Source organism: Pseudovibrio sp. Ad46, from assembly GCF_001623065.1.
Taxonomy (GTDB): domain Bacteria; phylum Pseudomonadota; class Alphaproteobacteria; order Rhizobiales; family Stappiaceae; genus Pseudovibrio.
Window position 1 is genome coordinate 1 of the sequence record NZ_LMCG01000080.1, and the last position, 115,343, is coordinate 115,343.

95 protein-coding genes, 2 tRNA genes and 2 other RNA genes (1 of these 99 running past the window's edge) are annotated in these 115,343 nt (G+C 52.4%); 40 read left to right on the top strand and 59 right to left on the bottom strand.

Annotation, left to right across the window (positions count from 1 at the left end):
* The 3 genes from PsAD46_RS23400 to PsAD46_RS23410 all read right to left on the bottom strand — a co-directional run.
* The coding region (locus tag PsAD46_RS23400) for a VCBS domain-containing protein (protein ID WP_193776992.1) at nt 1-2,251 on the bottom strand (2,251 nt) is incomplete at its 3' end.
* A 717-nt stretch (nt 2,252-2,968) separates the two neighbouring features.
* Nucleotides 2,969-3,044: transfer RNA gene (locus tag PsAD46_RS23405), tRNA-Lys, on the bottom strand.
* A gap of 20 nt (nt 3,045-3,064) precedes the next feature.
* Nucleotides 3,065-3,140, bottom strand: a tRNA-Lys gene (locus PsAD46_RS23410).
* 860 nt (nt 3,141-4,000) lie between these two features.
* Between PsAD46_RS23410 and PsAD46_RS23415 the strand changes: the two genes are divergently transcribed.
* The 3 genes from PsAD46_RS23415 (at nt 4,001) to PsAD46_RS23425 (ending at nt 7,343) form a co-directional block, all read left to right on the top strand.
* Entirely contained in the window at nt 4,001-5,773 is a 1,773-nt protein-coding gene (locus tag PsAD46_RS23415; protein WP_063308133.1) for an acetolactate synthase 3 large subunit, read from the top strand.
* A gap of 19 nt (nt 5,774-5,792) precedes the next feature.
* Entirely contained in the window at nt 5,793-6,386 is a 594-nt protein-coding gene (gene ilvN, locus PsAD46_RS23420) for an acetolactate synthase small subunit (RefSeq protein WP_063293857.1), read from the top strand.
* A 198-nt stretch (nt 6,387-6,584) separates the two neighbouring features.
* Nucleotides 6,585-7,343, top strand: coding sequence for a pyridoxine 5'-phosphate synthase (locus PsAD46_RS23425; RefSeq protein ID WP_063293858.1), 759 nt, complete (start codon nt 6,585-6,587; stop codon nt 7,341-7,343).
* Nucleotides 7,344-7,415: 72 nt separating this feature from the next.
* On the opposite strand, the gene PsAD46_RS23430 is transcribed toward PsAD46_RS23425, so the two are convergent.
* Nucleotides 7,416-8,822, bottom strand: a complete 1,407-nt coding sequence (locus PsAD46_RS23430) for a glutamine synthetase family protein (protein ID WP_063293859.1) — start codon at nt 8,820-8,822, stop codon at nt 7,416-7,418.
* Nucleotides 8,823-9,198: 376 nt separating this feature from the next.
* Between PsAD46_RS23430 and PsAD46_RS23435 the strand changes: the two genes are divergently transcribed.
* The 3 genes from PsAD46_RS23435 (at nt 9,199) to PsAD46_RS23445 (ending at nt 11,163) form a co-directional block, all read left to right on the top strand.
* The gene (locus tag PsAD46_RS23435; RefSeq protein ID WP_208981999.1) at nt 9,199-10,074 is read left to right on the top strand and encodes a hypothetical protein; all 876 of its coding nucleotides are present in this window, start codon (nt 9,199-9,201) and stop codon (nt 10,072-10,074) included.
* Nucleotides 10,075-10,172: 98 nt separating this feature from the next.
* The gene (locus PsAD46_RS23440; protein ID WP_063293861.1) at nt 10,173-10,754 is read left to right on the top strand and encodes a DJ-1/PfpI family protein; all 582 of its coding nucleotides are present in this window, start codon (nt 10,173-10,175) and stop codon (nt 10,752-10,754) included.
* A 31-nt stretch (nt 10,755-10,785) separates the two neighbouring features.
* A complete protein-coding gene (locus PsAD46_RS23445) occupies nt 10,786-11,163 on the top strand; it encodes a ribbon-helix-helix domain-containing protein (protein ID WP_063293862.1) in 378 nt (125 codons plus the stop codon).
* Between the two features lie 40 nt (nt 11,164-11,203).
* On the opposite strand, the gene PsAD46_RS28770 is transcribed toward PsAD46_RS23445, so the two are convergent.
* Complete coding sequence (locus PsAD46_RS28770) at nt 11,204-12,736, bottom strand: triacylglycerol lipase (protein WP_275078139.1); 1,533 nt, start codon at nt 12,734-12,736, stop codon at nt 11,204-11,206.
* 302 nt (nt 12,737-13,038) lie between these two features.
* On the opposite strand from PsAD46_RS28770, the gene PsAD46_RS23455 reads away from it, so the two are divergent.
* The 4 genes from PsAD46_RS23455 (at nt 13,039) to ilvC (ending at nt 16,182) form a co-directional block, all read left to right on the top strand.
* Entirely contained in the window at nt 13,039-13,560 is a 522-nt protein-coding gene (locus PsAD46_RS23455; protein WP_084404522.1) for a YeeE/YedE thiosulfate transporter family protein, read from the top strand.
* A gap of 11 nt (nt 13,561-13,571) precedes the next feature.
* Nucleotides 13,572-14,174, top strand: a complete 603-nt coding sequence (locus tag PsAD46_RS23460; protein ID WP_063307982.1) for a YeeE/YedE thiosulfate transporter family protein — start codon at nt 13,572-13,574, stop codon at nt 14,172-14,174.
* A 255-nt stretch (nt 14,175-14,429) separates the two neighbouring features.
* Nucleotides 14,430-15,059, top strand: a complete 630-nt coding sequence (locus PsAD46_RS23465; RefSeq protein WP_057465771.1) for a TetR/AcrR family transcriptional regulator — start codon at nt 14,430-14,432, stop codon at nt 15,057-15,059.
* Nucleotides 15,060-15,162: 103 nt separating this feature from the next.
* Complete coding sequence (ilvC, locus tag PsAD46_RS23470; protein ID WP_057465770.1) at nt 15,163-16,182, top strand: ketol-acid reductoisomerase; 1,020 nt, start codon at nt 15,163-15,165, stop codon at nt 16,180-16,182.
* Nucleotides 16,183-16,302: 120 nt separating this feature from the next.
* On the opposite strand, the gene PsAD46_RS23475 is transcribed toward ilvC, so the two are convergent.
* Nucleotides 16,303-16,782 carry a carboxypeptidase-like regulatory domain-containing protein gene (locus tag PsAD46_RS23475; protein WP_063307983.1) on the bottom strand — a complete coding sequence of 160 codons (480 nt, stop codon included), beginning with the start codon at nt 16,780-16,782 and terminating at the stop codon, nt 16,303-16,305.
* Nucleotides 16,783-16,794: 12 nt separating this feature from the next.
* A complete protein-coding gene (locus PsAD46_RS23480) occupies nt 16,795-17,292 on the bottom strand; it encodes a hypothetical protein (protein ID WP_063293866.1) in 498 nt (165 codons plus the stop codon).
* 307 nt (nt 17,293-17,599) lie between these two features.
* On the opposite strand from PsAD46_RS23480, the gene PsAD46_RS23485 reads away from it, so the two are divergent.
* From PsAD46_RS23485 to PsAD46_RS23505, 5 genes are all read left to right on the top strand, one after another.
* Nucleotides 17,600-18,805 (top strand): MFS transporter, encoded by a 1,206-nt coding sequence (locus PsAD46_RS23485; protein ID WP_208982001.1) that lies wholly within the window; start codon nt 17,600-17,602, stop codon nt 18,803-18,805.
* A gap of 135 nt (nt 18,806-18,940) precedes the next feature.
* Complete coding sequence (locus PsAD46_RS23490) at nt 18,941-20,143, top strand: MFS transporter (RefSeq protein ID WP_063293867.1); 1,203 nt, start codon at nt 18,941-18,943, stop codon at nt 20,141-20,143.
* A gap of 23 nt (nt 20,144-20,166) precedes the next feature.
* Nucleotides 20,167-20,607: a GNAT family N-acetyltransferase gene (locus PsAD46_RS23495; RefSeq protein ID WP_063293868.1), complete on the top strand. Its 441-nt coding sequence runs from the start codon at nt 20,167-20,169 to the stop codon at nt 20,605-20,607.
* Between the two features lie 182 nt (nt 20,608-20,789).
* Nucleotides 20,790-21,215 carry a GNAT family N-acetyltransferase gene (locus PsAD46_RS23500; RefSeq protein ID WP_063293869.1) on the top strand — a complete coding sequence of 142 codons (426 nt, stop codon included), beginning with the start codon at nt 20,790-20,792 and terminating at the stop codon, nt 21,213-21,215.
* Between the two features lie 123 nt (nt 21,216-21,338).
* A complete protein-coding gene (locus PsAD46_RS23505; protein WP_063293870.1) occupies nt 21,339-23,384 on the top strand; it encodes an alkyl sulfatase dimerization domain-containing protein in 2,046 nt (681 codons plus the stop codon).
* Nucleotides 23,385-23,540: 156 nt separating this feature from the next.
* Here PsAD46_RS23505 and PsAD46_RS23510 read toward each other — a convergent pair whose 3' ends face one another.
* Nucleotides 23,541-25,019: an SEL1-like repeat protein gene (locus PsAD46_RS23510; RefSeq protein ID WP_063293871.1), complete on the bottom strand. Its 1,479-nt coding sequence runs from the start codon at nt 25,017-25,019 to the stop codon at nt 23,541-23,543.
* A gap of 301 nt (nt 25,020-25,320) precedes the next feature.
* On the opposite strand from PsAD46_RS23510, the gene PsAD46_RS23515 reads away from it, so the two are divergent.
* From PsAD46_RS23515 to PsAD46_RS23525, 3 genes are all read left to right on the top strand, one after another.
* Nucleotides 25,321-26,475, top strand: coding sequence for a GNAT family N-acetyltransferase (locus PsAD46_RS23515; RefSeq protein ID WP_208982002.1), 1,155 nt, complete (start codon nt 25,321-25,323; stop codon nt 26,473-26,475).
* Nucleotides 26,476-26,613: 138 nt separating this feature from the next.
* Nucleotides 26,614-27,528 carry a PhzF family phenazine biosynthesis protein gene (locus tag PsAD46_RS23520; protein ID WP_063293872.1) on the top strand — a complete coding sequence of 305 codons (915 nt, stop codon included), beginning with the start codon at nt 26,614-26,616 and terminating at the stop codon, nt 27,526-27,528.
* Between the two features lie 531 nt (nt 27,529-28,059).
* A complete protein-coding gene (locus PsAD46_RS23525) occupies nt 28,060-29,616 on the top strand; it encodes a 2-isopropylmalate synthase (protein WP_063289910.1) in 1,557 nt (518 codons plus the stop codon).
* A gap of 60 nt (nt 29,617-29,676) precedes the next feature.
* Here PsAD46_RS23525 and PsAD46_RS23530 read toward each other — a convergent pair whose 3' ends face one another.
* Both PsAD46_RS23530 and miaA read right to left on the bottom strand, forming a co-directional pair.
* Entirely contained in the window at nt 29,677-30,213 is a 537-nt protein-coding gene (locus PsAD46_RS23530) for a GNAT family N-acetyltransferase (RefSeq protein ID WP_208980682.1), read from the bottom strand.
* Between the two features lie 609 nt (nt 30,214-30,822).
* Nucleotides 30,823-31,821, bottom strand: coding sequence for a tRNA (adenosine(37)-N6)-dimethylallyltransferase MiaA (miaA, locus tag PsAD46_RS23535; RefSeq protein WP_084404523.1), 999 nt, complete (start codon nt 31,819-31,821; stop codon nt 30,823-30,825).
* Here miaA and serB point away from each other — a divergent pair.
* Nucleotides 31,799-32,692 (top strand): phosphoserine phosphatase SerB, encoded by an 894-nt coding sequence (gene serB / locus PsAD46_RS23540; RefSeq protein WP_063307984.1) that lies wholly within the window; start codon nt 31,799-31,801, stop codon nt 32,690-32,692. The two genes, miaA and serB, sit on opposite strands and share 23 nt — an antisense overlap.
* 72 nt (nt 32,693-32,764) lie before the next feature.
* Here serB and PsAD46_RS23545 read toward each other — a convergent pair whose 3' ends face one another.
* The 5 genes from PsAD46_RS23545 to PsAD46_RS23565 all read right to left on the bottom strand — a co-directional run bounded on the left by PsAD46_RS23545 (nt 32,765) and on the right by PsAD46_RS23565 (nt 37,478).
* Nucleotides 32,765-34,249, bottom strand: coding sequence for a Do family serine endopeptidase (locus PsAD46_RS23545; RefSeq protein ID WP_063293875.1), 1,485 nt, complete (start codon nt 34,247-34,249; stop codon nt 32,765-32,767).
* 164 nt (nt 34,250-34,413) lie between these two features.
* Nucleotides 34,414-34,608, bottom strand: coding sequence for a DUF2065 domain-containing protein (locus tag PsAD46_RS23550; RefSeq protein WP_057465757.1), 195 nt, complete (start codon nt 34,606-34,608; stop codon nt 34,414-34,416).
* Nucleotides 34,608-35,495 carry a protease modulator HflC gene (gene hflC, locus PsAD46_RS23555; RefSeq protein ID WP_063307985.1) on the bottom strand — a complete coding sequence of 296 codons (888 nt, stop codon included), beginning with the start codon at nt 35,493-35,495 and terminating at the stop codon, nt 34,608-34,610. Before hflC ends, PsAD46_RS23550 begins: the two co-directional genes overlap by 1 nt.
* The gene (gene hflK, locus PsAD46_RS23560) at nt 35,495-36,664 is read right to left on the bottom strand and encodes an FtsH protease activity modulator HflK (RefSeq protein ID WP_057465755.1); all 1,170 of its coding nucleotides are present in this window, start codon (nt 36,662-36,664) and stop codon (nt 35,495-35,497) included. The genes hflC and hflK overlap by 1 nt, the downstream gene beginning before the upstream one ends.
* Before the next feature lie 349 nt (nt 36,665-37,013).
* Complete coding sequence (locus PsAD46_RS23565; protein ID WP_063307986.1) at nt 37,014-37,478, bottom strand: GNAT family N-acetyltransferase; 465 nt, start codon at nt 37,476-37,478, stop codon at nt 37,014-37,016.
* A gap of 199 nt (nt 37,479-37,677) precedes the next feature.
* Between PsAD46_RS23565 and PsAD46_RS23570 the strand changes: the two genes are divergently transcribed.
* Entirely contained in the window at nt 37,678-38,598 is a 921-nt protein-coding gene (locus PsAD46_RS23570) for a phytanoyl-CoA dioxygenase family protein (protein WP_208982003.1), read from the top strand.
* A 10-nt stretch (nt 38,599-38,608) separates the two neighbouring features.
* Here the strand turns inward: PsAD46_RS23570 and PsAD46_RS23575 are convergent, their stop codons facing one another.
* From PsAD46_RS23575 to PsAD46_RS23590, 4 genes are all read right to left on the bottom strand, one after another.
* Nucleotides 38,609-39,130, bottom strand: coding sequence for a dihydrofolate reductase (locus tag PsAD46_RS23575; protein ID WP_057465752.1), 522 nt, complete (start codon nt 39,128-39,130; stop codon nt 38,609-38,611).
* An 89-nt stretch (nt 39,131-39,219) separates the two neighbouring features.
* Nucleotides 39,220-39,831: a histidine phosphatase family protein gene (locus PsAD46_RS23580; protein WP_063307988.1), complete on the bottom strand. Its 612-nt coding sequence runs from the start codon at nt 39,829-39,831 to the stop codon at nt 39,220-39,222.
* Nucleotides 39,828-40,652: a manno-octulosonate cytidylyltransferase gene (locus tag PsAD46_RS23585; RefSeq protein WP_063307989.1), complete on the bottom strand. Its 825-nt coding sequence runs from the start codon at nt 40,650-40,652 to the stop codon at nt 39,828-39,830. Before PsAD46_RS23585 ends, PsAD46_RS23580 begins: the two co-directional genes overlap by 4 nt.
* A 29-nt stretch (nt 40,653-40,681) precedes the next feature.
* Nucleotides 40,682-41,476 carry a thymidylate synthase gene (locus PsAD46_RS23590; protein ID WP_063307990.1) on the bottom strand — a complete coding sequence of 265 codons (795 nt, stop codon included), beginning with the start codon at nt 41,474-41,476 and terminating at the stop codon, nt 40,682-40,684.
* Between the two features lie 272 nt (nt 41,477-41,748).
* Here PsAD46_RS23590 and ssrA point away from each other — a divergent pair.
* The 4 genes from ssrA to PsAD46_RS23610 all read left to right on the top strand — a co-directional run bounded on the left by ssrA (nt 41,749) and on the right by PsAD46_RS23610 (nt 43,341).
* Nucleotides 41,749-42,104, top strand: a transfer-messenger RNA (tmRNA) gene (gene ssrA / locus PsAD46_RS23595).
* A 127-nt stretch (nt 42,105-42,231) separates the two neighbouring features.
* Entirely contained in the window at nt 42,232-42,843 is a 612-nt protein-coding gene (locus PsAD46_RS23600) for a ClpXP protease specificity-enhancing factor SspB (protein WP_063307991.1), read from the top strand.
* 57 nt (nt 42,844-42,900) lie between these two features.
* Nucleotides 42,901-43,110, top strand: a complete 210-nt coding sequence (locus tag PsAD46_RS23605; RefSeq protein WP_063294089.1) for a DUF4169 family protein — start codon at nt 42,901-42,903, stop codon at nt 43,108-43,110.
* 9 nt (nt 43,111-43,119) lie between these two features.
* Nucleotides 43,120-43,341 carry a ribbon-helix-helix domain-containing protein gene (locus tag PsAD46_RS23610; RefSeq protein ID WP_063289922.1) on the top strand — a complete coding sequence of 74 codons (222 nt, stop codon included), beginning with the start codon at nt 43,120-43,122 and terminating at the stop codon, nt 43,339-43,341.
* On the opposite strand, the gene PsAD46_RS23615 is transcribed toward PsAD46_RS23610, so the two are convergent.
* Nucleotides 43,334-47,410: an AsmA-like C-terminal region-containing protein gene (locus tag PsAD46_RS23615; protein WP_063293883.1), complete on the bottom strand. Its 4,077-nt coding sequence runs from the start codon at nt 47,408-47,410 to the stop codon at nt 43,334-43,336. The two genes, PsAD46_RS23610 and PsAD46_RS23615, sit on opposite strands and share 8 nt — an antisense overlap.
* Before the next feature lie 172 nt (nt 47,411-47,582).
* Nucleotides 47,583-49,004, bottom strand: coding sequence for an FAD-linked oxidase C-terminal domain-containing protein (locus tag PsAD46_RS23620; RefSeq protein WP_063307992.1), 1,422 nt, complete (start codon nt 49,002-49,004; stop codon nt 47,583-47,585).
* A 309-nt stretch (nt 49,005-49,313) separates the two neighbouring features.
* Here PsAD46_RS23620 and PsAD46_RS23630 point away from each other — a divergent pair, with 309 nt between their 5' ends.
* From PsAD46_RS23630 to PsAD46_RS23645, 4 genes are all read left to right on the top strand, one after another.
* Nucleotides 49,314-50,954 carry a chloride channel protein gene (locus PsAD46_RS23630; RefSeq protein WP_063293886.1) on the top strand — a complete coding sequence of 547 codons (1,641 nt, stop codon included), beginning with the start codon at nt 49,314-49,316 and terminating at the stop codon, nt 50,952-50,954.
* 89 nt (nt 50,955-51,043) lie between these two features.
* The gene (locus tag PsAD46_RS23635) at nt 51,044-51,913 is read left to right on the top strand and encodes an AraC family transcriptional regulator (RefSeq protein WP_057465742.1); all 870 of its coding nucleotides are present in this window, start codon (nt 51,044-51,046) and stop codon (nt 51,911-51,913) included.
* Nucleotides 51,914-52,102: 189 nt separating this feature from the next.
* Nucleotides 52,103-52,852, top strand: a complete 750-nt coding sequence (locus tag PsAD46_RS23640; RefSeq protein ID WP_063293887.1) for an AzlC family ABC transporter permease — start codon at nt 52,103-52,105, stop codon at nt 52,850-52,852.
* Nucleotides 52,849-53,172: an AzlD domain-containing protein gene (locus PsAD46_RS23645; protein ID WP_057465740.1), complete on the top strand. Its 324-nt coding sequence runs from the start codon at nt 52,849-52,851 to the stop codon at nt 53,170-53,172. The genes PsAD46_RS23640 and PsAD46_RS23645 overlap by 4 nt, the downstream gene beginning before the upstream one ends.
* Nucleotides 53,173-53,231: 59 nt before the next feature.
* Here PsAD46_RS23645 and PsAD46_RS23650 read toward each other — a convergent pair whose 3' ends face one another.
* From PsAD46_RS23650 to PsAD46_RS23665, 4 genes are all read right to left on the bottom strand, one after another.
* Complete coding sequence (locus tag PsAD46_RS23650; RefSeq protein WP_063293889.1) at nt 53,232-55,052, bottom strand: aminopeptidase P family protein; 1,821 nt, start codon at nt 55,050-55,052, stop codon at nt 53,232-53,234.
* A 681-nt stretch (nt 55,053-55,733) separates the two neighbouring features.
* A complete protein-coding gene (locus PsAD46_RS23655) occupies nt 55,734-56,636 on the bottom strand; it encodes a 50S ribosomal protein L11 methyltransferase (protein ID WP_063293890.1) in 903 nt (300 codons plus the stop codon).
* Between the two features lie 89 nt (nt 56,637-56,725).
* Complete coding sequence (locus PsAD46_RS23660; protein WP_063307993.1) at nt 56,726-58,543, bottom strand: sodium:proton antiporter; 1,818 nt, start codon at nt 58,541-58,543, stop codon at nt 56,726-56,728.
* Between the two features lie 74 nt (nt 58,544-58,617).
* On the bottom strand, nt 58,618-61,056 hold the full coding sequence (locus PsAD46_RS23665; RefSeq protein WP_063307994.1) for a UvrD-helicase domain-containing protein: 2,439 nt from the start codon (nt 61,054-61,056) through the stop codon (nt 58,618-58,620).
* A gap of 371 nt (nt 61,057-61,427) precedes the next feature.
* On the opposite strand from PsAD46_RS23665, the gene PsAD46_RS23670 reads away from it, so the two are divergent.
* Nucleotides 61,428-61,925, top strand: coding sequence for a DUF4142 domain-containing protein (locus tag PsAD46_RS23670; protein ID WP_208982004.1), 498 nt, complete (start codon nt 61,428-61,430; stop codon nt 61,923-61,925).
* Nucleotides 61,926-62,141: 216 nt separating this feature from the next.
* Nucleotides 62,142-62,753 carry a hypothetical protein gene (locus PsAD46_RS23675; protein WP_057465734.1) on the top strand — a complete coding sequence of 204 codons (612 nt, stop codon included), beginning with the start codon at nt 62,142-62,144 and terminating at the stop codon, nt 62,751-62,753.
* Between the two features lie 58 nt (nt 62,754-62,811).
* Here the strand turns inward: PsAD46_RS23675 and ligA are convergent, their stop codons facing one another.
* Both ligA and PsAD46_RS23685 read right to left on the bottom strand, forming a co-directional pair.
* A complete protein-coding gene (gene ligA / locus PsAD46_RS23680) occupies nt 62,812-65,004 on the bottom strand; it encodes an NAD-dependent DNA ligase LigA (protein WP_208982005.1) in 2,193 nt (730 codons plus the stop codon).
* Between the two features lie 193 nt (nt 65,005-65,197).
* Nucleotides 65,198-66,457 carry a glycosyltransferase family 87 protein gene (locus PsAD46_RS23685; protein ID WP_063307995.1) on the bottom strand — a complete coding sequence of 420 codons (1,260 nt, stop codon included), beginning with the start codon at nt 66,455-66,457 and terminating at the stop codon, nt 65,198-65,200.
* 335 nt (nt 66,458-66,792) lie between these two features.
* Between PsAD46_RS23685 and PsAD46_RS23690 the strand changes: the two genes are divergently transcribed.
* The 3 genes from PsAD46_RS23690 to PsAD46_RS23700 all read left to right on the top strand — a co-directional run bounded on the left by PsAD46_RS23690 (nt 66,793) and on the right by PsAD46_RS23700 (nt 68,871).
* A complete protein-coding gene (locus tag PsAD46_RS23690; RefSeq protein WP_063307996.1) occupies nt 66,793-67,242 on the top strand; it encodes a hypothetical protein in 450 nt (149 codons plus the stop codon).
* Nucleotides 67,243-67,432: 190 nt separating this feature from the next.
* Complete coding sequence (locus PsAD46_RS23695; RefSeq protein WP_063307997.1) at nt 67,433-68,116, top strand: ATP-binding cassette domain-containing protein; 684 nt, start codon at nt 67,433-67,435, stop codon at nt 68,114-68,116.
* Nucleotides 68,113-68,871, top strand: a complete 759-nt coding sequence (locus PsAD46_RS23700) for an ABC transporter permease (RefSeq protein WP_063307998.1) — start codon at nt 68,113-68,115, stop codon at nt 68,869-68,871. The genes PsAD46_RS23695 and PsAD46_RS23700 overlap by 4 nt, the downstream gene beginning before the upstream one ends.
* A 242-nt stretch (nt 68,872-69,113) precedes the next feature.
* On the opposite strand, the gene recN is transcribed toward PsAD46_RS23700, so the two are convergent.
* The 20 genes from recN to PsAD46_RS23800 form a co-directional block, all read right to left on the bottom strand.
* A complete protein-coding gene (gene recN, locus PsAD46_RS23705) occupies nt 69,114-70,787 on the bottom strand; it encodes a DNA repair protein RecN (protein ID WP_063307999.1) in 1,674 nt (557 codons plus the stop codon).
* Between the two features lie 33 nt (nt 70,788-70,820).
* Complete coding sequence (locus tag PsAD46_RS23710) at nt 70,821-71,687, bottom strand: outer membrane protein assembly factor BamD (protein WP_057465730.1); 867 nt, start codon at nt 71,685-71,687, stop codon at nt 70,821-70,823.
* Nucleotides 71,688-71,840: 153 nt separating this feature from the next.
* A complete protein-coding gene (gene lpxC / locus PsAD46_RS23715; RefSeq protein ID WP_057465827.1) occupies nt 71,841-72,803 on the bottom strand; it encodes a UDP-3-O-acyl-N-acetylglucosamine deacetylase in 963 nt (320 codons plus the stop codon).
* A 247-nt stretch (nt 72,804-73,050) separates the two neighbouring features.
* Nucleotides 73,051-74,814 carry a cell division protein FtsZ gene (ftsZ, locus tag PsAD46_RS23720; RefSeq protein WP_057465729.1) on the bottom strand — a complete coding sequence of 588 codons (1,764 nt, stop codon included), beginning with the start codon at nt 74,812-74,814 and terminating at the stop codon, nt 73,051-73,053.
* A 110-nt stretch (nt 74,815-74,924) separates the two neighbouring features.
* Nucleotides 74,925-76,247 (bottom strand): cell division protein FtsA, encoded by a 1,323-nt coding sequence (ftsA, locus tag PsAD46_RS23725; protein ID WP_063289938.1) that lies wholly within the window; start codon nt 76,245-76,247, stop codon nt 74,925-74,927.
* Complete coding sequence (locus PsAD46_RS23730; RefSeq protein WP_208982006.1) at nt 76,244-77,158, bottom strand: cell division protein FtsQ/DivIB; 915 nt, start codon at nt 77,156-77,158, stop codon at nt 76,244-76,246. The genes ftsA and PsAD46_RS23730 overlap by 4 nt, the downstream gene beginning before the upstream one ends.
* Nucleotides 77,146-78,072: a D-alanine--D-alanine ligase gene (locus PsAD46_RS23735; protein WP_208980677.1), complete on the bottom strand. Its 927-nt coding sequence runs from the start codon at nt 78,070-78,072 to the stop codon at nt 77,146-77,148. The genes PsAD46_RS23730 and PsAD46_RS23735 overlap by 13 nt, the downstream gene beginning before the upstream one ends.
* Before the next feature lie 46 nt (nt 78,073-78,118).
* Nucleotides 78,119-79,093, bottom strand: coding sequence for a UDP-N-acetylmuramate dehydrogenase (gene murB, locus PsAD46_RS23740; protein ID WP_057465727.1), 975 nt, complete (start codon nt 79,091-79,093; stop codon nt 78,119-78,121).
* Nucleotides 79,090-80,511 carry a UDP-N-acetylmuramate--L-alanine ligase gene (gene murC, locus PsAD46_RS23745; RefSeq protein ID WP_063308000.1) on the bottom strand — a complete coding sequence of 474 codons (1,422 nt, stop codon included), beginning with the start codon at nt 80,509-80,511 and terminating at the stop codon, nt 79,090-79,092. Before murC ends, murB begins: the two co-directional genes overlap by 4 nt.
* Complete coding sequence (gene murG, locus PsAD46_RS23750; RefSeq protein ID WP_057465726.1) at nt 80,508-81,632, bottom strand: undecaprenyldiphospho-muramoylpentapeptide beta-N-acetylglucosaminyltransferase; 1,125 nt, start codon at nt 81,630-81,632, stop codon at nt 80,508-80,510. The genes murC and murG overlap by 4 nt, the downstream gene beginning before the upstream one ends.
* Nucleotides 81,633-81,660: 28 nt before the next feature.
* Nucleotides 81,661-82,818 carry a putative peptidoglycan glycosyltransferase FtsW gene (locus tag PsAD46_RS23755; RefSeq protein WP_063308001.1) on the bottom strand — a complete coding sequence of 386 codons (1,158 nt, stop codon included), beginning with the start codon at nt 82,816-82,818 and terminating at the stop codon, nt 81,661-81,663.
* Entirely contained in the window at nt 82,818-84,218 is a 1,401-nt protein-coding gene (gene murD, locus PsAD46_RS23760) for a UDP-N-acetylmuramoyl-L-alanine--D-glutamate ligase (RefSeq protein WP_063308002.1), read from the bottom strand. The genes PsAD46_RS23755 and murD overlap by 1 nt, the downstream gene beginning before the upstream one ends.
* Before the next feature lie 12 nt (nt 84,219-84,230).
* On the bottom strand, nt 84,231-85,325 hold the full coding sequence (gene mraY, locus PsAD46_RS23765; RefSeq protein ID WP_063289943.1) for a phospho-N-acetylmuramoyl-pentapeptide-transferase: 1,095 nt from the start codon (nt 85,323-85,325) through the stop codon (nt 84,231-84,233).
* A gap of 10 nt (nt 85,326-85,335) precedes the next feature.
* Nucleotides 85,336-89,037, bottom strand: a complete 3,702-nt coding sequence (locus tag PsAD46_RS28840; protein WP_063308003.1) for a UDP-N-acetylmuramoylalanyl-D-glutamyl-2,6-diaminopimelate--D-alanyl-D-alanine ligase — start codon at nt 89,035-89,037, stop codon at nt 85,336-85,338.
* A 112-nt stretch (nt 89,038-89,149) separates the two neighbouring features.
* On the bottom strand, nt 89,150-90,874 hold the full coding sequence (locus tag PsAD46_RS23775; protein ID WP_063308004.1) for a penicillin-binding protein 2: 1,725 nt from the start codon (nt 90,872-90,874) through the stop codon (nt 89,150-89,152).
* Between the two features lie 11 nt (nt 90,875-90,885).
* On the bottom strand, nt 90,886-91,239 hold the full coding sequence (locus tag PsAD46_RS23780) for a hypothetical protein (protein ID WP_057465722.1): 354 nt from the start codon (nt 91,237-91,239) through the stop codon (nt 90,886-90,888).
* 3 nt (nt 91,240-91,242) lie between these two features.
* Nucleotides 91,243-92,280 carry a 16S rRNA (cytosine(1402)-N(4))-methyltransferase RsmH gene (rsmH, locus tag PsAD46_RS23785; protein WP_193757776.1) on the bottom strand — a complete coding sequence of 346 codons (1,038 nt, stop codon included), beginning with the start codon at nt 92,278-92,280 and terminating at the stop codon, nt 91,243-91,245.
* The gene (locus tag PsAD46_RS23790) at nt 92,280-92,750 is read right to left on the bottom strand and encodes a cell division protein MraZ (protein WP_057465720.1); all 471 of its coding nucleotides are present in this window, start codon (nt 92,748-92,750) and stop codon (nt 92,280-92,282) included. Before PsAD46_RS23790 ends, rsmH begins: the two co-directional genes overlap by 1 nt.
* A gap of 618 nt (nt 92,751-93,368) precedes the next feature.
* Nucleotides 93,369-94,187 carry a sugar phosphate isomerase/epimerase family protein gene (locus PsAD46_RS23795; protein ID WP_063308005.1) on the bottom strand — a complete coding sequence of 273 codons (819 nt, stop codon included), beginning with the start codon at nt 94,185-94,187 and terminating at the stop codon, nt 93,369-93,371.
* Nucleotides 94,188-94,473: 286 nt separating this feature from the next.
* Complete coding sequence (locus PsAD46_RS23800) at nt 94,474-95,706, bottom strand: MFS transporter (protein ID WP_063293910.1); 1,233 nt, start codon at nt 95,704-95,706, stop codon at nt 94,474-94,476.
* Nucleotides 95,707-95,775: 69 nt separating this feature from the next.
* Between PsAD46_RS23800 and PsAD46_RS23805 the strand changes: the two genes are divergently transcribed.
* Nucleotides 95,776-96,198 (top strand): helix-turn-helix domain-containing protein, encoded by a 423-nt coding sequence (locus PsAD46_RS23805; protein ID WP_057465717.1) that lies wholly within the window; start codon nt 95,776-95,778, stop codon nt 96,196-96,198.
* A gap of 42 nt (nt 96,199-96,240) precedes the next feature.
* Here PsAD46_RS23805 and pepT read toward each other — a convergent pair whose 3' ends face one another.
* The 3 genes from pepT to PsAD46_RS23820 form a co-directional block, all read right to left on the bottom strand.
* Nucleotides 96,241-97,482, bottom strand: coding sequence for a peptidase T (gene pepT / locus PsAD46_RS23810; RefSeq protein WP_063308006.1), 1,242 nt, complete (start codon nt 97,480-97,482; stop codon nt 96,241-96,243).
* 91 nt (nt 97,483-97,573) lie between these two features.
* Nucleotides 97,574-98,194 carry a LysE family translocator gene (locus PsAD46_RS23815; RefSeq protein WP_208982007.1) on the bottom strand — a complete coding sequence of 207 codons (621 nt, stop codon included), beginning with the start codon at nt 98,192-98,194 and terminating at the stop codon, nt 97,574-97,576.
* A 119-nt stretch (nt 98,195-98,313) separates the two neighbouring features.
* Nucleotides 98,314-98,997 (bottom strand): SUMF1/EgtB/PvdO family nonheme iron enzyme, encoded by a 684-nt coding sequence (locus PsAD46_RS23820; RefSeq protein ID WP_063308008.1) that lies wholly within the window; start codon nt 98,995-98,997, stop codon nt 98,314-98,316.
* A gap of 151 nt (nt 98,998-99,148) precedes the next feature.
* On the opposite strand from PsAD46_RS23820, the gene PsAD46_RS23825 reads away from it, so the two are divergent.
* On the top strand, nt 99,149-99,871 hold the full coding sequence (locus PsAD46_RS23825) for an SDR family oxidoreductase (protein ID WP_063308009.1): 723 nt from the start codon (nt 99,149-99,151) through the stop codon (nt 99,869-99,871).
* A 172-nt stretch (nt 99,872-100,043) separates the two neighbouring features.
* Complete coding sequence (locus PsAD46_RS23830; RefSeq protein WP_063308010.1) at nt 100,044-100,676, top strand: LysE family translocator; 633 nt, start codon at nt 100,044-100,046, stop codon at nt 100,674-100,676.
* 5 nt (nt 100,677-100,681) lie between these two features.
* Here the strand turns inward: PsAD46_RS23830 and rnpB are convergent.
* An RNA gene (gene rnpB / locus PsAD46_RS23835) (RNase P RNA component class A) lies at nt 100,682-101,077 on the bottom strand.
* A gap of 44 nt (nt 101,078-101,121) precedes the next feature.
* Nucleotides 101,122-102,555 (bottom strand): PLP-dependent aminotransferase family protein, encoded by a 1,434-nt coding sequence (locus tag PsAD46_RS23840; protein WP_208982008.1) that lies wholly within the window; start codon nt 102,553-102,555, stop codon nt 101,122-101,124.
* Between the two features lie 222 nt (nt 102,556-102,777).
* Here PsAD46_RS23840 and PsAD46_RS23845 point away from each other — a divergent pair, with 222 nt between their 5' ends.
* A complete protein-coding gene (locus PsAD46_RS23845; RefSeq protein WP_063308011.1) occupies nt 102,778-103,476 on the top strand; it encodes a pyridoxamine 5'-phosphate oxidase family protein in 699 nt (232 codons plus the stop codon).
* A gap of 169 nt (nt 103,477-103,645) precedes the next feature.
* Here the strand turns inward: PsAD46_RS23845 and PsAD46_RS23850 are convergent, their stop codons facing one another.
* The 3 genes from PsAD46_RS23850 to PsAD46_RS23860 all read right to left on the bottom strand — a co-directional run bounded on the left by PsAD46_RS23850 (nt 103,646) and on the right by PsAD46_RS23860 (nt 105,866).
* Nucleotides 103,646-104,143: a lytic transglycosylase domain-containing protein gene (locus PsAD46_RS23850; protein ID WP_057465711.1), complete on the bottom strand. Its 498-nt coding sequence runs from the start codon at nt 104,141-104,143 to the stop codon at nt 103,646-103,648.
* Nucleotides 104,144-104,412: 269 nt separating this feature from the next.
* Complete coding sequence (locus PsAD46_RS23855) at nt 104,413-105,171, bottom strand: N-acetylmuramoyl-L-alanine amidase (RefSeq protein ID WP_063308012.1); 759 nt, start codon at nt 105,169-105,171, stop codon at nt 104,413-104,415.
* A complete protein-coding gene (locus PsAD46_RS23860; protein WP_343229009.1) occupies nt 105,168-105,866 on the bottom strand; it encodes a DnaJ family molecular chaperone in 699 nt (232 codons plus the stop codon). Before PsAD46_RS23860 ends, PsAD46_RS23855 begins: the two co-directional genes overlap by 4 nt.
* A 346-nt stretch (nt 105,867-106,212) precedes the next feature.
* Between PsAD46_RS23860 and PsAD46_RS23865 the strand changes: the two genes are divergently transcribed.
* Both PsAD46_RS23865 and PsAD46_RS23870 read left to right on the top strand, forming a co-directional pair.
* Nucleotides 106,213-108,291, top strand: a complete 2,079-nt coding sequence (locus tag PsAD46_RS23865; RefSeq protein WP_208982009.1) for a bifunctional diguanylate cyclase/phosphodiesterase — start codon at nt 106,213-106,215, stop codon at nt 108,289-108,291.
* A 103-nt stretch (nt 108,292-108,394) separates the two neighbouring features.
* On the top strand, nt 108,395-109,300 hold the full coding sequence (locus PsAD46_RS23870; RefSeq protein WP_063289959.1) for a DoxX family protein: 906 nt from the start codon (nt 108,395-108,397) through the stop codon (nt 109,298-109,300).
* A 32-nt stretch (nt 109,301-109,332) separates the two neighbouring features.
* Here the strand turns inward: PsAD46_RS23870 and PsAD46_RS23875 are convergent, their stop codons facing one another.
* Nucleotides 109,333-109,875 carry a winged helix DNA-binding protein gene (locus PsAD46_RS23875; protein ID WP_057465707.1) on the bottom strand — a complete coding sequence of 181 codons (543 nt, stop codon included), beginning with the start codon at nt 109,873-109,875 and terminating at the stop codon, nt 109,333-109,335.
* 235 nt (nt 109,876-110,110) lie between these two features.
* Here PsAD46_RS23875 and PsAD46_RS23880 point away from each other — a divergent pair, with 235 nt between their 5' ends.
* Nucleotides 110,111-113,710 (top strand): hydantoinase B/oxoprolinase family protein, encoded by a 3,600-nt coding sequence (locus tag PsAD46_RS23880; protein WP_084404535.1) that lies wholly within the window; start codon nt 110,111-110,113, stop codon nt 113,708-113,710.
* Nucleotides 113,711-113,762: 52 nt separating this feature from the next.
* On the opposite strand, the gene PsAD46_RS23885 is transcribed toward PsAD46_RS23880, so the two are convergent.
* The 3 genes from PsAD46_RS23885 to PsAD46_RS23895 form a co-directional block, all read right to left on the bottom strand.
* Entirely contained in the window at nt 113,763-114,149 is a 387-nt protein-coding gene (locus tag PsAD46_RS23885; protein WP_063303386.1) for a type II toxin-antitoxin system VapC family toxin, read from the bottom strand.
* Nucleotides 114,146-114,379, bottom strand: coding sequence for an antitoxin (locus PsAD46_RS23890; RefSeq protein WP_063303385.1), 234 nt, complete (start codon nt 114,377-114,379; stop codon nt 114,146-114,148). The genes PsAD46_RS23885 and PsAD46_RS23890 overlap by 4 nt, the downstream gene beginning before the upstream one ends.
* 603 nt (nt 114,380-114,982) lie before the next feature.
* Nucleotides 114,983-115,343, bottom strand: partial view of a calcium/sodium antiporter gene (locus PsAD46_RS23895; protein WP_063308015.1) — the 3' end only. The gene runs 617 nt beyond the window's last position; only the last 361 of its 978 coding nucleotides appear in the window; its start codon lies off the right edge, out of view — the gene reads right to left on this strand; it ends in the stop codon at nt 114,983-114,985.

Consider the following 115,343-nt stretch of genomic DNA (forward strand, 5'->3'; position numbering starts at 1 on the left):
TGTTCTGCACAACTGTGATGTCGATGTCGTTCACAACTGGCACATCATTGGTGCCGTTGATCGTCACCGTCACTGTCTTGGTGATCACACCGCCATTGCCATCATCGATCGTGTAGGTGAACGTGTCAGTCGCTGTCTCACCAACGCTCAGATGAATGAACGCATCGCCGCAATCATAGGAGAACGTGCCATCGCCATTGTTGATCACAACACCAACTGTGGTGCTGTTGTCGATCGTGATGATGTGCGTGTCGTTCACATCAACATCACTAAAGTCAGCGTTGATGATCACAACATTGGTGTTCTGCACAACTGTGATGTCGATGTCGTTCACAACTGGCACATCATTGGTGCCGTTGATCGTCACCGTCACTGTCTTGGTGATCACACCGCCATTGCCATCATCGATCGTGTAGGTGAACGTGTCGGTTGCGGTCTCGCCTGCTCCTAAATCATCAAACTGACCATTTGGATTATAGTGAAACTTGCCATCGATAAGAGACACTTCACCAGCTGTGTCTGCAGCATCAAACGTGATCGTATGCGTATCTGAGTGATCAGGATCTACAAACTCTGGTGTAATCTCCAAGATGCTATCTTCTGAAGTCGCAACTTCAATATCAGAAACGACCGGAGCGTCATTGGTTCCGACAATCGTCACAATCACAGGGTGTGTAGCTGTTCCGCCAACTCCATCACTTAGCTCAACAGTAAAGGTGAGCTTAACCTGCTCATCTGTTGCCAGGTAGTCAAATACTGTAGACGCCGCAGAGAAGGTAAGATTAATGCGCCCGTCGACACTACCTTCAGAAGAAGTAACATCTGTCACTTTAAGCAGAGCAGTTAGTTCAGAATTGCTTAGAGTAGAAAGGCCGGATGCGACACCCGTAAAACTCACTGATGATACATTAGCACTATGGTCTGCATCCGCTATATCGGCATCAGAAAAGGCCAACTCCAAACTGTCTGAAATTATAGAATTATCAGTGCTTTCTTCGAGGGCAAGTTCATTGGAAAGGTGTACATAATTGCCAACAACATCGCGTTTGAAGGCATAAACTGCGCCCGCCTTTAATGCTGTGAGATCATTGTCAGGCGCACCAATGTAAACTGTTCCATCACTGCCAATATTGATGTATTTCCCAAAAGTACCTTCAGAGTCTCCATCAGGTGCCACTAGCTTGGTAGAAATATATCCACCTACCCCATCAGGGCTAAACACATAAGCAAAGCCTTCGGTGTTCAAACCAGGTTCAGCACCAACAACAATGACGCCGTCATTTCCGATCGCAATCGCGGTTCCGACTCTGTCTAGTAATGAAGCACCCTCTATTGGCAGTTCAACAGCTTCACCATATGTTCCATCTTCAGCGGGAATGTAAACGTAGGCGGAGCCTGAATCATACAGATCGGCATCAGCGCCTTTTGCGCCAACTACAATCACACCTTGTTCATTTACGCTTATTGAGTTGCCAAACTGGTCGTCTGTTGCCCCCTCTGGTAACATCAGCTTTACTGGTGCGTCATAGAGGCCATCAGCATTTTCCTGATAAACATAAATAGCACCGCTGTTAACGTTATTACCATTATCTGCGGGAGCTCCGACCACCAGAAGCCCAGCACCATTAATATCGAGAGACTGTCCAAAAGACGCCTCTGCAACTGCCTCAGGCGCTTCTAACTGTTGTAGAACATATTCGCCGTCAGCATTTGGTGTAAAGATTTGAACAACACCAGATGGCTCCATTCCGCTATCAATGGCCAAAGGCGCCCCAGTAATGATTACTCCATCGTTTCTTATCGCAACGGCGCTGCCAAAAGCGCTTGCGACACTACTATCATCAGCAAGCTTTATGGCTTCTCCATAGGTACCATTTTCATCAGGTAAATAAACATACAACGCACCGCCTAGACCATCAACTTTTTCCCCCACGACCACGGCACCGGAATCATTGATTGCAATAGATATTTCAAATTTACCTGGGGCAGTATCTACCGGAAGCGTCAGCTTCGTTTCAACATAACCACCTTGCCCATCTGGCTGACGAACCAACAAAGCGCCATCGTTAGGGCCAAGCTCATTTGGAGCACCAAAAACTACAGTGCCTAAGGCATTCACAGCGATAGCAGAGCCAAGTCCGTCTAAAAATGAACCATTTGCATCAAGCAAAAGCTCTGAAGAGGAAATTACCTCAACTGGACCAAATTCAGGTGCGTTGTTGGACGGTGCCGCAGAAACAGAATCAGACATGCTAACCTCAAAGAAATCAATAAATTCTCCGAGACGCTTTCATGTAGAAAATCCGATATCAAATTGGATTTAATTCTCAATTTACTCAAAGTGACTTCAGAAGACCCCATCGATGAAAGCGCTTCACTCCTTTAGAAACCCAGAGTTGAACGGGGCCATACACACTCACTTCAACAGGTTTTTCCGTTATCAAAAGAACCTATCAATATATCTATTTCCTGAGCGCACTTATGAGGCTATCTAATTGATTTTGAATAAGATTCAATAAAACATTGAACCTTGGTGGAAATTTTTAATTCATCCGGAGCAGCATATAACTCCGATCCAATTGCACTCATTCAAATATCAGGGAGATCTAGATGCTGATGCTCTGAAATTTGAATAAAATATGCATTTACTATGCATTATTATTCTTCAAACATTAAAAAAACTAATGATATTTAAACTGCAATTTTTGGTTGATATTTTATATTTCACTTCTCATAGTTGATATTGTTTGTTGGGTGAACTGCAAGTCGGTGAAAATATCACCATCAAATGCGACACTCACAACAGCGTCAACGCCAATAATTTAAAAGGAGTAATTGGAGGATTTGGAAGGACAAGCATTGCTTTCAAACGCTCTCATTTGCTTACATAGTGCTGACACAAGGCACAAAAGCAAAAAGCTCCCGGAAGGGAGCTTTGCTAAACCTCTTTATATACCATGAGGTTAAATGGTGAGCCCGCACGGGTTCGAACCGTGGACCTACTGATTAAAAGTCAGTTGCTCTACCAGCTGAGCTACGGGCTCACTAAACACGAGACGTTTGTTGGTGGGTGCATAGGGATTCGAACCCTAGACCGGCTGATTAAGAGTCAGCTGCTCTACCAACTGAGCTATACACCCAAAACGTTTCCCGCCGAAGCGATGGCGGGTGTATATAAAGCCTTTAGCAAGAGCGCAAGGCCCTAGGTGCAACTTTTCAAAAATGTCTTGTGTAAAGTAAACTTATCCCAGACTAACCTATGCAAATCTACGAATTTTCGCAGCACAAACACAATTCAGAAGTGCGAAACGCGAAAAAACACCGCAAATTTCACAAGACTGACCTCTTATCAATTAGTCCAACGCAAATTTTTCATCAAACAACCAACTACGGGCCACCCCAGCTCTCCTTATCAGTCAGAGGCGTGCACTGCAGCTAAAGTGGCCCCGCCAGCATCGCACTGCAAAATCCTGTATTTCTGCGGGTTCGCTCAAGTGCAACAGTTGCGCCTGGAAAAGCCAATACAAACAGAGCGAGTAGGACTTTCCGCCACGCAACTTCTGCAAAGCACGCTGACTATTGCAGATAACTCAAGGAAACGAGAGGTCTTTGCGGCGCAACATTAAGAAGAAGCCACTTGACGCTTTTACGTATCTAAGCCTAATCTCACCCCGAATTTCAGAGTTTACCTGAGCGATTCAATGGTGAAGCGCGGTAATCTCTTACACGGTTGGAATTATGTTAAGGGAGAGTGGAGCCCTGAGGCTCCCAATACCAGAATGCAAACTTCAATTCTTCTTATCGTGGTGGGACGCGCGTCGCCGGAGTGAGCTAGCTCACTCGGAACGGTTAGACGCGCACAAGGAGCCAAACGGCTCCTTTTTTTATGGCTAATTCGCAGCGATGTTTAAAAGAGCACCCCTGCAAAACAAACAGTCGGATTGATTGCACACCCTTCAATCAGGCAAAACGAGCAGATACAGGCAACAAGGACTTGATGATGCAACGGGAGATGACAGGCGCTGAAATGGTTCTCCAGGCGCTGAAGGACAACGGGGTGGAACATGTATTTGGATACCCTGGTGGTGCAGTTCTACCCATTTATGATGAGCTGATCCAGCAGGATGCGATCCAGCACATCCTTGTCCGTCACGAGCAAGGCGCAGGCCATGCTGCTGAAGGCTATGCACGCTCTACCGGAAAAGCCGGCATTGCTCTGGTGACCTCTGGTCCGGGCGCAACCAACATGGTGACTGCCCTGACAGACGCCATGCTCGATTCCATCCCTATGGTCTGCATCACTGGTCAGGTCCCAACCAACCTTGTTGGGTCAGATGCGTTCCAGGAATGTGACACCGTTGGCATCACCCGCCCGTGCACCAAGCACAACTGGCTGGTGAAGGACGTTGATGATCTGCCTCGCATTCTCCATGAAGCATTTTATGTTGCACAATCTGGTCGTCCAGGCCCTGTTGTTGTCGATATTCCAAAGGATGTGCAGTTTGCCACCGGCACCTATGAAGGCCCGCAGGCAAACCCGAGCAACCACAAAAGCTATCGCCCGCAGCTGAAAGGCGACATGACTGCCATTCGCGCAGCTGTTGAGCTGATGTCAAAAGCCAAACGCCCTGTGTTCTATACAGGCGGCGGCGTCATCAACTCCGGCGCAGCTGCAAGCCAGCTGCTGCGTGAACTGGTGGATCAGACAGGCTTCCCGATTACATCCACCCTGATGGGTCTGGGCGCTTATCCTGCATCCGGTGAGCAGTGGCTCGGTATGCTGGGCATGCACGGCACCTATGAAGCCAATATGGCTATGCACGATTGTGATCTGATGATCTGTATCGGTGCACGCTTTGACGACCGCATCACAGGCCGTCTGGACGCATTCTCACCGAACTCCACCAAGATTCACGTGGACATCGATCCATCCTCCATCAGCAAGATCGTTCATGTTGACCTGCCGATTGTTGGCGATGTGGCTCACGTTCTGGAAGACATGGTTCGCATCTGGCGCGCCTCCAGCTTCCGCTCTCAACCAGAGCTAAAGGAATGGCAGACACAGATCGCCAAGTGGCGCGCACGCGATTGCTTGTCTTACCGCCACAGCGATGATGTCATCATGCCTCAGTACGCATTGCAGCGTCTGAACGCAGCCATCAAAGGCCGCAAGGATGTTTACATCTCCACCGAGGTTGGACAGCACCAGATGTGGGCGGCGCAGTACCTTGGCTTTGAATCGCCAAATCACTGGCTGACTTCAGGTGGCTTTGGCACAATGGGGTATGGCCTGCCAGCAGCTATTGGCGCACAGGTTGCTCATCCAGACGGGCTGTGTATCAACGTTGCAGGCGATGCTTCCATCCTGATGAACATTCAGGAAATGTCGACAGCCGTTCAGCATGGTCTGGCCCCGAAAACGTTCATTTTGAACAACTCCTATATGGGTATGGTTCGCCAGTGGCAGCAGCTGCTGCACGGCAACCGCCTCTCCCACTCCTACACGGACAGCCTGCCTGACTTCGTGAAACTGGCAGAAGCTTACGGTGGCAAAGGCATTCGTGTCACCAAACCGGGTGAACTGGATGACGCCATTCAGGAAATGATTGAAACACCTGGCCCGGTTCTGTTTGATTGCTGCGTCGCTCAGCTGACCAACTGCTTTCCAATGATCCCATCAGGCAAAGCCCACAACGAAATGTTGTTGCCAGATGAAGCAACTGATGAAGCCGTTGCAAACGCCATCGACACCGCTGGCAAGTCATTGGTATAGGTAAGCTGGGAGAACCATTATGAACGCACAGAAAACAGACGCTCTATCGGCCTATTTCCTAGCCGAAACCAGCGATGTCCTCGAAACACATACCCTATCTATCATTGTAGACAATGAACCGGGTGTTCTTGCCCGCGTGATTGGCCTGTACTCTGGCCGTGGCTACAACATTGACAGTCTCAGTGTTTCTGAAACGGAGCACGAGAAGCACGTTTCCCGTATCACGATTGTGACCACAGGTACTCCTCAGATCATCGAGCAGATCCGCCACCAGCTGGATCGCCTTGTACCGGTGCATATCGTCCGGGATCTGACCGTTGCAGCACGCAACTCCAATCAGGAAAAGCCGCTTGAGCGAGAGCTGGCACTGATCAAGGTGCGTGGTGAAGGAGACAAACGTCTGGAGGCCCTGCGTCTGTCAGAAGCTTTCAGGGCAACTGTCATTGATGCAACCATTGATCACTTCGTTTTCGAGATCACAGGCCGCACCAATAAAATCGATCAGTTCATCGAAATCCTGACACCACTGGGTCTTGTTGAGGTTTCACGTACGGGCGTTGCCGCACTTTCACGTGGGTCCCAAGGTCTTAAAGACTTGCAGGATGAAATTTAACAGTTAGAGGACAATTTTGTCCTATTGATATTGAGCGGCGTCTTTTGCAAGTCTGTGAAGACGCCGTTTTATTTTGATAATCTAGAGCGTATCCCCGACAGGTGGGAACCGGTTCTCGGATAAGGGTACGTGAAGAATAAAAAGTCAGAGCATGGCGTATAAAGGCGACATGCCCTGACTCAAAAAAGAGTATGCCCCATGAAGACGCCTAGCCGCTTATCCGTCAACGTAAACGCTGTAGCAGTTCTGCGAAATCGTCGCGACGTTCCGTGGCCAAGCGTGACGCATCTGGCAGCCCTCGCCCTCAATGCAGGCGCCAAAGGCATCACCGTGCACCCACGCCCGGATGAGCGCCATATTCGCCGCACAGATGTTGAAGACATTTCCAAAATGCTACGTGAGGAGCTGCATGGCAAAGAGCTGTGCCTCGAAGGCTATCCGGATGAGCGCTTCATGGAGTTGGTGGAGCAAACCCGCCCGACGCAGGTTCTGTTTGTACCAGACGACCCGTCCCAGCAAACCTCAGACCACGGCTGGGATTTCTCCCAAAACATGGATCTCCTGAAAGAAGCCATCAGCACTGCGAAGTCCTGGGGCGTGCGCACATCACTCTTCGTGGATCCGGAACCAAGCCAGCCAGCTCTTGCAGCTGAAGCAGGCGCTGAGCGTATCGAGATTTACACCGGCCCTTATGGAGCCTGTCACTCTGACAAGGAAGCCGAAAAGGTCGAGCTGGAGAAAGTCGTTGCTACCGCAGAAGCGGCAAGAACAGCGGGTCTGCTGGTCAATGCAGGACACGACCTCACCGTTGAGAACCTGCCAGCTCTGATTGAGCGCGTGCCATACATCTCAGAGGTCTCTATTGGCCACGGTTTCACTGCCGACGCTCTGGAACACGGCTTCACCCAAAGCGTTCGCCGTTTCCGCCACGCCCTTGGTGAGCCGACAGAACTCTAAGAATTAACTTGTTTCAAAGAAGAGCCTGCTGTGATCCGTTATAGCAGGCTTTTTTGTATATGGCTGCTGAATTCAAACCCCTTCAAAATACCGCAGAAACTCAAAACTGGTGATGTCCTTCTCAATCCATGCTTTGAACGCCTTCAGCTCATTCTCCCGGCTACGTGCATACTGATCCGCCAGCGACGCCCCCAAGGCCTCCTTCACAAATTCACTCTCCCGGAAGAGCTCCAGTGACGCTTCTAATGATCGCGGCAACTTCTCCAAGGTTTCATCCTTACCCGGATCACCAATCAGCATTGCCGGTGGCTCCTCCCCTTTACGAAGCCCCTCCAGCCCAGCGGCAGCAATCAAAGGCACGATGATATACGGATGGGTGTCAGCCCCCGGACACCGATGCTCCAAGCGGACCGCTTGCGGGTCAGGACTGGAAATCACGCGCACCGCACTCACGCGGTGCTCATCTCCCCAACACACTTCTTCAGGACAACCAGTAAATCGGGAAAGCCTGCGATACGAGTTGATCGTTGGCCGAAACGCCAGATGAGACGCTTGCATCTGCTCCAGAAGCCCGGCCACAAAGAACCTCCCCCGCTCACTCAGCACCGCCTCCCGATCATAAAATACATTGTGCCCCATCTCGTCATAGAGGCTGATGTGCACGTGGGTTCCGCACGCAGAATCCTGACCCATTGGCTGATAACGGGCCATGAAGGTCGCAATCAGATCATGCTCCCGGCACAGCTCTTTCAGGTGATGACGTGCTCGTACTGCATTGTCAGCAGCTTGCAGTGGTGAAGTCGGCGACAAGGCAATCTCATACATGCCCCAACCAATCTCACTCTCCATTGAGGAAACCCCAATGCCAAGCGAGTCCATACGCGCACGAAACGCTTCCATCAGGTCCATGTAGTCCGGATCACGGTTGACTGAGTCATATTGCAAGGAATGACCAAACGGCTTGAGCTTATGGTGGTGTCCCGCTTCAACTAATGCCCGGTCAAAATGAAAGATCCCTAGCTCAAACTCCATTCCAATCTTCATGGTGAGTTTCAGCTCGGCAAGTTTTTCTTCCAGCATCTCCAGCGGACGCCGCAAATCCAATGAAAAACGCGCACCATTCCGCTCATAACAATTCAGCAGAACCTCTGAAATCTCAGGTCGCCACCCCAGCTGAAACAGCGTGTTGCCATCTGCCAGACTGTGCAAATTGCCAAAGCCGGTGTGATACCAGACGTGCGGAGATTCGTAGATCTGCTCACCAGCAGGCTGCCCGTCTCCGTGAGGAATAAGATAGAGCGAGGAGTTGGTGGAACACCCCTTCTCCAACCCATCCAGAGGCTGAAGCCGGCACCGCAAAAGCCCGTTCATATCTGGCACCTGCGTGATAACCGAATGTACGCCCCGCTGCCTCAACTGCGCGATTTGCTTGGCCAGCCCTTCCTTTGAGGCGGTTTGCTGTTCCCAAAATGTCGTCATGCCTGATCCACTCCAAGATGTACAAAGCACCTTAAAGTCAACGCTGATTGCAAAACATGGAAGAATTTGGCGACCTTTAAACTAAATCTCGCATCTGCATAAGTTGCAAGTAAATCCTCAAGACTACCTAAGCAGTGTAATTGGTACACAGGTGCATCGGCTGGAATTATCGACAAAAACCACATCAAGCCTATGAAATGATGGAAATAAGTGCCCCCATACCCACCGTGCAGATCAGCAACACTCGTAGAGATAACTAATAGTTTATTGCGAGAAAATTGTAAGGATACGGATTTCTGCTAGGTTGGACATTCCCTAAGGACACCCCATCAAGAATAATAGAAACATGCGCTCTTTATACCTCCTAGCTATCCCCATGGCTCTTGCCGCACATCCCCTAAGTGCACAAGAAGCCAACCACCAAACAGAAGCTCCACGAGAGCTTAACGCAGGCGGTTTTGTCGGCGTCAACGTTGGTCGCTCTTTCTTTGAGGCTGATCAGATCGACACGAAAGATCAGGAACCAAACACCCTTGGCTTCTATGGATCTTACGCTCTGCCACTCTTCCAGCAGTTCAGCCTGCAGGTAGATGGAGATCTCGAATACTACCAGTTCGACACCAAGGACGGTGACAACACCCTCCGCGACGGTCTGGGAGCAGTCCACTTTGCTTACAAAGACCCACAGCAAGGCTTGTTCGGTGTCTTCGGTGGCGGCGGTGTAACCGTTGACGGCGGAGACGACACCTCCACAAAGACCTTCCAGTTCATTGGTGTTGAAGGCCAGTATTACCTTCAGGACATCACCCTGTTCAGTCAGGCTGGCTTCCTTGATGGTGATGACGACCAGAACGAGACCATCGACAACGGCCTGTTTGCCCGTGGTGGCGCAAGCTACTACTTCACACCAAACACCAAGTTGACCGGCTCTCTGTCTTACGTCAGTGGTGATCGCTACAATCGTCCAAACCCGGGTGATGCGCGTGATGGTGAAGTTAACATCTTCAGCTGGGGTGCCGAGTTCAAGCAAAGCTTCACCGCTCTGCCAGTTGGTCTCAGTGCTTCCTACAGCGGCCATGACTTCCAGATCAAAGGTGATGAATCCGACGAACCGGTCATTCATGAGTTCCGTTTTGGCGCATTCTTCCAGTTCGGCACCACAACACTACAGGAAAACGACCGCACAGCAGCAGGCTCTGATCTGCCACAGCTGAAACGTTGGATTTCCCTCTCAACCAACGAAGTCGACTAAGCCTTCGAGATAAGGCTGGGCTATGTAGTAATACGCTATTACCCGCTCAGCCTCTTCCCTTGCTAGGTTTCCCTCGCAGTCACATCTGGGAGGGAAACATGTCTGCCAAAAAAGTGCTTATGATCACCGGTGACTTCACCGAGGATTACGAAACCATGGTGCCGTTTCAGACCTTAGGCGCCGTTGGTCATGATGTTCACGCCGTTTGCCCGGATAAAAAAGCAGGCGATACCGTCGCAACATCCATCCATGACTTTGAAGGTGACCAGACCTACACCGAAAAACGCGGTCACAACTTCACACTCAACGCCAGTTTTGACGCCATCAACCCGGCCGATTATGACGCACTCGTCATTCCCGGTGGCCGTGCACCAGAATATCTGCGCCTGAACCCAGCCGTTCTGGAGATGGTGCGTCACTTCTTCAAAGAGAACAAACCGGTCGCAGCCATCTGCCACGGTGCTCAGCTTCTCTCTGCTGCTGGCGTGTTAGAGGGCAGAACCTGCTCTGCCTATCCGGCCTGCGCACCAGAGGTCACCATGTCCGGCGGCAAATTCGCTGACATCGACGTGGCTGACGCAGTCACTGATGGCAACCTTATAACAGCACCAGCATGGCCTGCTCATCCAGCATGGCTCAAGCAGTTCCTTGCTCTGCTGAACCAGCCTGCTTATGCTTAAGAAGCAGCACTAGACAATTGCGGAGGGGACCATGTGTGAGCTTTTCATCAAAGCAGATACTGACCTGTGGGAGAGTACAACACGCTCCCTTCGCATTGACCGTATGGTCACCAGCGTGCGGTTGGAAACTTACTTCTGGACCATCCTTGAAGAGATCGCTAAGCGTGACGACATGTCCGTTGGCCAGCTTCTGACACGTCTGCACAATGAACCCATCGAAGCAGGACATGACCTGGGCAACTTCACCAGCTTCCTGCGTGTATGTTGCCTCCGCTATCTCTCGTTACAGGTGACAGAGGATATCCCAAAGGACAAATCCGTCCCGATCAGCACTCTCAATGCTCCTCAGTTGCTGAAGAACGAACGCGCCTATCGGGCACAAACACGTGCCATAGAAAACGCAAATTAGGCTCCCCTCACCTTTTTCAGCGAGAGAAGCCAATCAACTGCTATGCAAAGACAAAGTCTTCAGCGCTCAGGCTATGAGTGAACAACCATCCCGTATCCACCTCCAGCACATCATTACCGTAGGATATGGTGATCCATCCTCCCAAAACTGTCTCATCGATATCCAGCTCTGAAAAGGAGCTCACACCAGCTGCGGAAAGATCAATGGTGTCCTCGCCAGCATCGAAGTCATCAATCACATCCTTCACACCATCATCCACAAAGCAAAACGTGTCGGCACCATCTCCCCCAACAAGGAAGTCACGGCCCGCACCATCCCGCAATACGTCGTTGCCGTCACCACCTTCCAGAATGTCATCTCCTGCACCACCAAGCAGCCGGTCATTGCCATCTTCCCCGCGCAGATGATCATCACCAGCAAACCCTTCCAACGCATCATCACCATCATTCCCGCGCAGCAGGTCATTGGAGGTTGATCCGAGGATGTAGGCATCCTGTCCATGGTGGCCGGTTGGGTCCAGCAGAACTGGAATATCCTCAACCCACGTATCATCACGTTTCTGATCAGAAAGCCCGGAGATAATCACCACGCTGTCCCGGTTCATCTCGCTATAGAACGCCGAGGCGTTGATGGCATTGAATGCCGTGCTGTAGTTGAAAGGCAGATGCGCCGACCAGCTCGGCAGGTTGAGCAATCCGCCCCCATCCCAAAACAGCGGTGTATCATACCAATCATTGAAAATGACGATATTGCTGGTGTCGTAGCCGTAGTCCGTATCGTTACCCGTCAAATCCAGACCATCAGACGAGATCGTCGAGGGCACCGGATCGTTTTCCAGATCAAAGCTGAAAAGCTCAGCCCCGCTGTCTAGAACAGCCGCACCATCCTCCGGCGTATAATGGCTGGCAAACGCCATGTAATTGGCATCCACAAAGAAGCAATCCAGCCAGTCATTGCTGCGCTCTGCCATGTTGGCAACAGCACCGCCACCCAGCGAATGGCCTGTCACAACCAGATCGCTGCCATCCAGTCCATGCCCAACCATGAAATCCTTCAGCGCAGCAAGCAGCCCGCCGAACGCTTCTTCAACGTAATGCGGTTCATCCTTGAAGAACTCAAGATAGTCGATCACATCCCCAATCGTGTCGGTAACAATGTTGTCCAATGTCCCCGTCGTTCCACGAAACGCCAGCGCAACCTGCGTGATGTTGCCTTTTTCATCATACTTGGCCAACACGTCTGCCTGAGCATCTTTGAACTTGAACGTCTCCCCCTGAAACGTCCCGTTGTGATCAATGATTGCACCATCATAGCCAAGATCAGCAGCAGAAAGGACCGTCCATCCCTTCTCCTCAATCCTGTCACGTGCCGCTTGTTCACTCTCCCCGCTCAACAATCCGGCTTGATCTTCAGTTCCCCAAAGAGTTCCGACCAGTGTTCCCAGCGAGAACCCGTTGGCTTGATACGCACTCCCAAGCGCATCATCCAGCCCGTGATAACTATAAAGCATCAAGTCCAAAGCATCAGACATGAGCTGTCGCGCGTCATTCCCTTTATACTCAAATAAAGACATCATCCCTCCCGAATGCAAAGCAACTACATCCTGAAGGAAAACGCTGGTCTCACAATAACCAATAGTAGGACTATGAATTCCATATTTCATATATTTGAAATGCAGATGGATGTTCATCCAGCAAACAACAGATAACCTAACCAACGCTGATGAAACTATTGCGTTATATCTGGATGATCTTGCTGGAAGAACAAATTCATTCAGCTCATCTAAATCACGCTTCCCTTACAAATCCCTCTTGTATATTAGTTTATTAGCATATATTAATATACTAAATTAAGGAGAGATCGGAGGGCAATCAATTGGATCTTCTCAGGCAAAACGTTTGGTCCCCCTACCTGGCGGGCATGATTATTGGGCTCCTGCAAATCCCGGCATTTCTGCTGGTTGATACTGCGCTGGGGGCTTCATCCTCTTTCGTCACCGGCACCGGCTTCATCTTCTCGCTGTTTGATTCCAGCATCACGGAGATCAAGTACTTCGCCAAGTACATGTCCAAGGACAAATACTTCTGGCAAAGCGCATTGGTGATCGGTATCGCTCTGGGCGCTCTGATTTCCTACAAAGCAAGTGGCCGTAAAGCCAGCTTCTCCTCTGCCAGCTGGAAGACCATCGGTGCAAGTTCAGCCCCGGTTGTTCGTCTCCTGCAAGGCTTCATCGGTGGCTTCGTTTTGCTGGTTGGCGCCCGCATCGCAGGCGGCTGCACATCAGGCCACGGCATCTCCGGCCTTGCACAGCTCAGCGTTGGCTCCAGCATCGCTGTTGCGGCCATGTTCGCAGGTGGCATCGTCACCGCCAACCTTCTTTACAAACGCGCATCCTAAGGAGAGGTCATATGGAAATTTTCTGGCTTGTTATCCTCGGCCTCACCATGGGCATCATCTTCGGTGTCGCACTGGAAAAGTCTCGTGTCATGGAACCTGGCGTGCTCATCGGTCAGTTCCTCTTCAAAGACTACACCATGCTTAAAATGTTCCTCGCAGCAACAGCAACTGGTCTGGTCGTCCTCTCTGGCCTGACTGCACTCGGCCTTGCAGAGCTGCACCCGAAAAGCTTTGTTGTTGGCAACATCATCGTCGGCGGCACCATCCTCGGCGCAGGCATCGCCATCGCAGGTGCGTGCCCGGGCACAGTCTTTGCCCAGATTGGCCGCGGCTACAAAGATGCATGGCTCACTGTCATCGGTGGCATCATGGGCGCAGCATTTTATGGCTACAACAAATCCCTCATCGACGGCGTGCTGGACATGGGCAGCTTCGGCAAGATCACCTACGCGGATCTTTTCCCACCCCTACCCTTCTGGATGCTCGGACTTATCACCGCAGCAGCCCTCGTCGTCGTTATGATCGCACTGGAAATGTATCGCCCATGGAAGGTGGATCGCGGCATGGATCAGAACAAGGAAGCATCCGTCAATTCAAGCACGGCGCATGCTTAACTTAAGAGCCCCCAACTGAACTGACTTCTGTTCAGATCAGTAATGCCCCGGAGGAGCACAGACCTTCGGGGCATTTTTTTACGTGAATGAGAAAGGATCAAATCAAACTCACCTTAAGACACCTAATTTTATTGCGCCCACACTGTATTTTCCCTCACTTTCCTGTTGCATCCATTTCGATTCTACAGCATAACCGAACCGTACCGTACGGTACAGAAAATCAAACAAGCCAAACCGCTGGAATTAGAACCGCATATGTCCACTGAGCCAGAACAACCAGACTTTACAGACCGCCAGCGTGCGGTACTGGACAAAGCACTGGAGCTGCTGGTGGAAGGCGGCGAAAAGGCGCTGACAACAGCCGCCATCGCTCGCGCTGCGGGGTGCTCAAAAGAGAGCCTCTACAAGTGGTTTGGAGATCGCGATGGATTGCTGGCTGCAATCGTGACCCGTCAGGCCTCCAAGGTTATTCCGGGTGCTGATCCAGCCGCAAACATGAGCGAAGACGGCCTGCGCGCCGCATTAGAAGAATTTGCCAGAAACCTGCTGGAGACCATCTCCGGCGACGTTTCTCTGGCCCTGAACAGACTTGCCATCGGGCAAGCCAGCAAATCTGAAACCGGTCTCGGCGCCATCCTCGAAAAGAGTGGCCGCGCCCGCATTGGCAGACAGACCACAGCATTGCTGGAAAAAGGATGCACACTTGGCTACCTGCACTGCGAAGACCCGCAGGAAGCCTACAGCACACTTTACGGGCTGGTCGTTCGCGATCAGCACATCCGCATGCTTTTGGGCGGCACCGCACAGGCATCGGCAAAAGACTTGGAACTGGCTGCCCAAACAGCAGTCAAACAGTTCATACAGCTCTACGGAGCACAGAATTAAAGCGCCTCTCTGGAAAGTGGAAACAGATTTTCAGGGAAACGCAAACCAAAAACTAGACCATACGTGCTTTGGGAAAGGCACGGGCGAAACAAAGGGTAGTACCATGCGCGTATATTATGACCGCGATTGCGATTTGAACCTGCTCAAGGGCAAGAACATCACCATCATTGGCTACGGTTCTCAGGGCCGTGCACATGCAATGAACCTCAAAGACAGCGGCGTTGCAGGCATCACCATCGCTCTGCGCGAAGGTTCCACAACACGCCTGAAAGCTGAAGCAGACGGCTTCACTTGTAAGACTGTTGCTGAAGCTGCAAAAGACGCAGACCTGATGATGATGGCAACTCCTGATGAGCTGCAGGCAGACATCTGGAAAGAAGATATCGCAGGCAACATCCGTGACGGCGCAGCAATCGCTTTCGCACACGGCCTGAACGTTCACTTCGGCCTGATCGAGCCTAAGTCCACCATCGACGTTCTCATGGTTGCACCAAAAGGCCCAGGCCACACCGTTCGCGGCGAATACCAGAAAGGCGGCGGTGTACCTTGCCTGATCGCTGTTCACCAGGACGCAACAGGCAACGCAAAAGACCTCGGTCTGGCATACGCATCCGGCGTTGGTGGCGGCCGTTCCGGCATCATCGAAACCTCCTTCCGTGAAGAGTGTGAAACCGATCTGTTCGGTGAGCAGGCAGTTCTCTGCGGTGGCCTGGTTGAGCTGATCCGTGCAGGCTTTGAAACCCTGACCGAAGCTGGTTACGCACCAGAAATGGCATACTTCGAGTGTCTGCATGAAGTGAAGCTCATCGTAGACCTGATCTACGAAGGTGGCATCGCGAACATGAACTACTCCATCTCCAACACTGCTGAGTGGGGTGAGTACCAGACTGGCCCACGCATCGTGACTTCTGAGACCAAAGCAGAAATGAAGCGCGTACTGGAAGAAATCCAGAACGGCACCTTCACCTCTGAGTGGATCCAGGAATACAAGGCTGGTGGCGCTAAGTTCAAAGCAACACGCCGCCTGAACGACGAGCACCCAATTGAAGAAGTTGGCGCAAAGCTCCGCGAAATGATGCCTTGGATCTCCGCTGGCCAGCTGGTCGACAAAGCGAAGAACTAATCTGATCCTCATCGCAGGATACGCATAAAACAAAATCAGAGCGGCAGTTGAACTGAACCTCAACTGCCGCTCTGATTGTTTTTATAAAGATCAATGCACTGAAGACCTGATCACCCAGTTTTATCTCTGCCGGTTCGGCTCAACCTCAAGCTGAATTTTTCCAGCATCAACGGCCTCAGGCTGCAAACTGAGCATGTTCTGAAAGAAGCTCTTTTCTTTAATCTCTATGGTTTTCTTGTCTCGTCTGCTTGCAACACTGCTGGCAGGCAAAGCTTCATCAGAGGGAGCGACAGAAAACTCTTTTGCTAGCCCCTCTGGCAGCTCAACTGAGTATTCACCGCTATCCAGATTGTACGCTCTGAAAAAGCCCTGATCATCCGTGAACACAGTAATCGCCTTCTCGCTGTTTTTGTTTTTCAGCAGCAATGGTGCATTTGCGATGGGCTCATTTTGATCATCGACAGCTTGCCCGCACACGGAGGCTGTTGGTGCACCCGTTCCGGCATCACTCCCCTCGCATCCCCCCATTGAGAACGCTGGCACATTGACCAAAATCAAGGCGCAAAACATCACAAAACGAGCGAAATGCCGGATCATCATCTACGCTCCTCCTTAGCGGTTTTTGCTCAAAACAACGGTCGGTTTAAACTTCTCGCCTGCATTAAAAAATCGGGGAGCAACATCCGGATCACCCAGCGGGACCAGATATCCATTGTAAGACTTCCAGTTGCTGGGAACGGTCAACTTGATCTCAAGCTCTTCCTCGCTCCCCCAACTCTCCACGGAATCCCATTCATCGCTAACAACGGCCAGCGCAACCATGTTGACGGAATGCGGTTGTTCAATTCTGACCGTAGCGACCAACTCAGTCAGGTTGGGAGCATTGCCAAATTGCTGCAGGCAAAAGACAATCAATCCTCCACCAATGAACGTCACAGCAATCGGTGCCGCGTTTGTTTTCAGCTTGCCAAAAAATGGAAGTTCAAGCTCAACAACACGCCCCTCATTGTCAACAAATCGCTTTTCTTTAATCAGCGCATAGACTGACAAGATGGCGATAAGGCCACCAAATAAAATGCCCGTAAGAGCAAGAATAAAGGCAAAGAGCATGCAGACCTCCCACCAACCACTCCAAAAATATCCCAGCCAATTCAAAAAAACCAACCGTCAATATTCGAGAAGCAAAGCAGCGATGCTCAAACAGAATAAATCCAGCTCACCTTTATCCGATCAACAATAATCAATAATCTTCCAAAGGCTTAGAGATACATGACATCCAGAAAAACCCGGGCCTTCACTGTGTTTTTCTGTGCTTAAAATTGCTCACTTTACACGACACCCTCATCAGGTAATTTACGTAGTATTAGAGCGATTGGCCCGAAACCATCTTTTGCAAGGTTAGGGCGTGGAGTTTTTCTTGAATCCTATTAGCAGTCCATTACAAAGACTTGATAAGTTCCCAATTTTATTCTTCGCAGTGATGTTTTTCGGCGCATTTTCGATTGCCTTCGTAATCCCATTATTGAGCACCTACATCATTGAGGAATTGCAGGAACCAGCGTTTAATCTTGCGCTCGTCATCGGCGGATTTTCAGTCGTGTCTCTTGCCACCAACCGCATTTTTGGTGGTCTCATTGATGGTGGAAACCGCGTCAAACCATTGCTTCTCATCAACATTTGCGCCTTCACTGTTCATGCTCTCATCCAATTGACTGCTCCCTCCTACCTGTCTCTCATCATTTTCGGCATTCCGTTGATTGGCATCAGCGCTGGTGCTCTGTCCACCATGTATTCCACGGGTCGGTTGATTGCAGAGCAGACCGGACGCGAACCGGGCACCTTCAACCTTCACATGCGCATTTGCCTGTCGCTTGGGTGGGTCTTCGGTCCACCTGCGGCCTTCCTGCTTTATGGCACCTATGGGTTTCAGGAAATCCATCTTGCAGCAGCCATTTCAGCCTTTATCTGGCTCACCCTTTGCCTGCTGTTCATCCCCGCAACGCTGAAAACTCACATCAAGAAGCACGCTCAGGAAAGCAGCACTGCAGACACAGTTCCCATGATGTTGCTGATCGCATGTGTTCCCGTGTTCGCCTTGTCTGCTGCAAACAGCGTATTCTTTTCAGCAGGCCCCGTTTACTTCATTAAGGAGATGGGCCTCTCGGTCTCCGTCCCCGGCTGGGCTTTTGCAACCAAAAGCCTCTTCGAAGTCATCATCATCTATTTTGCAATCAAGCCAACACAGCGGATTGGCGAACGGAATATGATGTTGCTCTCCGGTCTGGGTGCCATGCTCTTCTTTGCAACAATCACAAGCGCCAATTCCGTTGAGCAAGTGCTCATGCTCTGCATCATTGAGGGCATGTACTATGGCATCTGTGCCAGTGTGGGCATCACGTTCATTCAGAACTATGCCCGCCACAAACCCGGCATCGCGACCTCTTACTTCGTCAATGCCATCTTCGTTGGCGGTCTGGCAGGCAATGTCCTCACTGGGCTTGTCGCATCCTACACCACCTTCCAAAACACAATCCTGAGCAGCATCGTCCTCGCAGCTCTGGCCACCTTGATCCTGTTGGTCATCAAGCCCCCCCAACACCAGCAGCTCGCACAAACATCCTGAGCCTTTGCGCTGGCCGGATCAGCGCACATAAAAGCGCGATAACATCTCCTGCTTGCATTTCGTTCAAGGAGATGTATCAATACGTACATTCCCGCAAGACTCCATAAGTCTTTCCCCATCACCTTTGGATTCCCCATGCGCTCTATTCCTGCGGCTCTGGCAATGCTGGATCGTTTCCCAATACTGATTCACGTCTACATGCTCATTGGCTCTCTGGCGATTGCTTGCCTCATCCCACTCTACAGCTCTTATGTTGTCACAGAGCTCGGCGAGCCAGCATGGAAACTCGCGGTCTACATCGTCGGCTCAACAGCCATCACTTTGTTTTCAAACCGCTATTTCGGCGCACGTATTGATGCTGGAGCACGGCTGAAGCCTATCTTGATATTCTGCTCCACGCTTTACATGCTCAACATGGGCCTTCAATCAACAGTACCGGCCTACTGGATGCTATTGATGGGTGTGCCGCTCATGGGTGTCTCAGGTGGCGTGCTCTCCACCATGTTCTCTTTTGGACGCCTGTTCGCAGAGCAAACCAATCGGGAACCTGCCAAGTTCAACTCACACCTGCGCATTGCTATGTCGTTGGGCTGGATGGTCGGCACACCGCTGGCCTTCACGCTCTACGGCATGTTCGGCGTCAGCTCCATTTTCCCGACAGCCGGTGTCATCAGCATCTGCTGGCTGGCGATGGGCATTTGGATCGTTCCCAAAAGCTTCACCACCCACCATCCGATCAAGACCAGTGAGAATGGCAGGATTGAGCCAGTTCCGTTCGCCCTCATCCTCGCCTGCCTGCCCATATTTGCGCTCACCTCGGCCAACGTCATTTTTGTATCCGCAGGTCCCGTCTTCTTCATTGAGGAAATGGGCTTCCCAACAGCAACCCCGGGCCTCGCCTTCTCAGTCAAATGCTTCGTCGAAGTCTTAGTCATCTTTGTTATCGTTAAACCTGCTCAAAAGCTGGGCCAGAAGAACGCTATGCTGTTCTCAGCTCTGCTTGGAACACTCTTCTTCCTCCTGATTGTACGGGTAACAGAGCCCTCACAAATCTACCTGCTCTGCGCACTGGAAGGTCTGTACTACGGCATCAACGTCGGGCTTGGCCTCACATTCATACAGGCATACGCACCGCATCGACCGGGGATCGCCACGGCGTCCTACACAAACGCCATTTTTGCTGGCGCCTTGGTTGGCAACATGATGACCGGCACAGTGGCAAGCATCACCACATTCGGAAACACCATCCAGTTTTCCGCTCTACTCACTCTGCTCTCCGCCGCAATTTTGCTGGTCGTCCGGGCTCCAAAGCCTGAAACCAGCCTCCAAACCTCCTAAACGACAGACCTAAGCAGCTCAAAATGACCCAAACTCTGGAAATCGAAATCTCAACCGACAAAGACAAACTTCAGCGCGACAAGATCTATCAGTTCCTCTCAGAAGACGCCTATTGGAGCAAAGGCTTGCCACGGGATGTCTTTGACAGATCGATAGAAAACTCACTGTGCTTCGGGCTGTATCTGCCAAACGGAGAGCAAGTTGCGTTCGCTCGCGTCATCACAGACAAAGCCACCTTTGCTTATCTGGGCGACGTCTTTGTCTCCCCCGAGCATCGCGGCAAAGGCCTCTCCAAACAGCTCATGAAAGCAATCGACGCCCACTCCGAATTGCAAGGCCTCCGCCGCGTCCTGCTGGCAACAGCAGATGCGCACGACCTCTACAAACAATTCGGCTTCACGCCACTTGCAGCCCCGGACCGCATGATGGAACGGCACAACAAGACGGCCTATCAGAAAGCTTAGGAGGGCAGACCACAACACACTCCTCCTACAATTTGTTCATATGATATGCGCAAGGCGCTAACCAACAAACCCAGCGCCTTGCATGTTTAAGAGATCACTTAACCGCCAAGAAATAAACTGTGCAAGAAAGCACCTTCCCTCAATCAAGCGAGGTGTGTTCACACTGAAGCAGAGGCGAACCAATGATCACGTTCAGCACCGATATCTCGAAAATTGAAAAGGAACGTGTCTACCTGTTCCTTTCTGAGGTGTCCGGTCGTTTGGAAGGATTACCACCACAAGCACTCGATACCGTTCTGAGCAATTCCATCTGTTTTGGCGCTTACTTACCCAGTGGAGAACAGGTCGCCTTTGCTCGCGTGATCACAGATAAACTCACGTTTGCCTATCTGTGTGACTTATTCGTTTTTGAAGAACATCGCGGCAAAGGACTATCCAAACACCTGCTGGAGGAAGTTCTTTCACATCCAGACGTCAAAGAGGTTCAAAGTATCGGCCTTGCAACCCCCGATGCTCACGACCTGTACAGCCAATACGGCTTTGTCCAAGTGGATCCTTCAGAACGCCTCATGGTGCGCTTCAACAAACACATATCCTCAACGCATTAACCCGTGGTTGCAGCGCTTCATTAGGCCTTCAGCAACCAAAAACCTCATTTCAAACAGCGGTTGAGCTGAGGCCTTAACCGCACACCTATAAGGAGAAGGGCAACTCTACTCTGGAGGTCGGGAATGACGCTCAATAAAACCAAGAAATCCCTTGCCCGCCAAATCTTGTGCGCAACTGCCACCGTAAGCATTGCATGGTCTCTCTCGCTCACTGCGACCACCGCAGAGACCATCACCAAACCGGCGACACGCTTCACCGGAGATCTTTATGAAAACATCCTGAAGCAGCTGCATTTCTCCGATGAGCAAGACTTCAAGGACGCGCAGGCAGGTTATCTCGCTCCACTGCCAGACGGCGGTGTGGTCAAAAACGCCAAGGGCGATATTGTCTACGATCTCTCCAAGTTTGACTTCATCATGCAGGGCTCCATTGCCCCGGAGACTGTCAACCCAAGCCTCTGGCGTCAGTCCCAGCTCATTTTGCTGAGTGGCTTCTTTCAGGTGTCAGAACGCATCTTCCAGGTGCGCGCGGCAGACCTTTCCAACATCACCTTCATTGAGGGCGACGAAGGCATCATCATCGTAGATCCGCTGATCTCCGAGGAAACCGCTCGCTATGCACTGGAGCTCTATTATGCCCAGCGCGGCAAGAAGCCGGTCAAAGCCATCATCTACACCCACAGCCATGTAGACCACTTCGGCGGTGTCCGCGGCGTGGTGGATGAAGCCGATGTCGCCAGCGGCAAAGTCAAAATCTATGCCCCCGAAGGCTTCATGGAACATGCCGTCTCAGAAAACGTAATGGCCGGCAATGCCATGAGCAGACGTGCCTCTTACATGTATGGCAACCTGCTACCACACTCTCCGGAGGGACAGGTCGGCGCAGGCCTCGGCCCAACCACATCAAGCGGCACGGTCACGCTCATTCCGCCAACCAATATCATCAGGGACAATGGCGAAACCCATAAGATCGATGGCCTCACCTTCGATTTCTGGATGGCTCAGGATTCAGAGGCTCCTTCAGAGTTCTTCTTCTACATTCAGGAGTTCAAAGCTCTCTGCACCGCAGAAGATGCCACCCACACAATGCACAACACATACTCATTGCGTGGCGCGAAACTCAGAGATCCATTGGGTTGGTCCAAGTACATCAACGAGGCCATCTACAAGTACGGTAAGGACGTTGAAGTCCTCTTCGCTCCGCACCACTGGCATCTGTCTGGCAATGACACCATCGTGAAACACCTGCGCAACCAGCGCGATCTGTACCGTTACATCAACGATCAGCCATTGCGACTGGCCAACCATGGCTTCCGCATGACTGAGATTGCCGAAATGTTGGAAGTGCCGGAAACATTACAAAACGACTGGAGTACCCGCGGATACTACGGCTCGTTCAACCATAACGTAAAATCCACTTACGTAAGGTATCTGGGCTGGTTCAACGGCAATCCCGCCACACTGCATGAGTATCCAGAACGCCTGTCTGGCCCCAAATACGTCGAGTTCATGGGCGGTTCGGTGATCTTGCTCCAAAAAGCGCAGGAGTCCTTTGACAAGGGTGATTACCGCTGGGTAGCAGAAGTGCTCAACCATTTGGTCTTCGCAGAGCCAGACAATGAAGATGCCGCGCAACTACAGGCAGACGCGTTAGAACAGCTCGGCTATCAGGCAGAATCCGGTCCATGGCGCAACTTCTACCTCTCCGGCGCTAAAGAACTTCGGTCCGGCATTCAGGAACTGCCTGCCGTTGATACGGCCAGCCCGGATATCATTCGCTCTATGGATGTGGATTTGCTCTTTGATTACGCGGCCATGCGTTTGAACAACACAAAGGCGGGCGATCAGCAAATCAAGCTGAACTGGATTTTCCCAGACACCGACCAGAAATATGCAATGGAACTGCAAAACGCAGCGCTCAGCCATATTGAAGGATACCAGCTGGAGAATGCAGACGCCACAGTGACACTGGACAGAAGCACACTCGACAACATCATGCTGGGCATGGAAACCTTTGATGAGGCCATCAAATCCGGCATGATCACAGTGGATGGAGAAGCCTCCAAACTGACCGATCTGCTGGCAATGCTGGACAGCTTTGATTTCTGGTTCAACATCGTGCGCCCCGTGCCGCTGGAAAAGGCCAACCAGAGTACACCAAGCAAATAACAGGCATGCATGAATGCATGAAAGAGCCGGCTCAACACCGGCTCTTTTTGTATCTAGAGCGTGTTCCCGAAAAGTGGTTCCGGTTTTCGGATAAGAATACGCGCAAAATTAAAGAGTTAGAGCTTGGTGCGTGAATGCATATGAGCGCAACATGCTCTAATTATTGCTCTGAGTTCTCAAGCGCCATTCAAGCTGGCGCAGTGCCCTCTCGGCTTCACGATATCCTTGATCAGCAGCCATCTTGTAAAAGTCCCGAGCCTTCACAAGATTGCGGCCCAGACACCGCCCGCTTTCATGACAGTATCCAAGCAGATAAAACGCTTCCGGCACGCCTTTGGACGCGGCAAGCAGAAACATCCGTGCCGCCTCACCTGGGTTCGGCTCTTCATTGAAGCCCTGCAAATAGACTTTGCCCAGCAACACGTCTCCCACAGGCTCTCCTCTTTTAGAGGCCTGCTGAAACAGCTTTTTCGCCAAGTCCACATCCTGCCGCACACCGCGTCCGTTCAGGTAAAGCAGCCCGGCATTGGTCAAAGCAAACGGAAAGCGCGCTGAAGACGCCGTATAAAACTCCAGCGCCAACTCATAGGACTGTGGGACACCGCGCCCGTTCTCATAAAGCACGCCCAGATCATTCAAAGCCTGTGCATTGCCCTGTTTAGCCGCCGCTTTGTAAAGCCGGATCGCCTTTTCCAGGTTTGGTTCCGTTCCTTGCCCAAGCAGATAAAACCGCCCCAGTGCAAACTGCGATCGCGCCAACCCGCGCCGCGCGGCCCGCTCATAATGAAAGAAAGCCAGTTCAAGGTCTCGTTTGACCCCGACCCCGTCTTCATAAAGCGTGCCAAGATAATGGTTGCCCAGCAAATGTCCCTCACCAGCTGCAACACGGTAATGCCGAATTGCAGCAGCAAGGTCCGCCTCGCCGCCATCTCCATTCTCCAGCAGCTCACCAAGTGGCACATGTGCGTCTATGGAGCCCAGGGAAATAGCTTTGCGATAAAGCACACGAGAACGCGAGGTATCCCGCTCAACACCAACACCATCACGATACAGGCCAGCAAGGTTTTCAATGCCCTGCATCAACCCCGCCATGGCAGCACCTTTCACCCAATAAAAGGCCAGTTTCGGATTCCGCGCCACACCGATGCCATGCAGATAGAGAAGGCCAAGATTGTTCTGCGCCCAGGCATCCCCCCAGTCTGCAGCAATCTGATAAAGCTCACGTGCTTTCTCCGCATCAGGCGCACCATGCTTGCCCTGCCGGTAGATTTCACCCAGATTGTTGTAGGCAGCCGCAAGCCCCATCTCGCCAGCTTTTTCATAAAGCTCCATGGCAACGGGCAGATCTCGCGGCACGCCGTGCCCCATCTCATGCGCCACGGCCAGCCCAAAGACGGCCTCAGCATTACCAGCAAGCGCTTCTGCATTCAGGGAGGTAATCACCGCACTCTTGGATATCTCCGCCCGCGTGGAACGATGGATCTTCCCTGCCCGGTTATGAAGAAGCGTCAGCCCGCCAACACCCTTGGACAGCAGGAGTTCCTTTTCACTCCCACTTGCTTGCCAACTCACGGCATGAGCGGGCAGGCCATTGGCAACTGCAAGCAAGCAAAGGAGTGGCAAAAAAAAGCGCATGAGTACCTTCTCAACTGTGATTGTCACGGGTCAGAAAGAGCGCCATGCGAGAGGGCAAACACGTCATGCTTGCCCGGAAAGCTCTTGTCAGCCTACGAACCTCATGCAAATAGTTAATCTCTAATCTTTTCGGGTTGGATATCCTTCAAATCACATTGGTCACTTGAAACCATTTCCTCTTTTGGGCCACTATTGGCTGGTTGTTTCAACTAGACCGAAAAGAAGACTGGCAAATCTTTGGCCTCAACTTCCTCGGGCTTAAGCACAAACGGTGCTGGTTGAATTTGGAGAATTAAGAAGAATGCATTGCCAGATGCGGCTCGCCGCAAAAAGCCAAGCCATTGCCCTTACAGATATTATGCACGCTGCCAAAGGTCACTGGGGATATGATCCGCAGGACATGCAGGAGTTTCGGGACCATTGGAAAATCACCCCGGAAATGATCGAGGCAGATCCAATCCTTGTCATCACCGATCACGAACGACCACTTGGTTTTGCGCGCATCACCAGGGAAAATGCAGAAACCGCTTTGCTGGATTGTCTGTTTGTGTTGCCCGAAGCACACGGCAAAGGCCATGGAGCCTGGTTGCTGGAAGGTGCTGAAGAAGCAGCCAAACGCATGCAATGCACCCGCATGCGCCTTGAATCAGATGCAAACGCAGCTCCCTTTTATCAGCACCACGGCTATCACAGCACAAGCAACAGACCGAGTGCTTTCAAAGGGGCTGGCCCGATCGAGCACATGCAAAAAGATCTCACCCCGCAAATCCATGAGATCGCAGATGTCAGTTTGAACCTTAACACTTCCGATTGCTGGGATTTCGCCACCAATAACAGTGAGGCTATCAAGGAAAACTGGCGGACATTGATTTCCGATAACCCGGATCTTTGGGATGGTAAGGTTCTGTCATTGTACCAATACTCCTTGGACCAGAAGCAATTTTCCGGTGATCTGGTAGAAATCAACTACTCCGAATTCCTCGCATGGCGCGACTGGGGCTTTCCTGACAGAAGCGCCAAAAACCTGTTTGGCTGCGCAGTCCTCCGTTCCAGCCAGGGCCATCTCGTATTTGGTAAAATGGCGGGAAACACCGCAACAGCAGGTCAGGTTTACCCACCCGGTGGCAATCTTGATCTCAACGATATCACGCCCGCCGGGAAGGTGGATATCTTCGGCTCCATCGCCCGCGAGCTGGAAGAAGAAACAGGCCTCACATTGGATCAGGGAGAGTTGGGGGACGTCTTCGCAATCGAAGATGGGCCACGTCTCGCAATTGCGCGTATTTTAACATTGCAACTCACCTCAGACGAAATCCTTTCAAAAATTGCACATTTCAACGCAAACCAGAAAAAACCTGAGTTGGAAGAAGCAGTTATCGTAAAATCCCGTGAGGATCTTAAGGACTACAGCGTCCCCCCATATGCCTTGGCGCTCACCGCACATCTGTTAAATTAACGAGCTATCTTCATTTGCAGACTTGTATTTGGCGCCAAAACAATCTTGAGTGGCGCTCAAGCAAATCTTTTTCGTAAGTTGAGCCCGTGATGCAAGACCACGAGTTCAACACCAAACTGAGATAATTGGACTTTTAAAATGGCCAGACCTTATGCCCTGCTAGACGTTTTCACTGATAAAGCGCTGGCAGGTAATCCGCTTGCAGTTGTGCTGGATGCAAAGGGATTGTCAGACGCTCAGATGCAGCAGATTGCCTGCGAATTTAACCTCTCCGAGACCGTCTTCGTTCTGCCACCAGACAATATCGCTCATAACGCCTCCATCCGCATCTTCACCCCGTCCATGGAACTGCCATTTGCAGGTCATCCAACCGTGGGCACCGCCGTTTTGATGGCCGAAAATCGTTTCGGCGCACCGGATAACGATATGGATGCATTGGTGCTGTTGGAAGAAAAAGTCGGGTTGGTGCGCTGTGCTGTCGCCCTGCAAAAAGACAAGGCCACCTCCGCTGAGTTTGATGTACCAAGATTGCCGAAGCCAGCTCAGGAGCTTGGCGAAAAAGATGTGATTGCTGCAGCTCTGTCTCTGGAACCAAATGAAATCACATTCGAAAACCACAAGCCCAAAGCTTGGGAAGCCGGCCTGCCATTTGCATTTGTTCCAGTCGCAGATATGGACGCCATCAACCGCATCCAGCCAGTTCATAAATACTGGGAAGAAGCGTTCGGCACCATCGCCCACAACAACACCTTTGCATACTGCCGCCAGACCATCCATGTAGACAGCGCATTCCACGCCCGCATGGTCTATCTGGAAAACGGCCTGCCACGCGAAGATGCAGCAACTGGGTCAGCAGTCGCCGCCTTTGCCGGGTCCATTGCGGAGTTCGACCAGCCATTGGACGGCACACACAAATATCTCATTGAGCAAGGCTTCAAGATGGGACGCCCCTCCTCCATCTCACTGGAAATGGAGATGCGGTCTGGCGCCATTCACGCTCACCGCATTGGCGGACAGGCAGTTATCCTCGCCCGCGGCGAACTGCTCCTCTGAGCGATAACACCGGAGGAGAGCACTCCGCCTCCTCCACTTCTCCCGCATATTGGGACTGTTCTGTGAGCCAATTGAGATTATCTCAGCGTGAGCTGCATATACTTTTGAGTAATCAGTGCCCTGTTTTGAGTAAAATTCTTGCGTTTAATCCGCATATCCGCTAGGAAAATTACAGATTAGGCAAAAACGAGACTTACTCGGTAACGCTACAAGAAGATTTGGCTTGTAACTTCAAACAAGTATCCGACACGTAAGTAGTTGGAAAACTTTGATTCCAAGCCATAGCGACGAAAAGGCAGCTGACAGATAATGATCGCGAACCGCGACAATCTGAATGAAAACAGCACCATGCGCCAGCATGGCGGCCTCTTCCTACGCGCGCTCCTTCTACTTAGATGCCCCTAGGCGTCGGCGGCCCCGTATCTGGGCGGGCACTTAGGGGATCACTCTTAAATATCTGAGAATGAAGAAAAATCCCCAGGCGCTATTCAGGACACACAAGGTGTCGGGGCAAAGTTGAAGGCATCACCAATGACCGCATCCGCTAAAGACCAAGTAGTTATTTTCGACACCACTCTGCGCGACGGAGAACAATCTCCCGGCGCGTCCATGACCTTGGAAGAAAAGCTGCAAGTCGCTGAATTACTTGATACAATGGGCGTCAACATCATTGAAGCAGGCTTTCCAATTGCCTCTCAGGGTGACTTTGAAGCGGTCAGCGAAATCGCCAAACGCTCAAAGAACTCCGTAATCGCAGGCCTGGCCCGTGCAATCCCGGCGGATATTGACCGCGCTGGCGAAGCAATTAAGCAGGCAAATCAAGGCCGTATCCATACATTCGTCTCCACCTCTCCAATTCATCTGCAATTCCAGATGAACAAAACAGAAGAGCAGGTTCTGGAGATCATCACCAAAACGGTGAAACAGGCACGCAACCTGATCGATGACATCGAGTGGTCCGCAATGGACGCCACCCGAACCTCCATCGAGTACCTGAGCCGCTGTGTTGAAGCCGCTATCAACGCCGGCGCAACAACCATCAACCTGCCGGATACCGTTGGCTACGCAACACCTGCTGAGTATCAAGCCATGTTCGAGCAGGTCATCGCGAATGTGCCGAACTCAGATAAGGCAATATTCTCAGCGCATTGTCACAACGACTTGGGCTTAGCCGCCGCAAACTCTCTGGCTGGTGTCGCAGGCGGCGCACGTCAGATCGAGTGTACCATCAACGGTCTGGGCGAGCGCGCTGGCAACGCCGCGCTGGAAGAAATCGTCATGGCCCTGCGCACACGTGGCGACGTGCTGCCATATGAATGCACCATCGATCCAGCCTATCTGACCCGCGCATCTAAGCTGGTCTCTGCAGTGTCCTCCTTCCCCGTCCAGTACAACAAAGCAATCGTCGGCAAAAACGCATTTGCCCACGAAAGCGGTATTCACCAGGACGGTATGTTAAAGCACGCAGAAACCTACGAAATCATGCGCCCGGAAGATGTTGGAGTTCGTGCGACCTCTTTGGTTATGGGCAAGCACTCTGGCCGTCATGCCTTCAAAGACAAGTTGTCTGAGCTGGGTTATGAGTTGGGCGACAACGCTTTGCAGGAAGCCTTCCGCCGCTTTAAGGACTTGGCAGACCGCAAGAAAAACGTTTACGACGAAGACATTGAAGCGCTGGTGGAAGACCAGATCACAATTGAAAGCGAGAACGTCAAGGTTATCGCTCTGACAGTGATCGCTGGTACTGGTGGACCTCAAAAAGCCATCCTGACAATGGACGTCAACGGCAAGCACGAAACCCGTGAAGCTACAGGCGACGGCCCGGTTGATGCCACCTTCAACGCGATCAAGGCAATTTGGCCGCATGACGCAAACATGTCCCTCTATCAGGTACATGCAGTGACAGAAGGCACCGATGCGCAGGCTGAAGTTTCCGTTCGTCTGGAAGACAACGGCAAAATCGCAACTGGTAAAGGTGCAGACACAGACACATTGGTCGCCTCTGCCCGCGCCTACGTCTCTGCACTGAACAAACTGACAATCCGCCGTCAGCGTCAGGTCAACGTAGAAGACGCGATCACCGTTTAAGTCATTCAATTTTCATGGAAAGAGCGCGGGTCGAAAGCCCCGCGCTTTTTTTGTGCCAGTTCAGGCTGGAACAGCAAGCTTTTGACAGCTTGGGCTAAGCACCTGATAAAATTCGCAGGGCAACCCATCAACCAGTCGCGTCTCACGAAACTCAAAGCCTGCACGCTTCATGACTTTCTTGGAAGCATGATTTTCTGGATGAGCAAAGGCCAAAAGGTGAGAGTAATAGGTGTTCTCGAAGAACCACTCCACCAGCGCCTGCGCAATCTCACTGCCAAAACGTTTGTTCCAGAAGTGCTCTAACAAAGTGTAGTCCATCTCGACTTCGGCGGTTTTCTCGTAAAGAGAGAAACCAGCACGGCCAACGAACTCACCCTCATGCGTCGACAGATGCCATTGGCTGAAACCCATCAGTTCCTGGGTCTCAATAAAGCTTGCCAACCGTTTTTTCACGATCGAAACATCCCAGGCCACATTAGTGGGCTGTAAGTAACGATTGACCTCTGGATTGCTATGAAGGCTTACAAGATCTGCCAGATCATCAGAGGTAAAAGGTCGTGCCCGCAGCCGTTTCGTTTCCAGGATTGGGAGTGTCACGCTTGCTTCCTCCATTATAATCACACGCCAGCCAGCCAGAAAAACCAGCCACGTAAGACCAACAGCCTCAGGTCACATCTGGAGAGTCCTCCCTCAGATTACAACCGCCTTAATGCATGCAATATGCTTTTAAATACCATCAAAATTCAAAGCCGAATGCTTGATGGCACTTCATTATGTCTAAAAAGCGTCAGAAGTCCTGCTACATGCAATCCTTTGAAATTCAGTAGGATTTTCTCGAAGAAAGTATGCAGACAACATTTAATAAGGCAAAATTACGATCTTTAGATACCACAGATTTGCCGGATAACGCCAATTATGCGAGCCGCACAATGACTTAAGGTAAACCTAGTCTTATACAACTCATCACAATCACTTAAAATTAGTACTGGTCGGTGGAGTATACTCACACCGACCAGAGCTCTAAGGAGCCTCAGCTCCGCCGCAAATTAAATTTCTCGGAATATAGTATGGCTTGTTTGGCGGCCTCTGCCAAACGTGCGCCTCTCTTTAAAGAAACCGTAGAAAGATGTCACTCAGAAATTCATCCGTAAAACTATCTATCTGCCAATTTTAACAGGGATTTTCGCCAATCAATAAAAGCCAGCATTAAGATCCATGGGAGAACGCAGTCTTCACAGTTTCAACAAAAGCTTCAGTTTCGCTGGTCTTGAGCGGGTCAATATTCTGCCAGGTCGAAAGTTGTCCCCTGAAGAACGTGGATTGTCGCTTTGCATAGCGGCGCGTCTCAGTCTTAGCTTTCTCAATTGCCCAGTCCATGCTGGTGAGCCCCTGAGCCGCTTCAGCAAGCTGCTTCACGCCAATCGCCTTCATCACTTGCAGGTTTGGATCAAGGCCCTTGGCCCAAAGCGCGCACGCTTCCTCAACCGCTCCCTGCTCCACCATCAAATCAAACCGGCGATGAATTCGATCATGCAGGACTTTGCGATCTGGCGACAATACCACTCTCACAGATTCATCAGTACTCAGCAAAGGAGTGCTACGCTCATTCTGCCAGACTGATAAAGACTTACCCGTCCCCTCAATAACCTCCAGAGCGCGTACAATGCGCTGCGTGTCTGATGGGTGCAAACGGTCAGCCATAATCTGATCCCGCTCTCCCAGAGCGTTATGAAGCGCCCCTGCAACTGCATCCTGTGAGAACACCCGCCAATGCTGTCGCACATCCTCTGGGATGTCGGGCATCAGAGACAGTCCCTCCAGCGCGGACCTGAAGTAAAGACCAGTTCCACCAACAACAACCAGCGGGCGACCCGCCTGCCGCGCGTCAGACAACAGTTCTTCAAACTCCGTCAGCCAGTTCATTACGCTGTAAGGTTGGTCACTGGGCACATGGCCGAACAAGTGGTGCGGTGCCTGCGATTCTTCTTCCACGCTTGGACGCGCGCTCAAAATGTGCAGATCAGAATAGATTTGCATGGAATCTGCATTAACAACCCACGCATTCAGCTCTTTTGCTAGTTGAATGGAAAGAGCTGTCTTGCCGCTGGCCGTCGGTCCGGCTATCAACACCGCAACAGGCCTTTTACCAGCGCCATTCACTTGCCCAGTCCGAGAGCTGCTTATGTCGTTTGTTGTCACGCTCATTTCCAATCCAGCCAAACCCGCTGTCACTGAGGATATCGTTGAGAAGGTCAGTGCCCTTCTTCCCGCGGCTCCTCAGGTTAAGGTTCTCAACCCTCACATCGCTGTAGACCTGACGATTGAGGGTCACGCAGAACCTGAAGAACTCGAAAGCTCTATTCGCACAAACCTTGCAAATGCACCAGTTGATGTTTTCATTCAACCCCAGAATGGCCGCAGAAAGAAACTCCTGATCGCAGATATGGATTCCACCATGATCCAGCAGGAGTGCATTGATGAGCTTGCAGCGGAACTGGGATTGAAAGAGAAAATCTCCGAGATCACCGAGAGCGCCATGCGCGGCGAAATTGAGTTTGAACCTGCTCTGCGACAGCGCGTTGCCCTGCTTAAAGGCCTGGGCACCGAAGTCATCGGCAAGACCATCGAAAATCGCATTACGTTGACACCTGGCGGACGAGAACTCGTGCAGACCATGAAAGCCAATGGCGGATATGCCGCACTGGTATCCGGTGGCTTCACCTCGTTCACGCAGAAGATTGCCGAAGTCATCGGCTTCGATGAAAACAAGGCCAACATCCTTCTGGAAGCGGAATCTAAGCTCTCAGGTGAAGTTGCTGAACCGATCCTTGGCAGACAGGCGAAACTAGACCGCCTCAACGAGCTCACTGAGGAAAAGAGCATCGTGCTGGAAGACGTCATTGCAGTGGGTGATGGCGCCAATGATCTGGCCATGATCTGCGCTGCTGGTCTGGGAGTTGCCTTCCACGCAAAGCCGAAAGTGGCTGCGGAAGCTCGCGCTAAGATCAACTACGGCGACCTAACAGCCCTGCTCTACATTCAAGGTTACAGCCACGACGAATTTGCAAAGACCTAAGTTTCCTTGCCTTCAAATAAAAAAGCCGCCTCCAATCTGGAAGCGGCTTTTTTCATGTCTGATAAAAACGAACTAGTCTTCGATACGAACTGCAACAAACCGCAGTTCGCCAGAACCGTTGGAAAGCAACAGCAACGCAGAGCGACGTTTATCAGCCTTAAGAGCTTCGATCATAGCAACCACATCTTTTGGTGCTGCAACAGGCTCCTGAGCCACCTCAACAATCACATCACCAGCGCGAACCCGTTTGTCTTCAGCAGAACTGCCTTCAGCAACACGGGTAATCACAACGCCTTCGATTTCGTCTGACAGGGCAAAACGTTCACGCAAAGGTTCATCGATTTTAGCTAGAGACAACCCAAGCACAACGGTTTCATCCGCCTTGCTCTTTGGACTTTCCTGCTCTTCCTCAACCTTCTCAATTTCAGCCACCTCATCAAGACGTCCGAGGGTGACCTCAAGCTCGACTTCTTCACCACGGCGCAAAACCATGAGCGGAACAGTACTGCCAATCGTTGTCGTAGCAACCATGCGCGGCAGATCGCGCATTTCAGGGACACTCCGACCATCAAAGCTCAGCACAACATCACCTGGCATGATGTCAGCTTCCTGTGCAGGTCCACCCTCAGTTACACCAGCAATCAAAGCACCACGCGCGCTGTCCATACCCAGGCTCTCAGCGATCTCTTCAGTGACATGCTGAATACGCACACCAAGCCAGCCGCGACGGGTTTCACCAAACTCACGCAGCTGCGCAATCACACGGGTAGCAGTCTCTGCAGGAATGGCAAAGCCGATGCCGATAGACCCACCTGAAGGCGAGAAAATAACAGTGTTGATCCCGACAACTTCGCCATCCATGTTGAACAGCGGACCACCCGAGTTGCCTCGGTTGATAGCAGCGTCGGTCTGAATAAAGTTGTCATAAGGACCAGAGTTAATATCGCGGTTTCGTGCAGAAACGATACCTGCTGTAACTGTACCGCCAAGACCGAACGGATTACCGATCGCCATCACCCAGTCACCAACACGCAGCACTTCAGAACTGCCGAACTTCACCGAGTCCAAGGTTGACTGAGGTTCAACCTTCAAAACAGCAAGGTCTGTCTTTTCATCAGATCCAAGCAACTGTGCTGACAGTTTGGTTCCATCATTGAAGTTAACGGTAATCTCGTCCGCACCTTCAATCACATGGTTGTTGGTAACAATGATGCCCTTTTCACCGTCAATAACAAAGCCAGAACCGAGCGATTGAACACGCTGCGGGCTTTCACCTTCAGGTTCTTGCCCGTTGAAGAATTCTTCGAAAAATTCCTGAAAAGGAGATCCCTCAGGGACATCTGGCAGTTGAAGAGACCGTTTGGCTTTCACTCTTTGCGCAGTCGAAATGTTGACCACGGCATCACCAAGCTCTTCAGCAAGGTCTGCCAGAGATTCTGGGCCGCTTGCGCGAGCACTATCGAAGCTGCCGGTCACCGCCGCAACTCCAAGTACACTCGCAAAAACAATTGCCTTGATCGATCGTCCAAGCTCAAGGCGAGGGAAAACACCGGCCATAAGCCATCTCCTCAGATTATCAGGTGAACACAAACACTTCACCAGAACGCATACTGAAAACAAATATGCCCGCGCTTGGTTAATAAAGCGCGGGCAAAACTAACATTTATTTCTTAACTGCGTCAGGCTGATTTCTCGCAGTTGTATCATTGGCAAATCTGCGTCTAGCCACTGAGGGAACGCACCAACCATACAATCAACACACCCAGCCCCATCGCAGCAACACCGCCAAGACGGAGAGACTGATCAGGAATCTCCTGAGCTTTCCGCATGAATTCCTTCAAATGACCTGGGGCTAGAGCATAAACAACTCCCTCAACAACGAGGACAAGTCCCAGAGCCACAATAAAATCATTCATTACTGAGGTGCACCAACCGCCGGAGCACTCCGCGTTCCACTTGGATCGTTGAAGTAGCGGAAGAAGTCAGAGTCAGGAGACAGCACCAGAGACGTATCGCCACCTTCCAGAGCATTGGTATATGCCTGCATGGAACGATAGAACTCGAAGAAGCTTGGGTCTTTGCCATAAGCTTCTGCAAAAATCTGGTTGGCAGCCGCATCACCATCACCACGGATGATATCAGCATCACGCTGTGCTTCAGCAACAAGAACGGTTGCATCACGATCAGCACGAGACTTAATACGGCGAGACTGCTCTTCACCCTGTGCGCGGATTTCAGTTGCTTCACGCTGACGCTCTGTCTGCATACGACGGAAAATCGCCTGAGAGTTAGCTTCCGGCAGGTCCGCACGACGGATCTTCACGTCAATCACGTCAATACCGATCGCAGCAGCGCTTTTGTCTACGTCCTGACGGATCTTTTCCATCAGATCAGAACGGTCATCACGCACCACCTGTACGAAGGTTGCTTTTGCCAGTTCAGAACGCAGAGAAGACTGCAGGAACGTCGCAAGACGGCGTGCACCTTCATTTACGTTGTTCACAGACTGGTAGAAGCGCACTGGGTTGGTGATACGGTAACGAGCAAACGCATCAACAGTCAGACGTTTTTTGTCAGCAACAATTGCTTCCAGAGGAGGCATGTTGAGATCAAGAATACGCTTATCCAGAACGATAACATTCTGCCAAGGCAACTTGAATTTCAAACCCGGCTCAGTTTCCTGGGCTTTCACCTCACCAAACTGCAGAACAAGTGCCTGCTCAGTTGGGGTAATGATGTAAGCCGACCAGTAAAGAACCAGAGCGATAGCAGCTATAACAATGCCAAGAAGACCGCTTTTCATTAGTTGTTTCCTCCAGCACGTTTGTTCAGCTGGTCAAGCGGCAGATAAGGCACAACACCATTTTGCTGACCATTTCCGTCGATGATGATTTTCGGATTTTTGCTCAAGACATTTTCCATGGTCTCAAGATAGAGGCGCTGGCGAATAATATTAGGAGATTTCGCGTATTCCTCATAAATCTTGCTGAAGCGCTGTGCCTGACCATTTGCATTCGCAATAGTCTTGTCACGATACGCTTGTGCAGCTTCAGAAACGCGAGCCGCATTACCACGAGCTTCAGGGACGATCTTGTTAGCGTAAGCTTGTGCTTCGTTCTGGATACGCTCTTGGTCAGCACGAGCTGCCTGAACATCACGGAACGCTTCAATAACCTGCGCAGGAGGATCAACCTTCTGCATCTGAACCTGAGTAACCTCGATACCAGCTTTGTAGTTATCGAGAGTTTCCTGCATCAGTTTTTGCACTGCAATCTGAATTGGGGCACGGTTTTCAGTCAGAATTGAATCAATGCGGGAGCTGCCAACAACTTCACGCATCGCGCTTTCAGCCACTGCTTTCACAGTGCCTTCTGGGTTCTGAATGTTAAACAGGTATTCCTGAACACCAGTAGGAGTATTTTGAATGCGCCACTGAACTTTGAAGTCTACGTCAACGATGTTTTCATCGCCGGTCAACATCAGGCTCTCTTCAGGCACATCACGCTGGTTGATAGAGCTGCCACGAACGAACTCTTCCATACCAACAGTCAATTCGCGAACACGCAGCACTTCTGGAGTGCGCACTTCACCAACCGGATATGGCCAGTTGTAGTTCAGACCCGGATCGGTTTGTCCAACGACCTTACCGAATACCAGTTCCACACCAACTTCACTTGGTTCAACGCGGTAGATACCGGTAGCAAGCCAGATAACAACAGCAACGAGAATAGCGAACAAAATGCCTTTAAAGCCAAGGCCGCCGCCATCACCAGGAAGAACGGATTTCAGCTGATCCTGACCCCGTTTGAGGATTTCCTCAAAATCAGGTGGATTACCGCCACCACCGTTTCCGCCGCCACGCTGTGGGCCACCGCCGCCACCCCAAGGGCCACCACCGCCCTTGTTGCCGCCGGAGTTCCCCCAAGGGCCGCCGTTATTGCCGCCACCTCCGCTTTGATTGCTCCAAGGCATAGAGAGATCCCTTTACTAGGTATGCTGCCGGACAAACCGACAAATAGATGAGAGTTAGACTAAGCCAACTATTACTTGATTAGGGTTATAGGCAAGTTACCAGCACCTTTCAACGAATGCAGATACGCCAAAAGGCTGCACTTTATGGAAAAACACCAAAACCCCACAGAAACCGGACATTATTGAAGAAGATAAGCCTTCTTTCGCACGTTTCAACCGACGTACAAGAGCCTACCTGCAAATTTCAGCTGTAAGAATTAGAGGCACAATCAGGCAAATTCTTGCTGTTTTGCTCAACAAAACGTAAACCAAGCCAACACACAGCGGAAACGTGCAGAGTTTCAAGCCCTCAGCTTTCAGGCGGCACCCTTAAACGCATATCAATATGCGGAATACCATCGTCCAGATAGGTCTCCGAAGTGGCGTAGAAGCCAAGCCCGCCATAGAAGTCCTTCAGATAGTCCTGTGCCTGCAACTCCACGCGCGCATCATCATTGGTCGCTGCACAATAAGAAAGCGCGGCATTCATCAACTTACCGGCAATACCCTGCCCACGCGCATCCTTTGAGACCAACACACGGCTAATCTTGTACACATCGCCATCGTCGTGTTTCAGGAGGATTCGCAGCGCCCCAAGAATATGCCCGGCATCATTCATCACGAGAATGTGTTTATTGACAGGATCGAGCCCATCGATATCTGGATATGCGCACTGCTGTTCAACAATAAACACATCGCAACGTAACTTTAGCAAAGCATAGAGCTGTTCAACGCTGAACTCGTTGAAGTCTTTAAGCTCAAGAAACTGGGACATTCCACCTCAAAAATTCCGCGGCTCACTCCCGAAAAGCAAGCCTCAAACCCTTATTTATCTTGGTGGTCAGCGTTCAAATTGCAAGTCAATTACTGCCAGAAACTAATCTTTAGGCAGATTTCACAAGCAGAAACAGAAGGAAAGACCCAAAGCACCGATCCCCTTAACCTCTCATTAATGAAGAGCGGCGGGGATGCAAATGCGGGCAATAAAGCCAAAACACCTCATGAACAGCTTGCAGCGCAGGTTCCTGCCTTCGTCCTCCTATCAATCGGAGTGGGACGAAGAAACGATACCCAATTGGTTTCATAGCGAGCTGACCGATCTTCATAGCCAGAAGATTGAAAAGCAGGCGAAATTGTATTCAACCCTGCCTCTCTCTTGCGCTCAGGCTTTGCAAACCCATGGCATCTGGATCAAACATGATGTGTTGCCGCGGGAGTTCTTTCGCAGGCTCAAGTTTGAAGCCTTTGACTATTTTGTCGGGCAGAGAGATCGGAATAAGCGGCTTCTCTCCAACTGGCATAACGCACAAAGCTTCACACTGCCGTTGAACTATACGCACCTTCTCAGGCAACCCTTTTTGCAATCTGCCATCACAGACGAGCTTATTCCGCCACCGCTACAGTTCGCAGCAGGCAGAAAAGCCAAGCCTGCGTACCATATCGAGGCAATGGCACAATGCACGCCGTCTTTCCGCTTTGAAACGGAAGGCAGCAACACACCACCTTTTGAAATTGAACACGATGCATTCTCACCCGGCGCGATTGCGTTACTTTTCCTGGAAAAAATCACACCAGAAGACGGCGCAATGTTTTACATCCCCGGCTCACATCGCATGACAGAACAGCGTATTTTCTGGGAGTACCAGCGCCATCTTGACTATACAGAGATGGAAGAAGAGGCCGATGAGCCCATCACAGGGCTGAGTGATCTGCAAGAACTGGATCTGCCACCTCTCCTGCCTTTAAAGGTAGAGGCAAACACACTGCTGATTATGGACCGCTCAGGTTTCCATGGCCGCCTGCCAAGCACCAACAACGCACACAACGCCCATACTGCTCACCGCCTTGCCTTACGCGCAGACCTCACAACAAAGTCTTCAACGCGCAACAACTAATCAGCCTGCATCAAAGCTTGCGACGATAAATTTCCAATGAGGAATCAGCGGAGTCTTTTTCCCCACGATCAAACGGCGTGCGTTCAGCAAGCTCCCATTCGCCCTCATAGATATCCGGGAATTTCGTGTCACCGTCTGGCTGCGCATGAATACGGGTAATGTAGAGAGTAGAAGCCTTAGGCATCGCTTCTTTATAGATCTGCCCCCCACCCACAATCATGATCTCATCGACGCCATCATTCTCAGCAATGTCATTTGCGAGCGTGAGTGCATCACCAAGACTGCTGACCACTTCAACACCTTCATAAGCGTAGTTCGGATCACGTGTGATAACGACATTTTTGCGGTTTGGAAGAGGCTTGCCAAGCGTCGTGCAAATACTCTCAAAGGTCCGACGCCCCATGATCACGGGCTTACCTGTTGTCGTCTTGCGAAAGAACTTCAGATCGGTAGAAACAGACCATGGCATGTCATTGTTTGCGCCAATCACACCATTTTCAGCCACAGCTGAGATCATCGAAATTTGCTTCATCCTATCCTCAATCGGCAAGAGACAAGTCGTACTCAGTTGATGAGAGCATCAAGCTCCCATCTAAACCAGTTCAGGCAGCAGGAAAGAACCTACGGCCTCACATTCCAACTAAGCATTAACGGCAGGCCTTCGTCTGTAACATCGAACACACCATAGGCCGCTGTCTTCAGTTTCAAATCAGCACCAGCACCTTGATCAGCCAGTGCTTTCAATGCAAAGCGTGCAATCCCGTTACTGGTCACTACAAGAAGGGTCTTACCTGGGAACTTCTTGGGAGCAGATGCAAAGAACTCCTGCCAGCGTCCAATCACAGCGTGCGGGTCAATGTGCCAGCCATTCGGCGGCACACCTTCTTCTTCCCATGCACGAAGAGCCTCGTCACCAATCCGGGCCAGAACCTCTTCCTCGGGTTTATTTTCATCCGGGCCGTAATCGATCTCCACCAAAAACGGCAGAACCTTCAAATCAACCTCTTCAGCCTGCGTTTTCAGTGCAATCTGCGCTGTTTGCTTCGTTCTCTGCAGCGGAGAGCAAAACGCCATATCAAAGCTCACACCCTGATCAGCAAAGTGCTCAGAGAGCTTCTCAGCCTGACCCAGACCAGAAACACTGAGAGGCAAGTCTGTACGGCCACCAACACGAGTGACAACATCGCCCTTATCAAAAGTGTTGCCGTGTCTAAGAATGTAAACGCGCGTCAAAGGCCAGTCTCCAAATGATCAAACGGGTCGCCAAATTTAGCAATCAATTGTGCAGCAAGCTCCGCATCGCTTGGCGTATCCACACCAGACATGGAAAGTTTAGGCGGCTGCACTTCTTCCGCATGAACAACCATACCGTTTTCCAGAAAACGAAGCTGTTCAAGCCCTTCCATCTGCTCGTAGTACCCGAGCCCAAGCTCGTTGAAGCGTTCAAGCGCGTCAACGCGGTAGCCATAAAGCCCGATATGGCGGAAGACAGGAGAAAGCTTGTCGCTCTCCCGCAGTTCCTCTTCTTTACGAATGGCCGGAAGAATATTCTTGGAGAACCACAGAGCCGTTCCATCATCCCTGCGCACACAAGTTGTGCCGGAAAACGGATGAGCCTTCTTGTGCTCACGGAGCTCGTCCAACCCGTTCCAGTCCAGCCGAATAACAGGCGTGAACACATCCGCATCAGGACGCATTGCAGCAGCCTGAATCAACGCAGAAACATGCTCAGGCGGTGTAAACGGCGCATCACCCTGCAGGTTTAAAACGAACTCAGGATGCGTGCCATGCACTCTGGAGGCAGCAAGTGCTCGGTCCGTACCCGATGGATGCTCCGGATCAGTCATCACAAAGGGCGCACCGATATGGCGGCAATGCTCGGCAACCTCTTCATGGTCCACCGCGACCACATAGTCAGAACCAGTTTGTTTCGCCGCAACACGAGCAACCTGCACAACACGCTCCAGCAAACTGCGACCACTGATTGGGTGCAGCGGCTTACGCGGGAAACGAGTTGATCCAATACGCGCCGGAACGCAAATAAGGGTTCGCATGGGAACTCCTTTTAAAAAACCAAAGACAACTAGACCGCAACAACACCTTTGATGTGTGGATGCGGGTCATAACCTTCCAAAGCAAAGTCCTCGTAGCAGAACCCGAAGATATCCTTCACTTCTGGATTGATATGCATAACAGGCAAGGCCCGCAGCTCTCTGGAAAGCTGAAGCTCAGCCTGCTCCATATGATTTGAGTAGAGATGCGCATCACCAAGCGTATGAACAAAATCACCAGCTTCCAGATCGCAAACCTGTGCAATCATCATGGTCAACAATGCATAAGAAGCGATGTTGAACGGAACACCCAGGAACACATCTGCAGAACGTTGGTAGAGCTGACAGGAAAGCTTGCCGTTTGCCACGTAAAACTGGAACAGCGAATGACAAGGCGGCAGCGCCATATCGTCAACAAGCGCAGGGTTCCAGGCAGAAACGATCAACCGGCGGCTATCCGGGTTCGTTTTGATCTGCTTCACCACATTGGCAATCTGGTCGATAGAGCCACCATCAGGCTTAGGCCAGGAGCGCCACTGATAACCATAGACAGGCCCCAGGTCGCCATTCTCATCTGCCCATTCGTCCCAGATGCGCACCTTATGATCTTTAAGGTACTTGATGTTGGTATCACCCGCTAAAAACCAGAGCAGCTCATGAATGATAGATCTCAGGTGCAATTTCTTGGTCGTAACAACCGGAAAGCCCTTGGACAGATCAAACCGCATCTGATGACCAAAGACAGACTTGGTACCTGTTCCGGTACGATCTTCCTTGACCACACCTTCATCCATGATACGGCGCATCAGCTCTAGATATTGCTGCACGAAGGATCATCTCCTGTTTTACGATTCGAGTCGCGCACAGTATAGCCAATCTACCGAAAATCGCCTCTGTGCCATCTTGCATACGGGGTCTTACCCCAAGCTTCCGTCGATAAAAAGACCGGGAAATTAGCTTGAGCGCTTCCGCCTTAGGCAAATCCCCGCAAAAGCGTCATTTACAAATCTTCAACACCACCACTTGTTCAAATTGGCCTGTGAATATGCCGCTTTGTCAACAGGTTCTCTTAGCCCTGCGACAGTAACCGATAGCTTTTGCCCTTCCATTTGCCAGTGCGTGCACCTATATTCCCCCTGCCAGTTCGCTGGCTACGGCAATAAATTGCGAGCGCAATAAACCATTCGGACCCGGGGGCGGTACCCGGCGCCTCCACCAAAGCCCGTTGTACTCCAGCGGTCTTCGGGGGGGCGAAACAGGATCGACGAGGGCGTAAAGGCTTTGTTTTTGCTCGGCATGGTACCACCGTTATCGGACCAAAATGATAGTTGCAAATGACAACTACGCTATGGACAACGCTGTAGCTGCGTAATGCAGTTCCGGTAGTCCACTAAGTCCCGTTGGTTAGCACCTTCAGGCGGGGTTCGGAGGCACCTGGCAACAGAAGCCTCCACTTTAGTGTTAAAAGGCTCTTTCCTTATTCTATGCCTATTCAAGGTATAGAAATAAAAGACAGGCCTTTTTGTCGCCTCTACGCTATAGTTAGGCCGAATAAGAACGCAAAGGATGAGCGGTGCCGGACATGGCTGAAGATTTAATCCGCTATGACATCATCATTCAGGACGCGTTGAGAAACGCAGTCCGAAAGATATTGGTTGAGGTCAACCGGGCAGGACTTCCCGGAGAGCACCATTTTTACATTGCCTTTGAAACCACGGCCCCTGGCGTCAAGATTTCAAACCGCTTAAGGGAACGTTACCCGAAAGAAATGACGATCGTGCTGCAGCACCAGTTCTGGGACCTGCAGATCACTGAGCACGCTTTCGAGGTTGGTTTGTCCTTTGGTGGTGTTCCGGAGCATTTGTATGTTCCGTTCTCTGCAATCAAGGGTTTCTTCGATCCGTCTGTCCAGTTCGCTCTTGAGTTTGAGCCTGGCAAAACCGGTGAAGAACTGCCTGCAGAATTCCGCATTGCGGAACGTGATCTGGACTCTGTGGAAGAGTTCCATGCACGTCTGGAATCGGCTGTCGAACAGGACGAAAAAGAAGAAGCTAACGCAGCTGCTTCCGAAACAGAAGAGACAGCTTCAGACTCTGAGGACGAGAAAGAGAAAACTGACTCTGACGAGACTTCCAAAGATGACAACGGAAGTGCGCAGGTTGTTTCTCTGGATGCTTTCCGCAAGAAGAGCTGATCCTTCCGACCAAGATAAGAGCGGTCGGCTCATCAACGTCATGTAATGGGTGATTGTATGAGCGCGACCGTTGTTAACCTGCGTCAGGCCCGCAAACAAAAGGCCAGAGACAGCAAAGCCCGCTCCGCTGCGGAAAACCGCCGGAAGTTTGGGCGTTCAAAAGCCGAAAAATCTCAGGAAAATGCAGAAGCAGACCTGCAGACAAAACGCTTTGAAGGTCACAAGTTGGCCTCCGTCTCTTCTTCATCACCAGCAGATAAAGAGTGAGGCATCCTTATGAGCCTCAAGAAACGCTCGATCACCCTACACGGACATAGAACCAGCATCACGCTGGAGCCGGAGTTCTGGTCTGGGCTGGAAGACTTTGCGCGAAGTCAGGGCAAGAACATTACCGCGACCATCGCCTCAATCGATGATGAGCGAAACCCAGAAAACAACCTCTCAAGCTGCATCCGCGTCGCCGTGCTCAAACACTTTCAGACCCAACTGGTCAGTTAACCTGCAGCAGGCGACCACCTGGCAGCTCAATGAACTTAGGCGCTCCCCGCTCATCAGCCTGTAAATCAGGCAGCGGTCCACGCAAGACCTGATTGTCATTGCCTGCCTCAAGCACACCAAGATTTTTCGGAGCACCTGACTGGATGATAGGCCCAAGCAGGTCAACCTCTCCCGCTGGCACAGTCGCCTCGTTCACGCCACCAATGGTCACCGGAGCTTCCAATGCAGGTAGGCTGGATTTCGCTCTCGGTTTGGGCGGATCAACAATTGCAACAGAGGGGTTAACGGGCTTTTTTGCAGTGGCGTCTCCATCAAGAACAGACCGAATACGCGCACTAAAATCCTGTACAGTGCTCTTGTTGCTCTCAGCGTCGGCCTTAGCTTGCGCTTCAGCCGCAGCCTTGGCTTCCGCAGCAGCTTTCGCCTCTGCTGCTTTGTGAGCTTCCTCAGCCCGCTTCACAGCCTCAACCGCTTTTGCCTTGCGCGCTTCTTCCTCAGCTGCCAGGCGGGCAGCACGGGCTTTCGCTTCTTTGTCTGCCTGCGCCTGTTGCTTACGTTCAACTGCAGCAGCAGCTTCGGCTTGCCGAGCCTTTTCCGCGTCCTCAACAGCCTGCGCCTTTTGGGCGGCTTCCTCTTCCCGCTTTTTCTTCAGTTCATCAAGCATGCGCTCTTGCTCAGCAATCTTGCGCTGCTCTTCTTCAATCCGTTTCACATTCAGCTCAATCGCACGAAGATTGAGGTAGGAGAGCAAAGGTCCCGTATCCAGTTTGCGCACTGGGTTTTCCAGCGGACCAGAATACAAGATAGCGACCTGAGGCTCCGCACCCGCAACCTTTTGCGCCTCGTCACGGGTCTTCATGGAAACATCGCCCGTCAGCGCCCACTTCTCCAGATCAACAAGCGCAGAGCCAAACAGCGTGGTCCCGGCAGTATCAACGGAGATGTTACGCGCCCGGATCCGCCCACTGGCAATGCCCAGGGACCCGTCAACCCGGTTGAACGATATAGAGCCCGCATCCAGATGGTCCGCAAAGGTGTTTTGAATAGCAGCCTCATCCAGCTCAAGACCTGCATCCGCTGCCTTGATCACGAGGTCAAAGGCCGCTGGGTTGATCCGGCGAATTACACCATCAGTGACGCTGAAAGTACCACCACCTGAAAGACCTGCCACAAGACCGGAGATTGTACGCCCGTTTCCTTCAAACTCAGCAATTGCCTGCAGCTTACCAGTGGCTAAAGCACGACCTTCGTCAGCCCAGGCCAACTCTTCAAAGTCAGCGTCATCCAAACGGAACCGGCCAGACAGAGTCGCCTGCCCCTGATCCCGCCGCAGATCGAAAGCACCAGAAAACTCACCGCCTGCAAACCGGCCAGTACCTTCATTGATAGACAGCTGATCTGAACGCAGCCGAAGCTGACCACTGGCGGCGTCCAGTCGGAACTCATCACTGAACAAAGCACGATCACTCTTCACATCAAGGGTCAGATCCACACCATCAGCAAGGCCTTGCCCCAGCGCCTGCGAGGACCACACAGAATCTTCCTGAAGCACACCGGCCCAAACATTGGCTCCCAGCAGCAGCTCACTCAAACTGCGCATATCAAGCTCAGACAATTCCAGCTTGCCGGATGCTTCTAAAGGTCCACCCTTCTTCAAAGTACCTTCAAGATCACCAGACAGATCCATATTAGCCAGCTGGCCTTTCAGATCTGAGAGTTTGAAGTCCCGCCCGCGTCCTTCAAGCTGACCACTCAGGTTCGCTTTGAGAGGACCGGAGTAAATTGGATAAATCTTGCCAAATGCCAGTCCATAATCCGCCAGATCATCAGACTGCAACGCAACCTTGGCAGACCAGACAGCAGCAGACCGGTTCGGAATCCGCACGGTGCCATCGGAGAGGATCTTCAACCCAACAAGGTCACTGGAAAAACCAAAGGCCAGTTGATCGCGCGGACTGCCAGACAAGGAAAGACGAACCTCTCCCGGTTGCAGTTGCGTGATTGGGATAGCCTCAAACCCGAGCTGTCGAAGCACTTTGACGCCATCTTTGCCACCAAGCGTCATTTCCGCATAAAGGTCACCTTCTGCGAAATCATCAATGCGGCCTTCAAATGTACCATTCAAATCCAGATCACTGACGCCAACCTCACCAAAAAGGTTCAAAGACATATCCGTCCGCCCCTTCTCAGCATAGGCAGAAAGCTCAGCTTTAAGGCTGGCGGGTGCAAGATCCGGAGCAGCTGTTTTCAAGCGCTCAATCAACGGATGGTCAGGTGCATATTCTTCCAAAACAGCAACCGCTCCAGTCAGAGACGATGCTGTCAACGTGCCTTTGATGTTCCCCTGTGGTGTCGTGCTCAGGTCATCAATGCGGCCCTTCATATCAATGTAAGCACCAGCAAAATCACGGATTTTCAGCTGCTCGATTGAAAGCGCATCCCGGCTCAGGCTCGCACTCACGGCCATGCTTTTTGCTTTCACGCCACTGGCAACAAGCTCATCTGCATAAAGCCGCATGGACATATCAACCGCACTGGGTTTGATCTTCTTACCCGTAAACGCTTCCACATAACGCTGGATTTCATCCAGATTGACGCGGTCACTATCCATATCAACGGTGATCAACGGGCTGCGATCAAGTGGATGCTCAAATGAAATCAAGCCAACACTGCGCACATCTCCGGCATCAATCCGCAAATCAGGAAGTCGCAGAGCACCGGAACCTGCTTCAACACGGCCTCTCAACGCAACAGGAGACAAACGTTTGGAAGCATCCTTCCGCTCCCCCAACCACCAATGCGCCAGCTGATGTGGCTGACGGGAAGAAATCTCCCAATCCCCCTGATAGCCGGCAGAGCCGCGCAGCTCCAGGTAACCACTGGTCTTGAAGAGGCTACGACCCGGCAACTCACCAGAGAGCTCATCAATCTTCCAGCCAGTGCCAGTCGATTCAAGTAAGGCACTCAGATTGGAAACAACAGAACCACCCGCCACCACAACAGGCACGGTCAGATCCATATTGCCTTTCACATCCAGCAAGGGCAGAGACTGCAAGCCGCCAGCCAGTCGCGTCAAAACAGCATCAGTCGGAACCAGCGGACGCTGTGGCCCACCACCAATCATTCGGTCCAGATCAACCTGTTTAAACTGAGCAACAGCCTGAAATTCTGGCTCTGGACCAAAACTATAAATACCGCCACCTTCAGCGGTAATCGGGCGATCTTCTGAGCCAAGACGCAAAGTACTCTCAGTCAGTTCCAGCCGCTCACCGTCCAGATTAAACTTACTCTTCCCAGCCCATTCCAGCGCATCAGAGCCTTCACTGACAACAGATTGAACCTCGGCATCTCCGTAATAGGAGACCACACCGTTCTGGTGTGTCAGGAAACCATCCGTTGAGAATTGAGCTGCAACATTTGCAGGAGACACCTGCGTCTTAACCCGGATCTGACCATTGCGTTCAACACGGCCACTACCAATTTTCAGCGTGTAAGGCACACCTTCATAAAGCATCGCGCCTTCCGCTTTGAAAGGCCCCTGCAAACCGCCAGCATAAAGCTCAAGGTTCGCATTGCCTGCGCGGCGTACTTCGCCCGTCCGTGCATCAGTCAGCACGACAGATCCATTTTGAACGCTCACGCCTTCCAGAATAAGCGAGGTCGGGTCGATTTCAGAAATAACGGAACGGCGGGAGTTGGTTTGCAAAACATCAAGACGGCCTTCCTCATCAAGAGAAAGGTTAAGCTCCGGCTCGTTGAGTTTCATCTCAGTGACGTGCACTTCTCCGCGCAAAAGCGAAGGCAATTCAATACGGCCTTCAAATCCTTTGATCGTCATCAACGGATCTTCGACAGCACCAACACGAACGTCAGAGAGCTTCACGTAGGGAGCAGGCAGCAGCTGGACATCGGTCTCACCGAGGATCGTCACCTGATGCCCCAGAACTTTCTCACCATAGCTTTCAAACAGGGAACGATAAGCTGACCAATCGATGACCAAAGGGCCAACAAGCGCGATGACCAGCGCCAAGATCAAAGTCCCACCGACGGTGATGTAAACCGAATTCAACGTTAAGCTCCTTTACCCACTTCGAACCTCACGCCTTGCCGCGCTGTCCGCCTATGAGCTGCATGCAAACACTTGTTTGTCTATGTGAATTACAGCAGGAACAAGACGACAGCAACGACTTAAGGCAATGTTTCCGAACGGAACGAAGCAAGTGCGTATTTACGGCACTTCTTTACTCGGTATCTAAGGCAAAAATCTTACCGGGGTTCATAATATTCAGCGGGTCAAGACTACGCTTGATGGCAGCCATCACAGCCACCCCTGCACCATGTTCCTTAGGCAGATACTTCATCTTGCCCTGCCCTACACCATGCTCACCAGTACAGGTTCCACCCAGCTCAATTGCACGATAATTCAAACGTTCAACAAACGCCTCAGACTTGGCAATGTCCTCAGGCTCATTCAGGTCCGTCAACACAAGCACATGAAAATTGCCGTCACCAACATGGCCAACTATCGGACCAATCAAGCCATTTTCTTCGATATCATCGTGTGTAGCCGTCACACAATCGGCCAGACGAGAGATTGGCACACAGACATCTGTCGACAGTCCGGTTCGCTCAGGTGCCAGACCAAGGCCAGCCCAATAAGCGTCATGCCGCGCGGCCCAAAGCTTGTTGCGCTCTTCAGGATCGGTCGCCCATTCAAATTTTTTCAAAGAGTTTTCAGCCGCAATCTCACCAAACCGCTCAGCCTGTTCTCTCACACCAGCCTCAGAGCCGTGGAATTCCACAAGCAGCAACGGTGATTCTGGCAAATCCAGCTTTGAATAGGCGTTAACGGATTGGACGGTCAGTGTGTCCAACAGCTCCATACGGGCAACGGGAATGCCATACTGCACCGCTTCGATAACCGTGTTGCAGCAATCCGCAATGCTATCGAAAGAGGCAATTCCACCTGAAATTGCTTCAGGTATACCCTTCAGCTTCAACGTAATCTCAGTGATCACCCCAAGCGTACCTTCCGAGCCAACCATTAAGCGCGTCAGATCATATCCAGCAGACGATTTCTTGGCACGGCTTCCAGTCTTCACAATGGTCCCGTCAGGCATGACAACCGTCAGCGCCAGAACCATATCCTTCATCGTCCCATAAAGCACCGCATTGGTGCCAGAAGCCCGCGTCGCCGTCATGCCACCAATAGTGGCATCAGCGCCCGGATCAATCGGGAAAAACAAACCAGTATCACGCAAATAAGCATTAAGCTGCTTGCGCGTCACACCCGGCTGAACCACACAGTCCAAATCCTCAGCATGAACTGAAACAACTTCATTCATCTGAGAGAGGTCCAGCGAGATACCGCCCCCCGGTGCATTCAGATGCCCTTCCAAAGAAGAACCACTGCCAAACGGAATGACCGGCACACGTAGGTCAGCACAAAGCTTTACGATTTCAGAGACTTCCTCAGTCGACTGTGCAAAGACAACAGCATCTGGCGGCTGGTTTGGTAGCCATGATGTCGTATGCCCGTGCTGCTTCCGCAAGCTCATGGATGTCTGGCAACGGTCACCAAATTTCTCATTCAAGAGCGCAATCGCTTTGTCGATCCCCTCGGCATTGCGTGTAACATTCAGCTGCATCCCCGTCAGAGACATGGCAGACCTCCTTTATATTCCAGATACTTCCCCCCGGAAGCACACCTCCAAGCATATAGTCGAAACTTCGAGACACGACTCGGTATTTATTGGAATTATAGTATTCTGCATGGCCAGCATAATTGAGCTTTTAGCAAGACGATTGCCACACAAGCCAACGGACCTGAAGAAGCTCCTTAAGTGTTTCTCAGTGCTTATCGAAAATAATGATCCAAAATCAGATGATCAGAGCATATCCTGATTGGCGTTTGCCGGGGAATCTCGTTAAAGACAATGCCAATCATTCATTGTCGTATCGCTTAATCTATTATGCCTAACCAAGCTAACCCGCTGAAAATCGCAATGCGCATAGCCTATAAATGGGTCGAACCTAACTTACGTTTGTTCATGTCATCGCGGCTCCCGCTTGTCTGGCTCCTTGCGTTGATCATCGGGGCAGCTGTGGGCGGATCTGCGATCCTGTTTCGCATTGGCATTGGGCTGGTTCAATGGTTATCGCTCGGCACTGTCTCCGAACGCATGATCAGCGCGGCAAACGCTCAACCATGGTATGTCATTGTTCTGGCACCTGTAATAGGCGGCGCAATTGTTGGCCTTCTTCTGCAAACAATCCAGAAGAAGCAGCGTGCCGGCGGCGTAGCAGACGTGATTGAAGCACGGGCTCATGGTGGAACCGGCCTGCCCTTTTGGCCCGGCCTCAGCTCCGCGCTCATCACAGTCATCTCACTTGGCAGTGGCGCCAGTGCTGGTCGTGAAGGCCCTATGGTTCATCTTGGCGCCACACTCGGCACCTCCGTCTTCTCCAAGCTGAAACTCCCTGATTCAACAATGCGTATCCTGCTTGCTGCAGGTGTCGCAAGTGCAGTTTCTGCAAGCTTTAACGCACCAATCGCAGGCGTATTGTTCGCGCATGAGGTCATCCTCGGACACTACGCAATGTCTGCCTTCGTTCCAATCGTGCTCTCATCAGCCATGGGAACGCTGGTGTCTCGCCTCTATTTTGGCGAAGCCGTGGCCTTCATCCTGCCCCACTACCAGATCAACACATACTGGGAATTCCCGGCTTTTGTGCTGCTCGGCATCATCTGCGCGATTGTTGCCATCTCATTCCAGTTTGCATTGATCGGCTCAGACTGGCTTGCCAGAAACATCAAGATGCCAATCTGGCTCCGCCCGATCATCGGCGGCGCATTGGTTGGCTCAATCGCTGTCTTTTATCCGGAAATCATTGGCGTTGGCTATGAGGCAACCGATGGAGCGCTCAACTCAGAACTACCGCTCACATTGATGCTCTCGCTACTCGTCGTGAAAACAGTAGCAACAGCCATCACGCTCGCCTCGCGCTTCGGTGGTGGCATCTTCTCACCCTCGCTGTATCTGGGAGCGATGACGGGTGGTGCCTTTGGTCTGATCGCGGCAAATCACCTGCCCGAAATGGCTTCCAGCCACGGCCTCTACGCTATTTTAGGCATGGGAGCGGTCGCCTCAGCCGTCCTTGGCGCACCAATCTCAACCACCATGATCGTGTTCGAGCTGACAGGTGGTTACGAGTTGTCCATTGCACTGCTGATCGCTGTCTCCATTTCAACAGGCCTCAATCAGGCAATTCATGGTCGTTCCTACTTCCATTGGCAGCTGGAAATGCGCGGTGTCATGCTGCAAGACGGTGCCCACAAATGGCTCGTCCGCATTGTTCATGTTGAAGATTTCGCAGATCCACCTAGGCCGGACTCCGATACCACCTTCGACCCAGAGTCAGAAGAACCGTTCCTTGCACCGCTCGACACGCTCGAAAAAGCGCTAAGAACCTTCGATGATGCAGGCAAGTCCACCTTGCCCGTCATTGACCCCAAGAACCCAGCGGAAGTTATTGGTTACGCAAGTCACGTGAAGGCTCTGCGTTACTTCAATTCAGCTCTCATTCAGGCGAATGTTGAGGAGCACCGCTAGCCAAACCCCAGATAATCTCCATTGACCCATCCGTAAAAAACAGCAATCTCATTCAAGACATCCTTGTCTTCGCTGGATAAATTGGGTCTATGAAGCCGGTTACTCAAAAAATTGCCTTAGAAGCAACTCCGCTCAATTCGGGAGAGAACGCACAATTCTGGTGTGCGCCTCGCTTTGATGGGTTGGAATGTCTTGCGGCAAGTTTCAGAACCCATGTTTACGAACCTCACACCCACGACACATTCGTTGTTGGTGGCATTCTCTCGGGCTGTCAGTGCTACTGGCAACGCGGACAGCAGATATTCGCAGGTCCCGGAGATCTGGTCTTCGTCAACCCATTCGAGCTTCATGACGGTATACCGGAGGGCTACGGCTACACCTACCGGATGACCTACCCCAGCATCTCACTGTTGCAGAAGATCGCTGAGGATCTGACGGACAAACCACAAAGCGGAACACCGTTTTTCCCGGAGGCCTGTGTCCATGACCCCGAGCTCTGTCAGGAATTCGTTGAAGCGCACAAGTCCATACAGAACCGCTCCATTGATCTGGAAGCCGAAGAACCGCTCTATATGATCTTCGCCAAGATGCTCGCAAAACACGGCAGCTTCACTGACAACATCACCGGATCAAAAGATCCCGTCGCAATCAAACGAGCGCGGGAGTATCTGGAAGAAAGCTTCATGGGCAGCGTGCATCTGGATGATCTGGTAAACATCTCAGGCCGCTCAAAGTATCACCTCATCCGCTCCTTTAAAAAAGCGACAGGACAAACACCGCACGCCTACCTGACTGATGTGCGGGTACGAAACGCCAGACGCTTGCTTGTCCGTGGAACCTCTCCAAGCGAGACGGCATCCCTTTGCGGCTTTGCGGATCAGGCCCATCTCACACGGCAGTTCAAATCCCGTGTTGGCACCACACCAGCAGCTTTCCAGCGATCTGTGATTTCCATTTAATCACAGCGGCATACCAGAAGCGCAATTTCATTCAAGACGACATCGGCCTCTCTGACTTAAAAGCACTCCATGCTCTGGAGCGCGTTCCGTTTAATTGAATTCAATCAAACGACAAGAATTCGCTGAAAGTAAAGAAATTAGAGCGTGAGCGTGAATACAAATGAGCGCAACAGGCTCTAGGAGGGTTTTGTGAAAAGCAATCAGAACAAATCAGCGATCAACGCTGGTCCCAATGAATTTTTCCTCGGTGTAACAACATTCTTCCCGTTGATTTTCGCCGCGACACCCATCGGCCTGTTGTTTGGCGCGCTCGCAGCACAAAAGGGCATGTCTCCTTTGGAAGTCCTGCTGATGGGCTCCTTCGTGTTTGCAGGCGGCTCTCAGTTTCTTGCGCTGGATTTGTGGGCCGACCCACTCCCGTGGCTCACCATTGCCTTCTCCACTTTCCTGATCAACCTGCGCCACGTGCTTATGAGTGCGTCCCTTGCCCCCAAACTCGGCCATTGGACACCCCTGCAAAAATACCTTGGCTTCTTCATATTGGCCGATGAGGTCTGGGCTCTGTCTGAACAGCGCGCCATCAAGCATCACACCACTTTCAGCTTCTATCTCGGTGTTGGCCTGACCCTGTTCATCACCTGGCAAGTCGCAACAGTGGTCGGAAGCCTGATAGGCGCAGTCATGGGCGACCCATCCCGCTACGGTCTGGACTTTGCGTTCACCGCTCTCTTCATCTGTCTGGTCATGGGCTTCTGGCAAGGCCGCAAAACTGGCGTAGTCCTCGCAGCGAGCGGTTTAGCGGCAGTTCTCACCCATAAGTTCGTTCCAGGTGCTTGGTACATAATCGCTGGCGCAATCGCAGGCGTCATCGCCGCAGCAGTCCAATATGACGAAAAAACCAACGGGCTCCAGAAACCTGCGGAGGCACTTCAGTCATGATGTCAGAAGTCTTCGCAGTTGATCCGCTTGTCCTCTTCACCATTGTGGCAATGGCAGCAGGAACTTACCTGACCCGCATCGCAGGGCTGGTGCTGACAAAGTTCGTCACTTTCTCAGGCAGAACTGAGGCAGCCTTGCAAGCCGTTCCGCCAGCGATCCTCATGTCGGTCGTCGCCCCAACAGCCTTCGCAACCGGCATCGCAGAGACCGCGGCAACAGCCATCACCGCGATTGCAGCCCTACGCTTGCCAATGCTCGCAGCCATGACACTCGGTGTTGTCAGTGTTGTCGTGCTCAGAATGGCACTCACTGTCATCTAAACAAAAACCCCGCTCCATGAAGCGGGGTTTTCTTTATCTCAAAGAGAAGCAGGAACGGTTTAAGAAACCGGACGGGTCGCCTCTTCCAGCCATGCTTTGGTCTCACCATCCAGCAGTGGCCCAACCAATTCCCGCACACGAGCATGGTAAGCATTCAGCCAGTTCAGCTCGAACGCGGAGAGAAGCTTGGTATCCACCATACGCAGGTCAATCGGTGCCAGCGTCAGCGGCTCAAAACCGAGCATTTTCTGATCACCACCCTCAATGGCAGCAGCAGGCGTCACCAGCTCAAGGTTCTCAATCCGGATGCCGTACTCATCAGCCCGGTAATAACCCGGCTCATTGGAAAGGATCATACCCGGCTTCAACGCGATGCTGTTTGGAGCTTTGGAGATCCGCTGCGGACCTTCATGCACGCCCAGATAAGAGCCGACACCGTGGCCAGTGCCATGGTCAAAGTCGAGACCCTGCTTCCAAAGATCGATACGAGCCAGAGTATCCAGTTGTGAGCCGGTCGTCCCAACAGGAAAACGCGCGGTCGCAATAGCAATATGGCCCTTCAGAACAAGCGTAAAGTGTTTGCACTGCTCAGCAGTCACAGCTCCAACAGCAAGCGTACGTGTGATGTCTGTTGTGCCATCCTCGTACTGCGCACCAGAATCGATCAGATACACACTGTTCAGCTCAATCGGCAGATTGCTATCGTTGCTCACACGGTAGTGACAGATCGCACCGTGAGGACCAGCCGCTGAAATGGTGTCAAAGGAAATGTCCTTCAAAGCACCCGTCTCACGGCGGAACTCCTCAAGCTTTTCAGCAACAACAACTTCAGTCAGGCCACCAAGAGGCGCCGTCTTCTCAAACCATGCAAGGAAGCCAGCATAGGCAACACCGTCACGCAGATGCGCAGCTTTTGTGCCCTCGATCTCAGCCTGATTTTTAACAGCCTTCGGCAGCAGAGTTGGCTCCTGCCCTTCCACAACATGGCCGCCATTGTCAGCAACCGCATCATAAAGAGCCTGACCCGCAAGACCGGTATCAATGAGCACTCGTTTGCCTTCAGTACCCAATGCTTTCAATGCAGGTGCAAGTTCTGTCGGTCCTGCAATATCAGCAAGAGCGCTCAGCTCATCACGCACTTCATTGGAAAGCTTGCGTCCATCAATAAACAGCGATGGCTTGCCGTTGGTCGGTACCAAAGCAAAAGACAGTGGCAGCGGCGTATGCATCACATCGCTACCGCGAATGTTCAACAGCCACGCAATTGAGTCTGGCTGTGTCAGAAGCGCTGTATCCGCCTCTTTTCCAGCAATCAACTCACCAATACGCTTGATCTTGTCTGCAGCACTTTCACCAGCAAACTGCATCCCGTGCATTTTCACGGCACCAAGCGGCGCTTCCGGGCGATCACTCCAAACGGCATCAACAGGATTGCTTTCAATAGCAACCAGCTGTGCACCAGCCTTTTCACAGGCAGCTTTCAGGGAGCGCACCTGACGAACAGGATGCAACATCGGATCGTACCCGATCTTCTGGCCTTCTGCCGCATTCTCACGAAGCCAGCCCGTCAGCGGCTCATCAATCAGATGACGATAGGCAAACGCCTCTTCATCTACCTGATCTCGCACCTGAATGGTGTAGCGGCCATCAATAAAAACAGCTGCCTTGTCACTGAGAACACCAGCAATACCAGCAGAGCCGGTGAAACCCGTCAGCCACTCAAGGCGGCAGTCACTATCAGGAACATACTCACCTTGGTGAGCATCTGCCCGCGGCACCAAAAAGCCATCAAGCCCACGCGAGGCCAGCTCGTCTCGCAGAGCGGCCAACCGAACCGGCCCACGAGATTTATCATTTACTGTGTCAAAGCTTTGAAACATGCCGGAAGGCTAATGCCGATCGTCACGCAACTCAACCACACAAACACGGCTCCTAAGAGGAATTTATACTCTCAATTCAGACGATGGGGATACAGAAGTACACAATCCATGCGTTATACGCAGATCTGCTATGTTCTCCATGCAATTTCAGATCATGACAATACAGAGACATGCAAAAAACGCATAAGTGTCATGCGAAACTATCTCTTTTTTTACAAACTAAAATAATAGATAACTCCTCTTGTCGACGGGGCGCTTCCCTCCCAAAGCAAACCGGTGGATCACACCTCCTCCCAAAGTGATCTGCACGACAAAAATGGCCGGCATCCATCAGCTGCTGATAAAGCGCTAGAAATGCCACTCATATAGCTGGATACCTCCTCCCAGTATCTAGCAAGCTAAGCAAATTCCTCCCAGTTGCTTGGCACACAAAAAAACCTTTGCTTCCCCGGCAATTTCCTCCCAATTTGCCGGATCAGGAAGCAAAGGTTTTTTGTTTTTTTGCATTTCAATCAGACATCAAAAAAACCCTCACTGCATCAGCAATGAGGGTTCAGAATTATTGCAGCGTATCTCCGAAAAGTGGAAACCGGTTTTCGGAGAAAGATATGCAAAAACAAAGGCTAAAGCAGTTCATGTATTTCCATTTAAATGCGAACTGCTTTAGCAATCTGTCAGACCTTACGAGTCCCAATTGCCTTTGGCAAAGGTCAGCGTCAGCCATCCTTCAATCTCGCGGCGATGCACAAGCTTCAATCCCTGCTGTCCGTACGCCGAGATGATCCGTGGACCATGCTCAATCCGCAAGCCGGACAGAACCAGCGTAGATTTATGCGCAAGGTGAGCGCACAGTTTAGCGGACATCTGCATCAATGGTCTTGCAAGAATATTGGCAACAACCAGATCAAACGGACCAAACTCATTAAAGCGGCGGTCATCTACACCAGCACCGGTAAAAGCTTTGAAGTGAGGCCCTACATTGTTCTTACGCGCATTATCAATCGCAGCTTCCACTGCAATCGGATCGATATCGGTCGCCAGAACTTCAGAGCTGGTCAGCTTAGCAAGTGCAATGCCCAGAACACCCGTTCCGGTGCCTAAATCAAGCATACGGTGGTATTTGTGTCGCTTCAACAAGCGCTGAAGCTCCAACAGGCAACCTTCAGTCGTACCATGGTGACCGGTACCAAAAGCCTGTGCTGCTTCAATCTCGATACCAATGTCAGACTGGCCGACAGCATCACGATCATGCGCACCATGAACGATAACCCGATCCGCACGAACCGGCTTCAAACCTTCAAGGGATTTGGCAACCCAGTTGATGTCAGGCAGCGCCTCAACTTCAGCAAAGCTTGGAATAACGCCGCCTTCAAACTGATCAAACAAACGCATTTCAACCAGATTGATTGCGTCATCAACCGTAGATTCCAGAACCAGCACTTCTGCGGTCCAAGTTTTTCCGTCCTTGGAGCTTTCAAAGACGGCAACTGGGAACCCGTCATCTTCAAAGCGTGCCTCCATAATATCGGAGAGTGCTTTTGCTTCAGCCTCAGGTGCCGGAATGCGAACCCGGATCGTGTCCATGCAAAATCCCTTAGTTACGATGAGCTATCAAAACTCAGTGAAAACCTTTGCCTAGGCGTATAGAAGGTGCAGCATCGAAAAGCCAGTACTCACGAGGTTTTCTCGCGCTCTGCCGCATATTCGCAGCGAACAAGGCTAAGTATTGTTGAACCAGCAATCGGCATCGCAGGCTTGGTGCCATTCAGCGGTCGAAGCTTCTTGGTCGGGTCTATCAACATCAGCACAATAGCCGTCTCCGGCAAAGCCTCCTGAAACTCGGTCCAGCCATAAGTATCTGTCAACTCACTGGCTTTGATGAACCAGCCTTCACGGATCTTCGTTTCAAGGTCATTATAACTGTGCTCTGGTGTCAGAAAGGGACGACCGCCAAGCGTCACAACACGGCGAAACTTTTCCTTCTCGCTTTGCTCTTCTGAGGGTGCAAACTGATACACTTCCCCTCGTCCCATAAGCGGTCCAAAGTTTGTAGTCACCAGCGCGTTGTAATCATCATTGTCGGTCACGGCGAGCAAAACGCTGTAATTTTCAAGCGGAAGCTCATTCTCAACTTCCTCGGAAAGAACCTCGCCATAATGGTTTGCCAGCCCGGCATTGCGCGAAATCCGCAGCTTACCCCAGTTGCGATCAACGGTAAGGCTCGGAACATCCAGCGTTTTCAGCTTGGTCGCAAGCGCCACGCTAAACCGGCTCGCCCCAACAATCAGCAAACCCGGCCCGGAATGACTGGAAAGCCCGAGCCACCGCGCAAACGGCCCAAGCGAAAACCCGTGCGCAAAAACAGTTGCAACCACAACGGCAAACGACAAAACCGCCAACCGCTCTCCATCAGGAGCCCCATGTTCAACAAGCGACCTTGCAAACAAGCCAGAAACCGCGACAGCCACAATACCGCGTGGCGCAATCCACCCAACCAGCAAACGTTCTTTCCAGCTCAAGTGAGCACCAATGGTTCCAACCCAAACCGAAATAGGCCGGATCACAAACAACAGCACCAGAATAAATGCCAAATCCTCCAACCCAAACTCCGCAAGACTGCCGAGCTGAACTGAAGCCGTCAAAACAATGAATACCGAAGACACCAGAATGATCGTGACGGCTTCCTTAAACCGTTTCAGCTCTTCAAGACTGGCAAGACGAGAGTTACCAAGCACCAGCCCAAGAACCGTCACCGTCAGCAGACCGGATTCCTCCAGCACCAGATCAGAAAGCGCATAAGCGCCCATCACACTCACAAAAATCAGCGGTACTTTGAGAAATTCAGGAACGCGACCACCAACAAACAGCCAGATCAATCCACGCCCCAGCGCCCAGCCACCAACACCGCCAATTAGCAGCCCAGCCACAGCCCGGATCGCCAGGACCCAGAAACCATGGTCGCCGTGATAAACCAGATACCCTTCAAACATAAACACCGCGAGCAGCGCACCAAGTGGATCAGCAAGAATTGCTTCCCAGCGCAGCAGCGAACTCACCCGTCGCTCTAACCGCGCCTGACGCAGAAGGGGAATAATAACAGTAGGACCGGTAACAATCAGAATTGCAGCAAACACCAGCGCCGAAGGCCAGCTCAGCTCTGCGATATAGTGGGCATTCAATGCGCCCAACAAAAACGCGATAAAAGCGCCCAAAAGAACGAGCCGCCAAACCGCCTTCTCAACACCGCCAATACGTTGAAAGTTAAGAGAAAGACCGCCTTCAAACAGAATAACGGCAACACCAAGCGCAACAGTTGGACGCAATAAATCACCGAACAACGCAGTTGGGCTGAGAACACCCGTGGCAGGACCAATGAGAAAGCCAGCAACAAGCAGAAGAACGATCGCAGGCAAAGACCATCGCCAGGCAAGCCATTGTGCACCAACGCCCGCCACACCAATCATTGCAAGCGCGAGAACCACCTCATTCATTGCCACCTCCCAACACAACTTAGAAGAGAGATAGCACAATCTACCCTAAAGGTAATTAACGCTTGCGTTGCAGCTTATGCCCGCTCAACAAAGCTATCGAGCACTTTCTTTTGGCCAGCTTTTTCAAAGTCGACGGTGAGCTTGTTCCCCTCGATGTCGTCGATTAATCCATAACCAAACTTCATATGGAAAATCCGCTCACCAATCGCAAAATCGCTTCCTGCTTCATTAACGCTCTTGGCAACCAGCTCTCCTTCAATAGTCATCGGACCAGCTTTCTTGGCACGGCGGCTCTGGTTCCCGCCATGCATTTTGCCATACTGCTGACCAGACGCCTGCGCCTTACGCGCCCGCTGCCAACCCGGCGTAGAGTACTTGCTCTGGAAGGGATCACTGTTGTCAAACCGGCTGGCGCCATAACCACCACCAGCACTATTCAGACCATACCCACCGTAAGAGCTGGAGGCCTCAACAACCTCAACACTATCTGCAGGTAGCTCATCAAGAAACCGCGAAGGAATGCAGGACTGCCACGAGCCATGAATGCGGCGGTTAGAGGTAAACCACACTTTCACACGCTTGCGGCCACGGGTAAGACCCACATAGGCAAGGCGCCGTTCCTCTTCCAGACCAGCTTGTCCGGTTTCATCCAATGCCCGCTGGTTCGGGAACACACCCTCTTCCCAACCGGGAAGAAAAACACTATCAAATTCAAGGCCTTTTGCAGAATGGAGCGTCATAATCGAGACCGCATCCTCTTCCGCATCGCTGTCTTTATCCATCACCAGCGAGATGTGCTCAAGGAACCCAGCCATGCTCTCAAACTCTTCCATCGAGCGGATAAGTTCTTTCAGGTTGTCCAAACGCCCCGGCGCTTCAGCCGACCGATCCTGACGCCACATCTGGGTGTAACCACTCTCATCAAGAATGATCTCCGCCAGCTCCGTATGGCTCATGGTCTCAACCTGATTACGCCAGTTCTCCAACATGCCAAGAACATCCGCGAGCGCAGCACGAGCTTTCGGACGCAGCTCATTGGTCTGCACCAACTCTTCCGCAGCGATCATCAGCGGAATAGCGCGTTCTCGCGCATAAGCATGCACAATCTTCAGCGTCGCTTCACCAAGCCCGCGCTTCGGCGTATTCACGATACGCTCAAAAGCCAGATCGTCTGACGTCTGCATCACACAACGGAAATAAGCCAATGCATCGCGGATCTCCATACGCTCATAAAAGCGCGGGCCTCCAATGACACGATAGTTCAAACCGAGCGTAACGAACCGGTCTTCAAACTCGCGCATCTGGAAGGACGCACGCACCAAAATGGCCATTTCATTCAGAGAATGCCCATGGTTTTGAAGGGCTTCAATCTCATCACCAATGGAGCGGGCTTCCTCTTGAGAATCCCAGGCCGAGGTAACCTGCACCTTCTCTTCTTCGTCAGAACCCATCTGGTCAGTGAAAAGGGTTTTACCAAGACGGCCCTGATTGTGCGCAATCAGATGAGAAGCCGCAGATAGGATGTGACTGGTCGAGCGATAGTTCCGCTCAAGACGAACCACAACAGCACCCGGGAAATCCTGCTCAAATCTCAGGATGTTATCAACCTCAGCACCACGCCAGCCATAAATGGACTGGTCATCATCGCCAACACAGGCCACGTTCGGATTGCCCTGCGCCAGCAGACGCAACCACATGTACTGCGCGATGTTGGTATCCTGATACTCATCCACCAGCATGTAACGGAAGCGATGCTGGAAGCTCTTCAGAACGTCATCATGCTCTTTGAAGATCGTGATGCAATGCAGCAGCAAATCACCAAAATCACAGGCATTCAGGATCTTAAGTCGTTCCTGATAGGTCTCATAAAGCTTGCGCCCCAAGCCATTAGCAAAGGCCTGTGCGTCACCAGCTGAAATCTGAGAGGGTGTAAGCCCGCGGTTCTTCCAGCTGTCCAGCAGCCCGGCAAATGTCTTTGCAGTCCAACGTTTTTCGTCCAGTCCTTCCGCTTGAATGATCTGCTTGATCAAACGAACCTGATCGTCCGTATCCAGAATTGAGAAGGACGACTTCAATCCAACAAGCTCAGCATGGCGGCGCAAAATCTTCACGCAGATGGCGTGGAACGTGCCGAGCCAGGCCATGCCTTCAACGCCATCACCAATGTAAGCGCCAATGCGCGTTTTCATCTCGCGGGCAGCTTTGTTGGTGAAAGTCACAGAAAGGATCTGCCCCGGAGTGGCATGACCCGTTGCCAGAATATGTGCAATACGCGTTGTCAGAACACGTGTCTTACCAGTGCCAGCACCTGCAAGAACGAGCACTGGTCCGTTGATCGTCTCAACAGCAAGTCGTTGTTCTGCATTCAATCCTTCCATGTAGGCTGGGGCGTTGGTTTGCCGTGCAGCCATGGCCCTCGCTGCGATACCACCTGCCTTGGGCTGTGGTGCAGCCAGAGGATCAGCAGGGTGAGCAGGTATTCCGCGATGAAGTGGGCCAGAAGAGTTTGCCATTGAGCTCGTTAGATCCTTTGAACGCATACCCCTCTCAAATCAGAGGGAGAATCTCCAATACTTAACGAGGAACAATATAGCAACAACATTGAAGAAGCGAGGCATCAGCAAAGAGATACACATCGTTTTGTAGGGCAAGGCATCTTCACTCAGTAACTCTTGCCTCACGCCAGCTTTGCTCTGTGATGTTTTATCAAGCTTGTTCTGAGTTACTTGAAATCCGGGAGGCCCTTTAGTGTTTTAAAGAGGAAGTATGCGTATACCTGCCAACGAGAATAACTCAGCTTAGCAATGGGAATATCTTCACTTCCGAAAGACAAACAACACTGTAACAACCTGAAAGAAAAACTATGAATACTGGTAAGTTACACATGACACGCCGAAACGCCCTCATTGGCATCTCCGGCTCTTTACTGGCAGCACCTGCTCTGGTTTCCTCCGCCCAGGCCAACCACCACGGCTCCACCGATTACACCAACAAGACGCTGACAATCAGCCCCTTTTCACTTGCCATCAGTGAAATGGCGACAATGAAGGCCAGCAATCCATTGGTGCGCCAGTTTGCAGAGCTGGAAAGCGAAGAACAAACTGCGGTCTCAAAAGTGATTGAATCCACAGGCGCCACACCTCCCCCGCGTCCCGCCGCTCTGGAAGACATCTACAAGAAGCTGGAGGCCGAAAACGGTGAGGACTTTGACCGTCTGTACATCTCCGCTGAAATCACTGGTCATGAGGACTTGCTGAAGGTTCAATCACCGGAATCCGGTAAAAAACCTGTGAACGTGGATGTGGCTACAGCAACCATTCTGGTCGCTTTCATTCATACCCATCTGGCGATGCTGGCAGAGATCCGCAAGCAAATCGGCTAGGCAACTCCTTCAAACATCTCAGAAAACACCAGTGGTGCGCTCCGGCCCCACTGGTGTTTTCCTGTCAAATTCAGCCAACCCAACGATCACATCTTCAAATTTGGCTCAATTATCGCTGTCTCCCGAGAGATCTTGCTAAGATTTCCTGCCCACTCTCTTAGCCAAGGATGTTGCTTCTGGAGAACATCTGACCGCAACTGGAATGGAGCTTGAGATATGCCGAAGGTCATTTGCAGATATAAGAACTACGATGATTTCTATAAAAACCGCACAAGCATCTGGGCTGAAATCAGACGTCGGATGAACATCCACGCGACGGACACTGCAAGCTTCGACAAACTCATTTTCCAGGGCAAGGCAGCCATCCGACTGACCTACGACAATCATGTTGAAGACGCACCGGATATGAAGAAAGCCAGAACGAACATTGCCGCACTTGAAAAAGAGAAAGCAAGAACCTTCCGTTTTGTTCAGGCCTCAAAGTCACTGGAAGAGGATATCTCGACAAAACACAAAATGCTCAAAGTGCTCGAAAGCCAGCTGAAGCAGCAGGAAAAAGACCCCAAAACTGATCCCAACTATCGCGATACAGCGAAAGAGCTCAAAAAGCTGCTCAAGCTCCAGCCTGCAGTCAAAAAGAAGATCCAGGAATACGACAGTGCTCTGAAAGCACTTGAAAAAGCTGAAGCAGACTACGACCCACTGAAAAAGCAGATCGAGAAAACCATCCCCATGAGCGTGCAGACAGATGGCAAGAACATGATGCTCTATATCGGCGGACGCGCCGAAGCATCTGTCCGCCTAAGAGCAACACTGGCGCAGAAGTAGGCTCGCCGCAAGTCTACCAATGCAGCGAGAGGAGCCTAGCAACTCCCTCGCTCTCTTCTTATTGATCGCCGACCAACTCGAACCAGTCATCCTCTGAAATGACCTGAACACCAAGGCTTTGCGCTTTGGTGAGTTTGGACCCGGCTTTAGGACCCGCGATCACCAGATCAGTTTTCTTGGAAACAGAACCAGACACTTTCGCACCCAAACTTTCCGCACGTGCCTTCGCCTCATCCCGGCTCATGCGCTCCAAACTACCTGTAAACACAAGTGTTTTTCCAGCAACGGGACTGTCAGAGCTATCAGCAACAACCACATCAAGCGGGGTGATCTGATCAATCAACGCAGCAAGCGCGTCGCGGTTATGTTCCTCTGCAAAGAACACGACCAGAGCATTGGCAACCGTACCGCCAATTCCGTCAATGTCATTGAGTTCACGGTAAGCTTCTGAAGTTGCATCAGTTGCTGCAATCATGGCATCAGAAAAAGCACTCCAGGAAGAGTACGCCCGAGCCAGCAGCTTGGCATTTCCCTCTCCAACATGACGAATACCAAGCCCGAAAATCAAACGGTTCAGTTCAATTTGCCGTTTGCTATCAATAGCTTCAAACAGCTTGCGCGCAGAAACAGCACCAAACCCCTCACGAGACCGCAGTTTGTTGAGCGAGCTCTTGTCCCGTTCCGCTAATGTGAAGATGTCCGCTGGTGTGCGGATCCCACCTTTATCCATGTCATATTCGTAAAACGCTTCCACCTGCTTCTCGCCCAGTCCTTCAATATCGAAGGCATTACGGGAAACGAAATGCTTAAGCTTCTCAATCGCTTGCGCTGGGCAAATCAATCCACCTGTACAACGGCGAATAGCATCAACCTTGCCAGAGTTCGGATTGACTTCGCGAACGGCATGAGAACCACAGGCCGGACAGTTCACGGGATACTCGAACGGAGCTGCATCTTCAGCCCGCTTACCCAAGTCCACATCCACGATTTGTGGGATAACGTCACCAGCACGCTGGATAATCACCGTATCACCAACACGGATGTCCTTGCCATCTCGGATGGGTTCACCATCCTGACCAATGCCTTTGATGTAGTCTTCATTGTGAAGAGAGGCATTAGAGACCACAACACCGCCAACCGTGACAGGTTCTAGCTTTGCAACCGGAGCCAGAGCACCCGTTCGTCCCACCTGAATTTCAATGGCATTGAGCGTTGTAAACGCGCGTTCTGCTGGAAATTTATGAGCAATCGCCCAACGCGGTGAGCGCGATACAAAGCCAAGGCGCCCCTGCAGATCCAGCCGATCCACCTTGTAAACCACGCCGTCAATATCATAGCCAAGACCGGAGCGATCCTCCTCAATCCCATGATAGACGCGCAACAGTTCCTCAGCGCTCTCGCAACGCTTCATCAGCGGGTTGATCTGGAAACCCCATTTGCCAAACAGTTCCACCATGCCCATCTGCGTATCAGCAGGAACTTCACTCATATCGCCCCAGGCATAGGCGAAGAACTTGAGCGGACGTGTCTTGGTGATCTCAGAATTCAGCTGGCGCAATGATCCTGCCGCTGCATTGCGCGGGTTGGCAAACACCTTGCCACCATTGGCTTCCATTCGGGCGTTTAACGCCGCAAAGTCCGCATGGCTCATGTAAACTTCACCGCGCACCTCAACCACATCCGGCACACCCGCAGGCAACACCTGCGGAATATCCTTAATGGTCAGCGCATTAGCTGTCACATTCTCACCCGTGGTGCCATCACCACGGGTTGCGGCATAAACCAGTTTGCCGCTCTCATAGCGCAAGGAAAGGGAAAGGCCATCAATCTTCGGCTCAGCCGTCACTGCAAGGGCGCCCATCAGTGGATCATACTTTAAAAAGCGACGCACCTTGCCAATAAAGTCCTGCACATCCTCATCAGAAAACGCATTGTCCAATGAGAGCATCGGCACGGCGTGAGTGACCTTGCCAAAGCCTTCCGCAACAGCACCACCAACCCGGTTGCTCGGGCTGTCAGCACGCACCAGTTCCGGATGAGCAGCTTCCAAAGCCTCGTTCCGGCGGCGCAGCGCATCATAGGTCGCATCATCAACAATCGGCGCATCTTTGGTGTGATAGGCCGCATCATACTCAGCTATCAGCCCCGCCAGCCGCTCCAGCTCCAGCGCAGCTTCGTCCGCGTTCAGGGCTTCAATTTCTTTTTGAGAGGTATCAGCAAGGCTCACCGGTTTACTCACCTGTTTAATCATCAACTGGGCATTAGTCTTATCGCCACCGGGAATAACACACCAGCCAGAACAGTTAAGATTTAGACAGGAATTACTCTGGACCCGAGAAAAGTTGGTCCATGACTTTGCGCAGTTTGCGTTGCTTTGTGTGATTTTGCGTTGATCTGCGTTTTTTACGTGAAACCTGCGTTCCTAAGTAACGGACGGCCAAGGCTCAGGTTGTCCCGAGCCCTTCATCCTTTTCACGCTCATCAGAAAGGGAGTTATCCCCCTCCTCTGGTTCATCCCCTACACTAACTTGCATCTGATCAATACCAACCATCCGCGTTAACACAGCAGCCAACGCCAGCGCCGTGAAGATTGGCCCCACCGGGAAGCCATGAGCCGCCAGCGCAATATTGACGATTGGCAAAAGATAAACCGCAAACAATAAGAGCGGCGCTACAAACGGAGAATTCGCGTCATCATCAAACAGACCAGTGCGTGTCGCATAAAGGTAGAGCGCCGGAGAAAGCACTGCATAGTCCCAGAGGAACAGGAAAGGCGTTGCAAGCAAAACACACAGCGTCACAGCAAGGTTGCGGGCAATCGGTTCACGCTCACGCATAAACAGCCAGAACACCACCACGAACGCCAGAATAGTGAAAGGCAATTGCACCAGATATCCAGCCGTCGCAGAAAACCCGAGAGCCCGCATCGCCCCAAACGCAGATGGGATCAGATAAAGGAAGCTGCCCTCACCCTGGTCCATGACAGTTGCCAGCAAGGACGGAACCGTATCCAGATAGATCCACCAAAGACCGGACCCAAAGAACACAGCCGAGGCATCAACAAGGAACGCCACTGTCGCAACACACGCGCACAGCGCGATGATACTGCGATGGGCAATCAATATGATCGGGATCAGCATGAACAATTCAGGCTTGATGGAAACACAGCCAAGCAACACACCCGCCCATGCCGGATGCCGGTCCAGCAAGCGCAGCCCGCCATAAAGGAACCCGCCCGCCAGCATGCCAAACTGGCCGTAAAACAGGTTCACCAGTGTTGCAGGAGCAAAAATGAAAAAGGTGAATGCACGAATGGGCGCTTTACGGCTAAAGGCGACAGACAACGAGAGCAAAGCTCCCATCCCCATCCAAAGGCTATAAGCCTGCAGGTAGGTCAACCCAGACAGCGGAACCAGAAAGACCAGCAGACTTGGCGGATGCACCCACGCGTAAAAGCCGGAGCCACCAGCAACATTGCGCTGTACTTCATCATAAAACCAGCCAAAGTCATAAAGCTGCGCAGCTTGCCCCGCCACAGCCATGCGAGAGGCAAGCAGGAACTGGTAGAAGTCGCCCCCCACCCTGCGCAGATCGAATCCGTCAAGGCCCATCACCGATCCAAACAGATACAGCGGATAAACCACCACAATCAGCAGCAGCGCGATGACAAAATAGATCTGTAAGCGGGCGAACGAGATAAACATCTACCGGCCTCCATCTATGCATATCCCCGTAAGTGGTTCCGGTTTTCGGATGAGAATATGCGCAAGTATAAAGTCTTGGTTGCCGGAGAGTTTAGAAGATACCAAGTTAATTATTTGAATACGCTACGTAATTTAAGATTCTTTTAGGGAAATGAAACAGTGTTCGCGAGAAAAGGATGAGAAATTCTACTTATTTCAGAGTCTCCTAAAAATTTAACAGATTGTAAACATGCAACCTATCGGTAAAGATATCACCAGAAAAATTCATTAAGGAATTTGACTGAATTGTGACATCTGCCTAATTAGCCTCAACGTAAATTTGGGGTAGTTGGGAAATGAAATCCTATTTTGTAGCTGGCGTCGTAGCATCCAGCATTCTCTTGGCCGGTTGCGGCACAGTTGTTCGCGGCACATCTGAAGACATCAAAATCGATGTAAAGCCAGCGAACGCGAAAATCACATCAACAACAGCGCATACTTGTGTTGGACCTTGCGTGATCAACGTACCGCGTAAAAAAGAATTCACTCTGACTGCATCTGCACCGGGCTACCAGTCTCAGGTTATCGATGTTCAGACCCGCGTCAGCGGCAAGGGTGCAGCAGGCATGGCTGGCAACATTATCCTTGGTGGTGTTATTGGTGTTGGTGTTGACGCAGTAACAGGCGCAACTCTGGATCACTATCCAAACCCGGTTACTTTCAATCTCAAGCGCGGCAAAGGCTCCCGTAAGCTGACCCCTGCTGAGATCAAACTGATGAACAAGGCGAAAACCCCGACTTCTTAATCGGGCAACGTCAGTGAGGGGCATCGGATCAGACCATGCCCCTTACATTCAACAGCTCCATGAGAGCACAAGCAGCACATGACCTTGGCTCACCCAAATAAGGTCCACTCTCAAAACACCATGGCCACCACTCCCTCCTTGATTTTCCAAGGCAACTAGGGAACTCTCGCTCCTGCAATCAGGAGTTCCAATGGCCGCCCCTCAGGACGCAGAGCGTGTGCCTCTTATCGAGGCCCGAAATATCTCAGTCATCAAGCAAGGGCGCCAGCTCTTTCACGCCTATTCGTTCAAGCTGTATGAAGGCGATAAACTGTGCCTCCGTGCCCCTTCCGGTCGTGGCAAAACGGTTCTCCTGCGCATTCTCGCAGGGCTGGATAAACCGGAGGCAGGCGAGCTGCTCTTCAATGGCCTCTCTTACACAGCGGGAGGACGAACGCAGCTCCACAAACAGCTTAACTGGCTCCCTCAACGCGTGAGCCCTCTGGCAGACCATATTCGCGAGGCCTTGCTGGCACCGTTTGAGCTGCAAGCCAATCACAAACGCAAGCCATCAGATACTCAGATGCTTCAGGCTCTTAACGTAGCGGGCCTGCCCAACGCAGCACTCGATCAGGCGACAAGCAGCCTTTCTGGCGGCGAACGTCAACGCCTCGCGCTCGCCCGCGCGCTGCTTCTGCAACGCCCTTTATGGATTGCAGACGAACCCACAGCAGCCCTCGACAAAGCCCATGCCCTCGCCTGTGGTGACCTTTTGATGGAAAACACCAAGACACTGCTGGCTGTCACCCACGACGCCCACCTTCAAAGCAAGATTGATCAGGTAATTGAACTGCCAGAACCAGCACAGCCAGGCTCACAGGAGCGCGTGCAATGACCTCAAATGTCGCATGGAGTGATCTGGCTCTCTTTTATCTCATAGCAATCATCCCACTGTCCCTGCTGTGGACCATGGGTCTGAGGGACCTTTCACGGGATCTGGCAATATCCATTGCCCGCATGAGCATTCAGCTGCTGGTTATCGGGTTCTATCTGCAAACCGTCTTCGATCTGGACAATCTGGCCCTTAACCTGCTCTGGCTGGTTGCCATGGCAACAATTGCTGCAATCACCTCGGCTGGCCGCGCACAAATGCCCCGCCTCAAATCAACAGCCCCGCTCACGGCAGCTATACTCATTGCCATGCTGCCAGTGCTGCTGATGTTCATCGTAATCTTCAGCCGTCCTGTGCCGTGGTACTCTGCACAGGTCACAATCCCAATCGCCGGCATGCTGCTCGGCAACGCTCTGGGGTCACTGGTCATCGCCCTGCGCCGGTTCAACTTGAGAACACCGGAAGATAAGGAACACATCGAGCTGCTCACCACCATGGGCGCGACCAAACTGGAAGCCCGGCGAACACTCGTCAAAGCCTCCCTGCGCGCAGCCGCCTCCCCCGTTATCGCCAGCATGGCAACACTGGGTTTGGTCTCGCTGCCGGGAATGATGACAGGTCAGATTCTCGGCGGCTTCAACCCGATCGAGGCAGTCCAGTACCAGATCGCCATCATGCTCGGCATCTCCGCAACCCAAACCCTCGCCATCATCCTCGCCCTCCGCTTCACCATCTATATGGAGCCAGAGTACGAGTGATCAGAGACAAAGAGTCTTACACCGGCAATTCTTGGCCATCAGCGATTTTGCGGGAGGGCCTGAGCTTTTTCGGTCTGATGGAATGAGCCAACATACGGGCAATTACTTTGTGACAGTCTACCTGTGCATCGTCGGAGACGAGATTCCAGGCACCTGAGACTATAAGTAAGTCAATAACTTACCATAGGAGAGGATCAAGTTTACCCTTATGCGTTGCAGGAATTCCGATCAAAGTAGGAGGCTTAAATCAGCTCTTCCTGGCCCATCAGGCGTTTTGCAGCGGCACGGGCTTCTTCGGTGATGGTGGAACCGGCGAGCATACGGGCAATCTCTTCGTGTCGGTCACCCTCGGCGATCTCAGTCACACGTGTCGCCACACGGTCCTTCTCCACCTCATCCTTGCGGATCAGGAAGTGACCATTGGCACGCGCTGCCACTTGCGGTGCATGCGTCACCGTCAGCACCTGAACACTGTTCGCAAGGCGGGCAAGACGCACGCCAATCGCTTCAGCCACGGCACCGCCAACACCCGTGTCGATCTCATCAAACACCAGTGTCGGAGACGAGCCCTTATCTGCCAGCGACACCTTCAGCGCCAGCAGGAAACGGGAGAGTTCACCACCCGAAGCAACCTTGAACATAGGCCCCGGACGAGTACCCGGGTTGGTCTGCGCCCAGAACTCGACAGTGTCGATACCGGACGGCCCACGCTGTTCAACATCACTCTCGATATTGATGATAAACCGCGCCCGTTCCAGCTTTAGTGCCGGAAGCTCAGCATGAACCGCAGCCTCAAGGCCTTTAGCAGCTTTCTGACGCTTCTTTGACAGCGCCGCCGCCAGCTTGTCATAGGTTTGCTTGGCAGCCTCTACAGCGCTTTCCAGCGCCTGTAATTTCTCCTCACCTGCATCCAGATCAGAAAGGTCACCTTCCATCTGGGCCCGCAGTTTAGCAAGGTCATCCGGCTGTACAGAATACTTGCGAGCCGCAGCCCGCAATGCGAACAGACGTTCTTCCGTCTGCTCCAGCTCTTGCGGGTCAAAATCCGTGTCACGCAGCGCCTGCTCCAAACCACCGCGCGCTTCCTCCAGCTGGTCCAGAGACCCGCCGATGGCTTCAACCACACTTGTCAGATAGTTGGGCGCCAGATCAACCTTACGCTCAAGACGGCGCAACAAACTGGAAAGCTCAGGGATTGGAGAGGCTGGTCCGTCAAGTGCCTCATAGCCCTCGCGCAGATCGCCTGCAATCTTCTCCACCTGCATCATATCCTGACGACGCAAAGCAAGCTCGTTCTCTTCTCCGTCACGAGGATCAAGCGCGCTCAGTTCATCAGCACTGGAGCGTAGATAATCCGCCTCACGGCGGGCTTCTTCAATGCGCGCAACATGATCTTTCAGGGCTTTCTCGGTAGTGCGGACCGCTTTCGCGCTCTGCCCAACCTTTGCAGCATCACCTTCCAAACCGCCAAAGCTGTCCAGCAGCTGACGATGGCTCTCAGGATCAATCAGGGCGCGGTCGTCATGCTGCCCATGAACCTCAACCAGCAACTCTCCGATCTGCCGCAGCAGACCAGCACTCACGGGCGAGTCATTCACAAACGCACGGGTACGTCCATCAGACGCCTGAACACGGCGCAAGATGATGTCGCTGTCGTGCTCTAGTTCATTTTCCTGAAGAAGGGTGCGCAGAGGATGGACCATTGGAACGTCGAAAACCGCGCTCACCTGACCGCGGTCCTGACCATGCCGAACCAGTCCGGCGTCTCCTCGCCCACCAAGGGCGAGGCTTAAACTGTCGAGAAGAATAGACTTACCTGCACCGGTTTCACCCGTCAGAACACTCATGCCGTCGCTGAAATGCAAATCCAGCTTATCAATGAGAACGATATCCCGAATAGAAAGCGATGCCAGCATGGTAGTCTAGGAAACTCCGATTCCTTGAAAGGCTTAAAGGAGTTTCATATCCCCAAATGCCCTGCTAAGCCAGCTGCCTTTGTTCTCATGAGGCTCCAGACCGCCCTTTTTCAAAAGAGAAAACGCATCTTTGTACCACTGGCTCTGCGGGAAGTTGTGTCCCAACACCGCTGCAGCTGTCTGTGCTTCGTTCGTCACACCAAGTGCATAATAGCTTTCGGTCAGTCGATAGAGCGCTTCTTCAACGTGACGGGTGGTCTGATAATTGCTCACCACAGTCTTGAAGCGGTTGATAGAGGCAAGGTAGTTACGGCGCGCCAGATAGTAGCGGCCAACTTCCATTTCCTTACCAGCCAGCTGATCTTCCGTCGCGCGGATACGCTGACGAGCCTGCTTGGTGTATTCAGAATCTGGATAACGCTGAACAACTTCACGCATTGCATCCAATGCTTTGGCGGTCACAGCCTGGTCACGACCCACATCTGGGATCTGACGGAAGTAGGACTCACCAATAATGAAGAGCGCGTAGGCGGAATCATCGTTACCAGGATAAAGCGAGGTAAAGCGCTCAGCAGCGGAAATCGCTTCAGGATACTTACCCATTTTGAAGTTCAGGTAAGCAATGTTGATCAGCGATTTACGCGCGAATTCGGAGTAAGGATAGATGCGGTCAAGCTCGTAGAACTTTTTCGCAGACGCTTGAACGTCGCCAGATGCACGAAGAGCCAAAGCTTCATTGAACATCACTTCCGCAGGAGTTTCATCCAGCGCAAGATCATCAACATCATCCTTGGTTGCACAGCCCGCAATAACGAGTGCCATCGCCAAAGAGGTATATCTAATCGCTCTTTTGAGGCGATTAGCCCCCAAAGCAGTCCCGGCAGCATCTGAACGCAGCAATGTTTCCGACTCCTATCGTGTTGGGATTCGGGTAAAATCCCTCCCAGTTCACGCTTCTATCTCAATGTTTGGATAACGTCACGTAGTACCACAGCATTTGCCTCGAATTTATGTCGGAATAGAGGCAAAAACCGTTGAATAACTATTTTAGCCTCAGGAGACGTTAGGGCCAAATGCTGCAGCCTGCAGTCCGCCAATCAACTCGGCATGACCTTTTTCGCGTGCATGACGATCTACCAGAGCAACATCAGCTTCGACAATTTCAAAAGCATCCGGGTTCTTGAAAAGCTCCACAAGGATGCAGTGATTCATACGGTGACCACCTTTGTAAGAGCGGTACTCACCCAAAATAGGCAGACCAGCAAGAGCAAGATCACCGATCGCATCAAGGCTTTTGTGACGTACGAATTCGTTTGCCCAACGGGTTCCTTCAGGGTTCAGAACGCGATCACCGTCAAGAGCGACGGAGTTCTCTAAGGAAGAGCCCATGGCAAAGCCAAGCTTCCAGAGCTTCTCAACATCCTGCACACTACCAAAGGTACGGGCACGGGAAATTTCATCACGGAAGTAATCAGGTGTTAGGTCAAACTTGAGCTGCTGACAACCAATTTTCTCGTGATCAAAATCGATGGTGATGTCAAAACGGGTGCCGTCAAACGGGTTGAGTTCACACCACTGATCACCGGAAACGTAACGAACTTTTTCTTTGATGCGAATAAAGCGACGCTTTGTGCCGAGCGTTTTCAGGCCAACGCGGTCGATAGCTTCAACGAATGCTTCGGAGCTACCATCCATGATTGGCATCTCAGGTCCGTCAATATAAGCGGTCACATTGTCAACGCCCATACCGCGCAGAGCAGCCATCAGGTGCTCAACGGTAGAGATGCCGCTGTCATGAGGATCACCAAGTACGGTGCACAAAGATGTTGCAGTGACTTCCTTCCAGTTTGCTTCCGTCTGCACGTAGCCACCCTTGGTGCTACGATGGAAAACAATGCCGGAGTTCGCGTCTGCTGGGTGAAGTGTAATGGAAGCTGGACCGCCAGAGTGAACCCCAATACCATTCAAGGTTACACTGTCCGCAAGCGTTGTCTGTTTTTCGACACGCATTCCCATATTGTTCCAGCCTTTATCATTCCGCTCCAGGTACATACTGAACCTCACGAGCCACTACTTTCGAATACCCTCTGCGGGTTGGCTGGAACATAGCTCTTGGAGCTTACCAAATAAAATAAAGCTTTATTACGGTTTGTAACGTCCTGAAAATTTTAGGTACATTTACCGACAATTCCATTTAAAAACGCAAAGCAGCAACCCGGAAAAATCCGGATTGCTGCTCGAGAGGCGCGAGTTCTGTTGATAATCAGGTGGCTTGGCGGCGCAGGAACGCCGGGATTTCCAACTGATCATCTTCGATCATTTGTGAGCGTGCAGGCGCAGGGCGTCCACCAGCGTCCAGAGTCCCGGCTGCACCGTGATTCTGAGGCTCGGTTGGACGAGGCGCTGCTGGCTGGCGTGGAGCCTCAGCAAACGCATCTGCCTGTACTGGCTCATGGTGCTCCATGTGCTCGTCTTCACGGCGGCCAAGACCACCAGTCAGACGGCGTAGAAGACCCATTGGGCGACGCTCTTCTTCCATGTGATGCTCATCATGCTCTTCAACCTGCTGGGCCATAGTGGCTGGTGCTGGCTGAGGAGTTGCAGATGCCGGCTGTGGTGCAGGCGCTGCAGCAGGAGCATCCGTGCGCGCACGAATTTCACGCTGTGCAATTGGCGGAAAGTCTTCAACACGTGGCATACGTGTCTGAGGCTCTACCTTTTGTGCAACAGGTGGAATAAATGGCTCAGGAATATTGGTAGGCTCATCAAAAGCCTGCGTTGGTTCCTCAAGTGCATCATATTCCTGCACAGGCTCATAACGACGAGACTGATAAGGAGAAATTTCCACTTCCGGGTCAGTTGCAACAGCAACCGGCTCAGAGTGCATAAGTGTTTCGGCTGCTGCGGAGCCCATCGCGCGCATCGCACGAACTGGGGTGGGTGCAGGAGCTACTTCTACCGGCGCAGCTACCGCTGGACTGGGCGTAGGCGTAGTAGCGCTCTGCAGACGCTCTGTGAGTTCAGCCATACGAACCTCTGCAGGAGAGATATCTTCACGCAGCTCTTTGTCGATGCCGGTGGCAACAACAGAAACGCGGATAATACCGTCCAGAGATTCATCGAAGGTCGCACCAAGAATGATGTTCGCTTCTGGGTCTACTTCCTCGCGGATACGAGTTGCAGCTTCATCAACTTCAAACAGCGTCAGGTCGTTACCACCAGTGATGGAGATAAGCAGACCGCGCGCGCCCTTCATGGAAGTCTCGTCAAGCAGCGGGTTCGCAATCGCAGCTTCAGCAGCCTGAATGGCACGCTGTTCGCCGGATGCTTCACCGGTACCCATCATCGCTTTACCCATGCCACGCATTATGGAGCGTACATCAGCAAAATCGAGGTTGATGAGACCTTCTTTGACCATCAGGTCAGTGACGTTCGCTACACCGGAATACAGCACCTGGTCAGCCATGGAGAAGGCGTCAGCAAAGGTGGTCTGTGCATTCGCAATGCGGAACAGATTCTGGTTTGGAATAACAATAAGAGTATCAACATTACGCTGTAACTCTTCGATGCCGGCTTCGGCAACACGCATACGTCTGGACCCTTCAAACTGGAAGGGTTTGGTAACCACACCGACGGTCAGTATACCTTGTTCACGCGCAGCTCGAGCAACAACTGGCGCAGCACCGGTACCGGTGCCACCACCCATACCCGCGGTGATAAACACCATATGCGAGCCGGACAGGTGATCGTTGATCTCGTCAATAACTTCTTCTGCAGCAGCTGCACCAACTTCAGGCTGGGAACCAGCGCCCAAGCCTTCCGTAACAGCAACGCCCATCTGGATAACACGCTCAGCCTGGCAAAGAGCCAATGCTTGTGCATCCGTATTAGCAACAACAAAGTCACAGCCCTGAAGACCGCTCGTTACCATGTTATTTACGGCGTTTCCGCCACCGCCACCAACACCGAATACGGTGATCCTGGGCTTCAATTCCTGAATATCAGGCATTTTCAGGTTGATTGTCATATTAACCTCGCGACCCTAATAACATGCCCGAAGTCGGGCATGTCGTTCTTCCTCTCGTGCGTCCGCCGCATCTGGCGAAACTCGTGATAGTGGGGGTTATGCGATCCCCACTAGAAACTTTCTCTAATCCACTGACCAACCCGAGCCAGATAGCTCCCGCGCCCCTTAAGGCCACGGCGTTGGTGCCGGGGTTCGAATTGCTCAATCTGTGCTACCTGCGGATAAATCAGCAGGCCCACAGCTGCCGAGAACGCCGGACCCTTGGCTTCCTCTGGCAAACCGGAGATACCCAGCGGACGCCCCAGACGCACACTGCGCCCAAGAATGCGTCGTGCCGTTTCAGAAAGGCCAGTCAACTGACTGCCCCCGCCTGTCAGCACAACACGTTTACCCACTCGGCCTGCAAAACCAGAAGCGACAATCCGGTCTCGCACCATCTCCAATATCTCTTCAACGCGCGGGCGAATAACCCGCGTCAGCATCGCCCGGGGGATCTGCGTTGGCAGATCGCCATCCGTATCCACGGGCGGCACCTGAATAAAATCACGGTCATCCACCACACTTGGCAGCGCAGACCCATGTAAAACTTTCAAACGCTCAGCAGCTTCCATCCGAGTGGAGAGCGCGCGCGCCACGTCCATGGTGACGTGATTACCGCCAACAGCCAGCGCATCCAGATGCACCATCTGACCATCAACAAAAATCGAAAGCGTGGTTGTGCCACCGCCCATATCAATACAGGCAACACCCAGCTCAATCTCGTCTTCTACCAGCGTGGAAAGGCCTGCTGCGTAAGGCGTCGCAACCAGTGACTCCACTTGCAGGTGTCCACGCTCAATACAAAGCTCCAGATTACGCACTGGCGGTACTTCTGCAGAAACCACCTGCATGTCCACGCCCAGCTTGCGGCCCATCATGCCGCGCGGATCACGAATGCCGCGGTTGCCATCCAGCCCGTAGGAGATCGGTAGCGCATGCATCACCGCCCGTCCCTCGGTCGCCGTATGGGTAGAACCCGCCGCCAGCACACGCTGAATATCGGCCTCAGTCACACCTTCAGTTCCAAGCGGCACAGTGGCGGAGAAGATCTCGCTCTGCAGACGGCCACAGCTGACAGTCACCAGCAGCGTTTCCACCATCACACCGGCCATACGCTCGGCCTGATCAACCGCGCGGCGGATCGCCTGCTCAGCCTGATCCATGTCCACAACAACGCCGGACTTCATGCCAGCAGACGCCTGATACCCGTATCCCAGCACCTCAATGCCATGCGAACGGCCCGGCATCAGGTCTTCCTCGTCGCCAGGCACCAATTTCGCGATAATACAGCACACTTTCGTGGAGCCGACGTCCAGCACAGAAACCACAACAGATCTGCGGCTCGGCAAAGGCCGCATCCGCGGCAGAAAAATCACGTTCTTATTCGAGCTCATGTGTCCCTCCCGGAGTTGGAGGGCGTACCCCGTTGCTCGATGGTGGTTTTGCGGCGAATGGCGGCGTCATCCGAAAGACGCACCACAACGCGATCCTGCAAACGCAGGTCCACCGCGACGATATCGCGGGAGAGCAAACCACCTTGATCATCCAGCTTCTTAAGTTCCGCCAGCGCATCGCCAACATCAAATTCTGGCAGACGCACTGTAATTCCGTTTTCCAGGGCAAGATCCCAGCGTCGTTCGGAGCGCAGCTTTGCAGCGCGCACCCGGGCACGAATACCTGGGAAATTGTCCAGCTCGCTCATGATCTCACCAGCACGCAGCTGCGCACCGTGATTGACCACGCGAAGCAAATTCGCATAACGGCCATCCACCTCATCGGTGATGACCTCGCCTTTTTTGGTGATGACAGACGTAATGTCCCCACGCTGCCAGAGCGCATAAGGCTCTTGCTCTTTGATCATCACACGCAGCGTACCGGGGTAGAACTTCTGGATGGCCGCATTCCGGATCCAGGCAATACCTTCCAGACGCTCTTTCGCGTCAGCCGCATCAAACAACATCAAAGAAGGACGTTCGTGAAGTTCAAGCGCTTCCAGCACCTGAAACTCGGTAACACGCTGCAAACCCTCCATTTTGATCTCGTTCACCGCGAAACCGACGGAGGATGTAACTGATTCGCTCACATTACGGGCGTGTCCACCCAGCGTAATGCCATAGGCAGCGGACAAAGCAAGGAAGCCAAAAGCACTCGCAGTTGGTGCCCAGGATGGGATAAGTGCAAAAAATCCAGTGACCCCCCAAGCGGGTCTCTGGTGCAAACGCGATACGCCACGACTTCTGAAGCGATAGCTCCAGATGCCTGTGCGTTCCCGCAATGCATCAAATTTTGCCTTTATCTTCCGCAACTTGCGTCCTCCACGATCCAACTCACCAATTCTTGGAAATCATGTCCGGCATGTGCCGCGATTTCCGGGAGCAGTGATGTTGGCGTCATGCCGGGTTGAGTGTTCACCTCAAGACAAATCAGTTCTCCTAGGCCACCGGGTCCTTCGTTAAAACGGAAGTCGGCGCGTGTAACGCCGCGACACCCCAGAGCCTGATGTGCCTTGAGACTTGATTTTTGTATTTCTTGGTAAACAGATGGTAAAATTTCCGCAGGAAGTATGTGTTGTGAACCGCCTGGGACGTATTTTGCATCATAATCGTAATAAGTGTGACCCAGCGGTACAATTTCTAGTACCCCTAACGCCACATCACCCATCACCGCGCACGTCAATTCGCGGCCTGGGATGTAACGCTCGACCATGAGCAAATCACCATACTGCCAATCTTCGCGTGTCAATTCCTGCGGAGGATGCTCTTGCCCCTCCTTCACAATCAGCACACCGAAGGACGATCCTTCGTTGATTGGCTTGATCACATAAGGCGGCTCCATCACATGACGGCGCGCAGCATCAGCGCGACTGGCCACAATGGCATTGGCAACCGGAACACCGGCAGCCTTCATCACGGCCTTCGCCTTTTCCTTATGCATGGCAAGCGCAGACGACATCACCCCGGAATGGGTGTAGGGAATATCGAGCACTTCCAGAATACCCTGAATAGCTCCGTCTTCACCAAACGGCCCATGCAGCGCGTTGAATGCCACGTCCGGTTTCAGCTCCTGAAGCACAGCAGAAATGTTGCGGTCAACATCCACACGCGTGATCTGATAACCAGCCGCTTCCAGAGCGTCCGCACAGTCTTTGCCTGAAGACAGAGAAACAGGCCGCTCAGCAACCCATCCACCCATCAAAACTGCAACATGCTTGGTCATCACAAAACCCAATCCTGATTTAAACGCCTAAAACAACACGTGAACGGAATTAGCCCGCTTTACCCAAAAACGGCTCAATCGCCGCTCCGTCCACAAACGCCCCAAGACGCTTGATTTCCCATTCCAGACGCGTCCCTGTCTTTGCCAGAGCATCCCGGCGAACGGTCTCGCCAAGCATTTCCAAATCATGAGCGGTAGCGTCTGCAACGTTCAACATAAAGTTGCAGTGTAATTCCGACATTTTTGCGCCGCCGATCTGCAATCCACGACATCCAGCCGCATCAACCACCTTCCAGGCACTGTTGCCGTCAGGATTTTTGAAAGTGGAACCACCGGTTTTCTCGCGAATGGGCTGTGCTTTCTCACGATGAGCAACAACTTCAGCCATTTCTGCGCGAATCTCGTCTTCACTCTGCGCAAAACCTTCAAACACCGCACTGGTAAAAATCAGGTCCTTTGACGCAGAAGAATGGCGATACGCATAGCCCATTTCCTCATTGGAAAGAGTTAGGATTTCGCCGGATCGTGTCACCGCGTTAACGTTAACAACACGGTCCTTTGTCTCTGTCCCATGAGCCCCTGCATTCATGCGCAAGGCGCCACCAACAGCACCTGGAATACCGGTGTAGAATGCAAATCCACCCGTGCCCGTCTTGGCCGCTTCTTCCGCCAGCTTCTTGTCAGGAACGCACGCCCCTGCCCGCAACTTATGGCTGCCAAGGTATTCAACCTGCCCAAACCCGCGGATTGGCAGACGAATAACAACACCTTCAATGCCACCATCACGCACCAGCAAGTTGGAACCAAGCCCAACCACAGTCACCGGCACATCCTCTGGCAGTGCTTTCATGAACACAGCCAGATCTGCCTCATCAGCAGGCTGGAACATCAACTGCGCAGGACCTCCCACACGGAACCATGTCACAGCAGAAAGCAACTGGTTCGGGATCATGCGACCGCGAATGTCTTCGACAGCATCACCAAGAAGCGGCAGGAGATCAGGGTAGCTTACAGTTTGGCTCATACAGTCTCTCCTTTGGGAGAGAGCGCTTCCAACTCTACAGGCAACTTGTAAGCCCACTGGGTAATGTTCCCTGCACCAAGGCAAATCACCAGATCACCCGGCTCCGCCAGCTCCGCAATCTTACCAGCCAGCTCATCAGGACCAGCAATGCTGTGAACCGAACGGTGACCACCAGCACGCAGACCAGAGATCAGATCAGCCTGACCAGCCCCTTCAATCGGCTGCTCACCAGCCGCAAACACAGGTGTAATCACAACCTTGTCTGCATCATTGAAGCAGGCACAGAAATCTTCAAACAGGCTCTGCAGGCGCGTAAAACGGTGCGGTTGCATCACAGCAACCACCTTACCTTCAGCTGCTTCACGCGCCGCATGCAAGACGGACTTAATCTCAACCGGATGATGCGCGTAGTCATCAAAGAACTCTACGTCGTTCCAGGAGCCAGTGTGCGTAAAGCGGCGCTTCACTCCGCCAAAGCTTGCCAGCCCCTTGCGGATGTTCGCATCAGAAATACCGAGAGAATGCGCCAGAGCAATTGCAGCCGTCGCATTGGACACGTTGTGCAGACCCGGCATTGGCAGCACCAGATCTTTCAGCTCAGTTACCTTGTCCCCGCGGCGATCATGAATGATCACGGTGAAGATGGACTTGCCACCCTTGGTGGAGACATCAGTAAAGCGAACATCTGACTGTGGGTTGGTGCCGTAAGTGATGATGCGGCGGTCTTCAATCTGGCCCACTAGGCTCTGCACTTCTGGGTGATCCAGACACATAACCGCAAAGCCGTAGAACGGAACGTTCTCAACGAACTGGGCAAACGCAGCACGGACACCATCAAAGTCGCCGTAGTGATCAAGATGCTCAGGATCGATGTTGGTCACCACAGCAATATCAGCAGGAAGCTTGACGAATGTCCCGTCGGACTCGTCCGCCTCAACCACCATCCAGTCACCCTCACCCATGCGGGCATTGGTGCCGTAAGCGTTGATGATACCGCCATTGATAACAGTCGGGTCCATATGGCCAGCATCCAGCAGCGCCGCAACCATAGAGGTCGTCGTCGTCTTGCCGTGCGTACCGCCAATGGCAATCGCCTGCTTGAAGCGCATCAGCTCCGCCAGCATTTCAGCGCGGCGCACAACAGGCATGTTGTTTTCGCGTGCAGCCTTCAGCTCAACATTGCTGCCTTTGATTGCGGAAGAGATGACACAAACATCAGCGCCCTCAAGGTTCTCGGCAGCATGACCCACCATGACCTTGATGCCCTTATCACGCAAACGCTGCACATTTGCATTCTCAGACATGTCAGAGCCCTGAACACGGTAACCAAGATTATGCAACACCTCGGCAATACCGCTCATGCCAATGCCGCCGATACCGACGAAGTGTACTCCCCCAATGTCTACTGGCATTTTCATGAGGCAATCTCTTTCTGTTCAGTTGCCGGTGCAGCACCAACAAGTGTTTCGATCAGATCCGCGAGGCGCTGTACAGCTTCCGGCGCGCCCTGCGCCTGTGCTGCGTGTGCTGCCTGTGCAAGACGGCCCGGATTATCCATGAGTTCTTTCAGCTCACGGGCCAGTCGTTGCGGATCAAGTTCTTTTTGTGGGATCGGCCATGCGCCGCCTGCCTCAGCAAGCACATTCGCATTCATGCCCTGATCGTTATCAAGAGCACCCGGTAAAGGCACTAAAATTGAAGGACGCCCAATCGCTGCCAGCTCGCATACAGTACCAGCACCAGAACGGCTGATAACCAAATGAGCCGCCGCAATGCGCTCAGGCAAATCCGTAAAGAAGGACGCCACCTGCGCGGCAACACCCATCTCGCGATAAGAGCTTTCAAGCCCCTCCAGATCTTCAGGGCGAGCCTGCTGCACAACGACCAGCTGCTCGCGATCTTCCGGCGCCATCAGCTTCAACGCAGCCGGCAAAATCTGAGAGAATACACGCGCTCCCTGCGAGCCACCAAACACCAGCAGATGAAAAGCGCCGCCTTTTTCAGGTGCGTTATAAGTCTGACCACACACCGCAATCACATTGTCACGCAGTGGATTGCCGGTCATCGTCGCTTTAGCAGCCAGATCAGCAGGCAGTGTTTTCAGCGGAAAACTGGTCGCAACCGCACTTGCACCCTTGGCCAGCATCCGGTTCGCCCGACCCATCACAGCATTGGCTTCATGCAAAATGGATGGAACGCTTAAGAGACGGCCAGCAAACATTGGCGGAAAGGTCGGATACCCGCCAAAGCCAACAATCGCAGCAGGTTTAGCTGCGCGGATTGCTTTCATGGCCTGCAACGTACCCAAGCCAAGTTTGATTGCTGTCTTGGCAAGAGAAATCGGGTTCTTGCCGCGAATGGTATCGCTTTTGACCAGATGCACGTTATCTGCCGGAAACGCGCTGCCATACTTGTCTGCGCGACTGTCCGTGATCAGCTCAACACCATACCCACGGCGCTTCAGCTCGCAGGCCAGCGCTTGTGCAGGAAACAGGTGACCACCCGTTCCTCCAGCAGTGAGCATAATCTTTGGCTTCATTTCACTCTCCGACACAGGCAAAACTCTTTTAGGCAGGCTGCACAGGGGCAGCACGGGTAACGGTAATAATCGGGTTCTTACGCGGTTGCGGACGTTTGCGCGTCAGCGCCAGCACAAAACCCATCGTCAGGGAAATCGCCATCAACGACGACACACCTGATGAGATCAATGGAAGGGTCATCCCCTTCGCAGGCATTAGATTGAGGTTCACCGCCATGTTGATGGTGCTTTGCAGGCCAAACATGACGATTAGACCGGAAGACGCCAGACGGCCAAACGGATCCTGATCCTGTGTTGCCATGTAAAGGCCACGCAGCACGACAAATGCAAACACGGTCACCAGCACCACACAAACAATGATGCCGTATTCTTCCGCAGCCACTGCAAAAATGAAGTCCGTATGACTATCGGGCAAAATTCGTTTCACCGTACCTTCACCCACACCACGGCCAAGCCACCCCCCGGCAATGAAGGAGTCGATCGCTTTATCGATCTGGTAAGTGTCACCGGAAGACGGATCCAGAAAACGCATGATACGCCCGCGAACGTGCGGCAGATAAGTAAAGCCCGCTGCAACGCCGAGAATGCCCATGATCCCAAGCGGCACAATCGCCAGCCAGGACAACCCGTTCAGGAAGAACAGCGCAAACAGCACAATGGTCAGCAGCATGGTCTGCCCAAAGTCAGGCTGCGCCACGAGCATGGAGGCCACAATGCCAAACAGAAGAATGGAGATCAGCTGCCCCGGAATGTCCTGGGCTTTACGCCCCTCAGACAACAGAAACGCAATGATTACCACCAGCACTGGCTTGATAAACTCTGACGGCTGAATGGAAATACCAAACAAGCTCACCCAGCGCCGCGCGCCTTTAATGTCAGACCCGAAAAACAGCGTGCCCAACAGCAGCACCAGCATCACGCAGAACACCACCAGTGCCACCCGGCGTATATAGCGTGGTGAAAGCGCAGAAACACCCAGCATCACGGCAGCGCTTGGAATAAGGAAAAGCGCCTGCTTCTTCACAAAGTAGAAGCTCTCAAGCCCGAGGCGTTCGGCAACAGGAGGGCTCGCGGCAAGGGACAAAACCAAGCCAGACACCATCAGCGTGAAGATGCCGATCAGCATGTAACGGTCAATCGTCCAGAGCCATTCTGCAAATGCACTACGATCCGTACGTGATACCATCAGCGTGCTCCCTCACCTTTCAGCATTTTGGCTGCAGCAACTGCCGCGCTCACAAATGCATCCCCGCGAACTTCAAAGCTCTTGAACTGGTCAAACGAGGCGCAGGCCGGAGACAGCAAAACCACCGCTTCACTGCCTTTGTCCCGTGCAGCATCTTGCGCCGCTGCCTCAACAGCCAGCTCCAAAGAGCCAAACTTGTGCGCCTCAACAGCCCCGGCAAGCTCTTGCTCAAACTCTTCCGCCGCTTCCCCAATCAGGTAAGCCTTCACGACTTTCGGGAAGTAGGCTTTAAGCGAAGAAATCCCGCCCGCCTTCGGACGACCACCAGCAATCCAGTAAATCCGGTCAAATGCCGCCAACCCGTGGGCAGCAGCTTCCGCATTGGTTGCCTTGCTGTCATTCACAAACAAAACCTTGCCTGCTTCAGCAACCAGCATCAAACGATGCGCAAGACCCGGGAAGGTCGCAAGCGCAGCTGCAATCTCATCAAGTTCCAGCCCAAGCGCTGCACAAACCGCAACAGCAGCAGATGCATTCTGCCCGTTATGAGAGCCACGCAAAGTATTGGAGGAGGACAGGTCAGTCACAACCACCTGCTCTTCATCAAAAACCTCAAAGACCTTGCCGTCTTCAGCATAAACACCAAACTCAACAGGCCCCAGACAAGAGATCAGCTCAACCGGCTCACCGCTTTCCGCCCGGCGCTGTGCAATGGCAGCACTGTACTCATCGTCCACGCCGACAACAGCCAAACGCGCCGCTTTAACAATCCGCTCTTTGATGGACGCATAATTCTCCATGTTCCCATGCCGGTCCAGATGGTCCGGCGACAGGTTCATCACCACCCCGATATCCGGCACAAGACTTGGGGCAAGATCGATCTGGTAGGAGGAGACCTCAACCACATAGACGCGATCCTCGGAAAATTCTTCTAGGTCCAAAACCGGACGGCCAATATTGCCCCCCATCTGAACATCCATGCCGCATTCTTTAAGCACATACGAAATCAGAGCAGTCGTGGTGGATTTGCCGTTGGTACCAGTGATGGCAACAAACGGTGCCTCAGGGCAAACCGCTTCTCGCTCATTGACGAAAAGCTCCACATCCCCAATCACCGGAATACCAGCTTGTCTCGCCCGCTCCACACTCCAGTGCGGCGTCGGATGCGTCAGCGGAACACCCGGCGCAACCACAAGCGCTGCGTAGCGGGACATATCCGCCTCACGCAGATCAATCGCAGCAAGCCCGTATTCTTCAGCCGTGGCAACACTGGCCTCATTATCGTCCCACACATCAACCCGAGCCCCGCCAGCCTCAAGCGCACGCGCAGTCACAAGCCCGGACCCTCCGAGCCCGAACAACGCGACTTCTTTGCCTGCAAGATGACGGATAGGGATCATGTGTCGAACCTCCTAGCGCAGCTTCAGTGTGGCAAGACCAACAAGGGCCAGCACAACAGCAATGATCCAGAACCGAATAACCACCTGGCTCTCAGTCCAGCCCAGGTGCTCAAAGTGGTGGTGAATTGGCGCCATGCGGAACACGCGCTTGCCAGTCAGTTTGAACGACGCCACCTGTACAATCACTGAAACCGCTTCCAGCACAAACAGACCGCCGATGATCGCCAGAACAATCTCGTGCTTGGTCGCAACAGCAATCGCGCCCAGCATACCGCCCAGAGCCAGAGAACCCGTATCACCCATGAAGATCGCAGCAGGTGGAGCATTGAACCATAAGAACCCAAGCCCTGCTCCAATCACCGCACCACACACAACAGCAAGCTCACCAGTGCCCGCGACATGGTGGATCTGTAGATAGCTGGAGAACACAGCATTACCAGTCAGGTATGCGACCAGACCAAACGCGGCAGCAGCAATCATCACCGGCACAATCGCAAGGCCGTCCAGACCATCAGTCAGGTTCACCGCATTGCCCGCGCCAACAACAACAAAGGCAGCGAATGGGATGAAGAACAGACCAAGGTTCAGCGTCAGCTCTTTAAAGAACGGAAAGCCGATGCTGGTGGAAAATGGCTCGGCATCCAGCAGTGTCACAGCAAAAGCCGCAAGACCCGCAATCAGGAACTCAAGACCCAAACGCGCTTTACCGCCAAAGCCTTTGTGCGAAGACTTGGTGACTTTCAGATAGTCGTCATAAAAACCAATAAGGCCGAAACCAACAGTCACACCCAGAACGATCCAGGTGTAGGGGTTACGAAGATCAGCCCACAATAGCGTCGCCACAATCATCCCGGAAAGGATCATCAGGCCGCCCATGGTTGGCGTACCTTTTTTTGTCAGCAGATGGCTTGCAGGTCCGTCTTCACGAATAGGCTGCCCATGCCCCTGACGCGAACGCAACGCATCAATGATGCGTGGGCCAAACAGGAACACAAACAGCAAAGCAGTCATAATCGCGCCGCCGGTACGGAACGTAATGTATTTAAAAACATTCAGCGCAGACAGGGAAGGATAAACCTCTGAAAGCTCCGCCAGCAAATATAGCATTTAGTCAACCTCAGGACTTACCGGTTGCAGCCGGTTCAGGAAAACGTTTCTTCAAGGCATCCACAAGTGGACCCATACGGGTTCCAAGGGAGCCCTTTACCATCACGATGTCGTTGGGACGCACTTCCGACAACAGGTCTTTTTCCAGTTTGTCGGAGGTCTCTGAATAGGCGCCTCTGGTCTGTGCAGGCAACAGGTCCCAGAGCACCTTCATGTGAGTACCCACACAATAAACCACGTCGATCTTTGCGCGCTCCAGTTCACGCGCAAGGTCTGCGTGCAACTTGTCGGAATCTGCACCTAATTCGAGCATATCTCCCAATACGGCGATGCGACGGCCATTCTTCGCAACTGGCAGATCAGCCATCAGATTGATCGCAGCGCGCATACTCGCCGGGTTGGCATTATAGCTCTCGTCAACAAGCAACGCCGTGCCACCATTCACATCAAGAACGGTCTGCGCACCGCGCCCTTTCGGTGCAGACATTTCTGCAAGAGCCAGACCAGCAAACGCCAGATTGGCTCCCAGCTCCATAACCCCAGTCAGCACGCCCAGTGAGTTGATCACATGGTGTGCGCCTGGAGCGCCGATCTTGTAGGAGATTTCCTGCCCAAGAATATTGGCATTCAGACAAGAACAATCAGGGTTTGCAGCCACTTTTTTGGCAATGGACTGAGCACCCGGCTGCATGCCAAAGCTGACAATGTTCCGCACCCCGGCCACAGCTGCCAGATAACGAAGCAAATCATACTGGCGGTTATCCCGGTTCAGGATCGCCACACCACCCTTTTCAATGCCAGTGAAGATCTCAGCCTTCGCACGCGCGATATCTTCAACGGAGTTAAAGGCTTCCAGATGCACGGGCTCCACAGTGGTCACTATTGCCACATGCGGACGAACCATTTTCACCAGTGGAGTAATCTCACCGCGGTGGTTCATGCCAATCTCGAAGATGCCAAACTCAGTATCAGCATGCATACGCGCCAATGTCAGCGGCACACCCCAATGGTTGTTGAAGCTCGCCACAGGTGCATGGGTGATACCGGACTTTGACAGGCAGAGACGCAAAGCTTCTTTCGTGCCTGTTTTTCCAACAGAACCAGTAACCGCGATGATCCGAGCTTTCGAGCGCGCGCGAGCAGCCACACCAAGGCGCTCCAACGCTTGAAGCACATCATCAACAGCCACATAGCGGCCATCTTCCGGTAGCTCAGCAAGCTTTTCACGCGCAACAACAGCCACAGCAGCACCAGCCTCAACAGCTGTTCCTGCGAACGCATGACCGTCAAAATTTTCGCCCTTGATCGCGAAGAAGGCTTCACCGGGTTGGATCACCCGGCTATCAATGGAGATTCCGGTTATGTCATCACTCAGATCACCGTAAACATCCCCATCTACTGCCTCCAGAAAATCGTTAAGCAGCCACAGCGGCCCACGGTCTATTTCAGGCAGTTCAATCATTTGCCGCTCATATTCCGACTTAATGTCCGGGTCCAATAGGTTGATATGGGGGACGATAGTCCACTCAGGCTTGTCTATCGCTGACTTGAGCTTTGGTTTTTCTTCGGTTTTACGCTCAAAAGCAGCAGTCTCAGCCGTCTCAGCAGGTTCCTCAGAAGCAGGTAACCCACCTATTGCTTCAGTGCCGTCCTGCTCATCGGGTTGAGTGGACTGCGATACATCTTCCGTGACCTCCGGAGCAACCTCTTCAAGACCTTCATCCGCAAGAAATGCATCCGCATCCGCGTTTGGTGCTTCTTCCGGCTCAACAGCACTCTCTGCCGCGACTTCAGGTTTCTCTTCGGCTTCGGCTTCGGCTTCGGCTTCGGCTTCGGCTTCGGCTTCGATAGCCGCTAGATCACCCAGCAGCTCGTCTTCAAGTGCATCCGGTGTATCTTCCGCAACATTGGGGAAGCCATCCTTGCCAAAATCAGGATCATGGCTTTCAACATCAGCCAGTTCCGCATCGGCAAGATCATCAGCGCCCAGGACATCTTCTTCCAGCGCCAGCCAGTCTTCTTCCTCTTGATCACGCGCATCATCAGGATTTTCCGGCAGAGTAGCTTCCAGCTCCTCAACGCCAGCCTGCACCGCAGCCAACAGATCATCATCATCCAGCGCTTCTACAGCTGCCAGCTCATCACCTTCATCAGCCAGCAGGTCCATCTCATCCAGATCAAGAGAGATCTCAGGCAGATCAGTCTCAGCAACAGGAGACCCACCATTTTCAGCAGAAGCTTCTGCAAGCGCTTTCTGGATTTCTTCATGGTCGGAGAAAGGCAGAACTTCCGTTCCAACAATCTGCCCTGTTTCATGCCCCTTACCGGCCACACAAAGCACATCGCCTTCCTGCAGCATCTTCACCGCTTGACGGATGGCAAGTGCACGATCCCCAATCTCAAGCGCGGCAGGACAGGCAGCAACAATCTCCTCACGAATTTTGTCAGGATCTTCCGTGCGCGGATTATCATCAGTCACAATGGAAACATCAGCAAGACGAGCAGAAATCTCGCCCATCAACGGACGTTTACCCGCATCCCGATCACCGCCACACCCCATCACACTGATCAGGCGACCAGCCGCAAATGGGCGCAAGGCTGCAAGCACATTCTCCAGCGCTTCCGGCTTATGAGCATAATCAACAAACACCAGAGCGCCGTTTTCACGTGTACCTACATGCTCAATCCGGCCCGGTGCACCACGCAGCACAGTCAGCGCTTCAAGAACAGTTTGAAGCTCCACACCAGCAGAAATAGCCAGCCCCGCAGCAATCAGGGCATTGCTCACCTGAAAATCACCTGCCAACGGCAAGGCGACAGAGAACACACCCTCAGCCGTTTCCAGCTCAAGAACCTGACTGAAGCCCTCTGGCTGAACGCTAAGCACTTTCAGATCATCGCCAAAAACACCAGTCGTAAACGTCTTGAGGCCGCGCTCTTCTGCAATCGCCAGAACGCGGTCAGCAAATTGCGTTTCCGGATCAACAACAACCACACCATCATCTGGCAAAAGATCGCGGAACAAACGTAATTTTGCCTGAAGGTAGTCTTCCACCGTTGGGTGGTAGTCCATGTGGTCTCGGCCAAGGTTGGTAAAACCAGCTGCAACAATGTGCACACCATCAAGACGATGCTGGTCCAACCCGTGACTGGACGCCTCCAGCGCAGCATGGGTGATCCCATCCTCGGCCAGTCGCTTAAGGTCTTCATGCAAAGACACAGGGTCAGGTGTGGTCAAGCCGCCATAGCTCTGCCCTGTCGATGTGACAGTACCAATGGTTCCAAGACTTGCAGAAACCAGCCCGGCATATTCAAAGATCTGACGCACGAAAACAGCAACAGACGTTTTGCCCGCAGTGCCTGTCACAGCAACCATCTTCTCAGGCTGTTTGCCAGAGAAAACAGCCGCCATCAAAGCAAGCTCCCGGCGCGCATCTTGTGCAGCGACCAGCGGAACCTGTTTGGCTTGCTTGCGGATATCATCAGAAATTCTGTCCACATCAATCAAAATGGCAGCAGCACCAGCGTCTACGGCCTGCTCGATAAACTTTGCACCATCAACTTTCGCGCCCTTGAGAGCAGCAAAAACAAAACCGGGCTCCACTGCTCGACTATCAGCAGTAAGCCCCGAAATATTAAGAGTATCAACCCCGTCTGGCCCATCGCCCTCGGCGGAGATTATCTCTTGTTTTGTAAGGTCTTTAAGCAACATAGCGTCGATATGTCCGGCCTATGAGACATGAATGTGGCAAACCAGATTTGGAGAACAATTGTCTTCATATTTCCCCAAAATCTCCGTGTATTGCCTCATTCAATTCTCCTGTTTAGTTCCGGTTCTGATAGGAAACCGGAATTGTTTCTGCGTCATCTGCGAAATCAGGCACTACGCCGAGCATTGGTGCAATTCTGCGGATAACAGATGCAGTGGTTGGCACAGCATTCCACCCTGCGGTGGAATAACGTTGCCCCTCCACTTTTTGCGGCTCATCCAAAACAATCAAAACGAGATACTCAGGATTGGACATCGGGAACGCCGACATAAAGGAGTTCAGATAAACACCTTCAGCATAACGGCCATTCACAACCTTCTGCGCTGTTCCAGTCTTACCGCCAACATCATAACCCGGCACAGCAGCACGCCGCCCGGATCCACGCAGGACATTTTCACGGTTGAGATACCGAAGGATCTCGCTGGTTTCTGGTTTCAGAACCTGTTTAGCAAGTTTGTCAGCGTCTTCCTCACTGCGAGGCAGGAACGTTGGTTCAAGATACTTGCCGCCATTGACCAGAGTTGCACCCGCAACGGCCATCTGCAGCGGCGTTACACCCAAACCATGACCAAAAGAGATCGTCATTGCAGCAAGGTCATTCCACTTCGGTGGAAGAAGAGGCCGCGCAACGCCAGGAATCTCGGTCGTCATTTTCTGGGTCAGGCCAACCTTCTTCAGGAATGCCTTTTGCTCCTCAATGCCTGCTTTCTGCATGACCTTGATGGTGCCGATATTGGAGGAGTAAATGAAAACTTCAGGCACGGACAAAACACGGCGCTTCCCGTGGAAGTCATCAATCTTCTGACCTGCAACACGGATAGGCTTGGTAGCGTCAAAGCCGTCTTCCAGCTTCACCTTGCCGCTATCCAGCGCCATCGCAATGGTAATGCCTTTAAAGATGGAACCCATCTCAAACACACCACCAGTCACCCGGTTCATGCGTGCTTTTTCAAGCGCCTGCTGACGATTGTTCGGATCAAAGTCCGGCAGCGACGTCATGGCGATCACTTCACCAGTGTCCGCTTTCAGCACCACACCCATGGCCGCTTTGGCCTTGTAGTATTCCATGGAACGGCGCAGCTCATCGCGCACCGCATGCTGAACACGCAGATCAACAGAAAGCTTGACAGGCTCCATGGTCCGATCCTGCGTAAAGCCAAGATCCTGCAGATCCTTCAGCCACGCCTGATCGACATACTTCTCCATGCCAGAGAGGCCCTGGTTGTCGACATTCACAGTTCCAAGAATATGACTGACCGTCTGACCACCCGGATAAAACCGCTTATTACTCTCACGGAAGCCAACCCCCGGCAGACCCAGCGCATGAATGGCCTGTCGCTGCTCAACGGAGATCTCACGCTTGAGCCACGTAAACAGCGCATTGCTCTCAAGACGCTTCTTGATAGATGGCGTATCCAGCTCCGGCAAAACAGAGATCAGCCCGTCAAAGACTTCATCTGTATCAGGAATCTTGCGCGGCTCAGCATAAAGCGCAGCACTCTTGATATCGGTCGCGAGGATTTCACCATTGCGGTCAACAATATCAGGGCGCGCCTGAGCAACAGAACTCTGCGCAGCAAGGAACCGCTCAGCAGGGTCCCCATCCTGCAAACCAAGCAGGATCAGACGACCGGCAATAGCTCCGTACACAAACACAAAGATAGTCATCGCAAAGAAAATGCGCGAGCGTCCCGGACCACGTAGCCGGATCGCACTTGTGCCATGCTTTTGGTTCACATTAGACCGCCGCAAAAAGGAGCTATCAGCTTTCCTGGCCACGAGCCCCTCCCTTACTGCACGGATGTAACGCGACTGGCGTAACCGCTCATCGCATCAGCAGAGACTGGCTCCATCAGAACAGGTCTAACCGGCAACGCCTTCAGTGTCGTGATCTGTTCCGCACGCAGTGGCTCAAGCTTCAAAATATCATTGTAACGATCAACGATTCCCTGCAATCGCCCCGGCTGATTAAGCACGCTCCACTGGGCTTTGTAGTAACGGATATCGTCTTTTTCCTTGGCAATCTCAGCAGAAAGCTGACGCACCTGATCGGCAAGGTTTTCGTTAGACATCTTGATGTCGTAAACGAGCGCAGCACCAATAACCACCGCAACAATAAAGAACAGATTTACGAAGCGCAGCATAGCTTAGCCTCCTAGACCGTGGAATGAAGCAAGGCGCGGAACGCCTGCCGCATGAATATCTAACTCCCGCGAAGGCGTATCCAACCGCCGTCCAGCTCTCAAACGAGCAGAACGTGCGCGAGGATTATCAGTAATCTCCTCAACGCTGGCATCCTGATTGCCCTTCACGATAAATTCGAAAGTCGGAGGAGGAATATCCATCTCCGGCATATGGCGGGATCCGCCACCGCGGGTCTTGCAGCGATCCGCAAGGAACCGCTTTACAATACGATCTTCCAGACTATGGAACGTCACAACAACCAGACGCCCACCCGGACGCAAAATCCGTTCCGCTGCTGCAAGAGCACCAGCCGCCTGATGCAACTCGCCATTCACATAGATACGCAGCGCCTGAAAGGTCCGCGTTGCCGGATGAATGCTGGCCTTTTTCGGATTACGCTTCACCACCTTCTCAATCACGCGAGCAAGCTCAAGCGTTGTCTCAAAAGGCTTCTCTTCACGCGCCTGACAAATGGCATGTGAAACACTGGAAGCACGCTTTTCTTCGCCAAGCATCCCGATGATGCGCGTCAAATGCTGGCGCTCCATGGTATTCACCACGTCCGCCGCACTTGGACCATCCTGCTCCATGCGCATATCCAGCGGTCCGTCAAACCGGAACGAGAAACCGCGCTCCGCCTGATCCAACTGCATGGAAGACACGCCAAGATCCATCACCACGCCGTCAACAGCATCATAGCCAAGCGCACGTGCATGGTCTTCAAGATCAACAAACTGTCCGTGCACCAGCTGCAAGCGTCCATCGGACTCTTGCTCCAAAACGCGACCGTCACGGATCGCATCTGGATCCCGATCAACGCCAATCACACTGGCTCCAGCCTCAAGAAAAGCCCTTGAGTAACCACCGGCACCGAACGTGCCGTCAATAATCACATCACCCGGCGCGGGGGCCATTGCCTCCCGCACCCGTTCCAGAAGGACTGGAATGTGACGCGCTGGTCCGCCAGCGATACCGGATTTATCTCCGTCGCCGCCCGTCATCATAGTGCCCCTCCGGCTGCTGTCCCCGGCGCACCGCCGGAAGACAATACTGCAAGCGCCCGCTTCATGGCCTCGTCGCGGTGCTTGGAGAACCTTGTCGGTTCCCAAATCTGAAACTTAAACCCCTGCCCAACAAACGTGACTTCACCATCAATGCCGGTGTGGTTGCGGATCATCTCAGAAAGAACAATCCGGCCATCCCGATCAATTTTAAGGGTTTCACTTGCGCCGTAAAGCGCCGTGGACAGAGCGTCGTACTCCATTGAGAGCGTTGAAAACGCATCAAGTCGTTTCTGGATTTCCGCTGTAAGTCCGTTACCGCCTGCATCAACCGCCTCCTGAAAAGGAGATGGGAAGCAGTAGAGTCCCTCAAAGCCGTCTTTCGCCAACGCCGCACGAAAGGGTGCAGGGATCGATACACGACCCTTTGCATCCACCCGATTGGTGAAGTGCGAAACAAAACCAGCCATTGGTCCCCTCTTTAATGAGCCAGATCTTCTTGATCTGTCAGCGGCACATCAAACAACTCTCCACTCCTTGGAGAGCCAGCGCTCAAATCAGGCAAAAACAACAAGATTACTGAAGTACAAACCGGAATATCCCGGGAGCCTATGGGATACCATGGGATAGCATGGGACGTCAATGAACCCACCAGCCCAAACCGAAAAGAATGCCCCTTAACATCTGCTAGTTATCACCAATTATGGTAAACGAAGTATTGATAGGAGTTTACGCAGGGATTCCTGCGAGTTACACGCATCTAAAATACGATTACAACCAGAAGTACTCACAGTTTTTACAGAGGTCGAAGAAAGAATTTCGCCGATTGGCTCTAGTGATTTTAACCTATTAGCCTTGGCTAAACCCCGGTTTTCCCATGCCGGGCCATGAAATTCCATGCCCATTCTGAGGACGGTGGGGCAGTTTCCCATACCTACCCACGATTGTCCCGAGTCGATAAATCCCACTGGGAAGGCACGTCACACACTGCGATCACAATTGGTTTTGTTGGTTACTTTGATCGCTCAAACAAAGGAGGTCGGCAGCACTGCCGACCCCATATCTCATCACAGGGAGCAAACCTCCCGTTATCTGGCGAGACCCAACCCAACCAGATAGTCTGCGCCTTTGCGCAAAGTGGTCTCATCCATGATCTCAAGGATCAGGCGTGGGTTGCTCTTCAGTTTTGCCAGTTCTGCAAACAGAGGCTCCCACGGAATAGAACCCTCACCCGGATTCCAGTGACGGTCAGCATGACCATCAATGTCCTGAATGTGCACATGCTGCAAAGCATCGCCTGCTGACTTGATGAAGTAATCAACCGGCGGCGCGCCATAACAGGAGTGCATGTAATGCGCGTGCCCGGTATCAATCGAAAGCGCTAGAGAGTCACTCTCAAAACTCTTCAGGATCTCCAACCGATAGGACGGGTCCAGATCTTCGATGTTCTCCAACACGATGACACAACCCATGTCCTCCGCCTTGGCAACAACGTCCTTCAGGTTCGCATGGATCATTTCCAGCTTCATCTGACGACCATTGTCATAAAGATCGAGGTTGTTGTGATCCCAGATCGTGTAAGGACTGTGCAGCACCATCTGGTCTGCACCCATTTTGGCACACAACTCAATACCTTGATCCAGACGCTTGCGAACAGCCTGCTGAAACAGCGGATCAGCCGCAGAAAGGTCCAGATTCCAGAACGGGCCATGCAGACCGAGGCGCCCCTCATGTCCATCCAGAAGCTTCTTTGCTTCTGCGACCAAGTCATCACACCCATTGTCCAGCAAGTTCCAATTATAGAAATCCTGAAGCTCAAGATCCCGAGGCAGCTCCAGCAACCATTCACGATGTTGGGGAAGATGTTTGACGCACATTGCTGCGCCTAAAACCGGCAAATCACTCATGCGGCTATTCCAAGATAAGGCCTCAAAAGGCACTGCTTTCAGTTATGCCTTTGCTCTTACATGTCTTGCATGTCAAAGGCATTACATCGCCTAAAGCTGCTTACCTTGTTCCGGCTCGCTCTCACTGCTTTAAGCGCTCATCCCGCCGCATATATTTTGCGGCAATCAGAGCACCATGACAGTTTCGTTTTGCACGGTCTACGTACTATTCCAGAGCGATCGAGAGCATCAACAAAAAATGCGCTTAACACGCTCAAAAGCTGACGCTCTCGTAAGTTCATCACACTCAGTTTTCCATCCGCACAAACGCCGTTGCTGCCTTACGAACCGAGCGCCAGATAAAGACGAGTAAGCCGATAAGCGCCATGCAGGTCAGCGCAGTAGCCACAATCCGAAACGTCCCGGCAAATCCAACCGCAGCAATCAAAGGAATGCTGACAAAAACAGAAAGGAACTGACCAAGGAAAACAGAGGAAGTCAGCACCCCACCTGCCATACCACGCCGCGAGCTCGGAGCTACCTGAAGGGCGATAGCTGGAAAGTTCGGCATCGCAAGCGCATACCCAGCACCCATCGCAGCGGTCCCCAGGAACACGCTCCAGGTTTTCTGAAGGGTCAGCAACATCAGCCCAATCGCCATGAATCCGTAGGCCAGCGTAAATGCCCCACTGTAACCAACACGCGCTTTAATCCGCCCGTAAAGCAGAGCTGCCGTGCCACCAGTCAGCATCAACGCACCCAGCGCAGCACCTGTCATAGTCGCACTGTCATAACCTTGAGCATCCAGAAAGAACGGCAGCTGTGTCGGCATAAGGAAGAAGATCATATTGGTCAGCATTTGCAGTAAAGCCAATGCCGCCAGCAGCCAGACCCAAGCCGGAGATCCGTCGTCTTCTGCACTTGCAGCCTTCTTTGCAGCTGCAGAGTGCTTCACCGGTTCGCTGATATAACGCCACAAGAACGGCACCATGAGCAACGCAAGCCCATAAATCGCAAACGGTAACCGCGGAGAAGTAACAGCCAGCAAGCCAGCCATTGAGATAAAGAGAAAACCGCCAAAGTTACGAGCCGACGTCTGTAGCCCCATCAGAGAGCTGCGCTGGTTGCCGACAAAGTAGTCACCGATCAAAGCTGTTTGCGCCGTCATCACCATGGCAACTGCAATGCCAAGACCCAATCGGCTCATCAATATACTCGTCAGGTCCGGCAGGATCATGCCGGCACTTCCCATCACAGCAAACAGCAGGACACCTGTAAGCAACAGTGCCCGCCGACCATAGCGATCTGCGATCACTCCAGCCAGCGGGGCACAGATAACAACAGTCAGCGAAGGCGTTGAGACCAGAAGCCGGGACAACCAAAGAACATTTGGATCATCCCGGAACATCTCCTCCAATCCAGCAAGAGCAGGACTGATCGTCGCGTTCGCCATGACCGTTAAAGTAGCCGCCATTAAAAGAGCAATCGCTCTGGGGTCTTTCCAGACCTGTTGTTCGGGCTCCACGTGCACTTGTTTCATTTGCTTATCCTCTTGCAAAATTACCCTGTTGAGATCAGGATACGACTTCAAGTCAACTTGAGGTCAAGTATGAAACTGCTGGATATTGGAGAGATCACCGAACGCTCAGGCGTGAAGCCCTCCACACTGCGATATTATGAGGAAGTCGGGCTCATTCAATCCATAACGCGGCACGGTCTCCGACGTCAGTACGAGCCGCAAATCCTAACGAAACTCTCTCTGATCACACTCGCCAAGGCTGGTGGATTTTCACTGACAGAGATTGCAGGCATGTTTTCTGAAAAGGGTCAGCTCCAGATCCCGCGAGAGCAGATCCGTGAACGTGCCGATCTGATTGATGAGCAAATCAAGGAACTCACAGCCCTGCGCGATGTCCTGCACCACGTGGCCGACTGCCCTGCCCCGAGCCATATGGAGTGCCCTTCCTTCCAACGCATGCTCAAGGCATCGGACAGGCGGAAACCAGCAAAGAAAAAACCGCCGACCAAATAGCCGACGGTTCCATGTTCTCATGAAGCGGTTTTTAGGGGCCTCTTACTTCGCAGCGCGCTCAACAAGCTTAAGGCACACCTGCATCGCACATGCCATGTCCTGCACGCTGATCCATTCCAGCGGCCCATGGATTTCCTGCATGCCGGTGAAGATGTTCGGGCAGGATGTCCCCTTCGCGGTCAGCACAGAACCATCGGTTCCGCCACGGATCGGCTTGGCAGATACACTCAAGCCCATGTCCTCATAAGCTGCCTTAGCAAGCTCAACTGGGGTCATATCATCACGCAGCCAATGGTGCATGTTGCGATACTGTTCTTTGACCTCACAAGAGATGGAAGCACGCGGCTCAGTAGCCTGAACTGCAGCACATACCTGCTCCAGCAGATCAGCTTTCGCTTCCAGACCTTCCAGCTCAAAATCACGCAGCACAAAATGCAGTTCCGCTTCAGCTGCATTCCCCACCATGTCGGCAATAAAGATAAAGCCATCACGACCATCAGTGGTCTCAGGTGTCATCGTCGCATGCGGTAGCATGGTGATGATCTTGCCTGCCAGATGCAACGCGTTGACCAGCTTATCCTTCGCATAACCAGGATGCACGGAAACGCCAGTGATCTTTACTGTCGCACCATCAGCGCAGAAGTTCTCATAGTTCAGCTCGCCCACTTTGCCGCCATCCAGCGTGTAAGCAAAATCCGCACCCAGAGCGCCAGGCAACTTGTCATGCACACCGCGCCCGATTTCTTCATCCGGCGTAAACGCAATACGAAGCTTGCCATGAGGAATCTGAGGGTTGCTCAGCAAATGACGTGCAAGGCACATGATGATCGCAACGCCGGCCTTGTCATCCGCACCCAGCAACGTACTTCCACTGGCGGTGATAATGTCATCACCGATTTTCTCACCAAGATAACGGGAGTTTTCAGGAGACAGGGACAACTCAGAGGCATCCGGGAAGGAAATTGCAGAACCATCATAAGCACGGTGAACGCGTGGCTTCACACCCTCAGCATGGTAGGCCGGGGCGGTATCCACGTGCGCCAGCAGGCCAATCACAGGCGCATCAGTCTCGACAGTCGCAGGAATAGTGGCAAGAACAACGCCGTATTCAGTCAGCTCAACGTCACTGGCACCAATCTCCATCAGCTCAGCACGCACCACCTTTTGTACATCAAGCTGGATCTGAGAGCTTGGGGACTCCGGGCACGTCTCATCGCTCTGGCTATCAATAGCCGCATAGCGAACGAGGCGCTCTTCCAGTTCCTGATCAAATTCTGTTCTCATAGAAGATCTCCTTGCAGTTACCTTCTATCTGCGCGAAGCCCCATCAACTTTCAAGTTGGAACACTGCCATAGGAGCAAAAGCAAACCGCTTTTACCGCACCTCACTCGCAATTTTCCCTGCAAACCCAAAAAGAACAAAGCCCGACAACACACGGAACCGGCGATACCGAGCCTGAGTGATAAAGCGCGCTCGCAACAACGAGGCCAACGCAGAATACCCGCTTAAAGATAGGACAGAGATCCCACAAAACGTTGCAACAAGAATACTCGCCTGTGGCAGCAGGGCCAACTCAGAGCTCATAACTTGCGGGAACAGAGCAACAAAAAACAGGATCGCTTTTGGGTTGGTCACCGCCAGCAAAAACGCTTCCCAGAACAGTGTCAATCCAGATACAGAAACGCTGACATCCCCTGATAAATCAATCTCCTCACGCTTGAAGACAAACTTAAGCCCGAGCCAGACCAGATAACCGACACCCATCCATCGGAACACACTCCACAAAATCTCAGAGGTGAGCACAAAACTCACCACACCACCCGCGCAAAATGCACCCGCAATCGCAAGCCCAAGTGTATTGCCGAGAATAGTCGGAAGAACCCGCCCCATCCCCAGCTGCGCAGCCCGTCGCAGGGTATTAAGGATCGCTGGCCCCGGCGTCACAATATTCGCCGCAGAAATCAGCACAAAAGAAACCCAAACCCAAAAATCCATTTTGTATTCCACTGTATACACAAATCAAATCTTGGGTAATTGATTGCGTTGGTGCAGTCAAGCTTGCAAGACAATACCGGTGTTTTTCTTGGACAGAGGCTTCCTTGCCAGCAAGCAACCTACTTTATTGACCGCGCAACACGAAAACCCAGGTCCTCAACACGAAAGGTTGGGTGACTGCGCCGTCTGTTGGTGACAAGGCAACCCCGTTCATCATCTGCCCAACCACCACCTTTAAACACGCGGTACTCTCCATAAACAGCTGGATCATAAAGATCCCAACACCACTCCCAAACATTGCCCAGCATATCGTAGAGCCCAAACTCATTCGGGTCTTTGCACCCTACTGCCTGCGGAGTTCCAGCTGAGTTTTCGGCAAACCACCCGATATCTTCAAGCGCACCATAGCGCGGTCCTTGAGAACCAGCACGACACGCATACTCCCACTCAGCATCTGTCAGCAGACGATACCCATCGTTTATGGCGCACCGATCAACCAGCCCGTCCCCATGCTCAAGGTAGTAAGGCTTCAGGCCATACCGCTCAGAAAGGCCATTACAAAACCTGACCGCATCAAACCAGCTGACAGAGTCAACGGGCAAATCATCACCAGTAAACTGAGAGGGCCGCTCATCCAGAACAGACGCATACAGCGCCTGTGTAACCAGATATTTCGAAGTATCAAACGACTGAACCTGAGCTGTCCATCGCTCCCTTTTACGATCATCTTTCTGAAGAAGGACACCGGCAGGGATCGTCACCATTTCCGGTATCAAAGTGGAACTCAACTCCCCCAACAGCATTCCAACAAACCAATAAGCTCCAACGCGCCGAGTGTGGCACACCAACGAATAGAAGCAAACTTTACGCGCTCCCAACAAGCTTCAGAAAACTATTTTGGCTAATGAATTGAAAGATCATCCCGCTCACAATGATCGGAACATAAGCAGACCCATGACGAAGCCTCTTGTTGTGATCACAGGTGCCAGCTCAGGCATCGGCGCAGCCCTTGCAAAAACCTTCAGCAAAGACGGGCACCCTCTGTTGCTCTTGGCAAGACGCACGGAACCCATGATGGCGATGGACCTTCCCAACACGATCTGCAGCAAAGTCGACGTCACAAATCGCGAGCACATGATCAAGGCCATCCGTCATGCCGAGCAAGCTTTAGGCCCGGCAGATGCCCTCATCAACAACGCAGGCTGCATGTTCCTGAGCGAGCTAAAAGATCAAAATCCAGAAGATTGGGAGACAATGATCGACGTGAACCTGCGCGGTGTCTTCAACGGCATCCACGCAGTGCTGCCAGCAATGTACCAACGAGGCTCTGGCACCATCATCAACATAGGGTCCATGACTGCTAAAAAGCCCTTCCCCATGCGTGCGGCCTATGGCGCCACCAAAGTCGCTGTCCACGGCCTCAGCGAAGCATTACGACAAGAGGTGGCAGGCCACAACGTCCGTGTCATCACCATCGTACCAGGTCTGGTTGAAACACCCCTCCCTTCCAGCACACGCGATGCAAAAATCCGCGAAGACTACGAAGAACAGAAACGGCAAATCGGTGGTGCACTTGACCCACAAAACGTGGCCGACGCGACCCTATTTGCCTACAACCAGCCCCAAACCGTAAACATTCGCGAACTGGTTATCACAGCAACACGGCAATCTGGCTGATCATACGACAGCACCGCTAACGGGCTACAATCCGCTCTAAATTTGCCACGCCTTCAAAAGCACTGCCAACAACAGCGGTGTTTTCTTTTTGCCTCAAGCTTTCGATACAGCGTCACTGCATTGTCTCAAGAACTCAAATCACCTAACTTGCTGTGTTGAGGGGAGTATAGAAATGCAAGAGACCTATGTAAGCGGTATTCTATTGGCCTATGCAGCGTTTGCCATCGGCTTATTTAGTCCCGGCCCCAACATTATGTCGATCATTGGCACATCAATGGCCAACAGCAGGCCCGCCGGCAAATCGCTTGCACTTGGGATTGCCACGGGTTCATTTTTATGGGGCACACTGACACTACTCGGTCTTACAAGTCTACTCGCATTCTACGCCTCATTGATGACGATTATTAAGATTGCAGGAGCTTGCTACTTGTTCTGGCTGGCGTTCAAGGCGTTTAGGTCTGCAGGCAGAAGTAAACGACAAGAGCTGAGTTCCATATCATTAGGAAACAATCACTGGGCTTACTACCGGCGAGGTCTAGTAATTCAGATGACAAATCCCAAAGCAGCGTTCACTTGGATTGCAGTTATTTCTCTAGCATTGGATCACGCTGCACCATGGTGGGTAGGCCTTTCCGTCATCGCAGGAACATCAATCCTGTCGACTGTCGGGCATCTCACGTACACCTATGCATTCTCAACTCAAACCATGATCACCGCCTACCGAAAGGCTCGGAGATGGATCGAAGGACTGCTCGGCAGCTTCTTCACCTTTGCAGGCTACAAGCTGCTGACAAGCGATGTATAAAGAAAAATACCAGTCGGCCTGTAAGCCGGGTTTTGTAAGGCACAAGGTGTTACCCTTGTACGCGACGGCAATTCATCTGGGATGCCCATTACTGAACACCTCTAGCGACCCACCCGGGCGGTCAGGTCTGGAAACATGACTGGAAGTAAACTTCCGCGCCGCCCCTATTCGGTCTTGCTCCCGGTGGGGTTTACCATGCCGTTTTTGTTGCCAAAAACGCGGTGGGCTCTTACCCCACCCTTTCACCCTTACCAATGCATGCACTGGCGGTTTGCTTTCTGCGGCACTTTCCCTAAGGTCACCCTCGCCGGACGTTATCCGGCACCGTGTCTCCATGGAGCCCGGACTTTCCTCCACTGCGGCCTTTCGGCACTTGCAGCAGCAACCGTCCGGCCGACTGGTGCACCTGAACTACGGAGCCTAAGGAAAAAGGTCAAGCAAAGAATTACGCTTGCACACGATCTCCGCTCAGTTCCATTGCTTGCTCAAGAGCTTGAACAAAGCCACTCCGCAGCTTCTCATTCGCCTCAGCAAACCCAACAACAAGCCCCTTCTGCGGTGCGCCAAGATAAAATACGGAAAGCGGATTAACCCCAAAGCCCTTCTGGTTCATCAGGTCCGCAACAGCCACATCATCGCAGGTCTCCGGCAGATAAAGGCAAGTCTGCAAGCCTCCGGTTGGCATGGAAACACCAACCTGATTGCCAAAACGCTCCCCGACCAACTGGCACAGCGCAACACCGTTTTCATGGTAAGCACTGCGGATCTTGTTCAGATGCGCCCGAAAGTGCCCACTCTCAATAAAATCTGCAAAGGCCATCTGTACATGCACATTAGCCAGTGCACCCGATGCCCGCTGCGCCAACTCCAATCCCACCACATGCTCTTTAGGAACAACCGCATAAGCAAGCCGAATACCCGGCATGAGCGACTTTGCTGAGGTACCGATATAGATCACAGAGTGACGATCACCCAGCCCCTGAAGCGCTGCAATCGGCCGCCCTTCAAACAAGAACTCACTGTCGTAATCATCTTCTAAAATCACCGCACCTTTGTCGTGAGCCTGTTTAAGCAACATAAGTCGCTCACTCATCTCCATGCGCCGGCCAGTTGGGTATTGGTGCGAAGGCGTCACATAGATCAAAGAGGCACGTGAAACCTGATCAATCTCAGTTAAAGCCTGCACCTTCAACCCAGCAGCATAAAAGGCTGATCGCGCACCCAGATATCCCGGCTCCTCAAGCAGTGCCACGTCCCCTTCCTCAGAAAAACACTGAGACATGAGCGAGAGCGCTGATTGTGTGGTCGGAAAGGCGAGAACCTGCTCAGGAGAGCAGATCACCCCGCGCTCCTGTGCCAGATACTGTGCCAGTACCCGCTGCAACTCAGGCAGGCCAGAAGTGTGTTCGTATCCCAGTGCATTGCCGTTGAGCAACCGCGCTGCGCGCCGCAAACTCCGTGCCCATTGTTCTTTGGGAAACAGCTCTCGCGAAGGTTCACCCGGCTGCATGGAAACGCCCCTTCCCGACGGGCTCGTGTAACGGTGATTACAAGAAAATCGCTTGCCACGCGATGAAAGCGGAGGTGTCGTTTCACGAACAGGACCTGCAACAACAGCCCCTTCAACCTCAGGCAAGGCCACCACTTCAGGCCGAGCACCAGACCGCACGTCCACCAGCCCTTCGGACCGCAGCAAATCATAGGCCGTGTTCACTGTGTTGCGAGAAACGGAAAGGCTGGTCGCCAACTGACGTGAGCTGGGCAACCGCTCTCCTTCAGGAACACGCCGCTTCAGAATTGCATCCCGGTACTGCTGATAAATCTGGCTCGACAGCGGAGTGCTGACCTCGCGATTGATCATCACAACATACTCAAACAACTGGCACCCCACAATTTGATTAAGCGGATCTATATGAGGAACCAGTTTTGCAGAGAATACAGATCAGCACAATACTTCTTCGCCCCGCAGCGGGGGTAACGTGCACAAATGAAACAGAAAACCCGGCAAGCAGTCAGAGCACAAACTCAAACCACTTGCCGGGCTAACTGGTCCCATATTGCCGTTTTCGCTCAAAACCGGGGACCAGAAACGGTTAAGACAATGACAGCAGAAATGACACTTGAAGCAGCGCCAAGCACTAGCACTCGTGAAACCAAGCCACCTAAATTTGCTCGTGTCAGAACAAGTCTGCGCGCGGATTATGATTGGAACACAATCCTCCCAATTCTGGAGAGCTCCCTCGTCGTCCATGTCGGCTTCATGGATGAAGACCGCCCAATGGTCATTCCCATGGCTTTTGCAGTTATGGACCGCACTATCTACATTCACGGCGCGAAAGCAGCGCGGATCGTGAAGAAGATGAGCAAAGACTCCCAAGTCTGTCTCACATTCACACTCATTGACGGCATTGTTGCTGCGCGGTCAGCTTTCCACCATTCCGTCAACTACCGAACCGCCGTCATTCACGGCACGGCCCGCCTTGTCACCGACCATCAGGAAGCATGGGACTCACTCAAGGCAATCACCGAACACCTTTTGCCTGGCAGATGGGATGAGGTCCGCCCGATGACGGAGAAGGAACAGATCTCAACTGGGGTCATCGCAATCGAGATCGAACACGCCTCAGCAAAAATCCGTCAGGGCGCTCCGGTCGACGATGCGGAGGATTACGCGCTACCCTATTGGGCTGGCGTTGTTCCGGTCACAACGTCACTCGGTCAACCGATTGATGATGGGAAACTACTGGATGGCGTGAAGGTGCCCGCTTCGCCAACAAATGCAGCTCGAAAGTTCGCCTAATTTTCGGGGAATTCGCCTAAAATTTTAAGAGTTAGGGTGGTTGACTTTGCCCGGTCAACCACCCTGATATGTCCTTGCAGACAGACTGACCGTCGGTCAGACATTCATAAAATTCTAAGAAACTTTGAATGGGAACTTACAGTCCCCCGCCCGAATATGCAAGATGCATTTAGCTGCGTGCCATAATATCCTTAACGCGCTTGCAGTACTTGGCACTAATCCGGTTCATACGCTTGGCATAGTGGCCAGCGTTGTATCGCAAAATGGTTCCGCACAGATCTCCGCCAGCGCGCTTATAAGCACCAGCCAGATATCGCATGCCCCATTCGATGTTGTTCTCTGGTTTATAAAGAGCTTTGGTCGAACCGCGATAACCCATACCACGTGCGGTAGATGGCTTAATCTGCATGAGACCAACTTCACCGGCACGGCCACGCGCTCTTGCGTTGAAGTTACTTTCCACTTCAACAACAGCCTTCGCAATGTGGTGCGGAACGCCGTGCTTCTTGGCTTTCTGTTCGATCAGCTTAACGTAGCTACCCTTTTTAGTAGCCGCTGCAGCTTCATCAGAGAAGACATTGGTATTCACAACACCGCCGAGCATAACACTTGCAGCAAGAACGGGGATTACTACGTTATTTTTTATTTTTGTAAGGTTCATCTTCATTTCCTGGCAATCATGTTTTGAGCAGGAGTGTTTATCTTCAGAAGATGAGACGAAAATCAGACAGGTCTGATCACGAAAAGTTACAATTTTAATGTTTAAAAACTGGCATAAACCTTAGTTTATGGCACAAAAAGGGCTGATGCAGGGCACATCAGCCTTACTTAAGGAAACTTTTCAGCAAAACAGAGTCATTCCCCTACGTAATCAAATCGTATTCATATTACGTATTAGACCCTATTTTACTGATATTTCAATGACATCTATCACAATCAGAAGGATTTTAGCTTTTTCAGCAGGCTATGCAGTGTCGCAATGGTCTGCGCATCAGCAATTCCATCGACTTTTGCAGGACGGAAGTGGCGCTGAAACGCCTCAACAGCATATTTGGTCTTCTCATCAAACACGCCACTGACCAACACATCATACCCATAGAGCCCCAGAAGCGACTGTAGAGCTTCAATCGGCTGTCCTTCGTCCCCCTCCTGAAAGAAGCTCGAAGCCTCAAGCACCACCGGCTCAATAAAATGCCCGACACCAGCCTCAGCTAACCGCGCCCATGGAAAATGACGGCCCGGATCCTGTTTACGGGACGGAGCAACATCAGAATGTCCAAGCACCCGCTCTGGTGAAATATTGTTGCGTTCACAGATATCCTTGGCGAGAGCAATCACAGCTTCAATCTGCACATCAGGATAGCCTTGCGTACCCGCTTCCTGATCTCCCAGATTGGAAATCTCGATTCCAATACTGCGGGAGTTAAGGTCATCCTCACCTTTCCAGCTGGAAACACCGGCATGCCAGGCCCGGCGACTTTCCGGCACCATCTGCGTAACCATGCCCAGTTCATCAACCAGATAGTGGCAGGAAACTTCTGAGCGCGGATCGCACAGCCAGGAAACAGCCTTCTCAGCACTTTCCATCGCCGTGTAATGCAAGATCAGCATATCAACGGCAGGAACGCGGCGCTCGTTGTGATTGGGAGATGGACGAAGACGCGCAGGCACTGCGCATTCAGTTTTAACGCTCATATTCCTCGTTCCGCGCAGATCTGCTCATACGCTTTATTCAATGCAACCAGCTTATCGCTGGCGATCTTGACGAACTCTTCGGGGACACCTCGACCAATCAACCGATCAGGATGTGTCTCCCGGACTTGCTTGCGATAGCAGGAGCGCACATCTTCATCACTCGCCACCATATCAATGCCGAGAACCAGATAGGGATCTCCATCCCCTCTTATATGACGGGCTTTAATCTGCGAAAAGCCAACAGCATCGATTCCAAAGATTTCAGCAATCCGGCTCAGGTAGGCAACTTCTCTCTCATGAATAACGCCATCTGCCTTGGCTATATAAAAGAGGCCATCCAGCACATCCGTACGCGTCGTCTCATCTTCAGCAAACAACACAGAGAGTTTGGAAGCGTAGATCTCAAAGCCCGCTACGTCCTGCTGAGCCAGTTGGAAGAGGCGCGAAACGTTGCGCTCCTCACCCGCTGGCATCTCAAACAGATCGTAAAATGCGATCACTTCGTCATGGGTCACAACACCATCAGCTTTTGCCATTTTCGCAGACAAGGCGATCATAGCGACTGTAAAGGCAACATTCCGGCGCGCTTCACCAACTGACTGAACAAGCTGCTGCAGCCGGTCAACCAACTGGGCACCACCGGTTTGCAGTGCACCTACAATCTTGTCAAAGCTGCCCCAAAAATTCATTGGCATCCTGCTCTCTAGTTCAATCTGCTTGACAATTTCGCCGGAAAAGACAGCAAAATAATTAGTCACCGCAAATCAGGTTTATACCTAACAAATTATTTATCAATCTGAATAGTTTGTTTCCCTTGGGTTTTATTTGCCCACTGCTATCTATAAGTGCCCATTGCATGATTTCAGTTCAAGCCTCAGTCAAGCTTGATCTCAAAATATCGCCCCATGAAACACATGGGTAATGTTTTACAGATATATTCGCTATTAATTAAGTACACATACAGGCGACAGCGCCAACTAACTTCTCAGTTGCCTGCTGCCAGCGCACATTATTTCGTGCGTTTCGGGATGGGGATTTCAAGTGGAAACGATACCTCCACATCGTAAATTACTTTACGCCGGCATAGTGTTTGCTGTGATTGGTGCCATTGCCACAAGCTTTTATGCCATTGATCAAGCGACTTTATATTATTTATTCAAGAGTGAAGCTCAAAAAGAATTCCATACTGCGAACAACATCATCAATTCACACCACCCTTTCGAGGCCCCTTCCAATGAAGACACGGGACAAAAGGATTCCTCTTCCCCGTTAAACTTCGGCCTGCGCGGGTCCAGCTCTGCCCCAACCACAGAAATCATCTCTTCAAGCTGGAAGCTGCCTGCAACCAAAGCCACCGCAGTCAAGCAGGCACTGGTAGAACAGTTTGAAGAGTTCGAACTTCTGGTCGTCAACGCTCCCGGTCGTCCATTGGCTGTCCATCCGCGGAATATGACCAATGACCGCGTAAACGAAATTCTGTCCGATCCCTCTGCTTATGACGCCTGGCACTCTGCACTCAACTCAGGACAGTTGGTGATTTACTCCAACTTCAACTGGCTTGAATGGCGGATACCAAAATTTGGCGTCGTCATTCCTTATGTAAATGACGAAAACAAAGCGCGTGGCGGCTTTATCTTCACCACCAAACCAACGCTCAACACCGTCGTGTTTATGGACGCAATCGCCTTTGGGTCGGCCTTTGCATTCCTGCTGGTGCTCGTCGTGGCAATTGCCTCTATTATGTTCGCCTGGAAAGGACTGCATGATCGCTGGAAAACCTCCAAAACGATCCGCTTCCTCGCGCACAACGATCCACTGACCCACTTGCCAAACCGCGCTGTTTTCTCTGACGAGTTAAACAAGGCACTCCGCAAAGCATCTATTACAGCTTCCAATGTTTACGTCATTGCCATCGACGTTGATAAGTTCAAGGAAGTAAACGACAACCACGGCCATGCAGCTGGCGATACATTCCTCCAGATCATTTCAGACCGGTTGCGGCTCGTCTTCACTGATCACCTCGTCTCGCGTCTTTCTGGCGATGAGTTCGCTGTGATGATCGAGGGGGAATACACCAGTCACGATATCACCGTGCTCGCCCAGCGCGCCATGGCAACCACCAATTCCAGCTGCGTCATCGACAGCAAAGAAATCCAGATCTCCTTATCTATGGGCATCGCTCAGGCGACCGATGCTGCTTGGCGATCCTCCCGCCTTCTCCATTGCGCTGACCTGGCGCTCTACCGCTCCAAGAACGGTGGCCGCTCCACTTACACCTGGTACGAGTCCAGCATGGATGAAGAGCTGGAACGCCGCCGTGAGCTGGAAACAGAGATGATCCGTGCGCTCAAGCTAGACGGATTCTCAGTCGTGTATCAGGCTCAGGTTGGCCTAGCAGACAACAAGCTCAAAGCTTTTGAAGCCTTGCTCCGCTGGGTGCATCCGGAAAAAGGCCGTATCTCACCAGAAGTCTTCATCCCAATTGCCGAAGACACCGGCCTTATTGAAGCGCTCGGCGAATATGTGCTCAAAAAGGCTTGCACTGACGCTGCAAGCTGGGCTGACCCAACCTTGAAAGTCGCCGTCAACTTCTCGCCTGCACAGTTCAAGACCGGATTGATCGAGCAGAAAATTTCAGAAGCCCTCGAAGAATCCGGTCTGGCACCAGAGCGCCTTGAGATCGAGATCACCGAAAGCCTCCTGATTGCCGACACCACCAGCGTGGTGAAGTCACTCAAGAAGATCGGGAACATGGGCGTTTCCATCGCCATGGATGACTTCGGCACGGGCTATTCTTCCCTAAGCTACCTTTCTCGCTTCCCGTTCAACAAAATTAAGATCGACCGCAGCTTCATCATGAACATCGGCAAGGATGCCCACACCGACGCAATCGTTGCTGCGATTATCGGTCTTGGCCGTTCACTTGACGTATTGATCACAGCAGAAGGCGTTGAAGAAGAAATGCAGGCCCAAATCCTGCGAGCCGGCGGCTGCGATATCGTTCAAGGTTATTACTTCGGCAAACCATCTAACGTTGATCCGGCCAATCCGCACGCAAATGTCCGCTGCACGCTTGGAACACAAGAGGCCAAGCAGATTGAAGCTGCCTACGTCGGATAACCTCTCAAATAAGCCTAGCGAGAATAGCAGGATATCTCTCGCTAGGCGCTGCACGCTACCTTGACACAAATGACCCGCGCTTGGGATTCGCTGTGAGGTAGCTATGGCAGACAAGAGCAATGCAAATACTGAGGACATGAGCGAAGAGGAGGATCTTGCAGAGATTGCACGGCCCTTCCACTACTTGTCTTTCTTCCAGCTGCTTCAATCCCTCATTACAGCCCTATTGCTGGGCGTCGTAGCACTCATCTCTCTGGAAGTGCTCATGTCACCCATTCCAGAATCTGCATTACGGCCCATGCTGATCTGGCTTGCACTGGCATTCTTCTTTGTCGTGATCGTCGTGCCGAAAAATTTCACACTCGGCTTTTTGTGCATGTTGCTTTGCCAACTTGTCGCCTGGCGGATTGCCTCACTCTATTATGCCTATCTGCTCAGCTGGCCATTGGCCTTTGCCTTCTTCGTCAATCTCATCTGGTTCCTCAGCACTATCCAGCGCAACTCATTTGAGACAGCAGGCCGTGGCCTCACGCTTTGGCAATGGCAACTCACCTTCTTCCGTATTCTGGTTGGCTTTGTGATGGTGCCACACTTCACCGACAAGCTGTTTGCCGGGTCTCTCCCTTACATGGAGCACGTGGAATTCTTCTCCCTGCTCGGTTATCCCGACCCTGCCATGATCATTGATGCAGCAGGTCTGGCAGAACTGGCCATTGCAATTGGCATCGGCCTCGGGTTGCTCACCCGTCTCTCTTGTTTCTTCGCTGCAGCCTATATCTTGTTTGCAGCCACGCTGAGCGGAGCATTGGAGCACGGTTTCGTCTCCTTCGCCACAGCCGTCTCATGGGAGCTGCCGCTGATCCTGTTTGCGTCTTATCTTAGCTTCACCACCACAGGAGGGGGAGAATTCTCCATAGATGGTGCATTGCGCAGAACCGGTAAAATGCCCGGATGGATCAAACTGCTCATGGGAGACACAGGCCTCGCCCACAATGAGCATGTCGATTGAGTAATCGATAGCAGGTTCCCGCTGCGATCACATTACATTGCAGCGGCAGAACGAGCAGCCTGATCGTAATGACCTGACACACTGCGCAAAACAGATGCAAGCCGGGACAGCTCAGCTTCATCAAGCCCAAGTTCTTTCACAGGCTTCACCAGCAAGGCATCACGCAGCTGCTTGTAAGCATCACAAAGCGCACGACCCTCCTCAGTAATCTCGGCAATTTTCTCTTTGCCCCGCTTACCGGATTGCACAAGGCCCGCCTTCTCCAGCTTTTTCAGAGCGTAAGACACCGTGTGAGTATCTTCGATATTCAGAACAAGGCATAAATCAGCCAGTGTTTTTGAACGCTCACGGTGATTGACGGAGTGGAGCACCAGCGTTTCCAGAGGAGATAAGCCCTCCTGCCCTGCAGCAGCCATGCAGCGCACCATCCAACGATGATAGGCATTCACCATCATTGTCACCGCAAATTCCACCTCAGACAGTGCGGGCAATTCACCCGATGCAAGGTGCGATGAGGACACGACCGGTCCAACGCCCAGCCCACCAGTATTTTTCTGCTCTAAAGCATCACTCATTTTTGACCTCACAACCACCAAGTTAGAATTGCGCAGATTCGCACCATCTCGCGCAACATAATGTCGAGAGTTTACGTAGATCACACAACCTCTCTTAAAAGACCGATCCACGTAAATTTCAATACCAATCGCCGCGTTTCTCCTGACTCTCACATATTCACATTGACAATATGTCTACATTTTGTAGATGTATCACAGAATAAGATTTCAAATCGAGGTGGGACAAAACATGACAATGAGCAAGTGGGACTTCTGGATCGACCGCGGCGGCACCTTCACAGATATCGTTGCACGCACACCTCAAGGAGAAATACGCGCCCATAAAGTCCTCTCCGAAAACCCTGAGGCCTACAAAGACGCCGCCATTCAGGGCATTCGCGACCTCATGGGTGTTGCCAAAGACACCCGCATCCCGTCCGACCAGATCCGGGCGGTAAAGATGGGCACCACAGTCGCCACCAACGCACTGCTGGAACGTAAGGGTGACCGCACCCTTCTGCTCATCACCAAAGGCTTCCGCGACGCTCTGGAAATCGGCTATCAGGCCCGCCCGGACATCTTCGCCAAAGAAATCATCAAACCAGAGCTGCTCTACGATCAGGTACTGGAAGCTGATGAGCGCGTCCGCGCTGATGGCACCGTTGAAGCCGCTCCGGACCTTGACCAGATCAAAGCCCAGCTCGAAGCAGCCTACGCTGACGGCACACGCTCCATCGCTATCGTCTTGATGCATGCCTATGCCTTCCCTGAGCACGAGAAGCAGCTGGCGAACATCGCGAAGCAGGTCGGCTTCCCGCAGATTTCCGTCAGCCATGAAGTCTCCCCGCTCATGAAGCTGGTAGGCCGTGGTGACACGACTGTTGTTGACGCTTACCTCTCCCCAATCCTGCGCCGCTATGTGGATCAGGTTGCTGGTGAACTCGACATCCAGAACACCGACTGCCGTCTCATGTTCATGCAGTCCTCCGGCGGTCTGACCGACGCCTCCCTCTTCCAGGGCAAAGACGCTATTCTCTCCGGCCCGGCTGGCGGTGTTGTTGGCGCAGTCGAAACCTCCAAAATGGCGGGCTTCGAAAAACTCATCGGCTTCGACATGGGCGGCACCTCTACTGACGTCTCCCACTTCGACGGCGAGTTTGAGCGCGCCTTTGAAACCGAAGTGGCTGGCGTTCGCATGCGTGCGCCGATGATGATGATCCACACCGTTGCGGCGGGTGGCGGTTCAATCCTCCATTACAAAGACGGTCGCTTCCAGGTTGGTCCAGATTCCGCTGGAGCAAACCCGGGACCGAAGTGTTACCGCCGCGGTGGCCCACTCACCGTCACCGACGCCAATGTCATGACGTCCAAGCTCAACGCCTCCTACTTCCCGAAAATCTTCGGTCCAGATCAGGACGAGCCGCTGGCAATCGAAGAAGTCAAAGCAGCCTTCAACGCGCTCGCCGCTGAAATCGGTGATGGCCGCACTGGCGAGGAAGTCGCAGAAGGCTTCCAGAAGATCGCCGTTGAGAACATGGCTAACGCCATCAAGAAGATCTCCGTTCAGCGCGGCTATGACGTCACCGAATACGCCCTCACCTGCTTTGGCGGTGCTGGCGGCCAGAGCGCCTGCATGGTTGCCGACAGCCTCGGCATGAAAACCGTCATCGTGCACCCGCTCTCCGGCATCCTCTCTGCTTACGGCATGGGCCTTGCGGATATCCGCGCCACCCGTCAGCAAGCGGTCGTTAAAGAGCTGGACACCGACAATCTGACAGCTCTTGCAGACCTCGCTCAGCGCCTTGCAACAGACGCGAAAACAGAAGTCGAAAATCAGGGCGTTGCAGAAGACGAGCTCTCCATCCTTCCGCGTGCGCACCTGCGTTATGACGGCACCGACACCCCAATCGCGGTGGATCTGAACACCGGTGATCTCGATGCCATGGTCGCCGCCTTCACCCAGAACCACATCAAACAGTTCGGCTTTGCCTACGAGAACAAGACCATCGTGGTCGAAGCACTCGAAGTGGAAGCCATTGGTGGTGGCGCTGGCCTTCAGGAACCAGACGAAGCACTGGCAGCAAATGCCCCGGCAATTGCAGAGCAGACCCAATTCTACGCAAACGGCAAATGGCAGGATGCGTCCATCCTCAAGCGCGATGCGTTCCAGCCGGGTATGAAGCTGCAAGGCCCTGCCCTCATCATGGAGCCTCACGCCACCATCGTTGTGGAACCGGGCTGGCATGCGCAAGTCAACGCCAAGAACCACATCATTCTAACCCGCACCATTCCGCTGGAGAGGAAAGTCGCTCTCGGCACCACCGCAGATCCGGTGATGCTGGAAGTGTTCAACAACCTCTTCATGTCCATCGCGGAACAGATGGGTGTAACCCTTCAAAACACCGCCTACTCCGTAAACATCAAAGAACGCCTCGACTTCTCCTGCGCGGTCTTTGACCAAAACGGCGCGCTGGTTGCCAACGCACCGCACATGCCGGTGCACCTTGGCTCCATGGACCGTTCCGTTGAGGCGATCATCTCCCTCAACAAAGGCAGGATCAAACCGGGCGACGTATTCGCACTCAACGCTCCTTACAACGGCGGCACCCACTTGCCGGATATCACCGTTGTCTCTCCGGTGTTTGATGACGACGGCAAGGAAATCCTGTTCTGGGCGGCCTCCCGTGGTCACCATGCTGATGTCGGCGGCTCCGCTCCGGGCTCCATGACCCCGCTCGCCACCAAGGTGGATGAAGAAGGCGTCTTGATCGACAACTTCAAGCTGGTGGACCAGGGCGACTTCCGCGAAAAAGCGTTGGTCGAGCTGCTCACCAACCACAAATATCCGGTCCGCAACGTTCACCAGAACGTGGCCGACCTGAAAGCCCAGATCGCCGCTAATGAGAAGGGCGTTCAGGAACTGCGCAAGATGACAGACCACTTCGGTCTGGAAACCGTGCAGGCCTACATGGGCCACGTGCAGGACAATGCTGAAGAAAGCGTCCGCCGCGTGATCGAAGCACTGGCAGACAGTTCCTACGAATACCCAACGGATCAGGGCTCAACCATCAAGGTCAAGATCACCGTTGATAAGGACAAGCGCGAAGCAACCGTTGATTTCACCGGCACCAGCCCGATGAAAGAAAACAACTTCAACGCACCGGAACCCGTCACCCGCGCTGCTGTTCTCTATTGCTTCCGCGTCATGGTCGAAGGTCACATCCCGATGAATGCAGGCTGTCTGCGCCCAATCAACATTGTGGTGCCGGAAGGCTCCATGCTGCGTCCGCATTATCCGGCAGCTGTTGTGGCAGGCAACGTGGAAACCTCACAGCACATCACCAACGCGATGTTCGCAGCTCTTGGTGCAATGGCAAACTCGCAAGGGTCCATGAACAACCTGACCTTCGGCAATGACACCTACCAGTACTATGAGACCCTGTGCTCCGGCTCTCCGGCAGGTCCGGGCTTCAACGGTACTGATGGCGTCCACGTCCACATGACCAACTCTCGCCTCACCGACCCTGAAGTGCTTGAGTTCCGCTATCCTGTGCTGCTGGAAGACTTCCACATCCGCAAGGAAACAGGCGGCAAAGGCAAGTGGCATGCAGGTGACGGCACCAAACGCACCATCCGCTTTCTGGAAAAGATGGACTGCGCAATCCTGGCCTCCCACAGAACCATCGCGCCAAAAGGTATGCAAGGCGGCGAAGATGGTCAGAAAGGCCGCACCTACGTGCGCCGCAATTCCGGCCAGATGGAAGAGCTGAAAGGCTGCGACCAAACAATTCTGGAAGCCGGCGAAGCCATCACAGTCGTCCCCCCAACCAGCGGCGGCTGGGGCACCCCAAAATAGGCTAGTTTAAGATCAAACAACAGAAACGCCCGGCTTAAATAGCTGGGCGTTTTTATGATGAAGCTCCCACCAACCGCACTCCATAAGCCTCAAACTTTTCGTCAGAGGTCACAATCTCCAAACCTTCCGCCTGTGCTTGTGCGATCAACATTCGGTCAAACGGGTCTTTGTGATGCTCTGGGAGGTAACCAGCTTGCTCACCATGGAAGAGTGAGATTGACAAGCCCAAGAACCCCTCTTCTTCGATGATGCCAGCCAACCCCTTTGGTGCTGTAAGCTTTCCCAGATTTTGCTTTATCGCGATTTCCCATGAACTTGCCGCACTTACAAAAACATCATTGCGAGGGTCTGCAATAATTGCCTGCGCTTTAGTCCCTAACTGCGGGTCACCGGCAAGCCACCAAAGAAGTGCGTGTGTATCAAGGAGAAGACGTCTCATTCGTCACCCTCAAAGCCAGAGGTAACCTCTTTAATCTCTTCATTGAAATCAGCGGCAAGTTTGATCTGCCCCTTGAAGCGTCCAGGTTCACGAGGTTTCAGCTCGCCCTTATGTGGCACTAGGTCGAGGTAAGGCTTTCCAGCTTTGGCAATCACGACACGCTCTCCCTGCCAAACCTTCTCGCCAAGTTTGGATAGATTAGACTTCGCTTCATGCATATTGACCTTCATGGCATCTCACCTTAGCTAAACTTAGCTAAACATACCTCAGTGAGCGGAAATCTGCAAATCTAGCGCCCACAAACACCAGTGGCACCGCTCGGGATGATCCGGCAGTGTTGAGCTAGGATTCCCGGAAGTCGGGATGAGCAAGGCGGCAGGCAATGCCTGCGCTGTTTGTTAGTAATGAGTCTTCGGCATCAGCTACACGCCTTGCCCGGGCTTTTTATAATGAACAACATCGCCTCTTTTGCCTATAAGGCACGATAGCCGGTTTCCCGGAAAGACAATGGCTTATCCAGACACGTTTCCATGCCCAAACAGTTCCTCCGTCTTTGACAAACACATCTGCAAAAGCAGGTTTTACTGCCGGTACATCTGCACCTGTCACCGCGTGATACCCTATAGTCCTGGGCCCTTCCCCTCAAACCATGCGGTCACGTTTGAAGTTCGGTTCACCGGACCACTGAAAGGTGCGTTACGTCTCCCAATAGCCCCGCCCAACCTACGACAAACTGACGGTCGCTCCGCCAGCAGCCCGTTACGTAGGCATAGGTTCACAGTATGGGAGGAATTCAGGAGGGGAATAAGTTTTTCCAAAAACGCTTTGCAGCATCACGCAATACCAGCTGCAGCACGTAGGCCGGGCATAAGCTGAAAAGCCATATAAGCTGCGTAACAGCACAGGAAGAACACGCCTTCCCTGCGGCTCACTCGCCAGCCGGTAATGCAGGCAATAGCCATCAGCACGACCGTACCCACCATCACCCAGATATCCACCTGCGCGATCTCAGAGGGCACCGGGATTGGCACAACAAGCGCTGTCACACCGCCAATGCCGAAAATATTGAAGATGTTGCTGCCAACAATATTGCCAAACGCAACCTCAGCATGGCCTCGCACCGCAGCTATCGCCGAGGTGACAAGCTCTGGCAGAGAAGTGCCGATCGCAACCAGCGTCAAGCCAATCACCGCA

Excerpts from the sequence above, each read along its gene's own strand:
- PsAD46_RS23415 (WP_063308133.1), top strand. The coding sequence starts at position 4,001 with ATGCAACGGGAGATGACAGGCGCTGAAATGGTTCTCCAGGCGCTGAAG.
- ilvN (WP_063293857.1), top strand. The coding sequence starts at position 5,793 with ATGAACGCACAGAAAACAGACGCTCTATCGGCCTATTTCCTAGCCGAA.
- PsAD46_RS23425 (WP_063293858.1), top strand. The coding sequence starts at position 6,585 with ATGAAGACGCCTAGCCGCTTATCCGTCAACGTAAACGCTGTAGCAGTT.
- PsAD46_RS23430 (WP_063293859.1), bottom strand. The coding sequence starts at position 8,822 with ATGACGACATTTTGGGAACAGCAAACCGCCTCAAAGGAAGGGCTGGCC.
- PsAD46_RS23435 (WP_208981999.1), top strand. The coding sequence starts at position 9,199 with ATGGCTCTTGCCGCACATCCCCTAAGTGCACAAGAAGCCAACCACCAA.
- PsAD46_RS23440 (WP_063293861.1), top strand. The coding sequence starts at position 10,173 with ATGTCTGCCAAAAAAGTGCTTATGATCACCGGTGACTTCACCGAGGAT.
- PsAD46_RS23445 (WP_063293862.1), top strand. The coding sequence starts at position 10,786 with ATGTGTGAGCTTTTCATCAAAGCAGATACTGACCTGTGGGAGAGTACA.
- PsAD46_RS28770 (WP_275078139.1), bottom strand. The coding sequence starts at position 12,736 with ATGTCTTTATTTGAGTATAAAGGGAATGACGCGCGACAGCTCATGTCT.
- PsAD46_RS23460 (WP_063307982.1), top strand. The coding sequence starts at position 13,572 with ATGGAAATTTTCTGGCTTGTTATCCTCGGCCTCACCATGGGCATCATC.
- PsAD46_RS23465 (WP_057465771.1), top strand. The coding sequence starts at position 14,430 with ATGTCCACTGAGCCAGAACAACCAGACTTTACAGACCGCCAGCGTGCG.
- ilvC (WP_057465770.1), top strand. The coding sequence starts at position 15,163 with ATGCGCGTATATTATGACCGCGATTGCGATTTGAACCTGCTCAAGGGC.
- PsAD46_RS23475 (WP_063307983.1), bottom strand. The coding sequence starts at position 16,782 with ATGATGATCCGGCATTTCGCTCGTTTTGTGATGTTTTGCGCCTTGATT.
- PsAD46_RS23480 (WP_063293866.1), bottom strand. The coding sequence starts at position 17,292 with ATGCTCTTTGCCTTTATTCTTGCTCTTACGGGCATTTTATTTGGTGGC.
- PsAD46_RS23490 (WP_063293867.1), top strand. The coding sequence starts at position 18,941 with ATGCGCTCTATTCCTGCGGCTCTGGCAATGCTGGATCGTTTCCCAATA.
- PsAD46_RS23495 (WP_063293868.1), top strand. The coding sequence starts at position 20,167 with ATGACCCAAACTCTGGAAATCGAAATCTCAACCGACAAAGACAAACTT.
- PsAD46_RS23500 (WP_063293869.1), top strand. The coding sequence starts at position 20,790 with ATGATCACGTTCAGCACCGATATCTCGAAAATTGAAAAGGAACGTGTC.
- PsAD46_RS23505 (WP_063293870.1), top strand. The coding sequence starts at position 21,339 with ATGACGCTCAATAAAACCAAGAAATCCCTTGCCCGCCAAATCTTGTGC.
- PsAD46_RS23510 (WP_063293871.1), bottom strand. The coding sequence starts at position 25,019 with ATGCGCTTTTTTTTGCCACTCCTTTGCTTGCTTGCAGTTGCCAATGGC.
- PsAD46_RS23515 (WP_208982002.1), top strand. The coding sequence starts at position 25,321 with ATGCATTGCCAGATGCGGCTCGCCGCAAAAAGCCAAGCCATTGCCCTT.
- PsAD46_RS23520 (WP_063293872.1), top strand. The coding sequence starts at position 26,614 with ATGGCCAGACCTTATGCCCTGCTAGACGTTTTCACTGATAAAGCGCTG.
- PsAD46_RS23525 (WP_063289910.1), top strand. The coding sequence starts at position 28,060 with ATGACCGCATCCGCTAAAGACCAAGTAGTTATTTTCGACACCACTCTG.
- serB (WP_063307984.1), top strand. The coding sequence starts at position 31,799 with ATGTCGTTTGTTGTCACGCTCATTTCCAATCCAGCCAAACCCGCTGTC.
- miaA (WP_084404523.1), bottom strand. The coding sequence starts at position 31,821 with ATGAGCGTGACAACAAACGACATAAGCAGCTCTCGGACTGGGCAAGTG.
- PsAD46_RS23545 (WP_063293875.1), bottom strand. The coding sequence starts at position 34,249 with ATGGCCGGTGTTTTCCCTCGCCTTGAGCTTGGACGATCGATCAAGGCA.
- PsAD46_RS23550 (WP_057465757.1), bottom strand. The coding sequence starts at position 34,608 with ATGAATGATTTTATTGTGGCTCTGGGACTTGTCCTCGTTGTTGAGGGA.
- hflC (WP_063307985.1), bottom strand. The coding sequence starts at position 35,495 with ATGAAAAGCGGTCTTCTTGGCATTGTTATAGCTGCTATCGCTCTGGTT.
- hflK (WP_057465755.1), bottom strand. The coding sequence starts at position 36,664 with ATGCCTTGGAGCAATCAAAGCGGAGGTGGCGGCAATAACGGCGGCCCT.
- PsAD46_RS23565 (WP_063307986.1), bottom strand. The coding sequence starts at position 37,478 with ATGTCCCAGTTTCTTGAGCTTAAAGACTTCAACGAGTTCAGCGTTGAA.
- PsAD46_RS23570 (WP_208982003.1), top strand. The coding sequence starts at position 37,678 with ATGCGGGCAATAAAGCCAAAACACCTCATGAACAGCTTGCAGCGCAGG.
- PsAD46_RS23575 (WP_057465752.1), bottom strand. The coding sequence starts at position 39,130 with ATGAAGCAAATTTCGATGATCTCAGCTGTGGCTGAAAATGGTGTGATT.
- PsAD46_RS23585 (WP_063307989.1), bottom strand. The coding sequence starts at position 40,652 with ATGCGAACCCTTATTTGCGTTCCGGCGCGTATTGGATCAACTCGTTTC.
- PsAD46_RS23600 (WP_063307991.1), top strand. The coding sequence starts at position 42,232 with ATGGCTGAAGATTTAATCCGCTATGACATCATCATTCAGGACGCGTTG.
- PsAD46_RS23605 (WP_063294089.1), top strand. The coding sequence starts at position 42,901 with ATGAGCGCGACCGTTGTTAACCTGCGTCAGGCCCGCAAACAAAAGGCC.
- PsAD46_RS23610 (WP_063289922.1), top strand. The coding sequence starts at position 43,120 with ATGAGCCTCAAGAAACGCTCGATCACCCTACACGGACATAGAACCAGC.
- PsAD46_RS23620 (WP_063307992.1), bottom strand. The coding sequence starts at position 49,004 with ATGTCTCTGACGGGGATGCAGCTGAATGTTACACGCAATGCCGAGGGG.
- PsAD46_RS23630 (WP_063293886.1), top strand. The coding sequence starts at position 49,314 with ATGCCTAACCAAGCTAACCCGCTGAAAATCGCAATGCGCATAGCCTAT.
- PsAD46_RS23635 (WP_057465742.1), top strand. The coding sequence starts at position 51,044 with ATGAAGCCGGTTACTCAAAAAATTGCCTTAGAAGCAACTCCGCTCAAT.
- PsAD46_RS23645 (WP_057465740.1), top strand. The coding sequence starts at position 52,849 with ATGATGTCAGAAGTCTTCGCAGTTGATCCGCTTGTCCTCTTCACCATT.
- PsAD46_RS23650 (WP_063293889.1), bottom strand. The coding sequence starts at position 55,052 with ATGTTTCAAAGCTTTGACACAGTAAATGATAAATCTCGTGGGCCGGTT.
- PsAD46_RS23655 (WP_063293890.1), bottom strand. The coding sequence starts at position 56,636 with ATGGACACGATCCGGGTTCGCATTCCGGCACCTGAGGCTGAAGCAAAA.
- PsAD46_RS23660 (WP_063307993.1), bottom strand. The coding sequence starts at position 58,543 with ATGAATGAGGTGGTTCTCGCGCTTGCAATGATTGGTGTGGCGGGCGTT.
- PsAD46_RS23665 (WP_063307994.1), bottom strand. The coding sequence starts at position 61,056 with ATGGCAAACTCTTCTGGCCCACTTCATCGCGGAATACCTGCTCACCCT.
- PsAD46_RS23670 (WP_208982004.1), top strand. The coding sequence starts at position 61,428 with ATGACACGCCGAAACGCCCTCATTGGCATCTCCGGCTCTTTACTGGCA.
- PsAD46_RS23675 (WP_057465734.1), top strand. The coding sequence starts at position 62,142 with ATGCCGAAGGTCATTTGCAGATATAAGAACTACGATGATTTCTATAAA.
- ligA (WP_208982005.1), bottom strand. The coding sequence starts at position 65,004 with ATGATTAAACAGGTGAGTAAACCGGTGAGCCTTGCTGATACCTCTCAA.
- PsAD46_RS23685 (WP_063307995.1), bottom strand. The coding sequence starts at position 66,457 with ATGTTTATCTCGTTCGCCCGCTTACAGATCTATTTTGTCATCGCGCTG.
- PsAD46_RS23690 (WP_063307996.1), top strand. The coding sequence starts at position 66,793 with ATGAAATCCTATTTTGTAGCTGGCGTCGTAGCATCCAGCATTCTCTTG.
- PsAD46_RS23695 (WP_063307997.1), top strand. The coding sequence starts at position 67,433 with ATGGCCGCCCCTCAGGACGCAGAGCGTGTGCCTCTTATCGAGGCCCGA.
- PsAD46_RS23700 (WP_063307998.1), top strand. The coding sequence starts at position 68,113 with ATGACCTCAAATGTCGCATGGAGTGATCTGGCTCTCTTTTATCTCATA.
- recN (WP_063307999.1), bottom strand. The coding sequence starts at position 70,787 with ATGCTGGCATCGCTTTCTATTCGGGATATCGTTCTCATTGATAAGCTG.
- lpxC (WP_057465827.1), bottom strand. The coding sequence starts at position 72,803 with ATGGGAATGCGTGTCGAAAAACAGACAACGCTTGCGGACAGTGTAACC.
- ftsZ (WP_057465729.1), bottom strand. The coding sequence starts at position 74,814 with ATGACAATCAACCTGAAAATGCCTGATATTCAGGAATTGAAGCCCAGG.
- ftsA (WP_063289938.1), bottom strand. The coding sequence starts at position 76,247 with ATGAGCTCGAATAAGAACGTGATTTTTCTGCCGCGGATGCGGCCTTTG.
- murB (WP_057465727.1), bottom strand. The coding sequence starts at position 79,093 with ATGAGCCAAACTGTAAGCTACCCTGATCTCCTGCCGCTTCTTGGTGAT.
- murC (WP_063308000.1), bottom strand. The coding sequence starts at position 80,511 with ATGAAAATGCCAGTAGACATTGGGGGAGTACACTTCGTCGGTATCGGC.
- murG (WP_057465726.1), bottom strand. The coding sequence starts at position 81,632 with ATGAAGCCAAAGATTATGCTCACTGCTGGAGGAACGGGTGGTCACCTG.
- PsAD46_RS23755 (WP_063308001.1), bottom strand. The coding sequence starts at position 82,818 with ATGGTATCACGTACGGATCGTAGTGCATTTGCAGAATGGCTCTGGACG.
- murD (WP_063308002.1), bottom strand. The coding sequence starts at position 84,218 with ATGATCCCTATCCGTCATCTTGCAGGCAAAGAAGTCGCGTTGTTCGGG.
- mraY (WP_063289943.1), bottom strand. The coding sequence starts at position 85,325 with ATGCTATATTTGCTGGCGGAGCTTTCAGAGGTTTATCCTTCCCTGTCT.
- PsAD46_RS28840 (WP_063308003.1), bottom strand. The coding sequence starts at position 89,037 with ATGTTGCTTAAAGACCTTACAAAACAAGAGATAATCTCCGCCGAGGGC.
- PsAD46_RS23780 (WP_057465722.1), bottom strand. The coding sequence starts at position 91,239 with ATGCTGCGCTTCGTAAATCTGTTCTTTATTGTTGCGGTGGTTATTGGT.
- rsmH (WP_193757776.1), bottom strand. The coding sequence starts at position 92,280 with ATGACGGGCGGCGACGGAGATAAATCCGGTATCGCTGGCGGACCAGCG.
- PsAD46_RS23790 (WP_057465720.1), bottom strand. The coding sequence starts at position 92,750 with ATGGCTGGTTTTGTTTCGCACTTCACCAATCGGGTGGATGCAAAGGGT.
- PsAD46_RS23795 (WP_063308005.1), bottom strand. The coding sequence starts at position 94,187 with ATGAGTGATTTGCCGGTTTTAGGCGCAGCAATGTGCGTCAAACATCTT.
- PsAD46_RS23800 (WP_063293910.1), bottom strand. The coding sequence starts at position 95,706 with ATGAAACAAGTGCACGTGGAGCCCGAACAACAGGTCTGGAAAGACCCC.
- PsAD46_RS23805 (WP_057465717.1), top strand. The coding sequence starts at position 95,776 with ATGAAACTGCTGGATATTGGAGAGATCACCGAACGCTCAGGCGTGAAG.
- pepT (WP_063308006.1), bottom strand. The coding sequence starts at position 97,482 with ATGAGAACAGAATTTGATCAGGAACTGGAAGAGCGCCTCGTTCGCTAT.
- PsAD46_RS23815 (WP_208982007.1), bottom strand. The coding sequence starts at position 98,194 with ATGGATTTTTGGGTTTGGGTTTCTTTTGTGCTGATTTCTGCGGCGAAT.
- PsAD46_RS23820 (WP_063308008.1), bottom strand. The coding sequence starts at position 98,997 with ATGCTGTTGGGGGAGTTGAGTTCCACTTTGATACCGGAAATGGTGACG.
- PsAD46_RS23825 (WP_063308009.1), top strand. The coding sequence starts at position 99,149 with ATGACGAAGCCTCTTGTTGTGATCACAGGTGCCAGCTCAGGCATCGGC.
- PsAD46_RS23830 (WP_063308010.1), top strand. The coding sequence starts at position 100,044 with ATGCAAGAGACCTATGTAAGCGGTATTCTATTGGCCTATGCAGCGTTT.
- PsAD46_RS23845 (WP_063308011.1), top strand. The coding sequence starts at position 102,778 with ATGACAGCAGAAATGACACTTGAAGCAGCGCCAAGCACTAGCACTCGT.
- PsAD46_RS23850 (WP_057465711.1), bottom strand. The coding sequence starts at position 104,143 with ATGAAGATGAACCTTACAAAAATAAAAAATAACGTAGTAATCCCCGTT.
- PsAD46_RS23855 (WP_063308012.1), bottom strand. The coding sequence starts at position 105,171 with ATGAGCGTTAAAACTGAATGCGCAGTGCCTGCGCGTCTTCGTCCATCT.
- PsAD46_RS23860 (WP_343229009.1), bottom strand. The coding sequence starts at position 105,866 with ATGCCAATGAATTTTTGGGGCAGCTTTGACAAGATTGTAGGTGCACTG.
- PsAD46_RS23870 (WP_063289959.1), top strand. The coding sequence starts at position 108,395 with ATGGCAGACAAGAGCAATGCAAATACTGAGGACATGAGCGAAGAGGAG.
- PsAD46_RS23875 (WP_057465707.1), bottom strand. The coding sequence starts at position 109,875 with ATGAGTGATGCTTTAGAGCAGAAAAATACTGGTGGGCTGGGCGTTGGA.
- PsAD46_RS23880 (WP_084404535.1), top strand. The coding sequence starts at position 110,111 with ATGAGCAAGTGGGACTTCTGGATCGACCGCGGCGGCACCTTCACAGAT.
- PsAD46_RS23885 (WP_063303386.1), bottom strand. The coding sequence starts at position 114,149 with ATGAGACGTCTTCTCCTTGATACACACGCACTTCTTTGGTGGCTTGCC.
- PsAD46_RS23890 (WP_063303385.1), bottom strand. The coding sequence starts at position 114,379 with ATGAAGGTCAATATGCATGAAGCGAAGTCTAATCTATCCAAACTTGGC.